Below are 101,155 nucleotides of genomic sequence, written 5' to 3' on the forward strand. Positions count from 1 at the left end.
GCCACTCGGGAACTCCTCCATTTATGGAGCTGGCAATAGGAATCGAACCTACAACCTGCTGATTACAAATCAGCTGCTCTACCGTTGAGCCATGCCAGCATATTATATAATTTGTGCAGTTTAATGAATTTAAATTCACTATGGTGGTCGCAACAGGGATCGAACCTGTGACCCCCTGCTTGTAAGGCAGGTGCTCTCCCAGCTGAGCTATGCGACCTTATATGGTGGAGGAGGACGNNGCCACTCGGGAACTCCTCCATAATTTTAATATAACTAGATTTTCACATTAGCTTACCTGAGCTAATTCCCAATCTTTTGCATAAATAAAAATGTCACTAAACTGACAAGACTTAGTATACAATTATATTGATTTTTTTTCAACCCCTTTTTTCAATATTTTTATAAAAATTTTATTGTTTTTTTCTCAATTAATCATAATTTTTTCATTTTAGGCATTTCGTCACTTAAATTTAAATCATTATACTAATTAAAAGCATTAATAATAAACTATTATTTCAATATATTTAATTTATTTCTTACAGGATAATACCTGAAACCCGCATGAACAGAACAACTATTTTTATAGTTCTCTAGGAAACTAGATATCTATTTTCCTAGAGAACTATAAGTATAAGTTTATATTTAAATAGTTATTTATATAATTAATTTCCTTCTACTTTGTCCATATCTATATATTTAGAAAATATTTTCTTTAATTCTTCTATTTGCTCTTCATCTACCTTACGCTCTATTACATTGAGAGTTCTTAATACAGCTAATCGTTCATTATTATAAGTAAGGAATTCGTTTATCTCTGAATAGTCTTCTTCATTCAACGCTTTGCATATACCTATTATCTTTGCCTTCTCTGAAATTGTTAACTCATCTATTAATTCTTCTGGTGGTACCTTCATTACTTTGTTTTTTTCCTTAACCTGCTTATTATATTTGTCAAACTCGATTTCATCAGTTTTAACTATTTCATTATCACTCTTATAAATTTGATTTAGCTGATTTTGCCTTTCTCTATTAGCTTCAATTCTTCTTTTTTTTAATTCTTCATCTGATACACTAGTTTCATTAACCCCATTATTCTTAATTAAATCCTGTGAAGTATTTGCATCCATATTCTCCTTTTCTATACCAGTAGTAATTTCTTTATTATAATTTTCAGCTTTCTCACTGCTTTTAGCTATAACCTTATTTTCCTCTTTGTAATATAAGTTTTCATTACTTATATTAAAGCTCACTAACGCTATTATATTTACTATTGTATATAGAATTATGATTACAGAATATCCCTTTCTATTCATAACATATCCTCCTTAAATAAAAACTATCTAAATTATTCCATATTTTTTAGAATTTATACCGAAGTTGCTTCATATAAATTCATATGGAGGTGTTTCTGTGAGCAAAGTTAAGATTCATTACAAAGATTCATTAGGTTATTATACCTTATCCAACTTTTTAAAAGATGAATTAAATGCAAACACAATTATTGTTTGTATAGGAACTGATAGATGCATTGGAGACTGCTTAGGTCCTCTTATTGGTAGCATGTTAGAAGAAAAATTTTTCCCATTGCCAGTCTATGGAACTATAGCTAATCCTATACACGCATTAAATTTAGATAGTAAACTATCGGATATAAAATTAAAACATCCAGATTCTAAAATTATTGGTATCGATGCTTGTCTTGGTCCTCCTAATAAAATTGGCGAGATACAAGTTCGAGATTACCCCATTAATCCTGGAAAAGGTGTTGGTAAATCTCTTTCTCCCGTAGGTGATATATCAATAATAGGTATTGTCGATTCTAGCGATATTGATGAACCCTTTACAAGTAGAAATATACGATTAAATCTAATTTTGGAAATCTCTAAAGTAATAACTCAAGGACTTGTTCATGGGTATTATCTCAGCTCATTATGTGATTAATGATGAACGATTATTACCTAGATATTATATACAGTACATGGACTTATTTATACTATTAAAATCTTTTTAACAACCATTAATTTCGAAGATATAATTATAGTTTTTATTAACTCTCCCTTTCATAGAAAATGAGTTACTTACACCAACTAGAAATGATACAAAATAAAATATACCTACTATACAAATATTTTTTTGCATAGTAGGTATATTAAATCACATTTTTATATTTATATAACCTTTATTTTTAACTTCTATTGTTGGACATCATATAAATTTATTTACATAATTTAAAATATAGGTTTAATATTCTAACTTGTACATCTTAACTATTTATTGAAACATTATATCCTGTAAACGAATCGTCTAACTTATCTACATAGTCAAGCATTTTTCCTGTTCCAACAGCTACACAAGATACTGAATCTTCTGCTACATATACTGGTACATTAGTAACTTTTTCAATGAGTTTGTCTAATCCATCTAATAAAGCTCCTCCACCAGTCATTATTATACCTTTATCAGCTATATCTGCAGCCAGTTCAGGTGGTGTTTTTTCTAGTACAGAATGTGCACATTCAGCTATGGAAGTAACAGCTTCTTTTAATGCCTCTTCCATCTCACTAGAACAAACTGTGATATTTTTAGGTAGTCCAGTTATAAGATCTCTTCCTCTTATCTCTGCCTTAATGTCCTCATCTTTAGGATATGCGCATCCAATGTTTATTTTAAGTTCTTCTGCTGTTCTTTCTCCAATCATTAATTTATGCTTTTTCCTTATGTAACGAATTATAGCATCATCAAAATCGTCTCCAGCAACTTTAATAGACTCTCTTACAACCATTCCTCCTAGAGAAATTACTGCTATATCGGTGGTACCTCCACCTATGTCAATAACCATATTCCCACTAGCTTTAGTTATGTCTAACCCCGCTCCTATAGCTGCTGCCAAAGGTTCTTCAATTAATAAAACCTTTTTAGCTCCTGCATTTCTTGCCGCATCCTCAACAGCTCTTCTTTCTACTTCAGTAGCCTCACATGGTACGCACATTACAACTCTTGGTGTTGACATCTTTCTCTTACCGCAAGCTTTTTTAATAAAGTGCTCTAACATTTTTTCTGTAACATCATAATCTGATATTACCCCATCTCTAAGTGGACGAATTGCAACAATATTTCCTGGCGTCCTACCTATCATTTTTCTAGCTTCTTCACCTACTGCTAAGACCTTATTGGCACTTTTATCTATTGCTACAACTGAAGGTTCTTTTAGTATTATACCCTTACCCTTTGTGTAAACCAGTACTGTAGCCGTACCTAGGTCTATTCCCATATCTGTTCCTACACCGAAAAAAAACATCTTAAAATTCACTCCTGCTCTCTAGTATTTTCTTCTTATTGAAATACTATACAATATTTACTAAAACAATATACACCTATTATATTACTATTCTACCTAACCTTCAATTGTTTTATATTTCATTTTAGTAGCTTTTCCACCTCTAATGTGTCTTTCAGCTTTATTTAGATCTAAGATGTTTTTTGCTTCCTCTGCTATTTGAGCATTTATTTTAGGTAATCTCTCAGTCATATCCTTATGGATTGTACTTTTACTTACACCAAATACCGATGCTGTTTTTCTTATTGTAGCCTCGGATTCTATTATATATTTTGCTACTTCTAGTACTCTATCTTCAATATAGTCTTTCAAAGCGTTACCTCCTTAACCCTTCTATAATTATAAATATGCTAACTTCCTTATTTAAATTACATTCTTGCTAGCCTTTTACTTTAAAGTTTTAAAGCTAGCAAGAATATTAATTCTATTTTAGTTATTTCTTATAACTAACATATTTAGCTGGGTCTACTTCTTTTCCATCTTGTAATACTTGGAAGTGAAGATAATCTCCATATTCCTCATATGCAAGGTTTGTAGTTTTACCTACAGCTCCTATTTCTTTACCAGCTGTAACTTTATCTCCAGCTTTAACTAGAACCTGTTCTTTAAGGTTTCCATATATTGTAGTTAGTCCATTTTGATGGTCTATTTCTACATAGGTACCTTCTGTATTTGCATCTACTTTTTTAACCACTCCAGCACTTACTGCTACAACTGCTGAACCTTCTGCAGCTTTAACATCCATAGCTAAGTGATTTTTATAACTCTTAGTTGTTGCCCAATATACTGGATCTTCAGAATATGCTCTACCTAAAGTACCCTCTACTGGATTTTTAAAACTAACTTTAGTTTGAGATGAAACTGCTGCAGTATCATTATTCTTAACTGTTGGTACTGGCTCAAGCTCCTCTTTAACTTGTAGTGCATTCTCAGGTTTTTCTGGTTGAGTTACAACTTCTTTTTCTGTTTGTTCTAATGCTACTTTATCTTCTTCAGAATTTTTATTGTTATTTCTTCCAGCTGTTATAGCTGCAACTGTAGCAACAGCACATAGACAAACAAATAAAATTACATAGAAGCCTTCTTTTTTGAAAAATTGCTTCACTTTGTTAAGTTTATTGTTCATAAAAACACCTCCATCAGTATTGTGGACGTTTATTGGGAAATTAATACACTATAAGAAAATTTTTTTCTTATTTATCTCATTTTTTTCATATTTTTTTGCTAAAAACTAAAAAAATAGGGCAAAAGCCCTATTTCTTTCTAATTTTCATTGATTTTTTTTATTTCAATACCTGTATAATAATGTTTTAAAATCTCTTCACAACTCTTGCCTTGACTAGCCATTACATTAGCTCCCCATTGACTCATACCTACTCCATGACCAAAGCCATTACAATTTATAACAACTTGATTATTTAAAAACTCTAAAGAGAAGTTAGCGGAATTCAATCCAAACAACTGTCTAAATTTAACCCCTGTTATAGTAACATTACCAAGGGTTATTTCTTTCACTGACCCACCATCTGTATAATTATTTACTTTAATATGATCTTCTAGATTAGGTGGTGATAAATTTGCATTACTATAACTGCTATTAACCACTTGCGCAAATCTGTTTATGTCTATAGTTTCCGTACTTTTATATCTTGGTGCAATATCTTCACCTAAACTTTCAACACTTCTAAGATAAGGTAGTGCTGTAGAAAATACATCTTCAACATTTTCAGTTTTCCCACTACTTGTAGAGAAATAATACGCCCCCAATACTAATTCATTATTATATGTTAACACTTGTCCTCTAGTCTCATTCACCACATCTTCAACTAGTTTCCATTTATTTTCTCCACCTATACCTAACTGAGCTATTTTTACTTCTTTGGGTGTATATACCTGACAATGAACAGTATCACACAAATCTGCTCCTCTTCCATTGGCACATCCACTTGATACAGCTTTTGTATGAGCTAAGGTATATGTCCTTGCTGCTATAGCTTGTGCCTTCAAAGCCTCTTTATTAAAGTTTAATGGCATCTCACTACATACTACTCCCTTAATATATTCTTCTAAAGGCACCTCTATAATCCTATTTTCCTTTGTCAAATAAACCTTTATTGTATCTACATCTAGCTTAAAGGAAATGCCCTTATTTGATTTCTCACCTTTATTTTTAGATTGCATCACTTCTATAGCCTGTGATGAGTCATTTCCTTTTTTACCTATATTACCTCCTTCACCTAATATCAATTTATAGGATAATATTAGAAATCCTAGTAATACTGCTGAATAAATAGCCACCATCAATATTGGTTTAATAACAACTATAGCTTTATCATAATTAATATTTATTTTAATCCTCCCATAGTACTTCACTTTTCTTCCTCCTAATAAATAAACTTCTCTCCTATACTAGATAGACTTAGTTATATTTATTATTATATTTATGGTAATATGCTTATAATTTTGTAAATATAAAAATGCCCAGCCTTAAATTAAAAGCTGAGCTATATAAAGTATAATTATATTCTAGTTATTTCTGCGCCTAGGGCATTGAGTTTATCCTCTATTGTTACATATCCTCTATCTATATGGTATATGTGATCTACTATAGTCTCACCCTTAGCACATAAACCTGCCAAAACCAGTCCTGCTCCTGCTCGAAGATCTGGTGCTACTACTTCAGCTCCTGTAAGCTCTTTAACACCTTCTATTGTCGCAATTCTTCCGTTAACATTAATATTAGCTCCCATCCTTCTTAACTCTGCCACCTGCATAAACCTATTTTCAAATATAGTTTCTGTCACACTACTTCTTCCATGGGTAATACTTAATAATGTCATCATTTGTGATTGCATATCTGTTGGAAATCCTGGATGAGGCATAGTCATAATATCTGTGGGTTTTAATTCTACATCTCCATCTACAACAATTTTATTTCCGAATACATCAATCTTAACACCCATTTCACGTAATTTAACTATCACTGACTTGAGATGTTCTTCATCCACACCTTCTATTGTAATTTTACTTTTTGTAATGGGTGCTGCTATTATAAATGTTCCTGCTTCAATCCTATCAAATATAGGCGTATACGAAACTCCTTCTAATCTTTTTACTCCTGTTATGCATATCTTACCACTTCCTGCACCTTGAATCTTAGCCCCCATTTTATTTAAAAAATTTGCTAAGTCTACTATCTCAGGTTCCTTAGCTGCATTCTCTATAAAAGTATCTCCTTTAGCAAGAGTTGCAGCCATCATCAAGTTCTCTGTGGCTCCCACAGATGGGAAGTCTAAATAAACTGTATTACCCTCTAATTGTTCTGCAACTACTTCAACATATCCGTGTTCCTCTTTAATTGTTGCTCCTAAAGCTTTTAGTCCCTTCAAATGCAAATCTATAGGTCTAGATCCTATTTTACATCCTCCAGGCAGAGAAATTTTTGCCTTTCCAAATCTAGCTACCATAGCTCCTATAACTAGGAAAGATGCTCTCATTTTTCTTACTAAGTCATTATCTATACCTTCATATTTTAAGTTTTTTGTATTAATATCAATTTTATTATTATCTCTATCTATATTAACCTCTGCTGAAAGAGATCTTAATACCTCACATAGTACAAATACATCTTCTAGCATAGGTGATCCATTGATGGTTGATACACTATCTGTTAGTATAGTGGACACTAGTATTGGTAATACAGCATTCTTGGCTGAACTTATGTTTACACTCCCTTTTAATCTACGGTTTCCATTTATATAAAATTTACTCATGTTAATCCTCCATTTAAAATGCTATTTCTTAGTATGTTATCCTGATTACAGGTGTCCCCATTATTAAATAGCATCCTGAGGAATATCTAACTATAGCACAGTTAAAATCTATCTCCTCACCTAGTATTATTTCTTTATCGTATAAATTTGTATTGCTTATAATACTATATCCATTACTTATTTCTACTTCATCAATATTTTGTGCTTTATTTAAATATAATTGCTTTAAAATCACATCTCTTGTTTCATCTATTGTGCCGTTTAAGATTTTACTTTTTACATATAGCGAGTATTCCACCTTACTACTAATTGGGGATAAAATTTCTTTAATTTTCTTTTCTACAGTTTTTTCTTCATCAATATCTAAATTAGGTTTACAAATAGAAATTCTTAGTACAACATCATATCCTTTACCATAATCAGCTATTGAAATCCTTCCATCATATTCTTCATGGTTATAATCTATTTTAAAACTTAAGTCCTTATTAACTTCTTGGTAAACTTGTCCCATAGCCTTTTCTATATTAGTTATTATAGTTTCATATATATTTTCTTTACTTTCTTGACTATAAAACCTGCCCTCCACTACATATTCCTCAGTAGAAGCATTTACACTATTTAATATTCCACTAAACATATCCTCTTCACTCTTCCCATAAAAGGTTTTATCCCGTATAATTAATATGCTTAATGTGAACATCACCACAATTAATAACTTAATATATAACTTCATACATATCCCACCTTAATATAAGAATAAATCCACTTATATTAAATCATTAACCTTTTTACTTTTTTTATTCATATTTACATATAATGTAATAAGTTATATTTTTATTTATACTAATAATATATAGCAACTTTTAAAATGTGTTCATAAATAAATTACTTTTCAACGTAATGTAGAAAATAAAAAGATAATTTATGAAATCACATAAATTATCTTTCTATTTTCTCCCTCTATGGTACATATTTAAGATAAGGTTGGATTAATCTATATAAAAATATTAACTATACCATATTAAAGTTAAAGTCACCATATAATATCTCTAACTTGTTATACTGGTTTATAAGCCAACTACCATGTTCTTCTGAAAGATATATATCTTTATCTACCTTATGCTCCTTAACTATCTCATCTTTATCATTTTTTATAATCCAATTGAACTTAACATTAAATCTTCTCATATCATCTGACTTTTCTTTTTCCACTATCTCTACATCTTTTATTTCTGATGTGCAATTTTTTTCATAAAGTAGTTTAAATCTATAAAAAAGAGTTCTATTAATTCTATATCCATCAAATCCTTCTTCAGTCATATACTCTGCCATCTCTTTATCTTTTTTGTTTAAATTGTCCCCTATACCAATTCCATTTTTAACATAATCACCACAGGCTTCTAAATCATCTTTATCTGCTACATAGTGCCTTTCTATAAATCCTCTTATGTTTTCTTCTGCATCATCTTTCTTCGGTGTGCAGGCTACTAAAAACATGCCTACCATCATGAATGACATTATTGCTGATATAATCTTTTTTATCATAATTCACACATCCTAATTTTATTTAAATTTAAAAACCTTTTTACTATATACAGTAAAATATAAAATCATATCTGAAAATAACGCTATATAAAAACTTTTTTCTACTCTAAAAACATTGACTATCCCTTTAGAAGCCATAACCCATAACATACTAATAAAAATATTTAAGATATTTATAACAATAGCTTGAATCTTAAACTTAAAGGTTCGACTTGTAAAAATAAAATTCATAAATGTCCATATAAAAAATATGATAGTTCCTATTATGAATACTATAAAACTAAATTTAGACATGATTCTAAGGTTATAATGTGATATATCTATAATGCCTATAATCTTTAGTCGCACAAGCAATTGAATAATTATATATATAATCATACATACATAACTAGATTTAAGGATAAATAAATATTTAGTATTATTAAATATACCTGATATTCCTTCCTCAAAGTCAGAATTATTCCCTATATTATTTTTAGCTATTTCAAAAGCCTTCTCCTCAGATTTACCTGATTCTACTAAATCACTAACTTCAGTTATAATGTAACTTTTTAATTCTTCCTTTAATTCTTTAACTTCTAATGTATCTTCAAAAGCTGAACTAAAGAGCTTTCTTAAGTATCTATTTATTTTCCTCTTTAACTTAATACTTAGATTATTCACCATTAACTGCCCCCTCTCTAAACTTTAAAATAAGCTCTGTTATCTTATTAAAATCTCCATTCAATTTATTAAGTTGAACTTCACCTTCTTTTGTAATTAAATAATGCCTTCTTTTAATTCCATTATCTCCTTCTATTACTTTAGATGTGATAAAATTTTGTTTTTCTAATCTTTTTAAAGCTATATATAAAGTTCCTGTTTGAAGTTCAAAATTATCTTCAGCAGCTATATTAACTAGTTTCATTATGTTATATCCATAAATATAATCATTACCTTTAATAATAGATAAAATTAAAATGTCTATAAACCCTTTTAATAACTCTTTATCTATTTCCAATAACACCCCTCCTTTTACTTAATATGTATAATATTATTATATGTAGTAATACTATATATAGCAATACTATTCTCAAAATATTTTTATTATTTTGAATTATTGTTGAATTTTATTCCAAGGTAATTTAAAGGAGCACATTAAATGATTTTCATATCATTTAATGTGCTCCTTTTAGTTTGTCCGATGACTACCAGCTCTAATACTCCCATCTTCTTCAAAGTGGCAGTAAAGAGCTGCTACGTCCCTGGATAACGAGTTCTAAGCTTCGAAGAAGCTAAGAACTCTGTTTATATAAATATTTGAAATATATGGTACCGAAATTTATTCTACCCATTGTGCTATAGTACAGAGAATACTAACATTATTTTTCCTTACCTTTAGGACTCCGTCAGAAGTATTAACTTTGTACTTCTTTCCATCTACATCTTCAAAGGTTGTTATTGTTGGTACAAGTCCTGCAATTATAGCAGAATGATCTGGAAGAATTCCTAGTCTGCCTTCTGTAGTTTCACAGTTTAAAGAGACTGCATCTCCTTTAAAAAACTCACTCTCTGGAGTAATTATTATAAGCTTAAAGACCTTTTTCATATTTTATCACATCCAAAATAATATTAACCCAAAGTCTTAGCTTTCTCTATAACATCATCTATTGTTCCTGCAAATAAGAATGCTGACTCTGGTAAATGATCATGTTTACCTTCTAATATTTCCTTGAATCCTCTTATTGTTTCTTTTATAGGAACATATCTACCTTTTAAACCAGTGAATTGCTCTCCTACTGTAAAAGGTTGAGATAAAAATCTTTGAACTCTTCTTGCTCTATTAACAAGAATTTTATCTTCATCTGATAATTCATCTACACCTAATATAGCTATAATATCTTGAAGTTCTTTATACCTTTCAAGAATGTACTTTACTTGAGTAGATATTTCATAATGTTCCTCACCAACAATTCTAGGATCTAGTACTCTTGAGCTTGATTCTAATGGATCAACCGCAGGATATATTCCAAGCTCTACTATAGCTCTAGATAGAACTGTAGTTGCATCAAGATGGCTAAATGTTGTTGCTGGTGCTGGGTCAGTAAGGTCATCAGCAGGAACATATACTGCTTGAACAGAAGTAATTGATCCACTGTTAGTAGATGTTATACGTTCTTGTAATGCCCCCATCTCTGTTGCTAGGGTTGGTTGGTATCCTACAGCACTTGGTATTCTACCTAATAATGCAGAAACCTCTGAACCTGCCTGAGTAAATCTAAATATATTATCTATAAATAATAATACATCTTGACCTTTATCTCTGAAGTATTCAGACATAGTAAGTCCTGTAAGTGCAACTCTCATTCTAGCTCCTGGTGACTCATTCATTTGTCCAAATACTAAAGCTGTCTTATTTATAACCCCTGAATCTAGCATCTCATTGTATAAGTCATTGCCTTCTCTTGTACGCTCTCCTACACCAGTGAATACTGATAATCCACCATGTTCTCTAGCTATATTGTTGATTAATTCTTGTATAAGTACAGTTTTACCAACTCCTGCACCACCAAAAAGTCCTATCTTTCCACCCTTTTGATATGGTGCTATTAAATCTATAACCTTTATGCCAGTTTCAAACATTTCTGGTTCCACAGATTGCTCAGCAAAGCTTGGAGCTGGTCTATGAATTGTATAATAATTATTAGTATCAAGAGGACCTTTTCCATCTTTAGTTTGACCTAATACATTGAACAATCTTCCAAGTACCTGTTCTCCTACAGGCACTTCAATAGGTCTTCCTGTATCTATAGCCTTAACTCCACGTTTAAGTCCTTCTGTTGATTCCATAGATATAGTTCTAACTATATCATCACCTATATGTTGTTCAACCTCAGCAACAATAACTCTACCATCCATCTTAATTTGGATTGCATTATAAATGTTAGGCAATGAGTCTGTGTCAAATTTTATATCTATTACTGGTCCAATAATTTGAACTACTTTACCAATACGTTGTGCCATATTAATTCGCTACATCTAACTATATTAATATATAAGTTAAATATAACTCCTCCTATCTATACTTTTTATATAGGTTACTATATAATGGCTTATTAACTTTGTGCTTGAGCTCCACCAATAATTTCTGAAATCTCTTGAGTGATAGCCCCTTGTCTAACCCTATTATATTTTAACCTTAAAGAAGCTATTAATTCATCTGCATTTTGAGTCGCACTATTCATTGTCTCCATTCTATTTCCCTGTTCTGAAGCCTTAGAATTTATCATTGCATTAAGTATCATTGCATTACAATAGGATGGTACTATTGACTCTATAAGCTCTTCTTTGTTTCCTTCTATATCAAATTCATCTTCACCAATATGGTCTTCTTCGCTTTCTTCAAAAGTAAGAGGCAATAATCTACACTCTTTTGGTTCTTTTACTATTGGATTTTTAAACCAAGTATAAAGTATACTTACTTCTCCTACTTTTTCTTCACTAAACATATTGAAGCTATACTCAAAGATACTCTTAGCTTCAGTAGCTGTAGGCACATCAGAGATAGTTTGATTATATTTATCTAATGTCTTAATCCTATGTCTCTTAGCTAAGCTTTTACCTTTTTCACCAATAACTGCTATTAAATAATCCTCTTCATGGCCTTTAGTTATCCCTTTAAGCTTATCTATAACATTATTATTATAGGCACCGCACATTCCCATATCTGAAGTTATAACAATGATTAATTTCTTTTTACTTCCATTGGATTGCATATATCTATTTTCTTTTGGCAGTGATGGAATTACTTCATTCATAACTTCTCTATAGCTTTTAAAATACGTGTCATTTGTATATAAGGATACCCTTACCTTTTTTAGTTTAGATGTTGCTACTAAGGCCATAGCCTTAGTAAGCTTTTTTGTATTCTCTATAGATTTTATTCTCTTTTTTAAAATAACTAATCCTGCAACGCCCATATTTTCACCTCCTAAAAATTTAGGTGATATCTCTAAATTTCAGTTAAAAATACTTTTTTAAATTCAGTTATGGCCATATTAAGTCTTTCTTTTATTTCTGAATCTAATTCTTGTTTTTCTTTTATAGAACTTGGGATGTCTCTATAATGAGTACCTATATATTCTAAAAATTCCTTTTCAAAGGCTTTAACCTTATGAACTGGAATATCGCTTAAGAAATCATTCACTCCGCAATATATTATTATTACTTGCTTTTCTACATCCATAGGAGCATATTGTCCTTGCTTTAATATTTCTATAAGTCTTTTACCCTTTTCAAGTCTCTTAACAGTTTCCTTATCTAAATCTGATCCAAATTGAGTAAAGTTCACAAGTTCTCTATATTGAGCAAGTTCTATTCTAAGGGTTGATGATACTTGTTTCATAGCTTTAATTTGCGCATTTCCTCCAACCCTAGATACTGATATACCTGCATTTACCGCTGGTCTTTGACCTGCATGGAACAAGTCAGATTCTAAGAAAATTTGACCATCTGTTATAGATATTACATTTGTAGGAATATATGCTGTAACATCTCCTGCTAAAGTTTCTATTATTGGAAGAGCAGTTAATGATCCTCCTCCTAAGTCATCAGAAAGTTTTGAAGCTCTTTCTAAAAGTCTTGAGTGAAGATAGAATACATCTCCTGGATAAGCTTCTCTTCCTGGTGGTCTACGAAGTAATAATGACATAGTTCTATAAGCAACAGCGTGCTTAGACAAATCATCATATACTATAAGTGCATCTCCACCTTTATACATAAAATATTCAGCCATTGAACATCCTGAGAAAGGTGCTAAATATTGAAGAGATGCAGATTGTGATGCCGTTGCAGCTACAACTATTGTATAGTCCATAGCCCCCTCAGCCTTTAGTGTATTAACTATATTAGCAACAGTTGACTGCTTTTGACCTATAGCTACATAAACACAAGTTACATTTTTACCCCTTTGATTTATGATAGCATCTATTGCTAATGCACTTTTTCCAGTCTGTCTGTCTCCTACAATTAACTCTCTTTGACCTTTTCCAATTGGAATCATAGAGTCTATAGCCTTTATACCTGTTTGCATAGGACTTTTTACTGATTGTCTCTCTATAACTCCCGGAGCTTCTACTTCTACAGCTCTATATTCTGAAGTTACTATCATTCCGTTACCATCGATAGGATTTCCTAGAGAATCTACAACTCTTCCTACAAGAGCTTCACCAACAGGTACTTCTACTACTCTACCCGTTCTTTTTACTATATCGCCTTCTCTGATACCTTCTTCAGAACCTAATAATACGCATCCAACATTGTCTTGCTCTAAGTTAAGGGCAATTCCGTATACGTTATTAGGAAATTCTAATAGCTCTCCTTCTAAACAATTATCTAATCCATATATTCTAGCTATACCATCTCCAATTTGGATTATGGTTCCAGAATCTATAGTGTTAATGTGACTTTCATATCTATCTAATTCTCTTTTTATAATAGATGTTATCTCACCTGGTTTAATATGCATGATTCCACCTCTATTCTCACCACGATTTAAAGCCTGTATTACATGTCATCTCTAACATATCTAAGCTTACTTTTTACTGTTCCATCAGTAATATCATTTCCTATTTTAACTAATACTCCACCAACTATACTCTCATCTATTTCTTCATGGATTACTATTTTTCTACTATAGAACTTCTCAAGTCCTTTAGTTAACTTAATTCTCTCTTCATCAGTTAGTGGAATTACAGTCCTAACTGTGGCATTAAGAATTTTACCTTTTTCATCTAAATCTATAATACACTCTTGAGATTTAGCCTTACCAATCTTACATTTTTCACTATTAACTATCTCATCAATTGTAGCTTTAGTAGTTATATCTTCACCTATAATAACTTTGATATCATCTTTGTAAGACTCATCTACTATATTATTTATGACAATTTCTCTACTATAGAAATCCATTAACCAACCTCTTAATTTTTTTGTTTCTTCTTCATTTAGAGGTTTATTTGTTATAATATCTGCTAATAATTCTTTATTAAGCTCACTAAAGTTATATCTACCTACGTTACCTTCTGATATATTCTTAAGATCCATAAGTTTAGTCTTAATAGTTCCATCTATGGTTTCATCTCCTACAGAGATTAACATTCCACCTAATAGAGATTTATCTATTTCTTCCTCTATTATTACTGTCTTTTCATAACGTTTTTCTAACTTACTTTTAATAGTTTCTCGTTCATTATGATTTAATGGAATTACAGACTTAATTTTAGCTACAACGGTATTATTATTTTTAAGGTATACTAATCTAAACTGATTATACTTTTCCCTCAGATAAAGTATCCTTCCTTTGTCAATAAGTAATAGTAAAAAACTTAAAAGTTCATCCTCTATCTTACCCTTAAATAATTCCTCAAATATTCTCTTTTTATTGTGCTTATTAATTTGAGGATTTCTGATAATCTTTATAAGTCCTTCATTATTATCCATTTCCTCAACTACTTCACCTAGTTCTTCCAAAACAGTTTCTATATTACCTGCTTCTTTACACATTTCATAAAGAGCTAGAGCATACCGCCTATCTAAAAATTCATACATTTTTAAATACCTACCTTAGCTATAAATTTATCAATTAACTCTCTGTGACTTTCTTCATTGATTTCTTTCTCTAAAGTTTTCTCAGCAAGTTTCATGGATAAATCAATAATTTCTTGCTTAATTTCTTTACTAGCTTTTTCTCTTTCTCTTTTTATTTCTTTAGTAGCTCGTTCTTTTATGTTAGCTACTTCTCTTTGTGAGTCTTCAACTATCTCAGCATATACTTTATCAGCTTTTTGCTTATAACTCTCTACTAATTTCAAGCCATCATTTCTATATCTTTTAACATCTTCATCATACTTTTGTTTTAATAACTTCGCTCTTTCTTCTTCATCCCTAGCCTTTTTGAAAGCACTTTCCACTTCTTCTTTTCTAGTATTGATAACTGCTAAAGTCTTATTAAACACAAATTTTCTTAGTATTAAATAAAATATAAAGAAATTGATGGTTGATGGTACTATAATACTCCAATCAATATTCATAAGCTACGTTCCACATCATCCTCTTAATTTAATCACAAATATATACTACACTCCCTACTATATCTTCTTCAAAATGTAACTAATTAAGATATGGAACTACACCCTCCTTCTCAATATTTTTACTAAGATATTAACCTTTTACTCCGAATAATATTAATAATAATCCAAGTAAAAATCCATATATAGCTGTTGCCTCTGATAAAGCTCCCCCTACTATTAAAGCACTCATAATTTTACTACTAGCCTCTGGTTGTTTTGCTATACTCTCTACTGCTTTACCAGTAGCATTTCCTGTTCCTAATCCTCCACCAATAACTGCAAGTGCTGCTATACCTGCTCCTAATGCTGACATTCCTGCTATAAAAGCTGCTGAATCCATTTATAATTCCTCCTCAAAAATAAATATTTTTTATATTTATAGTAATTTACTATTAATAATTTTTATTTAGTTAAATTTAGTTTTTAATGTTCTGCTGTAATCTTAATATTAATCATTGTTAACATTACAAAAATAATCATTTGTATGGTTCCATCAAATATATCAAAATAGAAATGGAACGGTATAGGTAATCCTATTGCTGCAATAAAATTTAATCCTGTAAGAGCTCCGTATAGAAGTTCCATAATCATTGTTGCTGCAAAGATATTTCCAAAAAGTCTTAGACTTAATGATATTGGAAGCATAATCCTCTCCATTATATTTATTGGTAACAATAATGGAACAGGAGATGCATATCCTTTAAAGTAACCCCAAAGACCTAACTTTTTAATAGTATGCCCTTGAATTACAAAAAAAGTAGTAAGTGCAATTCCTAAGCTTACACTAAAATCTGATGTAGGAGGCTTTATTCCAAATAACCCTACCATATTTAATAAAAATAAATAAATTCCTAAGGATCCTATGTAAGGAATAAAAGGACTTGAACCTGGTCCCATGTTATCTTTAACTACATTAGATAAAAATTCTATTCCAACTTCTACAATACTTTGTACCTTACCTGGAACTTTTTTAACCTTTCTACTATATAGAATGGATAAAACCAATGCTAATGCAATAAATACCCATTGTATAAAAACACTTGACATAACTTCATATTTATATCCAAAGATATTAATTGCAAACAAAGGTGCCATTTCTTCCATAACATCATACTCCTTTCTGGCTCTTCAAGCTAAAACCATAACATAATATAGCTAATAGCTGAGCCGTATATCCTGCAATAAAAATAAAAAAGCTCACCTCACTTTTCTTAATTATAGCGAGAGATATTCCACAAACAAGCCCTATTCTAACTATATAGGATAAAAGTATTAATAAACCTTTAAATCTCTTATCCTTCATAATAATCATTTCAGTTGTCAGTGAGTTAATAATAAAATTCACAAAACTACAAATTATCCCCAATAAAAAAAACCAGGATATCCAGTTAAAGAATAACATTAAAATTAATGAAACTATAATTCCTATAATAGAATCAAATAAGCCAACAAGCTTAATAACCTCTGAGCACTCTTTATTCATTGGATTGGACCACCTCGCTTTTGCATATATGATATTATACATCTAGGTTCAAATCTTCTAAAACCTAAATTTTCACCAAATTAGGTCAAATTAGTTCTAAAGAAGTAAATAATCAATAATAGTACAAGTTCTCTCTGCTTTGCTACATTTTTTGAGGTTTTACAATAAAAGGATTATTCCAAAAAACTTTTATTCATTTGTCTGTTAAAACTGAAAATTTACAATAAGTAGTCAAAAGAATTTAAAATATCAATTATTTTCTGAATTAAAAGATTTCTTACCAAAATGTTCCCTAATAAACTCTAATAAATCAATTTAAACCTCTACATTACACTTTATATATAAAAAAGTATATAATTGTATATTCATTGTATGCAATTTTTTATGCATTGCATTTATTAGAAAAACGGATGCTCCGTTTAATTTTACTTAATATTGATTAAATATTTACTAACTTATTCAAAATTCTAACTAATGAGGGCTACTCTCCTCTATAGAAACATTGTTTTTTGGCTTATTGCTTTATTTTTATCCCTTTAAGGTTATTTTTATTGTATCATATCGGTGCTATTTCTATACTAAACTAAATTATAAATATTTGAACTTTATATTAAAATACAGAATATTATATAATCTTAACCTTATTAAGTAATATAATAAAGTTATATTATTTTTTTATTACCTAAAAAAAATAATAAAAAATAATAATTTTCTCTTGATAATTATTATTTAATAGTATATAATAAGTTCATAAGATAAATACATCGAGAAAATCTAAAAACAAAAATTATTATAATATGAAGATTTAAGGAGGAAATATTTATGAAAAAATTTGTATGTACAGTATGTGGTTATATTCACGAGGGAGATTCAGCTCCAGAGTTTTGTCCAGTATGTAAGGCAGGTGCTGATAAATTTGTAGAAAAATCAGAAGGCAACCTAGCTTGGGCTGATGAGCACAGAATAGGAATTGCAGCAGAAGTTGATCAAGAAGTAATCGAAGGATTAAGAGCTAACTTTACTGGAGAATGTACAGAAGTTGGAATGTACTTAGCAATGAGTCGTCAAGCAGATAGAGAAGGATATCCTGAAGTAGCTGAAGCTTATAAGAGAATAGCATTTGAAGAAGCTGAACACGCAGCTAAATTTGCTGAATTATTAGGAGAAGTAGTTGTAGCAGATACAAAAACTAATTTACAAATGAGAGTTGATGCTGAGCATGGTGCTTGCCAAGGTAAAAAAGACCTTGCTACATTAGCTAAAAAATTAAACCTAGATGCAATTCACGATACAGTTCATGAAATGTGCAAAGATGAAGCTAGACACGGTGCTGCTTTCAACGGTTTATTACAAAGATATTTTGGTAAATAACTCCCATTCCCCCAATTTGATAAAATTTACCTAAATAATATATGGAGCTCTAGTATTAACTAGGGCTCCTTTTTGTATGCAATCTAATATGTTAATATTATTTTTATTAGAAAAATACCCTGATTAGAAATCTAAATCTAATCAGGGCAATATTACAATTGTAATAATATACTACTTAGTTCCGAATAAACGATCTCCAGCATCACCTAATCCTGGAACAATATATCCATGTTCATTTAATTTCTCATCTATTGAAGCTAAATATATATCTACATCTGGATGTGCTTCCATAACAGCTTTTATTCCTTCAGGAGCTCCAACAAGACACATAAGTCTTATATTTTTAGCCCCTCTTTTCTTAAGAGCATTTATTGCATCTATAGCTGAACCTCCAGTTGCAAGCATTGGGTCAGTTACTATAATATCTCTATCTTCTATATCTTGAGGTAACTTACAGAAGTATTCTACTGGCATTAAAGTTTCTTCATCTCTATACATACCTATATGTCCAACTTTAGCTGCAGGTATAAGCTTAAGCATTCCATCAACCATTCCAAGTCCAGCTCTTAATATAGGTACTATTGCCATTTTCTTTCCTGCAAGAACTTTACACTTTGTAATTCCTATAGGAGTTTCAATTTCTACTTCTTCTAGTTGCATATCTCTAGTAACCTCATAAGCCATAAGCATAGCAACCTCTTCTACTAATTCTCTAAAGTCCTTAGACCCCGTATTTATATCTCTCATGAATGCTAATTTATGTAGTATTAATGGATGGTCTATTTGTGTAACTTTACTCATATGTTCTTATCCTCCTAAAATTATTTATTATATTTTTTTTCTATCTCCATTATCTTGTTAACCCTATTCTCGTGTCTTCCACCTTCAAAGGTTGATCCAAGAAATGCATCAACTATATCTAAAGCAAGTCCGGTTCCTACAACTCTTTCTCCCATTGCTAATATATTGGCATTATTATGTTCTCTAGTAGCATGTGCACTAAAAGTATCACTGCATAGCGCCGCTCTTATTCCTGGTATTTTATTAGCTGATATACTTATTCCAATTCCTGTACCGCATATTAAAATTCCATAATCATATTCTTTAGTAACTACTGCTTCAGACACTTTTTCAGCAAAATCTGGATAGTCACAAGAATCTTCTGTATATGTACCATAATCCCTAACTTCTATATTCTTTTTTTCTAAATGTTTAATTACTTCTTTTTTTAATCTTAAACCACCATGATCACTACCTATTGCTATTTTCATATTTATCCCTCCAATTATACTTTTAATATGTTAAAGCCAGCACTTTTTTTTAGTCTATTCATTACTGCAGTACCTACTCCACTCTCTTCAAATGCTTCACAAAGAATTATATCAATGTCTATACTATCAAAACTTCTTAAAACTCTAAATAAATTTTTACCTATATCTTCTATATCACATCTTGCTCCAATAGAAATAACAGTTCCTTTATTATATAAAGATTTTGTTTCATCAGTTGCAATAATTCCAACTTTTTTACCTTGTTTAATATAATTTAATACTATTTCATTAATTTTTGCAACAACTTTATCTATATCACCGTCTACTATCTTCACAGGAGCCTTCGGTGCATAATGTCTATATTTCATTCCTGGTGCCTTAGGCTTAAAATCTTCTGTAGGCTTTGATAATACAGATGGATCTATATAAACCTTATTATCTATTTCCCTTAACATCTCTAAGGTTATAGCGCCTGGTCTTAAAATACATATAGGTGAAACTGTACAATCTACTATAGTTGATTCTACACCTACAATACTATTTTCTCCTCCTAATATATAGTCTACCTTTCCCTCTAAATCTTCAACACAACTTTCCATGTCTGTAGGACTAGGTCTACCAGATATATTAGCTGAAGGTGCTGCTATAGGTACTCCAGCGGCTTTTATTAAACCTATAGCGATATTATTTTGTGGCATTCTAATTCCCACAGTAGGCAACTTTGCACTAGTAACCTGTGGAACTAGTTCAGTCTTCTCAAGTATTATGGTTATTGGTCCTGGCCAAAACTTTTTTATTATTTCTCTTGCTACAATTGGTACATTTTTAACATAGGGCTCTATATTATAATCCCCTACATGAATAATCAGAGGATTATCTTGTGGCCTACCCTTTGCCATAAAAATTTTAGCTACTGCTTCACTATCTAACGCATTAGCACCTAATCCATATACGGTTTCCGTAGGGAAGGCTACAAGGCCACCATCTTTTATAACTTTTCCTGCTTCTTTTATCACACTTTCATCTGGAGTCTTCTCACTTAACATCACAACTTTTGTTTTCATACCTATTAACACCCACTTCAATAATCCATTAAAATAAATTTATCATTACAAACCCAAATATAATTCCAAATATAATCCACATTGCATTTGTATAACTACTATGCAATTCATTGCTTTCCGGAAGCATTTGCCCAAAAGCTACATAAAGCATAATTCCACTGGCAAAGGCAATACTATAGCCTAAAAATGCAGATGATATAGAATTAATTAACATACCTATCCAGGCTCCTATAACAGTTGGAAATGCTACTAAAAAACTATACCATAAAATTTTAAATGGTTTCTTTCCAGCAGCTATTAACGGTGTTGCCATGGCAATTCCTTCTGGGATATCATGAATTGATATTAATATACTCATCTTTATACCTAATCCCGAACCCTTAACAAATCCAAAACCCATTATAATGCCTTCTGGAAAGTTGTGCATCATTAACCCTAAAGCCATTAATATTGCAACTTTTGTATGATTTATCATATTTGGATTTCTATCATTACTGTGGCTACTTACTTTAATTAAACAATCTATAAAATATATAACTATTACTCCAATAATTATAACTATGAGAGTTCTAATAAAGCCAATCTTATCAATTGATTCTGGTATAAGTTCTAAGAAAATTATTGATATAATTATTCCTGTAGCAACTGCCAATAAAACTCCTAATAACTTGTCAGTAGGATTTTTTAAGGATACTCCAATTAATGCACCAACCATAGTTCCTATTAGAGATACTATAGCAGAAAAAACTCCTATTATAAATATAGTACTATTCATAATTTCTCCTTGAAAATTATTATTAGTAAAATATATTTATAAACTCTATATTTTATTCTGTTTTCTATATTCTTTTATATTAGCTATAGCATCCTCAGTAAATACAGCAGTTACACAATACTTAAAAAGTAAATCTAATAGCATATATTTCTTTACTCCACCTCGTTTTACTACAAAGTAATAATAGTCATCATCCTTAGGCATCTTTACTTTAACATAATATTTCCCTATACCACTGAATCTCTCTAGCACTTTATTCGTAACCAATCTCAATCTTTTATTTCTAAACTTAGACTTTGTTATTATCAATATATCAAAGTACTTTTCTTGAGGTATTGTATGAATAATTGCTACTTTACTATAGTGAATTTTATATTTTATTCTACCACCTAAAATAGATATCAGTATTTTATCTTCATATAATTGAAACTTTAAATATTCTTCATTGTATCTCATTAGTACAGAAAATAATATTAAACTTTCAATAACACAAAGATATATAATAAAAAATATATTTATTTGTTTAGCTATAAGCAACACTATAGGCAATATTATAAAAATAAAGCCCATAGATAGCATAAACCTTTTGTAAGATTTTCTTTGCTTCTTTAGGACTTTATCTATATCCATTAAGTAATCCTCCACCTTACAAACTTTAATACCTAAATACCATTTCCCATTGCCTTCATTTTTTCGGCTTGGTCAGCAGTTATTAACCCATCTAACATCTCATCTATATCTCCATCTAGGAAAGCTTCAAGTTTATAAAGAGTTAATCCTATTCTGTGATCTGAAACCCTTCCTTGAGGATAGTTATAGGTTCTAATTCTTTCACTTCTATCTCCAGTTCCAACTTGACTCTTTCTATCATCTGCAATTCCTTTAGCTCTTTCTGCTTCTGCTGCTTCATATAGTCTAGCTCTTAATATTTTCATAGCCTTTTCCTTGTTTTTAAGCTGGGATTTTTCATCTTGGCATGAAACTACAAGTCCTGTTGGTAAATGAGTCATTCTTACTGCTGAATCTGTTGTATTAACGCACTGTCCACCATTTCCTGAAGCTCTAAATACGTCTATTTTTATATCATTCATATTTATGTCGATATCTACGTCTTCAACTTCTGGAAGTACTGCAACAGTGGCTGTAGATGTATGGATTCTACCACTTGATTCCGTGTCAGGTACCCTTTGAACTCTATGCACTCCACTTTCATATTTCAGTTTACTATAAGCCTTATCACCTTTAACCATGAATACTACTTCTTTAAATCCACCGATATCAGTTTCATTAGCACTCATTATTTCTACTTTCCATCTGTTACGCTCTGCATATCTTGTATACATTCTAAATAAATTGGCTGCAAATAAAGCTGCTTCATCTCCGCCAGCTCCACCTCTAATTTCTATAAATACGTTTTTATCATCATTAGGGTCTTTAGGTAATAATAATATTCTTATTTCTTCCTTAGACTTCTCGCATTGTTCCGTTAATGCCTTTATATCTTCTTGAATCATCTCTCTCATTTCTCTATCTGATTCTTCATTTAGCATTTCTTTATTTTCAGCTAATGCATTTTCAGCATCTCTGTATTCTCTATACCTTCCTACTATTATCTCTAATTCTGCATGCTCTTTACAAAGTTTTTGCCACTCCTTTTGATTAGCCATAATACTAGGATCACTAATCATATTTGATAATTCATCATATTTGTTTTCTAAAAAACCTAATCTCTCTAACATATATTAACACTCTCCGTAATTTAATCATAAATCTTAATTTTTTACATCATTACATTATATCATAAAAATATTATTTATGGTAACTTTCCTATGACAACTCGATGATTTCCACCCAAATCCCTTAAACTATATATATCACTAAATCCTTCAGTTTTCATGATAGATTTTACTTCCATTTCCTGATCATGTCCTATTTCAAAACATAAATATCCATCAGAGGAAAGTACCTCTTTTCCTTCTTTGCATATCCTTCTATAGAAATCAAGTCCATCTTGTCCTCCCGAAAGAGCTAGGTGAGGTTCAAAGTCTTTAACATCTTCCATAAGGGTAGGAATTACTTTCTCCTTAATATATGGTGGATTTGACACTATCATATTAAATTTTAAACCTTCTTTTATAGGTAATTGAAATAAATCACTTTTATTTACATTGGTCTTTTCTCCTAAATATAAATTTGAAATATTTTTTTTAGTTACATTTAATGCTATATCACTTACGTCATATAACCATACTTTGCTATTTTTTACATAATGGCCTATGGAAATTCCAATAGCTCCACTTCCACAGCACATATCACATATTAAACTTATATTATTTTTCTTTATTATAGAAATACACTCTTCTACTAAAATCTCTGTATCTGGTCTTGGTATCAACACTCCCTCTTCTACGAAAAAGTTAATACCCATAAACTCAACTTGCCCTAGAATATATGCCATAGGCTTTTTGCAACTTCTTAAATTTATAAGTTTAAAAAACTCTTGCTCTTTATCTAAAGTTAATACTTCTGACCTGTTCATAATTATATACAACTTTTCTACATTTAAAACCCTACATAATAGAAGCTGTGCATCTATTATGTATGATTCAATATCACTACTCTTTAATATATCATATGCCTTTATTAACGCTTCATTTATATTCATATTGTTCCTCATTCACTATAATTCATTCTAACCCCTCTGCAGCTTTTAATGAAGTTATTGCAACTTCAAGCATAGATTCATCAGGTTCTTGTGTTGTTATCTTTTGCAAAAGTAACCCTGGCCATGCAATAATTTTTGATATTTTACTATCACTCTTTCCTAGCCATTTTATAACCTCATAAGTTACTCCAGATACCACTGGTAGTAATAATACTCTAGAAATCACTCTCTGACCTATAGATTGCCATCCCGTGAAGGAAAATATAATTATACTAATAACCATAACTAAGAATAAAAAATTAGTTCCACACCTTGGATGGAGTCTTCCAAACTTCTTAGCATTTTCTGGTGTTAAATTTATACCACTTTCATAGCAAAATATAGTTTTATGCTCAGCTCCATGATATTGATATACTCTTTTTATGTCTTCTAGTTTTCCAACAATAAATATATAGCTTATAAATATTATAACTCTTATTATTCCTTCTATAATATTTAAAACTACCACATTAGATGTTATTGTTTTTTTTACCAAACTAGTTAATGCCGTTGGTAAAATAAAAAAGAGTAGTATAGAAAAAGCTAGGGAAAGAACTAATGATATACCCATTAGTACACTATTTCCTTTCTCCTTAAAAACTTTATCAAACCATTTATCAAATTTGGATTCTGACTCTTCCTCATCATCCTCAAAGAAGGAAGCTGAATACTCTAAGCTTTTTATACCTATAATTAATGATTCTATAAGAGATATAAATCCTCTAATTATAGGAAATCCAAAAAATTTATTTTTCTTAGTCAAGCTTTCACTTGATTCTTTTTTAACTTCAATACTACCATTAGGAAGCCTTACAGCAGTTGCAAGCCCCTTAGATCCCCTCATCATTACACCCTCTATAACTGCCTGTCCCCCGACCGTTGTCTTCTTTTCCATTTTAACACCTGCCTTCTATTTCTTATTTCTTATTTCTAACTTCATAATATTATCTTAATATAAGCATCCTATTATTTTAGTTGTTATCTGCTATTTGCTGCTTCCTCTTCATACTTAATATAACATTCTGCACAAAGAGACTCGTACTCTACATTATCTTCATTATCAATGGCAACTTGATTACCTTCAAAAACAAATTTACCATTAATCTTTCTTCCATTTAATATAGCTTTCTTACCACATTTACAAATTGTTTTTAGCTCCTCTAAACTATGAGCTACTAGTAAAAGTCTTTCACTACCTTCAAAGCCCTCCATCTGAAAATCTGTTCTTAAACCATAGCATATTACTGGAATATTTAATTTAACAGCTATCATAAACATTTCATCAACTTGAGCTTTTGTAAAAAACTGAACTTCATCTGCTAGTATGCAGTGAATTTGTCCATTTTTCTTTATATAATCTTCTACAGTAGTAAAAATATTCTCTCCTTTAGAAAAACTTAAATCTACTTCTTTTGTAACTCCAAGCCTAGATACAATTTTATTTCCTCCCTTTGTATCAGTCTTGGGTTTAATTATTATTACTTTCATTCCTCTTTCTTCATAATTATAAGCTACTTGAAGAAGATTTGTAGACTTTCCACAATTCATTGCTCCATATCTAAAATATAGTTTACTCATAGTAATATTCCTCCAAAGTCCATCAATTAATCACATAATATTATTTTAGTAGAAAAAACTCCATTAATCAAATTAATATTATAAGTACATTTTCAAAAATAAATATTTTTATATACACTAATACTATATAATACAATTAATAATCATATTGACCTTATTTTATCTCTATGTTATAATCTAATAGTTGATAATACGGGTATGTATGTTATATCGAAAGAGGTGAAATGAAATGCAAGAAGGAATACATCCAAACTATAACGACGAAGCTGTTGTTAAGTGTGCTTGTGGTAATACTTTTGTAACAGGTTCTGTTAAATCAGAATTAAAAGTTGATATTTGTTCAAAATGTCATCCATTCTTTACTGGTAAGCAAAAGAATGTAGACGTTGGTGGAAGAGTTGACAAGTTTATGAAAAAATTCAACCTTAAAAGCGAATAATCATATATATTTTTATGTAGGAGAAGAATACTTCTCCTATTTTTTTATGTCCAAAAGCCATAGGTATAAACTCTACCTATGGCTTTTCATATAATCTATTTTAATATGTCTTGGTTTTTAGATACAATTTCAAAAAATTCTTCATTATTGTTAGTTTTTGATAAAATTCCTATAAGTTTTTCAGTAACAGCTTGAGGGTTCCCTGTCTTATACATAATCTTTCTTATGTTATAACTAACTTCAAGCTGTGATTTTGTAAGAAGCAAATCCTCTCTACGAGTTCCTGACTTATAAATATCTATAGCTGGGAAGATTCTACGTTCTTGTAGCTGTCTATCAAGGTGTACTTCCATGTTACCAGTACCCTTAAACTCTTCAAAAATCATATCATCCATCCTACTTCCAGTCTCAACCAAAGCTGTAGCAAGAATAGTTAAACTTCCGCCTTCCTCAACATTTCTAGCTGCACCAAAAAACTTTTTAGGCATAAGTAAAGCTCCTGTATCTAATCCACCTGATAGAGTTCTACCCGTTCTAGTTATTGTTAAGTTGTAAGCTCTAGCTAATCTTGTTAAACTATCTAAAAGAATTATTACATCTTGTCCTTGTTCTACCATCCTTTTTGCTCTTTCAAGTACCATATAAGCTACCTTCGCATGATGTTCTGGCTCTTCATCAAAGGTTGAGTAAATTACATCTCCCTTAATAGATCTTTGCATGTCTGTAACCTCTTCTGGTCTTTCGTCGATAAGAAGTACTATAACTTTAACTTCTGGATGATTAACTGCTATACTATGAGCAATTTTCTTTAAGATAGAAGTCTTTCCCGCTTTAGGTGGAGCAACTATTACACCTCTTTGACCTTTCCCTATAGGTGATAATATGTCCATTAATCTAGTTGATAAATCTTTAGAATCTTCAGTTTCTAATTTCAATCTCTCTGTAGGATATATAGGAGTTAGTCTCTCAAAAGATGTTCTCCCAACAGCTCTCTCTGGATTTTCACCATTTATTTTTGTTACTTGTAGAAGAGCTTGATACTTTTCTCCTTCTTTAGAGCTTCTTACTTTACCTTCTACTTCATCACCATTCTTAAGATTAAATCTTCTAACTTGGGATATTGAAACATATATATCGTTATTTCCACTTAAATAGTTATTCATTCTAAGTAATCCAAAATTAGCATTGTCACTTAATTCGAATATTCCTTTTGATGTTTCTGATTCACTTATTAAACTCTTTAATCTTTCACGCTTTTCTTCTATACTATCAACCTTTTCTTCCACTACAGTTTCCTTTGATTCTTCAATGTCCAAACCTTTACTAATAACTTCATCTTTACTATTATCTTCTTCTACATCTTTCTTAGTAAGTTTCTCCTTAAGAATTATACCTTCTTTTTTTATTTGAGCAGGTTGTATTTTTTCATCATCCTTATGGGAATCTTCTTCATTTTTAATCTCAACAGATTTTAAAGATACTCTTTCAATTTCTTCAATTAATTCATTCTTTTTAAACTTAGTAATATTTTTTATTCCTAATTCCTTTGCAATACTCTTTAATTCTATAACACTCATGCTATGTAAATTTTCACTATTCAAAGGATCACCTCCTAATTGTATATTTCATTTAAATGTAACTTTGGAAAATAATATTTATATGATTAATATAATTCGATATTATTTATAAATGATAGAAGTTTGAAGCTTTCTTTTAAAATGTATTAAAATTTTGTATTGTTTATTTTATTTGTTTAATCTATTCATATAATTATATATAACTAAACTTGCTGTAGTATAGATTTTACTATATAAGTATACACTATATTTTCAAAAAATCTATTACCAACTAAAATATTTATTGTTATATCAATAAATATTTTACTTTAAATTGAAAAATCTAAGAACTCTGTTTATTATTTTAACCAAATATTTCTATACATATACAGAACTAAGCTATTTAAATAATCTATAATAATTTAAAACTACTTATCCTTATCTATCAAATCCATTATATTATACTTAGTTATTTTATATTGAAGTGTTTGCCTTGGTATATTAAGAAATTTACTTGCTTTACTTACATTATTACTATGAATAATTAAAGCTTCCTTTATATATTTAATTTCCATATTCACAAGTTTATCTTTAAGGGACAAACTTTCAATAATATTTCCTAATTGCAAATCAGATATTTCAATAATTCCATGCCTTTTATAATTTAAAGCACCTTCGATTATATGTTCTAATTCTCTCACATTTCCATCATAGTCTTTTTTCATTAAAATTTCTAATGCATAACTATCTATTCCATTAACATTAGTACCTAATCTTTTATTATGCTTTTCTATAAACATTGATACAAGTATAGGTATGTCTTCTTTTCTAGAATTTAATTCAGGCATGTTAATTCTTATAACATTAAGTCTATAGTATAAATCTTTTCTTAATTTATTGCTCTTAACTAAAAAATCAGGATTCTCATTTACTGATGCTATTATTCTTATATCTGTTTTTCTAGTGTTAGTCTCACCGATTCTTCTAAATTCTCCTTCTTGAAGAACCCTTAAGAACTTTCCTTGAAACATTATATCCATAGAATTTAACTCATCTAAATACAAAGTACCACCATTGGCTATATCAAATAACCCTTCTGACTCTATAGCTCCAGTAAAACCACCTTTTCCTACTCCAAAAAAAATACTCTCTAATAAATTGTCTGGAATTGCAGCACAGTTCTGTGCTATAAAGGGCTTTTTTCTTCTTATTGAACTATTATGTATAGCTTGTACTATCAATTCTTTGCCTGTGCCAGTATCACCATAAACGAAAATTGGAGATTTTGAATTACATACCTTCATAGCTAATTCTTTAACATTTCTTATTTCTTTACTATTCCCAATTATATCTTCAAAGCTATACAAAATTCACAACTCCTTTAATAATAGAAGCTATGCATTATATAATTATGCATAGCTTCTAAGTAAAACATTTTTGTACTATTTAACATTTATGGTAGCTACAAGCTTAGTATTAATAATTTGGTCTTTGGCTATTATTACATCATAGTCAACTTTTACTTTTCCACCAGCTTCATTAATATCTATGTTTACATCATTAGTTTTAATTTTAATAGATAATCCACCATGAGGAGTATTATAAAGAATAGACGAACTACTCCCATTTTTAAACTCCATATTAGTATTTACATCCCCTTCTCTTATAAGATTAAAATAATTTTCACCTATTCTAAAAGTAGTTAACGTATCCCCTAACCCCGAAAGTTCTGTTTCTTCATACGTAGCAACATACTCATCATCTTCTTTGAAAAATGATCCTGGACTAACAATTTCAATGCATTCATCCTCATCATTATTCTGTATACTACTTACTCTAATTATAGCATCCTTATCCATAATATTTACCTCTATTCTTCCTAAGAATCTTATTTAAAATATATTTAAACTCTAAGGCTATTTTATTTACTCTTCTAAAAACTTTTCTATATAAGATAAGAATTTATTTCCTCATCAGTTGCACAAGTCTCTTCTACAATCCTGTGATCCTTACTTCCAAACTCTGAATATCTAACAGTGACCTTTGGTTCATCTTTACCTTTACTATATCTTATAGCAATCTTAGCTGCAATAGATATTACTTCTTCTGTAGCTTCACCTATAATTACTATCATAGAACCATTAAAGTCCTGAACTAATAGTATTGTATCACCTTCCTTAAGAAGACTTTTTATCATTTCTCCTTCTTCTTGAGTTCTTGTAGATATAACCTTAGCCTTAGGTGTAACTCTAAAATGACGACCTATTCTAAGTAATTCAAGCTCTCTTTCCTCTGGATTTTGGTTATGAGATAAAAGTTCTTTTAACCTAACAGAATAATTTGGCTCTGTTAATTTGCATCCTCCTGCTGGTGATGGATATTCCTTTATACCCCACTTATCAGCAAGCTCCATTTGAATCTTTCTTCCTCTACCTTGAATATTTAAAAGTCTTTCCCTATCTACAAGGCCATTCTCTTCCATCTCTGTAGGTTTAAGATTTTTAGCACAAAGAGGACGAAGAATTTTGCTTCCTATTCCACTTTCATTCTTAACTTTATCTAATGCACTTCTATTTTGAGACATAGGTCTTTGATTTAAAACCTCTCCAGTTATAATAAAATCTGCATCTAATTTTTCTAAGAGTTGTCCACAGTACTTCATCATCATAGCATGACAATCAATACAAGGATTCATATTTTTCCCATATCCGTTTTTAGGATTTTTAACCATCTTAAAATGTTCTTCCTTAAAATCTACTACTTCTAAAGGAATATCTATCTGTTTTACCATTCTTCTTGCATTTTCTTCGTTAAAAAAATAAGATTTAAAGCATATTCCAATAACCTCAATTCCTTGATCTTTAATTAACTTTGCTGCAAGAATACTATCTAAACCGCCTGAAACCATAGCTAATGCTCTTGTCATTTTTTTCTTCACCTAACTCTCTTAGTTTCTTTATCTTGTATCTTTTACTCTAATCTATAGTATATTAATCTCTTTATATCACATTAACTTATAGAAATATTAAAAATAACACATATAATAATATTACTATTTTCTTTTATTACTAGCAACTTGAAAGTAATGGTTAGTAAATTTTACTTACTAACCTCTTTCAACTGCCAATTCAATTAATCTATCTATAAGATTACTATAGGATAACCCTGTAGCTTCCCACATTTTAGGGTACATGCTTATACTTGTGAAGCCTGGTATAGTGTTTACTTCATTTAAATATATTTCTCCACTTTCCTTATCTACTAAAAAGTCCACTCTAGCCATGCCTGCACAATCTAATTTCTTATAAATTTTAAGGGATAAACTTCTTATAGTAGCCATCTCTTCATCATTTAAATTAGCTGGAATTAAAAGTTTAGATTCTGCATTAGAATACTTAGCTTCATAATCATAAAATTCCTTAGCTGGAATTATCTCTCCTGGAACTGAAGCTTTAGGGTCATCATTTCCAAGTACAGAAACTTCTATTTCCCTAGCATTTAATCCTTCCTCCACAAGAATCTTTCTATCATGTTTTAAAGCTTCTATTAATCCATTTTCAAGACTTTCTCTATCATGAGCTTTGGTTATTCCTACCGAAGAACCACTGTTAGCTGGTTTTACAAAACAAGGATATCCTAGCTTATGTTCAATTTTATTTATAAATTTCTCACTATCATTTCCATAATCAAAGGCATTTACCACTACATAGTCTGCTTGTTTTATACCTTCATGTTCTAAAAGATATTTCGTATAAACCTTATCCATACATACAGCTGAACTCATAACTGAAGGACCTACACATGGTAATTTCATAAGTTTACATAGCCCTTGAATAGTACCATCCTCACCATACATACCATGAAGTACAGGAAAAACTACGTCTACCTCTTTATTTAGTAATAATTTAATTCCATCTTCAACTTGATTTTTATAGTCTTCTTCCCATTTTCCATTTCCTATATTCTCTATATCACCTTTATAAAGAAACCATTTTCCCTCTTTGGTTATACCTACTGGAAATATACTATATTTTTCTTTATCTATATGATTTAGAACAGATGTTGCCGATACCCTAGACACCTCATGTTCTGTTGATTGTCCTCCAAATAGTATCGCTACCTTCTTCATATTTATCACTCCTAACAATAATTTTATCCTTGGTACAATCTATTCACTGTAAAATTAAATAGTGAACATAAATAAATTATACTCCTTATATTTTATATATGTTCACTACCATATTCAATATTATTTAAACAGATTTTTCAATATATCTTCTATTTTAAATTTTATTACTATATTATCATCTTCCGTATTATCCGCTAAAGCATCACTTACTTCTTTAATCTCTTCTATTTTTTCACTACTAACATTTTCTGAATTAGTGTTATCCACCATATTGAATTCTTCATCATCTAAAACTTTTTTCATTTCCTCTTCAGTCTCTTCATAGGCAACTTCACCTTTTGTTATATCTACAAAACATATAGGAGGAAACATAACACACCACCAATTTTGGCCTTCACCAGTTCCAATTATTATTCTATATGCTTCATATTCTCCTTGAGGCAAAGTAATATTACCATAGGTTTTAACAGGAAAGTTCTCTTTATCTAGGGTAGATTCTACAGAATAGTCATAACCATTTTCTTTTATAACTTCTCTAGCTATCTCAAGAACTTTTTCGTTTTCCCTATTTAAAATCTCTCTTGATTCTTCTATATTCTTACTGTCTTTTAAAAGTGGTTGTACATATTCTAAAACTTTATCTCTAACTTTAAGCTTTAGATTTTGATCTTTCTCACTATCACTATTAGCAATAACGTGAAACCTAATTAACTTTCCTGATATATCATCTATTGAAACATTATTAGACATCTTATTTTCAGAAATAAAATTAGCTGCTTCAACTCCCTGTACCTTAACTAAAAGTATAACTATAAAAAATATGGTAACAACTATAGATATAATTTTTTTCATTGTTTCTTCCTCCTAAAACTTAAAATCATATCTTAATTGTTACCACATGGACAAGTTATATTCACTTTTAATAATATTTTTATTAATATTTTAGAACATCATACTTTTAATATTTAATTTGATAACCCTATATTTCTTATATCATTGTTTACTTCAATAGATATTTCTGCATTTTCAAGAGCCTGTGGCCAGTTATCTTTTACTTCATTCCAAATTCCTTTATGAAACCTTCTTATATCACTTCCAATATCTAATACATCTACCTTTAAATTATTTCTAGTAAAATCTATAAGCTCTTGGAAATCCTTTTTCATAGACTCATTAAATTGTTGTTCAATCTCCTTTATAACCTCACTATCTAAAGATTCAGCTTTAGAATAATACCCCTTTAAAGTACCTTCTGTATCAATGGTGTACTTAAGCTTTAATTTATTATCTTTATAATCTATATGTAAATCTCTATCTACATTTTTTATATAGTAGTCTATATTATGCCCTTCTTTATTTATAGCCTTTCTACAAGAACCAATATCTCCTCTAAGTATTTGAATATCTGTCATCTGATTATTATCTAAATAATCCTTTATGGTAAAATCTTTTATAACAGCCATACCTGTAAGCTGTATATCTTTTTCATTTTCAAGGGAAAAGACTGGTAACGCACTGGAATTGTAAGATTTAACCATGTCTATATATTTTGTTAAATTTACAGGTGCTACTGTCCCATTTTTACTACTGTTACCCATAAGACTAGTAATATAATTATCAATATTTTCTTCAGTTACAGGCTTAACTTCTACATAATCCTTGGCCTTTCCTTTAACTATAGTCATCATAATTGTTCTATTTAAACTTGGTTCTCTTTCAATATAATCCATTACTTCTTGTAAAACTTCAGGATACTTAAATAAGTCTTCACTTAAAAGTAATAGTTTACTATGTCCAAAGTGAAGAGTTCTACTACTCTTTGCAAGAGCTTTAAAGTATGTATCCGTCATTGAATACCCTTCTACCGTTATAGAAAGTTCTGAAGCAGTACCCTTTTTAGAATCCATATTTCTAATGTCTGGAAATCCATAAGTAACTCTTAATGTATTATTTTTTTCAATACTCTCTTCTGATGTATTCTCCTTAGAATTTATTATTTCACTCCTAGCTTTAATATCTTCACCTACATCTATTGCTATGGTAGATACAAAGGCTTTTCTATCAATCTCTACACTATCCCAACATCCAGTAAGAAGTAAAGATATCATCATTATAGGAATAAGTTTTATTATCTTATTCTTCACTTTGCATCCTCCTTTTCTTTATATAGCTTAATAATAGAGTTATTCCTATCACAACTATAATTGTTGTAATAAAACCAATTCTTAAATAGCCAAACTTAAAATTTCTTACTTCTATAATACTTTTAGGTATCATAGCTGCTAAATATACTATAGGAACATATATCATAGATGACGTTCTAATATCATCTAAATTAAGACTCTCTTTTAATATGGAAGAAGCAAAGTAATATATATTAGCAAAGGATGTAAAATAGAATATTACCCACAAGGACATAACTAAACCATCCCATTTTTCCAAAAATCCACTTCTTGAACTTATAGATTGTAGCATTGTTATGGTTGGGAATATACTTTCAGCAGTTTGTACTGATGATAAAGTAGCAGACACTAAGATAAATATTATCACATAGAACAGACCTACAAAAAGACTACTTCTTCTCAAAATAGGACCAATCTTTCCTTTTTCTCTTACATAGGGTATCAAAATAAAAGCAATAGAAAAGCCATTAAATAGAAATAGCATTTCAAAACTAGATATAAAGTAGTTTTGAATAGGCGAAGCACCTATTGGTAAAAGATTTTTAAAATTTGCTTCAGGTAAAGTTAACAATAAAATTATTGCTAAAGGTAAAAACATAACCCAGAAGGCTATTTCATTAAAATGTACCACATTAACAAGGCCTCCACGACTTAAATACATTCCTATAAATATAAATGTTATTATTATTACTTCAGTAGGTGTGTTAACTAAAAGATACATGGTTATAACCTCAGAAAATACCCTAAGAGAAAATGCTAAAACAATTATTATCACCAATGAATATATTAAAGATATTATTGTTCCTAAAACCCCTCCATAGGTATCTTTTAATATAGGTGTAATATCCTTATATTTATTTATTTTAACTATTTCATATATACAAAAAAGAATTAAACAAATTGCAATTCCTGCTATTATTGCAGATATCCAACTATCCGCTCCTACATATTTAGCTACAATAGCGGGAGCATAAAAAACACCTACCCCTATCATGGATACTGATAGGCTAGCAAAGAGTGCAAATTCTTCAATAAATCCTTTATTTTTCATATTTCAACCTCCCAGCTATGGTAACACCTTATTTAGTACCACCTTGTCTTTTAGTTTTCTGTCTCACTTCATCTCGTGGCTTTAAGAAATGTGGCCTATCCTTAAAGACTTTAAGCGGCATTCTTACATATAGATCCTTTAAATCACTCCAAATTAAATCTACTGCTGGAGCAAGGTAAGGTATTCCAAAACTTTTTATTCTCGTTAAATGAATTATTAAGAATATAATACCTAGCATTATTCCATACAAACCAAAAACTGCTGCTAGAATAATAATCATTATTCTAAAATAAGTAAAGGCCGAAGTTACTGTATAGTTAGGTATTAAAAATGTTGTTATTGCTGTAAGTCCTAAAACTATAACCATTATAGGACTAACGAGTCCTGCCTCTACAGCTGATTGACCTATTATAAGTCCTCCAACTATACCAATAGTAGAACCAACTGGTTTCGGTAATTTTATAATAGCTTCAACTAAAAAGGCTAAACTAGCTTCCATGAGTAATACCTCTACATAGGCAGCAAAGGGTACTCCCTCTCTAGATGAAGCTATAGTATATGCTAGTTTTGTAGGAATTAAGTCTGTGTGAAATGTGGTTACAGCTACATACAAAGCGGGTAAAACTAAAGATACCAGTATTCCTACAATTCTGATGAACCTTACCATACTTCCACTTATCCAACTTGTATAGTAATCATCTGGTGATTGAAAGAAATCCACTAACACCGCTGGAACAATTAATGCAAAAGGTGAGCCATCTACAATTATTCCTATTCTTCCTTCATATAAAGCAGCAGCTACCACATCTGGTCTTTCAGTACTTTGCACTTGAGGAAATGGAGTTCTATCATTATCTTCAATAAATTGCTCAACATAACCACTATCTAAAATTGCATCAATATCAATTCTATCTAATCTTCTCTTCAATTCTTCTAATACATCAGTATTTACTATGTCATCTATGTATACTATAGCCATATCGGTTTTAGATCTAACACCACATTGTCTTCCCTCAATTTTAAGGCCTACATCCCTAATTCTTCTTCTAAGAAGTGCTGTATTAAACCTAATAGTTTCTGTAAAACCTTCTCTAGATCCACGTATTACAGTTTCTCCTGAGGGTTCACCAACTCCACGATTAGGCCAAGCTCTATTAGCTACCACTAATGCTCCTTGTAGGTTATCTATTAAAACTAAACTTTCACCTGATAATATTGCAGTAATTCCATCACTTAACTTATTAACTTCTCTCATATCAGATATAGCTATAATTCGATCTTTTATCTCCTTAGAATCAGTTACATTTCCACTCATCTTCATCATAGGTTCAAGTAAAAAATCATTTAATAATTCCTTATCTGCCATACCATCTATATATATGACTCCACAAAGAATGTCTCCAAACTTAAATTCCCTAAATACCATGTCGGATGTATCTTTAAATAATTTCTTAAGATAATCCATATTCTCTCTTGTGCTATTAGAAATATGTTCACGAATTTGATCCTTCATATAGATATCTCCTTCCCTTCAGTGCCACAAAATTAAAAATCTAATTTCTTCTGTATCTATTATTTTAGATAACGATTCCTCTCAGAATAAACATTCCAACCACAACTAACATCATAGCTATCCCAATTACTAAACTTTGTTTTTTAGCTTTTTGCTTATCCTCTCTTGAAAAATACCTTACATCGCTACCTACCATCATATACCCAGATACTAATATTAGTATTACTAGGTATATATCAAATCTTTCAATTAAAAGTCTCATCATAAATTATCATCCTTCAAATTTATATTTTAATTTATCAGCTATCTGGAACCTTAACAATTTCCTGCAAACCTAGTTTTACCTTAATATAAAGTTTATATTCATAAACAGAATTCTTTGCATAAACCTTTAACCTTCTTAAAATCTAATTTAACGAAAAAAATAAGAGTGCAATTCTCCTTGAATCACGCTCTTATCTCTAATTATATTATGGCTATTATTTTCTAAAGAAATTCTAGATGGTTCTTGTAACAAAAACCTCTTTATACTGTTCCAGTAACCTATCCGCACACTGATTTGCTTTATTAATGTCATTAAAAAAGCCAAAAACAGTAGGTCCACTTCCACTCATCATTGCTCCTAGTGCGCCTTCTTTGCACATAAAGTCCTTTATATCCTCAATTTCCTTATGATCCTTTATTGTTACAAGCTCTAGTAAATTCATCATATTATCAGCTACATATTTAACATCATCCCTAGCCATAGCTTTTATAACACCTTCCACATTAGGATGAACCTTTACCTCATTAAGCTTAAAACCCTTATAAGTATCCACTGTAGATACCCCAAAGTTGGGCTTAACAACTACCATTAGTTTATCTTTAAAATCCTTAAGGGGAGTTATAACTTCTCCAATCCCTTCACAAAGAGCCGTTCCCCCTTCTATACAATATGGTACATCTGCTCCTAGTTTAACTCCAAGTAATCTAAGCTCTTCATTACTAACATTAGGTTTATATATATCCCTCATAGCTCTTAAAGCTGCTGCTGCATCAGTACTTCCTCCTGCCATGCCAGCTTCTACAGGAATATTCTTTTCAATATGAACTTCCATCTCTCTTTTTATGCCATAGGTATCACAAAATAACTCTATTGCTTTATACACAAGGTTTTTATTATCTGTAGGGACAAACTCCTTATTACTTGTAATATGTATTCCTTCTGCTCCTTTATTAAAAGTTAATTCATCATATATATTAACAGTTTGCATAATCATCCTTAAAAGATGATATCCATCTTCTCTTTTCCCAATAATATCAAGGACTATATTTACTTTACCATAAGCTTTTACCTTCATCTATTCATACACCTCACTACAAATGAGAATAATCCTTTTTACTCTTTACGTCAAGAACTCTGTTTATAAGTGCGATACTCAGCTTATCAAAATAAAATGCCATGAAGTATAGAGCTAATACTACCCTTCATGGCATTTCTACTTAATAAATATTAAATATATCTAATTTAAAATCTTTAAACTGTAGCTCTTCCTGGTATAATTAATTTCTGAGATGGCTTAACTTCTTCCCCCTCAGCTAATTCATTAATATTCATAATTTCATCAACTGTAGTCAAGTATTTCTTAGCTATGCTCCAAAGCGTATCCTCTGGCTGAACTACATATATTATTATACTTGCTTTTTTCTCTGGAACTTCACCATCATTAATTGCCATGTTAACAACAAATTTATTTTTAATATTGTAATATGCCTTACAATGAACTTTAACAATGGCTCTAATAGATACATTCCCAGCTTCTAAACTTCCCTCTATCATCTCTAGAGATATATTAGCATTTGCTTGCATATTTGGATTTGTTCCAGCTATATCAACCTTGCAACTAAAAGGAATCTCATCCTCTACAGTAACTAAATACTGCTCTTCATCCTCAGTTGAATATAAAACATCAACCTTTAATAATCCTTCAATTTCTATCTTATCATTTTTAATATTTTTGTCAGTAATAGATACATTTCCTGTAGTCATTATAACTTTAATTGGTTTTAAATCATCATTCTTTACGTCAATATCTCCTTTAACCAAACTTTCAGTATATCCATGACCTTGTATCACATTAATATTATTTTCTTTAATATCCATGTTTAATAGTTTTGTAGGGCAATATACATCTTGTATAACTTCTACTTCTTCTTTATACATTACATGAGTAATAGCTTTAACTACAAATTCTACATCAATTACTCTGTTTTCACCCATATCATCTTGTATAACATCATATTCAAAGGATTGAACTTCAAATTCAGTGAAGTATTCCATATTTGGTTTTAACTCATCAACGGTAACTTCTTTATATAAAGGTACACTTTCTGAAACACAGAACAAATCTCTTCCATTCTTGCCTTTATATAATATAGCTACATTAGCCATAGCCTCTATCTTGAGTCCACCATCATATATTCTTACATCCTTCTTACCAATAGTAACGTCATATTTTATAACCTTTAGACACTCATTTTTATCCATGTCGATTTTAACTTCTGCTTTTCCAACTAATTCAGTTTCTATAGGTTCCATAACCTTATCTACAGTCATAGGATTCTTTAAAAACTGAATATCCTTTCCTTCATGTACATCTTTAACTATCTCAAAGGAATTTATATTATATCCATTGCACTTGCATATAATAAATCCTTGAATAGCTATCTTTCTTTCATTAATAATAACACAATCCATATGTTCAATGTTTAGCTCTATATCGCAATACATATTTGATTGGGCACCAATCATGTCAATAGACTCAAAAATGTTACCATTATATACTACTGAATGAGCTTCAGTAGCTCCTCCATCTTTAGCCATATAAAGGATAGTATACTGAAGTTGCCCCTCTAAATTTACCTTATCAGTTCCAACCTCTTTATTTGTTATCATAGGCTTTACATCTAACATTAGTATATTATCCACATCTGGTAGCGTATCAGGTATAACATATTCTTCCTTTATGAACATCTTTGTGTCATTTTCAGCTATTGATTGCTCATATTCTATATAGTCTTTTATCAAATCCAAATCCATAACTTTCCCTCCTAAAATACCTACTAATAATGTATATATGAGAATGTTATGAAATATAACTACTTATATTAAATTTTCTTAAAAGAATAATTATTTATCCGATGACTACCAGCTCTAATACTCCCATCTTTTTCAAAGCTGGAGTAAAGAGCTGCTATGTCCCTGGATAACGATTTCCCCTAAAGGACAACGAATTCTAAGTATCAAAAATACTGATACTAAGAATTCTGTTAGTAAAGCTTCGAAGAAGCTAAGAACTCTGTTTATACGCAAAATAAAAGAGGCATTCTTAAAAGAACACCTCTTCATTTTACCCTGCAAACACTAGCTGAACAGTTTTTGTTAGTACATCACTATAGCTATAACTAACAGTACGTTGCACATTATTATCAAGTCTAATTGTAAATATACTGTCATATGTTTTTTCCAAAACACCATCATTTACTACTACTTTACGTCTTCCTCCATTTGCCTTCAATGTCACTTTTTCGCCAACATGACTTTCGATATCTTTTTTTATCGTAGTCAATACATTTCCCATCTTCACAGTAGACACCCTCTTTCTAATATTTCCATAAAGGCTTCCAACTTTATTATAGCAGTTACCTCTCCTTATGTCAAGCAAACTAAATATTTTACAACATTTTAATAATACTTGTCAATGTTAAATATTCGTTAAATTTTTATGTATTATTTTGTTTTTTTAATCCTATGTCATTTATTTAGCTATAATGGCCAGAAACCAACTTGACATTATTATGTGTAGAATTTTTTAGAATATTCACATATAACTATATAAATCTATATTTTTAGATAAAAATGTATGGGAGTTTTAAAAAAATCTGTGGTATAAATTAAAACTATGCACTTTGCACTATTAAACCATACTGGATGTACCACAAAGAGCACCTAGAAACTTGATGTGACCCTTATAATTAAGTGTTTTATATTTTATAAATTTCTCCTGTTTTTATCAGCATTTTCTTAAATGTATCTTCATATATAAATATTTATATATGAAAATAGGTATATATAAACCTATATACCTATTTAACTTCATAACTATTTGCATATATAACTATATAACTAGTTAACTATTTGTTCTGTTCATGCGGGTTTCAGAGTTTTCACCCTATAAACATTATAGTTAAAATTATATAAATGACAACTAATTTTCTCATTTACTTTACATACTGAGATTTAGGATATCCTTCTCTGTATTTACCTCTAGTCTGTAATCCTCCTACCCCTTTAATACCTGTAATTGTATTTTTAATTACATCTTCAATATTTACTATATCTTCGATATTTGTGTAAGCTACCTTCTCACAAATTAATACTGGATCTAAACAATGGATGAGGACCCTACTGGGGGAAGATGCAAAGTTAGCGCCTGCATCAAGCAATGCTTCGTAGTTTGATTGACAGGCACCTGCAAAAATAACCAAATCATCATAATTTGAATTATAGCTTCTTAATAAAGAAACACATTCTACAAAGTATTTTGAGTTTCTATAGTTTCCAAGATCCATATAATCTGATATATTCTTACTCATTCCATCATGACCCGTAATTACAACTATATCTGGGTTTATTTCCTTTACTAAATCTAGTATCTGGGAGGGCTGATCCTTTTCTGCTATGACTTTACCTACAGCCTCAATGGATAATTGCTTATATGTTTTTAAACAAATATCTAGGTATTGAGGATCACCATCAATATGAAGAATTTTACCTGGTCTTCCAAAGAATAATTCACTATTTTTAAAAGATGTACCTTTCTTTTCTTTTCTGTTTATCTCAGTGTCTATAACTCTTAATGCAGCGGAACTCCCTCTTGTATATGACCTTGATAGTAAAACTTTCTTTAGAGCAGTATTTACTTTTTTATTAAATACTTTATCCTTCTCCCCAACTCCCTCACTGTCAATAACCTCTAAATCATCTTCTATGCTATCTGCCTCAATTCTTATATTTAACCCCTTTAATAAATATTTTTTAACACCCTCATCATCAATTTCTATATCTATTATTTTAAATACTATATCTTTATTATAAGATTTTCTTACTACTCTATCACCTATATTCACCTATATCTCTCCTCATGATTTCCTCTTTATATCATATGAACTTTACTTAATAATTGTGAGATATTAAACCTATGGAACTCGGTAAACAAATATAAAAATATAGTAAAAGATTGATAAAAATTTAACTAAATATGTTGAAATATTATTTTCATGGGTTATAATATAATTAGTTAAATAAATAACAAAGTTTAGGGGGTATATACTAAATGTCTACTGAAAAAATTGATACAAAATCTGTTAAGGAGTCTAAGAATGATTTCATTTCAAACTCTAGCAATTCAGCTGATAAAGCTATATCATCTGTGGATTCTGAAATTAATAACCTTGTTAAAAATGCTCGTGATGCCTACGAGGAATTTTTAACCTTTGATCAAAATTCCATAGATAATATAGTTAAAAAAATGACAATCTCTGCCCTAAGTAAACACCGTGAACTAGCTAAAATGGCTATAGATGAGACAGAAATGGGTGTATATGAAGATAAAATAACTAAAAATATATTTGCCTCTGAGTATGTATACAACAGTATAAAAGATTTAAAAACTGTGGGTATTGTGAATGAAGAAGAAGATTATATGGAAGTTGCAGAACCTATAGGCGTAGTAGCAGGAGTTACTCCAACTACTAATCCTACTTCCACTACAATCTTTAAATCCTTAATAGCTATAAAAACTAAAAATCCTATAATATTTAGCTTTCATCCTAGGGCTCAAAAATGCAGTATAGCTACTGCTAAGTTGCTTTTGGATGCAGCTATTAAAGCAGGTGCTCCTAAGAATTGTATTCAATGGATTAGTAGTCCTTCCATTGAAGGTTCACAAAAACTTATGCTTCATCCTGGAGTAGATATTATTCTTGCAACCGGTGGTCCTGGTATGGTTAAATCAGCTTACTCTACTGGAAAGCCAGCTCTTGGTGTTGGTGCAGGAAATGTTCCTTGCTATATAGAAAAAACAGCCAATATTAAAAGATCTGTTAATGACTTAGTACTATCAAAATCCTTTGATAATGGTACCATTTGTGCCTCAGAACAGGCAGTTATTATAGATAGAGAAATTAGTGATGAAGTAATTTCTCTCTTAAAAGAACGTAACTGTTACTTTCTTAATAAAGAAGAAATGTTAAAACTTCAAAAGGTTGCTATAGATGGAAAAAGGCAATCTATGAATCCAAACATAGTAGGTCAAGGAGCTACAAAAATCGCAGAAATGGCTAATATTAAAGTTCCAAAGGACACAAAGGTTCTAGTATGTGAACCTGGCGGAATCGGTGCAGATTATCCTCTTTCAAGAGAAAAGCTTAGTCCTATCCTTTCAATGTTTATAGTTGATAGTACTGAAGATGGAATAAAAGCCTCTGAAGATATGATTGCTTTTGGTGGTCTAGGTCACTCTGCTGTTCTTCATTCTACCAATGACCAGGTTATTGAGGAATTCTCTAGAAGAGTTAAGGTTGGTAGAATAATAATAAACTCTCCTTCCTCTCAAGGTGCTATAGGAGATATTTATAATGTAAATATTCCTTCATTAACTTTGGGTTGCGGAACCATGGGTAGAAATTCAACAACTCAAAATGTTAGTGCAAACAACTTAATAAATATTAAACGCGTAGCTAAAAGGAGAGTTAATATGCAATGGTTTAGAGTTCCGGAAAGAATTTTCTTTGAACCTGGGTCTCTTTCATACCTTGAAAAACTTAAGGGTAAAAGAGCCTTCATCGTAGCAGATAAATTCATGGATAGACTTGGATATGTATCTAAAGTAATGGGACATCTTAAGAAAGCTAACTTTGATGTAAATGTGTTTTTAGACGTAGAGCCAGACCCATCTACAGAAACTGTCATGAGGGGAACCGCTCAAATGAATAGCTTTGAACCGGATGTTATAATAGCCCTTGGTGGAGGGTCAGCAATGGATGCTGCTAAAGGTATGTGGCTCTTCTACGAAAATCCTGATATAGACTTTAATGGTCTTAAACTTAGATTTATGGATATAAGAAAAAGAGCTTTTAAGTTTCCTTCTCTAGGTAAAAAGTCTAGATTAGTTGCTATTCCTACAACCTCTGGAACTGGGTCTGAGGTTACAGCCTTTGCTGTTATAACTGATAAAGAGAATAATATAAAATATCCATTAGCAGATTATGAGCTAACCCCTGATATTGCTATAATAGATCCGGAGTTAGTTATGACTGTACCACCATCAGTTACAGCAGATACTGGGTTAGATGTTTTAACTCACGCTATAGAAGCTTATGTATCTGTCATGGCTTCCGATTATACGGATGCCTTAGCTCTTAAAGCTATAGAGATTGTTTTTAAATATCTACCTATTGCATATAAAGATGGAAGTAATGCTCTTGCTAGAGAAAAGATGCACAATGCTTCTTGTATTGCAGGTATGGCATTTACCAATGCATTTTTAGGAGTTAATCATAGTATAGCTCATAAATTAGGTTCAGAATTCCATATACCTCACGGAAGAGCAAATGCTATCATGCTTCCACACGTTATAAACTATAATGGAAGTAATCCAAGTAAGTTAGTAGCCTTCCCTAAATATGAATATTATAAAGCTCCTGAAAAGTTCATGGAAATAGCAAAGTTTTTAGGTTTAGCTCACTCTACCTGTGAAGAAGCTGTAAATAATTTGGTGGAAGCTATCAGAAACCTAATGCTAGAGTTAAATGTTCCAACTACCCTTAGTCAATGTGGTATTACTAAGGAGCATCTAGATTCTGTACTATATTCATTAGCCGATGAAGCTTTTGAAGATCAATGTACTATCTCAAACCCTAGACTACCTCTAGTTTCTGAAATTGCAGAACTAATTAAGGATGCCTTTTAATAAGGATTTAAATTAAAAATGAAAAGTTGTGGTATATCACATATTCCACAACTTTTTTATCTTCTCAAGGATAATCTCCTTAAATATTATAGAATTCTTTAAATTGTCTCATAAAACTTTCAAATTTTTCTCTTTCTTGTATAAGCTCCTCCATTTTCTTATTAAAAGTGTTTTGTACCCAATTTACTTCATTATAATAATACCTATTACATATTCTCCAATATCTTTGAGGGAACATCAAGAATGCATATAGCACCATATATTCATCATCTTCTATTGGAGATATTTCATTATAATTATCAATTATAAGCTTTGCTAACTCAAAATCCCATTCTCGTCTCTTTAAAACTTTAATCATAAAATTAGATAAATCAAAAGCTCTGACCTCTCTTTTACAGTAATCGAAATCTATTATACTTACTTCATTTTTTTCGTCTACTATTATATTGTGATAAGTAAAGTCATGATGACAAAAACTTTTTTCTTCCTCAGATATCCTACAAATATTATAATAATTAGATTGATTTAGAACCTCTAGGGCCTTTTGCCCTAAAACTTTATAATAATCCATTGATTTTATATAATTTAAATCAAACTCCGTCTTATGATTCCTTTTCTTTCTAACCATTTCTTTCATCTTATCAAAGGATTTTATTCTTTTTTCCATTAAATGAGGCCATCTTCCTAAGTCAGATTTTAATTTACTATTCTCAGATGGTTCATATCCCTTTGACGCTAAATGAAAATTAGCTAGAGCTCTAGATGCCAATATTAAATCATCATCACTATGGAAATCACATTCTCTCCCTTCTATCCATTGAGATAAAGTATAAATATCTTCGTTTACTAGAGCATATGGTTTTTCCTCTGTATTAAGATAATATCTATCTATGTTCTTAAACCCATTATTGTATAGATGTTCTTTAGCTCCATATACAAAGAATAATTTTTGAGTACCATAGCTTATTTTCTTTAAGCACCTGACACCTTTATTAGTTTTTAATTGATATACACCCTTATTAGGTTTAATATTTTCAATTTTAATATCAAATTGACGTTCAATTTCAAACTCTCTCATCATAATTTCGCACCCCCTCTATAATTTATATGTATCAACAGCATAATTTAGAATAGCCATAACATATTTGAGTTTAAGTGAATAGTATGGATTATAATACCTATTGTAAAGGAGCATTTATATGAATATTGGTATAGACATTAGAGCTGCCAAGTGGTACAGGGGTACAGGTATAGGAACTTATTCCTATCAGCTCATAAACGCTATTAATAAAATTGATACCTTAAATGAATACACCCTCTTTAGTGATTGTAATTCTACACCCATAAACTTTAACTCTAATTTTAAAATTTGCTCTACTCCTATTATAAATACTAATAATTTTTGGGAAAGTGTAAGTCTTCCTATAAATTTAAACAATGAAGATTTAAACATATATCATGTACCTCAAAATGGTATTGGCTTACCTTTGGATCATAATCTTCCTTTTGTTATCACTCTCCATGATACAATTCCAGCACATATGCCAGAAACAGTTGGTGATAAATATCTTAGTCTTTTTAACAGTTCCATGGAGAATATAGTAAATAGATGTGATGGTATAATTACTGTTTCTAATTTTTCTAAGGAAGATATATCAAAGGATTTTAATTTCCCAAAAGAAAAAATATATGTTACCTATTTAGCTAGTGAAGATATCTATAAACCCCTTGATAAAATTCTATGCAGTACTATAATAAAAAAATACTATTCTTTACCTAAAAATTATATTTTGTATACAGGTGGTTTCAGTCCTCGAAAGAATATTTCTGGCCTTATAGAAGCTTTTAGTAAAATTCATGGTAAACTACCTAATGAAATGAAATTAGTCATAGCAGGAACTAAGGGTAAATCCTATAGTATTTATAAGAATCTTTGTGAAAAGTTAAAAATTACTGACAAAGTCATATTTCCTGGTTTTATAGCAATGGAACATATGCCTTATCTATACAATAATGCAGCCCTTCTAGTTTATCCTTCCTTTTATGAAGGCTTTGGACTTCCTCCTCTAGAGGCTATGGCATGCGGTATTCCTGTAGTTGCATCCAATGTAACTTCTATGCCTGAAATTTTAGGTGACAGTGCACTACTATGCTCTCCCTATTCTATAGAGGAACTGGGAGAAAGTATTTTAAAGGCACTACTAGATAATGTATTGAGAAATGATTTAATTAATAAGGGTTTTATGAAAGTAAACTCTCTATCCTGGGAGAGAACCGCAATACAAACTCTAGATAGCTATAAAAAAATAACTTCATCAGATAAAAAGGAAGATACATAGAGTATCTTCCTTTTATGCTACATCCTAGGGGGGGCTAGGGTGTAGCCAATTTGTAAATATTTTTGAATGTTTCTACCATATCTTGTCTTTCCTCTATATCTTGCACTTTTTTTTGTATTTTATACAGGTAACTATTAAATTTCCAAAGTTTTTTTCTATAAAAATAATCTCTAGATATAGAGTAAAATCCTTCTGGGAATAATAACATTCCATAAAGCACTTCGTACTCTTCCTTTGATATAGGTGATATGGAATTATATTCTTTTATAATTTGTTTCAACATATTGAAGTCATAGCAACTATTCTTTGTGGTCTTATTTATAAAATTACATATATCATGAACTCTTAAATCTATTATGGAATAATCAAAATCTATAAAATATCCTTTATTATCCTTTATTAAAATATTGTGATAAGCTAAATCATGATGACAAAGAATAAAATTATTTTTCACCTTACATAGCTCCATGTAAGGTGACTTTTCTAATACTTCTATACTCTTTTTCATTCTTTCAAGGAAATAATCTACGTGAGTAAGAAATATTTCATGAAACTCATTTTTATTCTTATAACTTAAAGCCATAGTCTTCATATTTTCTAAATCCTGAAGCTTTTCCTTATAACTATTTATAAGTTTAAAACCTTTAAATCTGCTACAATCCTTAGAAAATCCTATGTCTCTTGATGCTTCATGCATCTCTGCTAGACTCCTAACTGCTATATTAATATCTAAAGGATTATTGTATTCACACTCTCTGCCTTCTATCAAATCCATAACTACATAGGTACTGTCCTTCCACACTGTGGTGATATGTCCCATATTATTTCGATAAAAATTTATGATTCTATCAAATCCATTGTTTGTTAGATAATCTATACCGTATACTATAAAATATAAATCTTCCTTGGTATAATCTATTTTCTTTAATATTTTATTTCCCTTATCTGTTAACAGAATAAATACCTTTCTTAATGGAATTACATCCGTTACTAAAAAATCATAACTATTAAAAAGTTTTATATCTAAGTTGTATTTACTAAGCCATTCCTTATAAGAAAATCTATTTTCCATAATCTTTCAGTCACCTCCTTATATTAAAGACATTTCATCCTCTTTAATACCATTTAATAACCTTCTTATATACTCCTCTTCATTCCAACTTTTTTTATTCTTCTTATATTTCTCATATATCTTAATAAATTCATAGGGATAAGATAACAGTGCTCTAATGAATACTTTACTACTTTCACCCAATCCTTCTAACTTACAAAATTCATCTATACACTTATTAAAATCCACCTTAAATCCCTTTCTCTTAAGCTTTACTAAAAAATAATAGCAATCCATCTCTACCATGTTATATGCTATGTCATCGAAATTTACAATTTCTATGGTTTCACTTTTTCCTAGATTATCAAAATCTACATTAGTTAAACATATCTCCACATTATCCATACTTCTTGCAACTAACTCCATATAGTCATTATTCATTATGGTATCAATAACCTTTTCACCCCTAGCTAAAACTCTGTCTCCTCTTTCTAAAACTATCTCTTCTACTCTATCTATTGGTCCATTTTCTTTAATTTTTTCTAGGCTACGCCTAAATTTTTTAAGCTGAATTTTATCATCTTCAATGAGTTTACAAGTGTGATTATTTATTCTTTTTCTTAAATATCCATTAAAGCCACAAGATAACTTATGGACTTCATTTATAATGTTAATTTGGTTTATTACTTTTTCCTCTAATATGCGTCTACTTAAGGTCTCATTGCTTTTCAGCATAAAATTTACTTTTTTAACACCCTTAGTACATAAATATTGCTGAAAGCTATCATAAAAAAATCTATTCATTTTAACACCTCTACTTACGTTTATTTTTTTCTACTTTATTTATCTTCTTCAGTATTTCTTCTTTCTCCATTTCAAGCTCCATCATCTTCTTTTTTCTTTTTTTTATTTTCTTTAATTCTTTAACGTAAGCTTCCATATCCTCTAATCTTTTATCATAATCCTCTATGGTTTTTAGTTCTTCCAGCTCTTCAATAAATTCATCATAATTTTTGTTTTCATTCTTACTCACATAACCCCCTCCTTAAAGATTATCTAACTTAAATTCTCTAAAGCTATTTATAAATTCCTGTCTTTCTTCTCTGTCATCGTCATAGGCTTTTAATTTTCTTAAAAAGAAATCCTCTCCCCACATTTTTTTCTCCCAATAATATTGAATACCTCGTTGCCAATAATCTTGAGGAAATTCCATAAATGCAGCCATGATTTTAATATCATCTTGTTCTAACCTATGGGTTGATTTATAAGCTTTTAATATAATTTTTACTCTTTCTTCATTCCATCTTCCATACTTCATAGCCCTAATTAAAAGGCTAGATAAGTCATGTAAATGTGTATCTAAAATACAATAGTCAAAATCAATGATATTAACCTTATTATCCTTGCCTATTAATACATTGTGGTTGGCATAATCGTGATGACAAAACCCCCATAGCCTTATCTCATCAAGGATCTTAATTTCATAATTTGTATCACAAAGATTATTAATTGCTCTGTCACATCTCTGAAGCTCCTCTTTCATCATACTTAAATAGTACAAGTCAACATCTGTCTTTTTGTCTCTTCTATCTATAATATCTTTGAAGCTCAATATTTCTCCCTTTCTTGTCCTATACACTTCTATCCACTTAAACCAACCAACTCTAGGTTTCATATCTCTACTTACTATAAATCCTTCACTACATTTATGAAGCTGTCCTAATTTTTTAGCAGCTATAGAAAGTTCAATGGGATTTTCATAAGAACTCTCCCGCCCATTAAGCCATGGCGTTACATAGGCAAAGTTCTCATGGAATTTTATATAATCCATCCCTCTTGTTGTTCTTATTATGTTTGGTACATACTGAAATCCATTGCTATCTAGATGTTTCATAGCTCCTAATATGAATAAAAAATGTGGAAGTTCATATTTTACTACCTTTAGACAATATATCTGTTTACCTGCCTCTACTCTATAAACGCTTTTTATTTTTTCTATAGAAGTTAGTCCAATGTTATATTCTTTTTTCAATATTTCTGATATCTCTAAATCTTTCAAAAAAACCTCCTCCATAAACCTTCTATAGGTAATATATGATAACTCCAATAAATGTGTGTTTAGTTTTCAAGTATTTGTAACACTTATTTATTCCCTGATTAATATGTAATATATGGTTTTAAAAGGAGTGAAATTTATGAAGTTAGCCATAGATGGTAGAGGCATAAACTGGTATAACGGAAGTGGTATAGGAACATATACAGAAAACCTTTTGAAAAACTTACTTAACATAGATAGAAATAATTTTTATCAAATTTATTGGTCTGGTGAAAACTATGAAAGTTATCAAAAGGAAAATACTAATTTAGTTATGTGCTCAAAAAAATATCAAAGATTCTTTCAGGATAATTTTTTCCCTGAAGACTTAAAAAGAGAAAATATAGATTTATATCATATTCCACAAAATGGTATAGGGTTGACTCCTGAAGTTCATTGCAAAACAGTAGTTACAATTCACGATTTAATTCCCTATATAATGCCTGAAACTGTAGGCAGAGGCTACTTATTAAAATTTTTGAAAGAGATGCCTTATATCGCAGAAGCTAGTAACGGAATTATTACAGTATCAGAATACTCAAAACAAGATATATTAAGATTTTTCCCAATAGATGAGAGTAAAGTATTTGTTACTCCCTTAGCTGCCGATAAAAAATATATGCCCTTAGACAAAGAGCTGTGCAAAAATATAATAAAAGAAAAATATGATATAGATAAACCTTTCATTCTTTATGTTGGGGGTTTTAGTAAAAGAAAAAATGTATATTCCCTTATAAGTACCTTTAGTAAATTAGTAAACCATATGGATAAAGAATATAATTTAGTAATTGTAGGCTCCTATAGAGATGAATCTCAGGAGCTAGTAAAATTAGTTGATAAACTTAATATGAAACGATATATAAAATTTACAGGTTTTGCACCTGATGAAGATTTGCCTATTTATTACAATGCCTGTGAATGCTTTGCATATCCTTCATTATATGAAGGTTTTGGATTACCACCACTTGAAGCAATGAGTTGCGGTACCCCAGTAATTTCTTCAAATACAACCTCTATCCCAGAAGTAGTTGGACATAGTGGTATTCTAATTGATCCACATAGTGATAAAGCTCTTTTAGATGCCATGGAACTTATGCTTGGTAGTGAAACCCTTCGAAATGAATTTAGCAAAATATCACTTTTAAGAGCAAAGGAATTTTCTTGGGGAAATACAGCTATGAAAACTTTAGATATCTATAATGAAATCTATAAGAGAGCCCTGGAAGAAAGGTGATGCTCTTCTAGATGACTTTATTTTAAATATATATTTTCCGTTCTCATTGAAACATATAAAACCCTACAGTCAATATACACTGTAGGGTTTTATATGTTTGAAAAGATTTAATTATTAAGCTTAGTTTTAGTAAGATATTATTCTCCTCTAAAACTAAGCTTAAATTCATATTACAAGAACTCTTCTAATTCCTTTTCTTCCTTCATTTCATTAATCAGATGCTTTAACTCTTGATCCTTATTTTTATCCATTACTAAAATAACATCCCCTGCATCTACAATAACTAAGTCTTTAATTCCAAAACCTATAATTAGATTTTTCTGTCCAAATACTGCACAGTTCTCACTGGAATTTAAGTATGCAGAACCAACTATCCTATTACCATTGTGTTCATCTAAAAATCTAGTTAAGGATGCAAAACTTCCAATATCATCCCACTGAAATTCACTTTTTATTACATATCCTTTTCTAGTTTTCTGCATTATTCCAAAATCAACTGAGATACCATCGATTATCTTATATTCTCTCTCTATAACTTCTTCTTCATCCTCTTCTCCAACATGTTTATAAATTTCACTTACAGAGCTATACATCTTTGGTAAGTACTTTTGCATTTCTCTTAGAAATACATCCGCTCTCCATACAAACATTCCAGAGTTCCATAGATAGGTACCTTTTAAAATAAAATCCTTAGCCACATCTATATTGGGCTTTTCTGTAAATCTAGCTACCTTATAAGTTTTCATAGAGCTTACCACTGGGTCTCCCATTTCAATATATCCATAACCTGTTTCTGGCCTACTAGGCTCAATGCCTATAGTTATAAGCCCTCTTCTTTTTTCTGCAAGCTCTACTGCATTCCTCAAGGTATCTATAAATTCCTTTTCTCCCTCTATATAATGGTCAGATGGTAACACTACCATAACAGCATCCTTATCTCTCTTTAACAGCTTGGCTGCTGCAAGACCTATGCAAGTAGCAGTTTCTTTATTGCTAGGCTCTATAAATATATTTTCTTTATTTAGTTGAGATAATTCTCCATGAATTTTTTCAATATATTCTTTATTAGTAACTACAAATATATTTTCTTTATTTATTAAAGGTTCTATCCTTTTTACTGTATTAGTCAAAAAACTATCTTCATTGAAAACTTTTAAAAACTGCTTGGGATTATTAGAGCGAGACAGTGGATACAACCTTGTACCTTTGCCTCCTGCCAAAATTAACGCGTATAACACAAGTATCACCTTTTATATTGCTTATTTTCATAATATGAACTTTAAAAGAAATTTGTGAAGAATAAAAACTTCTTTTGATATACCATTATAAGAAATTTTATCGTATAATTATAGAATAGTTTATGGAATAAATTTAATTTTGTAATACTTTTGTAATCTCTATATATACCATAGTTGTTAATATATAATTGACATCTAGTATAAAAAATACTTAGAAAGGGTGGTTTTACATTGGGTGATGATAAGACTTCTATTAATAGAAGAACCACTGTCAATAAAACAGCATCTATAGATGCTAAAAAAAATAGCTTAAAGAAAAAAAGAGCAAAGCAACGTAAACGACGAAGAATTATATCCATTACAATAATCTCATTAATTATATTACTTATTATATTCTTAGTAAGTATAAATTCTACTCTAGGTAGAATGAAGCGTACTACAATCAATGATGACAATTTAGAAATTAGTGATAAATTTAAAGAGGGCAATAATAATTATATTCCATTTGAAGGAATTATAAATATAGCACTATTTGGAATAGATAAAGAAGAAGATAATATTCAGCGTTCTGATGCCATAATGGTAGGTACACTAGATACCACAACTAATAAAATTAAAGTTACTTCATTTATGAGAGATACCTATGTTAATATTCCAGAGTATGGTTATGATAAACTTAATCATGCTTATGCCTATGGTGGACCTGAACTTGCTATATCTACTCTAAATAAAAACTTCGATCTTAATATAACAGATTATGTTACTGTAAACTTTGAAGAATTGCAACAAATTATTGATGCTATCGGTGGTATTGATATGAGTCTTGATGCAAGCGAAATTAAAGTTCTAAATGAATATCTAGATTACTTAAATGACTTCTACAAAAAACCTATCAAAAATGTTTATGTTAGTAAAAATGGGAAAGTTCATTTAACTGGATTTGAAGCACTTGCTTACACTCGCAACAGAAGTACAAATGGTGGTGACTTTGATAGAACTGCTAGACAGAGGCACGTTATGGAGGAAATGTTTAATAAAATCTCTAGTTCCGGTGTAGCAAAATTAACTTCTATGATAAATAAACTTCTACCACTTGTTGAAACTAGCTTATCTAACTCTGAAATTGTAAATCTCAGCACGCAAGTACTAACCCTCGGAAACTATAATATTGAACAAGAAAGATTCCCCAGAAATGGATATTGTGAAGATTCTTATATTAATGGTATTTTTTATCTATGTTATAATGAAAATATAACAAAAGAACAAGTTTACGAATATATTTTCCATGACAATAAAATGTGGGATTCACTTAATAATAATAAAGACGCTAATGATAATAACTAATATTATTCTGTAAACTGTTTGACATTAAATCCCACCTACCAATATATACGTTTCATGTAATTTTATTTGAATTATTTCGAACTATCTACTTAATTGTTATTTTTTACAACAATTGAGTGGATGCCAACTTATTTTATTATATATTTAATTTTAATGTTTATATAATTAAATATAAATTCAACTTAGGATGTGATAATTTTGGAAGATTTAAAAAATAAAGAAAAAATGAGAAAAAAAAGAAGAAAAAAGCATTTACCAATAAAGATATTTATCGCTTTGGTAATAGCACTTGTTTTATTATTAGTTACTGGGTGGTTATATGGAAATAATCTACTGTCTAAAATAAAAAGAACTGAAATTAATGAAAATGATCTTGGAATAAAAGATGAAGTTAATGAAAAAATTCAAACTAATAATATTAAAGATATAGTTAATATAGCAATTCTAGGAGTAGATGAATCTGAGAATGATGCAGGTCGTTCTGATGCAACTATGATAGCAACCTTTGACCCTATTCATAAGAAATTAAAGATTACATCCATAATGAGAGACACCTATGCAGATATACCTGGTTATGGAAAAGATAAACTCAATCATGCCTATGCTTACGGTGGTCCTCAACTTTCAATAAAAACTCTAAATCAAGATTTTGGACTTAATATTAAAGATTATGTGAAAATTAATTTTGAAGAGCTCGAAGGACTTATAGATGCTATCGGCGGTATTGATATGAAAATGGAATATATGGAGAAGTACGAAGTTAATAACTATATAGAACGTTACTCTGAAGCCAGAAATATTACAGAGGAAAAACTAGTTATGGATGAGAAAACCGGAAAATATCATCTAACTGGATTCCAAACTCTGGGTTATTGCAGAATTAGAAGTATTGGTAATGGTGACTTTGATAGAACAGAAAGACATCGTAAGATTATGACTGAAATGTTTAATAAAATCTCTAAAGCCGGCACTGCAGAGCTTGCTTCCATGGCAACCAAACTATTGCCTTATGTAGAAACCAGTCTATCTAACAAAGAAATAATTAATCTAGCTACAAATGTACTTAACCTAGGAACTAAAAATATAGAACAAGAAAGATTCCCAAGAGATGAATATACTCATAACTCAAAAATTAATGATATATTCTACTTATGCTATGATGAAGATTATACCGAGGAGCAAATTCATGAATATATTTTTAATGATAGAAAAATGTGGCTAGAACCTAACCCAAAGGTATATAATCACGATGCTGAACACTCACATGGTAATGAAATATCAGATTATCAGAATACAAATACCGAAACTATAGCTCCTAATACCAATGTGGAAACAGAGGCTCCTACTCCGAGTAACAATGGCAATACTATTGAAAATAACACTAATGATACAGGTAACTCCTCAAATGGTGATGGTTCCAATAATGTTGATAACACTGAAGGTGAAAGAACATCTACAGATACCCCAGTGGAACCACCTACAGAAGGTACTGACCAAACAACTAATCCTTAATGGGAGGAAAATTTATGAATAAAGATAAAAAAATAAAGTCTAAAAAAAAATCTAAAGGATTAACCACTGGCAAAAAGGTACTTATTATAATAGCAACGATCTTAATATTTTCCTTATCAGCTTTAGGTAGCTATTTACTATCTATGGTTGGTAAATTAAACAATGTTGGTTTAGATGATTCAGACTTAGGAATAGAAAAATCTAAGAATACATCCTCTAAAATTAAAAATATAGTTTTATTTGGTATTGACCAAACTGAGGGAGATATTGGACGTTCAGATGCAATAATAATTGCTACTGTTGATTCTCTTCATAAAAAATTAAAGTTAACCTCTATATCAAGAGATAGTTATGTTAATATAGAAGGTCATGGATATGATAAATTAAACCACGCTTATGCTTATGGTCAAGAGGAACTTGCTATAAAAACTATTAATCAAACCTTTGGTTTAGATATTACAGACTATGCAAAAGTTAATTTTAACAACCTTAAAGATATTATAGATACTTTAGGTGGCATAGATATTACTGTAGAAGATTCTGAACTAGGGGATTTAAACGGAGTAATTTCAACTTCTGGTAGACAACATGTAAATGGAACTCAAGCCTTAGCATACTCTAGAATAAGAAAAAATAGTGGTGGCGATGATAGTAGAACTGAAAGACAAAGAATGTTACTTACAGAAATATTTAACAAAGTATCTACTGTAGGCATTCTTAAATTACCTTCGATGGTTAATGATATATTACCTCATGTTCAAACTAGTCTTTCAACTTCTGAAGTTTTAAGTCTGGGAACTAAGGTATTAACCTCTGGAATCACTGATATAGAACAACTAAGATTCCCACTTGCAGAACATAGTAAAGGTGATAAAATAAACAATATATATTATACTACCTTTGATGAAGAAATTACAAAAGAACAAATACAAAAATATATATATGAAGATATAAAGCCAGAAACATCTTCTAATTAATAAGAGCTACATGGATTAAATTCCATGTAGCTCTTGCTTTTATTGTGGTAAAAACTCTTTTATACTATTTAAAACAGCATCTTCTAATTTTAATAAATTCCTATCTGAAACTTCATTGTTCTCCCCAGTTACACCTAAGTATATTTTCATCTTAGGTTCTGTTCCTGATGGTCTTACTACAAAATAGCATCCATTGTAGAAGATGAATTTAATAACATTTGACTTTGGTAAATTTATAACTTCTTTACTAGAATCTTCAACATTAATCCTATAACTTAGTTTATAGTCTTCCTTAACAGATATTTCATAATCTCCAAAACTTCTTATATTCTCACTTCTGAAATACTCAATTATCTCTTTAATTTTTTCTTGACCATCCTTACCTTTTAGCTCTATGGATATTAACTTTTCTTTATAATATCCATAACTTTCATATAGTTCTATTAATCCTTCATATAAAGTCTTACCTATGGATTTATAATAAAGAGTCATTTCACATATTAAAGCTGCTGCTATAACTGCATCCTTATCTCTAACGAAATCCCCTGCTAAATATCCATAACTTTCTTCAAATCCTAATAAGAATTTATTATTACATGGAGCTTTTTCAAAGTTTCCAATAAGCTCTCCTATATACTTAAACCCTGTTAGAACTTCCTTAATCTGAACGTGAAATTTCTTGCATATAGGTTTTATCATATCTGTGGAAACTATAGTTTTAATTATAGTGCCTTTAGAATCTAAATTTCTTGTTTCTCTTAAGGATGATACTATATAATTAGTTAATAATACTCCTACTTGATTACCCGTAAGAACTCTATACTCTCCTTTATTATCCTTCACCACAGCCCCTATTCTATCGCAATCAGGGTCTGTACCAAGAATTATATCAGGATCAAAATCCCTTGCCATTTCTAAAGCTAGCTTAAATACTTTACTATCCTCTGGATTTGGATATGGTGCTGTTGGGAAAGCTCCATCTGGTAGTTCTTGTTCCTTAACTACTGCTACATTCTTATAATACAGTTCATCTAGTACTCTTCTTACAGGAATATTGCCAGTACCATGAATAGGAGTATATATTATTTTGAGATCCTTACCATGATTTTTTACTAGCTCTTTTCTTATGGTAAGCTCCTTAACTCTTTCTATATATGAAGTATATATTTCTTCCCCTATATAGTTAACTATTTTTTTTTCAACTGCTTCCTTAGTATCCATTACTGTAACCTGAGCAAAGGAATCAATATTATTTACAAAGGTTATAATTTCATTAGCTGATTCATCTGTAACTTGACATCCATCATCACCATAGACTTTATATCCATTATACTCTTTAGGATTATGTGAAGCTGTTAATACTATACCACCTTGACAGTTTAACTCTCTTACAGCATAAGAAAGCATAGGGGTAGGAGTAAGCCTATCATATAAATATACTTTTATTCCATTACCAGCTAAAACCCTGGCAGCATACTCTGAAAACTCCTTAGACATATGACGAGAATCATACGCTATTGCAACCTTTGGAGAAGTATATTTATCGTTTAAATAATTAGCAAATCCTTGTGTTGCCTTTCCTACAGTATATATATTTAACCTATTACTCCCTGCTCCAATTATTCCTCTTAATCCTCCTGTTCCAAACTCTAGATCTTTATAAAATCTATCTTCTAGTTCAGTTTCATCAATAATGTTTTTTAATTCTGCTCTAGTTTCATCATCAATTTCAGGTGAATTAACCCATAAATTATATTTATCTCTATAATTCAATTATACCCCTCCCTATTATATATTTTACGTTCCTATACTTTTATTTTTTTGTCTTTAAATATCATATCTTTCATACTTTTAATAGTATTTCTATATAAGAATAAAACTATTAATATAACTATAACTCCAATAATTACTGTAATAATAGAAAATTCCATAAAACTTGAATGTAAAGCAAGAATTGATATAGCTAATATAGATTTTGAGGTTCTCCCTATACTATAATCTACCTTATAAAGTCTTCTAGATATTAAAGTTCTTGCATAATAAAATACTATATATGCAATTCCTGTAGAAATACCAGCCCCCTTAACTCCTAACATTGGTACCAAAATACTATTTCCTATAACGTTAAATAGACAAGCTATTGAAGCTATTATTATGTGATATTTAGGTTTCTTTTTAAAATTTATACCTCCTACTGATACCTCTGACATTGTGTATAATACAGGCATAAATACTAAAAATGGCATTATGTAAGATGCAGATCTATACTTATATCCTAAAAGCAATACAATTACATCTTTAAACAATATTAGACCGATTCCCACTCCAAACATAAAAAAACTAACTATATCATTGATATTTGAAAAAAACTTTGTATCCTCTGGAGCTTTTTCGTACTTTTCAAAAGCCACTGGTATCCAAAAGGTTGCAAATGATGTCTGTAATATGTTTAATATGGCTATTATACTATTAGCTGAGCTATATATTCCAACTTCATAATCACCGTAAAAAGCTTTTATTGCCATCTTATCAGCAGATTGGAATAACCATGTAACCAATACTGTAAAAATTAATGGTATTCCGTATTTTAAGATATCTAATTGGGAATTTTTAAGTTTTTTATCTTTAATGTTCTTAAAGTTCCAACTATCTCTCTCAGTAAATATAGATATACCTGCTACTACAACATTAGAAATCAAGGTTGCATAAGCAAGAGTTAAGAAACTATTATTATATATCATAAAGAACAATGCTATAGACATAAGATAACTAAGTTTTTGCATTACCTGTAGCATAGAATATAGTCTTCCCTTTTGCTTCATTCTTACTGTCAAAAGTGAAAATCTGCTTATAGAAGCTAAAGTTATATTTAATATAAGTAATATTATAAAATTTGGATTATATTCAGATATTATATACTTTGATATAGGAATTTTAAATATAATTATTATAATTGATATTAATATATTTAATAAAAAAGGAATCTTTATACTTTCAAATAATAATTTATTTCTATTTACTTCATCCTCTTCATAAAAAAATCTTACATAAGATTGGTCTAATCCACAGGTTATAATTAACATAAGTATACTAGCATATAAATTGAACATTCCAAACTTACCATATTCCACAGGGTCTATTATCCTAGTTATAATTGGAGATGATATAAGTCCTATGATTAATACTAGCCAATTCCCTACAGAGAAAGATATAAACTTTCCAAGTAAAGAATTCTTTTTTATACCACTTAATTTTAAATTTAAATTACTCATAATTTTTAAACCTACTGATTCTCTAGAAGTTGATCCCCTGGTACATCTCTTAAAACTTTTGCTGGACTTCCAACTACTACTTTTCTAGCTGGTACATCCTTTGTAACTAAAGACCCCGCTGCTGCAAATCCTTCCTCTTCTACAATCTTACCTGGAAGTACTACTGCTCCAGCTCCAAGTCTACCACCATTTTTAATTGTAATACCTTTGAACTTTCCAAATCTCTCCTTTGAACGGGCTGCATAATTATCATTTGAAGTTACAACACAAGGTGCTATAAATACATAATCCTCCACAGTAGAATATGCAGTTAAATATACATTAGTTTGAATCTTACAATTTGATCCCACAACGCAGAAGTTTTCTACAGTTGAGCCTCTTCCTATAACTGTTTTTTCTCCTATAGTTACATTTTCTCTTATAGTTGCCATGTCTGCAATTAATGTTTTATCTCCTATGATTGCTCCTCTATAAATTATAGTAGTAGCACCGATTAAACACCCTTCTCCTATGGTGCAGTTTGGTAACTTCTCTTCATCTTTAAATATACTGTTTATTCCCCTCATCGGAGTTTTACCTATAACAGTATTATCATCTATCCTAACATTATCTTTTATTATAGTATCCTCATGAATAACTACATTATGACCAATAATGCAGTTATCTCCTATAGTAACGTTATCTTCAATAACTGTAAATTTTCCTACCTTAACATTGGTACCAATGGTGGCTTTTTCCGATATATAATTCATAAATTACACTTCCTTTTTTTCTTTTAATTGATTTATATTGTCTTATGAATCATAAGCTTTGATACAAATCCATATATAACCTATTATGCACTCTATTTCTTATTCCTATCTAACAGATATATTATATCCTATTTCACAATTATGTTCTATAAAAATAAAACTCATCTCTATTTATATAAATAGAGAATGCTAAGATATTTTAATATACATTAACATTCTCTACTTATAAAACCTTTATATTTATGTTGATATTTTATATTAAACTCTACTACTTAGAAATGCACTCAAATTATTAGTAGTAGCCATATCTTTTCTTTCTAAATCTGTTGGTTGAAGCTTAATACCAAATACCTCTTCTATTTTTAGTAACACTTCTATAATTCCTAATGAATCTAATAATCCAGCCTCAAATAAATCTAAGTCTAAATCCTCTCTTATTTCATCAGTTCCAGTTACTTCTTCAAATATATCTAATACCTTTTCTTTCATTTAATTTTCCTCCTAAAACTTAATTTATCTAATTTTATTATACATTCTATATATTATATATTTATCAATATTATTAAATTTTTATCTTTATTTATGAGTAAATAAGTACCCTGAGAATAACAATAATCCAAAAGAAGCTACATGGAAATTAATTAAAACCTGAACTCTTTGAAACCATTTCTCTTTTTTATGTTTTTTATAAAACTTAGATTTTCTTTGTAATATATCTGTAAGTACCAAAACACTACCTTGATATATTCCATATATTATATAGAATACTTCTAATCCATGCCAAACTCCCATTATAAGCATAGTTATCATTTGAGCAAAATGAGATGCCCTAAATCTATCTTTAAATCTTTTCTTTCTCATAGAGTTTAAAAGAATTCTAGAGTATAGATAATCTCCAAACCACCTTGAAAGAGATATATGCCATCTTGTCCAAAACTCCTTCATATCCTTACTAAGAAATGGTTTGTCAAAATTCTCTGGTGTTTTAATACCAATAATATAGCTTGTACCCACTGCGAAAGAGCTATATCCCGCAAAATCAAAGAATAAATATAAACTATAAGCATACATATAGTTCAAACTATTTAAGAATGTTATATCCGTTGGAATTTTACTCATCCATAGAGTATTTATAATATACGCTATTACAAACTTATATCCTACTCCCCTAATTATTCTTTTCAATCCTTCAAATAAGTAATTATTTATATAATCCTCTTTCTCTATTTTAGTATTTATATTTTCTTCAAACCTTCTATACCTATCAATGGGACCTGAACTTAATGTTGGGAAAAATATAATAAAATATACTAAAGTAGAAAACTTAATTCCTTTTATAGTCCCATCATATATCTCTATAATTATCTGTATAGCCTTAAAGTTCAAATAAGATAATCCAATAAATCCTATAGGCCCATAGATTGATTTAACTGATACCTTTGTTATTATTATTGGTAACATTGATAAAAATAGTACTAAGTAATATATAAATTTATTATCTGTTCTATCCCGTATCTCTAAGTATGAATTGATTAATATGATTTCTCCTAGTAAAAACATTATAAATAATACAATTCCTACTGACTTTACTCCTATAATCACTCCTACCATAAATATGGATAATAATATACCATAGGGTTTTATATTCTTGCCCTTTATACCCAAGACTATAGCTGGAATAAGTGATAATAATAGTATATACAGATAGAAATAATCTCCATACTGTGTTAACTTTATCATTTTATTTCCTCCATAAGTCTTTTTCTATCTATTTTCCCATTAGTATTTATAGGGAATTGTTTTATTATCTTAATATTTCTCGGAATCATATAAGATGGTATATACTGCTTTAATTCATCTTTTATTAATATAGAGTTTCTAAGATTACTTAATCCGTTATCTTCATTTAATGTAACTGCACCCATTATATGAGATATCTTGTCATCCTTATATATAGGAAATACTGCACAGTTATTAACAATATTTACTCTTCTTAAATTATTTTCTATGTCTTCAAGCTCTATTCTAAATCCATTTAGTTTTATTTGGAAATCCTTTCTTCCGCAATAATAAATCATATTACCATCATAGTAAGCTAAATCTCCAGTTCTATAACCTCTAAGTAGTTTACCTTCTATATCTTCGTTGAAAAATACCTTTTTAGTAATTTCCTCATTCTTAAAATATCCCTTACTTATGCTATTTCCAATAGCTAGTAATTCTCCTTTTTCTCCTTCTGTCACAGTATTACCATTTTCATCTACAATTTTAAGAATAGCACCCTCCATTGGATATCCTATTGGTATTTCTCTACTATCTTCAATCATTTCTTCATTTACATCAACTGCTGATAATAATACTGTTCCCTCAGTTGGACCATATCCATTTATTATCCTAGCTCCAGGAAATCTTAACATAAGTTCTCTTACTAGCTTCTTAGATAATACCTCTCCAGCAAATACGAATGTGTTTAGTTTAGGCATTAATTCCTTATTAAAATTACTGTCTTTAATACATATTTCAGCCAATGCAGGTGTAGAAACCCATATCTTTATGTTTGAAGTCTTTAAAGCATTAAATAATCGTTTAAAGTCCTCTAGTGTATCTTTTGATAAGCTAAATAATGTTTTACCACAAATCAACCCTAAATAAATTGGTATTACTGATACATCAAATGAATAAGATACTTGATTCATAATCACATCATTCTCTTTATTTATTTTAAGAAATTTTTCAAACCAATTTGTAAAAGAGTCTATATTATTTTTAGTTATCTGCACTCCTTTTGGTAAGCCTGTACTACCTGATGTAAATAATATATAGGCATTCTCATTTTCTTTTAGCCAATTATCCGGAGATACTATAGATCCCTTATATCTTTTTATTTCTGTTAACATTTCTTCTTTACTAAAAACATTATCATTATCTATAAGACTATTTGTAAAATTTACTATAACTTTAGGATTCACCTCGTTTATTACCTGATTAACTCTTTCTATAGGAAACGTTACATCCAAAGGAACATATGCTCTACCAGATTTCAATGCTCCTACAATTAATACTAGTATAAGATTATCCTTATTACCGTAAATAACAATAGGTGACTTATCATCTCTATACTTTTCTATCATGTATGCTGCAAATTCATCAGAAAGCTTGTCTAGCTCTTCATATGTAAGTTTTTCTTCATCGCAAATAACTGCCATTTTTTTATCTATTGAATACTCTCTTATTTTAAGTAATAAATTCACTTTTGTTACCACCTTTATATTAATCTTTAAAATGATTACTCATTTCTTCTGATACATTTAGCCAGCCTTTCCATCCTAAATGCATTACATCAGTTAAATAATACTTTTCATATTCATGCTTTTGTAAGTTTAATACATCAAAATTATTATCTTTAGCTATACTTTCTAATTTATTATAAAACTGTGTTCTTTCCTCCTCTAAAATTCCTGTATAATCATAATACCAACCATTTACATTCATTAAAATTATATATGGTTTAATGCCTAAATCCTTACATACACTTAGTAGAAACTTAAAATCTTCAAATTCTGCTGAATCTAAAATATCTATATCTTTATATGCATTTTTAAGACTAGACTCTTTATCTTTTAAATATTTATTGTAATATTCATCAGATGCATTAAACATATTATTAGAAACCTTCTCCATACCCTGGCTCTCAGCAATTTTATACTGCTCCTTAAAGTCTATTGATTTTACAGTATTAACATTAGATTTGTCTGGTAGTGATTTCATCTCTTTTAAAAGAGCAATCTTATCTCTAGTTTCAAGTAACTTCTGTTTTGTTTTAAAATAAGGTAGAAGACAATTATATTTTACTTTATCAATGAAAGTTTCTCCTATAAATAATTCTGCATAGACTCTCTCCTCTTGATATATATCAGAGTCTTTTAACAAAGTAGCAACTCTCTTTGCTAAATATGTTTTATTTTCCTTTGATATTTTAGGATTATTTAGAAACTGATAGAATTGCAAATCAGAAAATAATGGAATAAATTTTTCACTACCTATGCCATCCTTATTCCAAAACCATTGTAGCGAAGCTACCAATGCTACCTTAGAATTATTATAATTGTCACCTCCACCTAGCATAATTGCATGTTGAAGATCTTGAACATGTGCACTTCCAAATATACTTATGTCATATTTACTATCATTAAACGGAAATAAGTTAACAGGATTTTGTGGAACAGGATTGTTTAATTCTGATGATCCCAATAGCATTAAATCATTGTTTTCTAAAGATATATCTCTAAATTCAACTCCATTTTTCTTAATATCTCCACCATAAGCATGCTTAATGGTTGCTAAATCTTTACTACTTTTTAATTGTTCAATTTCTCTGTTTACTATTAAATTAAATATAGAAATAAATATTATTGCTACTATTATTGGTATAACTATAATAAATGATTTTTTCATAACTTCCTCCTACTAGAACTGATTATAAATAAATGGTATTTCCTTAGCTTCTTGAAGTACATAAAGTAAATACGCGCTAATTAAGAATAAAGTTAACATAATCATTGCTAAGATCTCACCTTTATTTAATTTATACTTCTTAAAAAATTTCTTCATATTATCTACCACCTAATTTCCTATTTTATATGAATATATAAAATTATATTTTAATCAAGAATTATAAGTAATGTGTTTATCTAATTCCTTAAAACAATTTTACATACTTAGTATTTTACTACAATATATATAATATAATCAATATAATGTATTATTTTATAACTTTTAATAAATAAGATTTATTAACTTTATTAACAATATAAAAATTGACCTAAGACTAACTATCTTAAGCCAATTCTTAACTATATCCCAGATTCATGAATATATGACGGTACTTTTGGATTAGATGTTAATCTTATAAATAATTTACTTACCGATTTATAACCTATCCCTTCTCTTATCATATCTTTATTATCTAATTTATACTCACTACATGCATTAAGAACTTTTTTCTTTTCTTCATTATTATCTGCAACACTTTCTATTAATTGATGTCTTGAAATTCCTGAGATTTTATCCTCTCTAGCTAAAAATCTACAATCTTTTATAAGTCCATTTACATACAAACTGTTAACTGTATTTCCTGTAGCTATGTGTTGCAGATGGGTTTCATATTTATAACTATGGGTAATGTGTGTTACATTTTTAAAGGTATTTTCAAAATACAATACAGTATCTTTTAAAAGTTCGTTATTTATTTTATCTTCTGGTTGATTTAGAAATACTACATTTTCTAATTTTACCCCTAATCTACCTATTGCTGCTTTAAATTCATTGTATCTTAAATTTACCTTCTGCTCATGTGTAAGACCCTTGTATCTTTCGTAATTAAATACGTTAGATCCACTTCCATCTGTAACTAGAACCATATAAACATTGTTACTTCCTACAGACTTTATAGCATCTATTACAGTGCTTCCCCCAAAAATAGTTTCATCATCTTGATGTTGCACATAGAATACCACTTTATCTCCGTATAAATAACTCTTAGCACGACTTATAGCAATATCACTTATATTTCCTAAAACAGTAGCACTGTTAGCACCTGCAATTATACTCTTATCCGAATCATCCGAAACTAAAACTACAGGTTCCTTTAATACTGAAGCTGTTAATGCATCAACTAATACATGGGACTTGCTTAAATTAACATGACTTTTATCGTGGAAAAATTGATTAATAACATTCCTATTAGTATCAAATCTATCTATTCCATCAACTCTAGTAGAAAAACTATTAAAATTAGCGCTCATAACTCCAGTACCACCTATAGAGTAAGCTTGTACATTTTTTCTATACTTAGTTGAATTACCATCTGTTAAGATTACAGGATTTCCTTTCCTTGCTGCTACTGGTGCTATACTCATAGCATCAGCTTCTCCATTAATTCCATTTACATAATATATTGCTTCTATATCATTTATTTCTTCAATTTTATTTGCTATTAAAATAGATGTATCATATCTATCTTTTCCACCAATCCTTATAGCCTTTTTACCCATCTCGGTTATCTTTGACTCTATATTGGAGGAAATTACGCCCTTTCCACCTACAATGTATACAGTACTTGCTTTTTTCAGCCTGTTAAGCGTTACTTCTGGTAGGCTATTGGATTGAGTCAGTAAGATTGGAGAGTTTACTGCACCACTTAACCCACTAGCAGAAAGTCCATCTGCTAATGAATTTCCATTAACTAAAATAACAGAAGAATATTGCATTTTAGATGCAATAATAGATGCTGTTTCATACCTATCTATACCACAAATATAGTCCATATCTATTCCATATGCACTCATTATATTGAATGTTAACAATATAAATAAACAACCTAATATCTTTGTCCAACATCTTATCATATCAACTTCCTCCAAATATCGATAAATTATCAGTATAATACTATTATTATATCATATATTTACAAGTTACATCATAATTTTCCTATATTGACTTGTTTCATTTAAACAAAGAGCAAAACATAATAAATATATTTTGCTCTTTCCTTTATGCTATTTCTTCATTACTATCTTTATTATTCTCTTCAAATCTGAATTGCCCATAAGCAAATCCTTTAAACATATCAAAAGTTAAATCATTAACTTTCTGATCTTCTTCAATCCAATTAGTAAATAATTTAAATGGTTCTTCACTAAAATATTTTGAATTTACTCTTGGGAATCCTTCTAATAGATTAAATCCTTCTTCCATAGCCCTTTTCACTTCTTCTAGATTATATCTAAAGTAGTATCTATGGTCACTATTTAAAATCTCCCCTATTACAAAACTATTGTTCTCTTCACTTTTCCATATAAGATTAATTTTATTACTCATTATAATCTCCTCCTTCTCTCAGTCTTCTTATAGTTAAAATATTTTCTTCATCATAAAATTTTATTATAATCCTTTTAATACCACGTTAAAATATCTTCTTTATTAATTCTATGTTTTTATTATTATATTTATTTCTATTTTAAATAAAATAAATTTCATGGGTATAAATACTTAATTCTTTAACCAATAATTAAACCTTTATTAGTATATAACTATGTGACCCTAATTTCAAATATATTTATCATCACTATTATATTTTTACCAAATTTTATTTTTCAATGCTTAACCTATTGCATAAAAATTAAATGATGCTATAATTAGTTTTGGTTAAAAAATTAACAATGTTATGAAATTAGGAGGGATTTTATTGTTTACTTTTGATACATCGTTAAAAAAGATTAAGCATGAGGTTCTAAAACAAATTGTCCTTTTATCTATTAATGATAATCTAAATACCAAAGAAATATTCAATATTCATAAATTTATAGTTGATAAAGATACTCCTGCATATAGATGCTGTATTTTCAAAGAGCGTGCCATAGTAAATCAAAGAGCTAAACTGGCTGCTGGATATATGCCTATAGGGGATGAATATAGTGATCTTATTGATATTAAAAATAACGAACAAATTATGTACGTCATAGAGGCTGCTTGTGATAGATGCCCCATAGACAAATATACAGTTACAGAGGCTTGTAGAGGTTGTATTACTCATAAATGTAAGGAAGTATGTCCTGCTAATGCCATGATGACTGTAGGTGGTAAATCATATATAAATCAAGAGTTATGTAAAGAATGTGGACTTTGTAAGAAAATTTGCCCTTACAATGCTATATCCGAAGTTCGTCGTCCTTGTAAAACTTCATGTCCAACTGGAGCTCTCAAGGTAGATGAAATCACTAGACGTGCTATTATTAATGAAGATGACTGTATTCAATGTGGAGCTTGTATGACAGCTTGTCCTTTTGGTGCTATATCTGATAAAAGTCTTGTAGCTCCTGTATCTAAAAAATTATATCAGAAAAAGCACAACATGATTGCAATCGTTGCCCCATCAATTTCAGGTCAAATGGGCAATAATGTTTCAATAGGTCAAATTAAATCTTCATTGAAAGCTATTGGATTTTCTGATGTGTTTGAAGCATCTTGTGGTGCAGATATGGTAACAATGCACGAAGCTAATGAATTTGTAGAGAGAATGGAAAATGGACAAAATTATATGACTAATTCTTGTTGTCCAGGCTTCTTTAGCTACATTGAGAAAAAGTTTCCTACTGAGGTTTCTCACATCTCCAATACGGTATCTCCAATGATTGCAATGGGACGTGCTATAAAAAATGAAACTCCTGATGCTAAAATAGTATTTATCGGTCCATGTACAGCTAAGAAAGCTGAAGCTAAAAGACCGGATGTAGCTGGAGTTATTGACTACGTGCTAACCTTTGAAGAGCTTTGTGCTATATTAGATGCTTTCAATACCAATCCTGAAAACTGCAGTGAAGAGACCCTTGAAGATGGCTCAACTTTAGGTAGGGGCTTTGGTATGGCTGGTGGACTTACTGCTGCTATAGAAAATTATGTTAGCACAGAAAATATTAATATAGAATTTAAACCAGTAAAAGTTTCAGGTTCTACAGAAATAAAAAAAGCTTTAAACATGGCAAAAATAAATAAACTACAAGGTAATTTTATTGAAGGAATGATGTGTAATGGTGGATGTATAAATGGTGCTGGAGTCTTTTCAGATCCTATGACCACTAAGGGAACCTTTATTAAAGAAGGTAAAAGTTCATCTATAAAAAATGTATCTGATAATAAGGCTAATAAACTTATGGGGAAAGTATCCTTAGATAGATAAACAATAAAAAAGTGGATTTTAAAATCCACTTTTTTATTGTTTAAATTATTTTATATTTAATTCTATTTATTTCTTACAAGAATCTCTTTCAACTATGTTATATGGTAATCTATAATAAGTCTCTTCAACTGGAATTTTATTTACAAGCTTTATAAGAAGTCTCATTCCCACAGAGCCCATATCGTATAGGGGACGAGAAACTGTAGTAAGCTTAGGATAAAATACTCCTGATAATGCTATATTATCAAAGCCTATAACATTTATATCTTCTGGTACCCTAATTCCTTTTTCTCTTAAAGCATTTATAACTCCAAGAGCTGATTGATCACTTCCACATAAAACTGCATCAACCTTATTATCTTTTATAATATGAGTGATTCCTTCAAAGCCGTCCTCATATTTTAAACTTCCAAGATAAACTAGTTTTTCATTGAAACAATTCTCTTCATCCATGGCGTCTTTATAGCCATGATACATCTTTTTATATTCAGTAGCATTTTCTTTAATGTATCCTATATATGCTATGTTTTTATTATTTTTTGAGAATAAATAATTTACAGCATCATAGGCAGCAGTATAACTATCTATACCTACACTAGGAACATCCCCTTCATCATCCATAGCACCTATTGATACTACAGGAGTGCCAACAGATTTTATAGCTGCCTTTATCTCTTTATCTAGACGGTCTCCCATATATATTATACCGTCTACCATCTTCTCTCTTAATATATTAAAACTTTCTTTTTCTCTACTCTTGTCTAGATCAGTATTACATAACATTATATTATAATTATAAATACTTGCTAAGTCCTCTGCCCCTCTTACAATCTCAGGGTAAAGGGAATTTGATATATCTGGTATTATTATACCAATTGTGCTTGACCTTTGAGTCTTTAAGCTTCTTGCTAAAATATTTGGTCTATAATCTAACTTGTCTATTGCATCTAGAACTCTTTGCTTTGTCTCTTGATTAACTACATCTATATCATTTAGTACTCTTGAAACTGTTGCAATAGAAACATTTGCTTCTTTTGCTACATCTTTAATTGACGCTGCCACTATATATCACCTCTCTTATTATTCTGCATATTTTTTAATACATATATACCTTATTTATACTATAAAGTAAAGTATAATTATAAAGTTTAGATGGAGCAATCTATTATCATATTAACTCCATCTAAACTACTTAATATTTTAATTTAACATATTATTACTAAACTCTTTCTACATGTAACAATAACTTTTCACCATTAATTTTAACTTCATTTATAGCCTTATCACTATTATAGGCTACGGTTAATGCTAATGTATCTTTCTTTATTTGATTTTCAAACTTTCTTATTACATTCTCTAAGACTTCATTTCCAGCAAAGTATAAGTTTATCTTGTCTGAAACTTCAAATCCTGTTTCTTTTCTCATGTTTTGTATTTTGCTTAGAACTTCTCTTATGTGACCTTCTTCTCTAAGTTCTTCTGAAATATTTGTATCTAATACTACACCTATTTCACCTTCTCCAGCAAAAGCAAATCCTTCTAAGCCCTGCATTGTTACAAGTAGATTTTCTTTATTTAACTCTATTTCAGTTCCATCTACATTTATTGTAACCACATTACCATTATTTACTCTTTGTGCAAGATCCATTTGATTCATTGAGGCTATACCTTTTCTGATTCCTGGAATCATTTTTCCGTAAGCCTTTCCTAGTACTGGAAGATTAGGTTTTATTTCAAAGTTAACATATTTAGAAAGGTCTGATCCTAGTTCTACTTGTTTAATATTAAGCTCATCCTTAACTATGTCTCCATAATATTCTGGAAGTGAGTCTACAGATACAAGCATTTTTCCAAGTGGCTGTCTATTCTTAATATTAGCCCCATTTCTTGCACTTCTTCCAAGCTTAACTATCTTATACGCCTTATCCATTTCATCTTCTAATACCGCATCTACATCAGCTTTAACGTATTCTGGCCATTTACATAGGTGAACACTCTCTTCTGCATCCTTATCAAAAGCAACAACAAGATTTTGATATAACTCTTCAGTTATAAATGGTATAAACGGTGCAGCTATTTTAGAGAATGATACAAGTACTCTATATAAAGTCATGTAAGCACCTATCTTATCCTCTGTAAGCTCTTCACCCCAGAATCTTGCTCTGTTTCTTCTAACATACCAGTTAGATAATTCATCTACAAAATCTTCTAGTTCTTTAGCTCCTTGAGTTATTCTGTAGTTTTCTAAATGCTCATCTATATTTTTAACTAATGTATTCAGTTTAGACATCATCCATTTATCCATTACATTTTCTGATTTAAAATCTTTATAATCTATTGGATTAAAATTGTCTAATTCTGCATATAGAACATAGAATGAATACACATTCCATAGAGTTCCTATAAATTTTCTTTGAGCTTCTATAACAGCCTCTTCATAGAATCTTGATGGAAGCCATGGTGCACTACCAGTATAGAAATACCATCTTAAAGCATCTGCGCCTTCATTTTCAAGTACTGTAAATGGACTAAGTACATTTCCTTTATGTTTAGACATCTTAAGTCCATCTTTGTCTAAAACGTGTCCTAGTACTATACAATTTTCAAAAGGATTATTCTCAAACACAGTTGTAGAAATAGCAAGAAGTGTATAGAACCATCCTCTTGTTTGGTCTACAGCTTCAGAAATAAACTGTGCTGGGAAGTTTGCTTCAAATAGTTCTTTATTTTCAAAAGGATAGTGATATTGAGCAAATGGCATTGAACCTGAGTCAAACCAACAGTCTATAACTTCTTCAACCCTTGTCATTTCTTTTTGACAGTGTGGACAAGTAACCTTAACCCTATCAATATATGGCTTATGGAGCTCTATACCATCTGGTACACTTACACCTTTTTCCTTAAGTTCTTCAACACTTCCTATTAACTCTCTGTGTCCACATTCACATTCCCAAATTGGAAGTGGAGTACCCCAATATCTATTTCTAGAAATTCCCCAGTCAATTACATTCTCAAGGAATTTACCCATTCTACCTGTTTTTACATTGTCAGGCATCCAATTTATTTTATTATTATTTTGAATAAGTTGATCCCTTACTGAAGACATTCTTACAAACCAACTTTCTCTTGGATAATAAAGAAGTGGCGTATCGCATCTCCAGCAATGTGGATATGAGTGTGTAAACTTCTCACTTTTATAAAGAATATTATTTTCTTTTAAATAAGCTAAAATCTTCTCATCTGCTTTTTTTACAAATATTCCAGCCCAAGGAGTTACTGCTGGAACAAAGTTACCTTCCCCATCTACTAGATTAATCATAGGAAGACCATATTTCTTTCCTAATTGATTATCGTCATCTCCATAAGCAGGTGCTATATGAACTATTCCAGTACCATCTGTTAATGTTACAAAGTCTCCATGAACTATATAAAATGCTTTTTCTTCAGGCACTTCGAACTTAAACATTTGCTCATATTCTTTTCCAAGCAATGTTTCTCCTTTAAATTCAGATACTACTTCATATTCGCCTCGAAGTTTGTTTAAAAGAGTTCTTGAAAGAATTAGATATTCACCTTCATGTAAAACTTCTACATAATCATAAGATTTATTAACAGCAAGAGCAACGTTACTTGGTAATGTCCAAGGAGTTGTTGTCCATACTAATACATATTTGTCCTCATCTTTTAGTTTAAATTTTACATAAGCTGAGCTATCCTTTACATCTTTATAACCCTGTGCTACTTCGTGAGATGATAAGGTAGTTCCACATCTTGGGCAATAAGGCATTACTTTGTGTCCTTTATATAATAAATCCTTATTCCACATTTGCTTTAAAGCCCACCATACTGATTCTATATAATCATTGTGATAAGTTACATATGGATTTTCCATGTCAACCCAGTAACCAAGCCTTTCAGACATTTCTCTCCACATTTCAACGTAAGAGAATACACTATCTTTACATTGAGTAACAAATTCTTCTACTCCATACTTTTCAATCTCAGGTTTTCCTGAAATTCCAAGTTTCTTTTCAATTTCAAGTTCTACTGGAAGACCATGAGTATCCCATCCAGCTTTTCTTAAAACCTTATAACCTTTCATAACTTTATATCTTGGGATTATATCTTTCATAACTCTAGTTATAACGTGACCTATGTGTGGTTTACCATTAGCTGTTGGTGGACCATCATAGAACGTAAAATATTCACCTTCATCATTTAAGTCGAAGTTCTTTTGTATTACGCCTTTTTCTTCCCAAAGCTTTAACATATCTTTCTCAATGTCCATAAAAGACTTTGAGTTATCAATTTTCTTATACATATATTTTTCCTCCTTACATAGTTTATCTGTACCATTTCTGGTTAATCTCATGGAATCATTTAAATATTGTTAAGTAATTATAAGGTAAAATTAATTTAATAGTATCTAGCCTTAATTTTATCCATAGCATTAATTAATTAATCTCATATATCATGGATAAAAATTAAAACTCCGCCCTACTAAGGACGAAGTTACTTCGCTATACCACCTACAGTGTTAATAATTTCGGATACTAACATATCCTATTCCTTAACGCAGAAATACGGAAAAACTTACTAAATTTCAGTTCTCAGCTCCTAGGTGATCTTCCTCTAATTATTCACTATGGGTTTTCACCTACCCCCACTCTCTTTAAGCTACCTTTTAGAGTACTGTCCTATTCTCAGCTTTTATATGTACTATGTTGTAAATTAATTTTACATCTATTATATTATATAAAAATTTTAATGTAAAGGGCTTTATTTCTAATAACATACTAAAATATTATTTAATCTATTACAATTGCATCTACTCTTATTATTGTAGTCATCTTATTATTGTAGTCTTCTTATTAAATTAAAATGTTCTTTTTACATACTAAAGCATAAATTAAGCAAAGCTGTTAATAATTAAAATAGACTAAATAGTTAACTTTACTTAATTAGGAGGTACTAACTATGGTAATTACTTGGTTTGGACATTCTTGCTTTCTACTTGAAAATTCTCATGGAGAAAAGATACTTATGGATCCTTTTAATAAATGTTTAGGTGGAACGCCCTATAAAGGTTCTGTAGATATAGTTACCATCAGTCATGACCATTTTGATCATAACTATACGGATTTAATAAACCCTGGTGCAATTATTATAAACACACCTTGCTCATATGAAAGCTCTTCTATTAAAATTCAAGGCTTTCCATCTTATCATGACAATATAAAGGGAGCTAAACGCGGTGATAATATAATTTATTTAATAGAAACGGATAACTTAAAACTATGTCATTTAGGCGATCTTGGACATATGCTAACAGCTGAAGAATTAGATTTATTAGGTACTGTAGATATACTCTTCATCCCAGTAGGGAGTAATTTTACAATTGCTCCTGAAATTGCTGCCACTCTTTGCAATAAAATCCAAAGTAAATTAGTAATTCCAATGCATTATAAAGTTCCACATATAGATTTTCCTGTTCATGGAATAGAAAATTTCATATCTTTTATGAAAAATGCTGTGAATATAAAATCTCATACATTAACTATAAACCCACCTTTAGAAGGTGTAAATTTAGTTAAAATTTTTGAACTCTAATCTTAAAACTAGATTAGAGTTCTATTCAATTAAAAAAATATAAATGTATTTGATGTTATTTGTTGTTATATATCATTTTTTACCTTATAATTTAAGTAATAATATGAAATATATTCTATGGGGAAATATTATTGAGAAAGGACTGTTAATTAATGAATGATAAAGCATTGAAAGTTTTATGTACACTTGCAACGGGTACAGCCATTGCTACTTCTATGCAAGTTATAGCTATAGCTGATCCAGCTCAAACTTCGAATTCTTCATACAACTCTACAGTTACAGGAACTATAACTGCAGATGTATTAAATATAAGATCAAATCATAATACTAGTAGTAACATTATTGGTAAAATAAATTATAATACTAAAGTATCAATTCTAGAGATAGCAAATGGATGGTATAAAATTAAATATAATAACACTACTGGTTGGATTTCTGGAGAATATGTAAAGCTAGATAGTAATTCTAATACAGTACAAGCATCTAAAACTGGAATTGTTACTGCTACTGCCTTAAATGTTCGTTCTGCAGGTAATACTAGCAGTAGAATTATTGGATCTCTTTCTAAAAATGCCAAAGTGCAAATAATATCTACTAGCAATGGTTGGCATAAAATTAAATATAATAATACTACTGGTTTCGTTAGTGCTGAGTACATTAATACTTCTTCAAGTAATTCAAACTCAGGTAATGGTAATACTAATAATAACAATAGTAACTCTTCTGATAGTACCGTTAAATCTAATGGTATCGTTAATGCAGATGCTCTAAATGTTCGTTCTGGAGCAAGCACTAGTAATAAAATTATTGGTTCCCTTCGTAAAAATGCTACAGTACAAATAATATCTACTAGTAATGGTTGGCACAAAATTAAGTATAATAATGCTATTGGCTTTGTCAGCGCTGAATATATTACCATTTCTTCAAATAATTCTGGTAATAATAACTCAAGTAGCGGAAACAATAATTCCTCTAACAACAATACCGTTATATCTACAGGCATTGTTAAAGCAGATGCTTTAAATGTTCGTTCTGGTGCAAATACTAGCTCTAAGATAGTTGGTACTCTATATAAAAATTCTAAAGTTGAAATATTATCTACTAGTAACGGTTGGCACAAAATTAAATTTAAAAGTGGTACGGCCTTTGTAAGTTCAGAATTTATATCAAACAATAATAATACTGAAACTACTCCTGGTACCGTTACCCCACCTGAGACGACTCCACCTTCTCACACTGTGGAAGGTAAAGTTGCAATTGTTAATGCTGATGCTTTAAATGTTCGTTCTGGTGCTAGTACTAGTTATAGTATAGTTACTACAGTAAGATATGGTAGTAAGCTACCTATAATTTCTTATACTAATGGTTGGTATAATGTTAAGGTAGGTAATACTAATGGATATATTAGCGGTGACTATGTAACCATAGCTGATGAAAATCAATCATCAAATCCCATAGTAAAGGAAACTCCTCTTATACAAAGTAGTTATACTGGAGAAAATATAGTTGCTAAAGCTGAAGAATATCTTGGAGTTCCATACCTTTGGGGTGGATTTACCCCTGTAGGCTTTGATTGTTCTGGTCTTGTTCAATATGTGTACAAGCAACTAGGAATATGCCTAGAAAGATCTACATACTATCAAGTACATCAAGGTATCGTCGTTGATCGTAAGGATTTAAAACCTGGAGATTTAATTTTCTTTACTACTAACGATGATGATCCTAATGATATATCTCACGTAGGAATCTATAAAGGTAATGATTTATTTATCCAAGCTCCTCAACCTGGTGATTGCGTAAGAGTTTCTAATTTAAATTCTGCTTATTATAGTAATAGATATTATGTTGCTAAACGTATAATAAAATAGTATAAAAAGTTTCAAATTGAGAACACTATAGTTAATATCTAAGAAGTTAGATATGGTCAAATATTTTGAAAGGAGATTCCGTGCTTATCTTAATAATATTAAGATTTGATGCCCTCGAGTACACGACCAACAGGAGTAGCACCGCAAAACTGAGTATGTTGAAAAGGGTGCAACTATTTAAGTTGCTTAACGGAGATTATATGGAAGTAGGAACAGTAAAATGGTTTAATAGTGAAAAAGGGTTTGGATTTATATCTATGGAAGGTCATGAAGATGTATTTGTACATTTCTCTGCTGTAACGGGAGATGGCTATAAGGTCCTTGATGAAGGACAAAAAGTTCAATTTGAAATAGTTAGTGGGGATAGAGGCCCTCAAGCAGCAAATGTTACAAAATTATAGATATATATTTTAAAGAAATATGTATTATTCATCATTTTAGAGACACGATTTAAATTCGTGGTCTCTATTTTTATTCGGTTTATATAGGGCTCTATTGAACTATAAAACTATGTATGCTATTATGAAAATATAAAATAATATATTGTGCTAGGGGTGCTCCGGCTGAGAAATGATTTTTCATTACCCTTTACCTGACCTAGATAATGCTAGCGTAGGGAAGCGATTAATAAGCTTAAGTTAATGCTTAGTTATTTAGCCGTGTTCTTACGAACATGGCTTTTTTTCAGAGTATAACTTCTGCTTTAACATTAGTCCTTAGCACTACTTAATTTAAGGAGGACTCTTTATGAATATCTTAGAAAATATGAAAAATATTCTAGCTAGTTGGACAACTCTTGCCACCTTACTTGGTGTCCTAATTCTATTATGTGTGTTTATAAAAGTTAAACACATCAAGTTTACTTCTAGGTTAACAACTCATATAGCTTTAGCAGTTGCCATGTCGGTAATTCTTCAATTTTTCAAATTTTTTGAATTTCCTTTAGGTGGAAGTGCAACTCTTGCTAGTATGCTACCTATAATTATAATATCTTTAATTTATGGACCTACTATAGGAATGTTCACTGGCTTTGTGTATGGTATATTAAACTTCGTTATAGGACCTACATATATTCTTCACCCCATTCAAGTTCTTTTTGACTATACTCTGCCTTTTATGGCAATTGGACTTTCAGGATTTTTTAAGAAAAATAAATATTTAGCTATAATAGTTGCTTTCTTTGCACGATTTACATTCCATTACATAGCTGGAATAATTTTTTGGGGAAGTTATGCTGCTAAATATAACTTAACTCCAGCAGTATATTCACTAGTATATAATGGTACTTATATTCTTATAGATTGTATAATTTGCATAGCTGTATGCTCAGTTATAAATTTAAATAGTCTTACAAAAAGATTAGCTCCTTATACTAATAATTCTATATAAAATAATTTAAAAAGGATATAGCATGACGATCATTCAATCATCATGCTATATCCTTTTAATTACTATATTTATTTTACTTTTAGAAATCTTCCGGTTTTTCATCACTTATGCTAAACTTCCATTCTCCACGATCATAAACGTTACTTATATAATAGCTAGTAGAGGAAGCATTTTTAGTCTTTTCAAATGTAACAATACCTTTATATTTCTTAGATGTATATCCTTCTGTTTTTATATTCATAACTACATTAAAATCATCTCTGGTAACAGAGGTATCCATGAATGTTACTGATTTAAGTTTATTTACTTTCTTCTTAAATTCCTCAATCTCTGTGGATATTTGAAAACGTGCAGCCATATTATCACTAGATACATTAACTCCAACATTACCTGCATCTTTATTAGCGGATACGTACTTATCTATACAACTTAAAATAGAAGTATAATATACATACTCAAAGTCGATAGGTTTTCTTATATTTGCAAAGTTTTTTATGATATCATTATCAAGCCTCTTAGAAACAATATACTTATTATCATCATTATACAGATTTGCCCCATCCTTTTTGTCAAGTCCAGCTACATAATTAAAGGTCTTAAATTCTGTTGGGCTCTCATATATCTCCAGAGTATAGTCTGGGTCTAAAGTTGACTTTTCTTCAACAACACTTGCACTAGAAAGTATACTATATATATCATTTATTACATCTTTGTCAGTAACAGTAAACTTATAACTTTTATCTCTAGTACTCTGAATTGTAACCTTCATAATGTTCCTTTCTTGCATATAGTTAAAATCACTATTTCCCCTTATACCACAAGCGGAAATTAGTAATGATGATATTATTAATAATATAACTATGAAATTACTTTTTACTCTTCTCACCTTTGCCCTCCACTTGAAAAATTCTTAGAATTTTTCATTCTTTATCATATGTTTTATTATAATAGTTGTTATACATTAAATCAAATAACTCTTTTACTTTTCAAAGGAAAAAGTTTTAACTATATTTTCAAATACCACTTGTGTATTCTCTCTAGCTTTTTTATCACTAATTATAAATGTTATTCTAGCCACATAATCATCGTATGGAACATAATATTCATAGGTTCTTTTTACATTTTCTTTACTACTTTTTAAATCATACTTAATATAATCTAATTCTATATTATCTATCTTCACTTTTTCTTTTTTATAGTCTTTTATTCCCATACCCTCTACATCTGCTATGCACTTATCTATTGTTGCTTTAACACCTTCGCTGTTACTTATAAGCTCTATAGAACCATAAGTATTAGCATCATCTGAAACAAATTCATTTAAGTATACAATTTTATCATCTTTATTCTCTTTTATTGTAGTTAACCAGCTACTAGGCAACTTATATTTTATTTTACCATCTAGAATATCATATTGCTTAAATTCAACCATACTATTCTGAGTTAATGTAGCTGTTCTTAGACTTTCTTCAAAATATTTTCCAACTCCTAATATAACTATCATAAGCCCTGCTAGTATTATTGCTAATCCTAATTTTCTCATATTATCATCTACTAATTTCATATGTTACCCTCCCTTTATTAATATACTATGTCCCTTTTTCAAAAAATAGAATAAACTCCGAATAAAATTCGGAGTTTTAAATTCACATATTATCTTACCTCTTAACTGGTACAACCACAGTATTGCCTTTTATATCATAATACATTAACCAATGACCTGTTTTATCATTATCTTCATCTGGCATGAAAGTTACGAAACCAGTCTTTCCTTCATATGGTTGGTCTGCCAAATCTCTTGTGCCTGGTATTGCATATATAATATATTTTAAATTACCTTCATCATCACATTTATATCCAACCATGAAATTTCCATGTCGTGATATATAAGGATAATAGCAAATCATAGGGTAGAACACCACAGAATATTTATTGTAATCATAAACACAATACATATCCTCTAATTTTTTTACATGAGCTTTGTACCAAAAACAATTTTTAATATTCTCATTACTACCAATCTTTTCTAAGCCATAGATAACTTCTTTAAAAAATTTACCCATAGTTCCCATTGGATAATCCTTATCATTCCATTCACTTTTTTTATGTTTCTCAGGTTTGCAATCTTCACATTTTTTATCTATATCGTCATAATCATATGATTTTTTCACCTTACAATCATCATATTTATTCTTCTTTTTAGAGTGTTTTTTTCTATAATCTTTTAACCTTTCTATTTCTTTTTCATATTCTTCAAATATTCTATTCTCATCATCAATATAGTCTTCATCATTACTTTCTAATTGTTCATTTATTAGATCATTCTTTACTAAAGGTTCAATTTCTTCAACATCAATAATATCTACTTCATCACTTATATAATTTTCATCGCTCCTTGTATTAGACATTGGAGTAGGGGTGATTCCAGGTATATTGATATTAGGAATAGGAGTAGAAGTACTTCCAGGTATATTAGGAATAATTCCACCATATGGAGTATTAGTAATGTTTGTATTATCAGTTCCTATATTTTGTGGCATTCCTGTTTGTTGCTGTATATTATTGGTGTTGTTTTGTATAATTCCAGCATTACTTTCTTGCTGCCCTAAATTTGTATTTTGAATTTGAGGCACTACTTTATTCATATTTCCATTATCTGATTTTGGAGTTTCTTTTACTGGTGTAGTTGTACTATTATTTTCTTTTACAGTATTACTATCACTCTTAGCTAGAGGATAGTTCTGCCAGTTTTTAAGCTCTTCCCCTCCAATAAACCCTACCATTACAGGCATAACTTTATCTGCACTTATCTTACCAATAGCTGCTCCTTGCACCTTGTTCATACCTATGTTTGTATTTACTAAATTATTGGCATCAAACTCATTGCTAACATCAGCTTTTCCGCCATCATCTATATTGATTCGACCAAGATTTATTAGTTCATTACCATTGTTTCCTTGAACTATTAAAATCATAAAGTATGGGCCCTTTTGCTTTTTAAGATTTTGAGCATAAAATGAGGCTTTTGCTTTATCATTTCTTACCTCTAACTTAGCGTAGCCTGAAGGTGTTTTATTGGAATCTAGTCCATATCCTTTTTGATCTTCTTGTAATATTATAAAAAATCTATTATAGCTTTTTCTAGACGGCATACTCTCTACCTCCATTTTTATTTATACATTATAATATATGACTATTATGTATAAAAAATGAAGGATATTCTTTATTTATTTTTATAAGAAAAAAGATTCGTCTATTTAAGGCGAATCTCGTATATCTTATTTGCTAAAGTAGCAAACTCTTCTATTGTTAGAGTTTCACCTCTTCTAGTTGGATTAATACCCGCATCTTCAAAAGCCTTTTCTTGCAGTTCCTTAGATAATCCTATAGCCTTCATACTATTCCATAGAGTTTTTCTTCTCATATTAAAAGACTGCCTTATTATATTAAAGAAAAGTTTTTCATCCTTCACTTCAACTCTAGGTTTATCTAATTTATCTAATCTAATAACTATAGAATCTACTTTAGGAGATGGTATAAAACAACTTGGAGGTACATTCCTTATAATTTTTGTATCACAATAATACTTTGCAAGTAGAGTAAATGCTCCATATTCTTTAGTACTTGGTTCTCCATTAATTCGTTCTGCAACTTCCTTTTGAATCATAATAGTTATAGATTTTATATCTAATTTATCATTTAAAAGATTTGCTATTATAGGCGTAGTTACATAATATGGTAAATTAGCTACTACCTTTACACTTTTTTCTTCACCTATTAGTTCTCTATAATTTACCTTTAAAGCATCTTTATTTATTAAACTAAAATTCTCATAACTAGATAACTCTGATTCCAAAATAGGTATTAATCTAGAATCTAACTCTATACTAGTAACTCTTTTAGCCCTTTTAAGTAACTCCCTAGTTAAAGTTCCAACACCTGGACCTATCTCTATTACGTAGTCATTCTCAGTTATATTTGCACCTTCTACAATATCCTCAAGCACTGTGTAATCAGTTAAAAAATTTTGTCCTAAACTTTTAGTAAACTTAAAATTATATTTTTCAACTAGTTCTTTTGTATTTAATTTATCCATACTAAATCTCCTTATCTACCTTCTTCATAGCTTCTACAAACTCATCCTTAGATATACCATAATTATTTAATCTAGTTAATAGCTGATTTGTATTACTATACCCTATTCCTAATTCTCTTCCAATAGCATCTCTTCTTTTTTTAGCATCTTTATCTGCTGTTAATCTAAAATAGTGCATATCTTGTATAGTAAACTCATGTCTAGGCTCTTTTAATTCACACTTTGCTCCATTTAAAGCCTTGATAATAGTTTCTGGTGAAGCATTTTCAACTCCTATATTATCACCTTTTCTTCCTTCACTTTGAGTTATATAAGCATGCTTAATATTAGGGACTCTTTTAGCTATAATTCTTCTTATTTTTTCTCCAGCAAAATCAGGGTCTGTTAAAACTATTACCCCTTGTCTCTTATTAGCCTCTTTTATTCTTTCAATAACTTTACTATTTATACCAAATCCACTAACTGATATTACTTCAGCATCAACAGCTCTTTTTACAGCTGTCACATCATCTCGTCCCTCTACCACTATTACTTCCTTAATCATAAAAGCCTCCGTCCTGCATTATGCTATATAAAATATTATGTAACCTTTATATAAAAATTATCCTATGACTACCTGCTCTAACCCCCCCCATCTTCTTCAAAGTGGGAGTAAAGAGCAGCTACGTCCCTGGATAACGATTTCTAAAGCTTCGAAGAAGCTAAGAACTCTGTTTATATATTTCTTTGTATTTTAAAATTTCTCAATGTAATTATATCATAGCATATTTAATTTTAGGCATCTGAAATAAAAAAATAGGAGCCTATGCTCCTATTTTAAAATATAAACGTTAACCTGTCTTCTTCCCCAGTTAACAGCTTCATCATAGCTATTAACATACACATCAACCTTATTACCTACTATGGCTCCCCCTGTATCTTCTGCAATGGCAAGTCCATATCCTTCGATATAAAGTTTTGTTCCTAATGGAATTACTCTTGGATCTACAGCTACAGTGCTGTATCCATTTGGATTACGTCTAACAGTTGTACCTGTTGCTGTTATAGTACCTGAATCTCCCCTATCGGAAGTATATGCAGTTGATACACAAGATATCATACTTGAATATGCAAAGTCTTTTGCATTGCCACCACGTGATGGTCTTACAACAGCTAAGGTTCCTATATCTATTATCTTATTTATAGGATTTTTACTAACAACCTCTTTTACAACTCTTCTATTAACCTCTTTACCATTTTCATACACAACCTCTGTTGTGATAGTTCTCTCACCCATAGAGCCTTTTTGAACTTCTTTTTCTACTCCTTGGTTAAGTTCAGAGTTTTTTCTTGTTTCAGTTTCAAAAGCTATTGGTTGAACTTCTTTTAAAAGCTCCTTCTTTACTCTTGTAACCTCAACAGTCATACCTGCTTGTAGATTTTCATCCATAGACGGAACTATCTTGTCCTCTTGACTTATTTTAATATTCTCAGCTTCTAACATATCTTCTACTGTTTTCTCTGCTGATGCTATTGATAAGTTTTTTCCGTCTACCATTACTTCTACATCTACTGCCTTATTAATATAAATTATGTCACCATCATTAACTTCGCTGTCTAGTTCCACAGAAATTTTATCCTTCTGAGCAACTGTTATGCCGTTGTTCTCTAGTATAGTATTTAAATTTTTTGATAATGTAGTTATTTCTACTTTTTGACCATCAACTACTACTTCAACGGTATTCCTTAACCCCCAAATAGTAACTGCGGCACTTAATAGAATTAATACAACAACGAACACCGTCTTTGGCCAAATTGAAAAATTGCTTTTCAATTTATCTTTGAATTTAATCATCATAAAGATTACCTCCCTCAGACAAGAGTACTTTGCTATTATATATTAGATACCATAGTTATGTCAAATTTAGCACTCTAATCATTGAATTGACTGAACTTAATGCATACTATGCATAATAAAATAATAATTAAAATAATAGCTTTTCTGTGTTTTAGTTTCAGTCTTTCCGGGGTGATAAGTACAGGTTTATACTATACATATGCAAAAATAAGTTCATTTATTCTTTATATACATTTGACTTAAAAACTAATGAAATTTATATCTATAATTTAATATATCTAAAACTACACTTTCAAATTTATATTTCAAATTATACCTCACTAATTTAAATTAAACAAGCTTTTTGTGTTAAATATTGTAATTTCTTCAATTTGTTTTCTGCTTGTACCTTTAATGTTAGCTATTTCTTCTATGATAAACTTTATATAATTTGATTGATTTCTCTTTCCTCTATTTGGTGTTGGTGCCATATATGGACAATCAGTTTCTACCAATAACCTATCTAGGGGTAATTCCTTTACCACTTCTTTTATAACCTTAGAATTTTTAAAAGTAACTACTCCAGTAACCCCTATATAATATCCTAATTTTAAACATTCTTTAGAGAATTCTACACTTCCTGAAAAGCAGTGAACTACACCTATTACATCAGGAAATTCCTTTAATATTTCTAGGGTATCTCCATGGGCATCTCTATCATGAATTATAACAGGCAAATTAAATTCTTTAGCTATAGCCATTTGCTCTCTAAAAACTTTCTTTTGTACTTCTCTTGAAGGGTTTTCTTCCCAATAGTAGTCTAATCCTATTTCTCCTATTGCAACTATCTTCTTGTCCTTAGCCAAGCTACGTATTCTCTCTTTAACTTCATCCCTAAATTCATCAGCATTCTCTGGGTGAATTCCTGCAGCGGCATAAATGAAATCATAATCTTCAGCTAGCTTTACAGACATTTCAAGACCTTTCAAGCTAGAACCACAATTTATTACGCCTATAACCTCTTTATCTTTTATCTCTTTTAAAATAACATCTCTGTCATCATCAAATTGTTCATCATCATAATGAGCATGTGAATCAAATATCATATTATCCCCGCTTTCATAAGTTAAATTTTTATCGATTCCATCTTTATCATTTAATTTATCATATATGGTAAATTAATCTTTGTCCATAGCTAAAATTCACTAATAAACAGAGTTCTTTACTTCAGAGGGAGTTTTTTACTCCCTTTGAAGGTTACTAATAGAATTCTAAGTATCAATTTATTTGATACTTAGAATTCGTTGTCCTTTAGGGGAAATCGTTATCCAGGGACGTAGCAGCTCTTTATTCTCTCTTCAAAAAAGATGAGAGTATTAGAACTGGTAGTCATCGGATAAATATAAAAGCTAGTAAGGTATTTAGATTTTATCCAACATATGTAAATTTATTCATGATACCAAAGGAGTAAATTTCATACTGTGTTATAATTATATAGTAATATTTAAGGGGGTAATCTTATGATTTTTGATAGCCACATACATACTTGTTTTTCTACTGATTCTAACATGAAGCTAACTGATGCTATTAATACAGCAGGTAAACACAACATAGGTTTAGTTATTACAGACCATATGGATTTAAATTATCCTAAGGAAGCTGGATTTCGTTTTAATGTAGATGATTATTTTGAAAAATACGGAGAATACAGAAGTAATAATCTATTATTAGGTATAGAAGTTGGAATGTCTCTAGATTATAAAGAAGATAATGAAAAGCTTATAAATTCCTATGGCTTTGATCAGGTTATAGGTTCTCAGCATACAATAAGCAATATTGATATTGGATACTGGGATATTTATGAAGGCTTATCCTATAGAGAAGTTCTAATTAAGTACTTTCAAGAAATTTGTGACTGTATAAAAACTCATCCTTACATAGATACTTTAGGTCATATAGATTATATATCCAGATACGCACCTGTAAGTGATAGTGAGATTTACTATGATAAATATAATGATTTAATAGATAGTGTTATAAAAACTTGTATTGATACTAATACTGCTATGGAAATAAATACTCGTAGAATAAAAAGCAATGTAACCTTTGATAATCTAAAAAAAATCTATAGTAGATATAAAGAATTAGGAGGAAAGTATATAACTATTGGTTCTGATTCCCACACCCCTTCTGCTATTAATAACAATTTTAAAGAAGCTCTTTTATTATGCCATCTATGTAATGTTAAACCAATATATTTCAAAAATAGAAAGCCTGAATTTTTCTAAATACTCAGGCCTCTATTTTTTTATTCTATAACTTCTCCCTTAACTTTCACCCTTCCTCCATCTGGACATGAAAGCTGAAACATCTTTCTACGTTCATCTCCAAAATCTAAATCTCCTCCATTAAGTAAAGTATATACACTTGGATAAATATTTTGCCACAATTCATGACAAATAGGAGGACAAATATCTTCCACTTCATATATGTCTCCTTTTTTATGATATCCACACCTACACTTACTTTCTAAAACAGTTATTCTTACCTTTCCCATATAATTCCCCCAATGATTTATTTACCTTTAATTATATAATAAAAAAAGCTACATCCAAAGGATGTAACTTTTTTTATTATCGTACTATTGAACCTGATTCAATGTCACCTGGATCTACTACACATAATTTTGAATCATCATCTGTAGCTGCAGAAAGAATCATACCTTGAGATATTTCACCTCTTAAAGTTACAGGTTTAAGGTTAGCAACTAAGACTACGTTCTTTCCAATTAACTCTTCTGGCTTGCAGTGCATTGCAATACCTGATATAACTTGACGAATCTCTCCACCCATATCTACCTTAAATTTCAAAAGTTTTTTAGCTTTCTTAACTGGCTCACATTCTAAAACTTTAACTACTCTAAGGTCAATTTTTTCAAAATCATCTATAGTTATTTCTTCCTTTATTGGAGTTATTTCTCTTTTTTGTGCAGCTTTTTTAGCTGCTTCAGCGATTTCTTCAAGTTCTTTTATTTTAGCTTCCACATCTATTCTTGGGAATATTACAGCGCCCTTATTAACATTAGTTCCTGCAACAGTACCATCAAAAGAAGTCAAACTTTCCCATGTAAAATTAGAAATATTTAATTGCTCATTTATTTTGGCACTTGTTGTTGGTAAAAATGCTGAAGTTAAAGAAGATATTATTCTTAAACTTTCACATAAGTTATAAAGAACTGTAGCAAGTCTTCCTTTTAAGTTTTCATCCTTACCTAATATCCAAGGAGTTGTCTCATCGATGTACTTATTGGTTCTTCTAATTAATGTCCATATAAGATCTAGTGCATCAGAAACTCTTAAATGCTCTATTTCAGCTTCAACCTTCTTAGGTACTTCTAATGCAACGGAAATTAACGCTTCATCGATAGCCTCCTTAACATCTGGAGCTGGAATTACTCCTCCAAAGTATTTCTCTACCATAGTTACAGTTCTTGAAACTAAATTTCCAAGGTCATTAGCTAAATCTGAATTAGTTTTCTTTATGAATATTTCATTATTGAACAGTCCGTCAGAACCAAAAGGTATTTCATGTAGTAGGTAATATCTTACAGCATCTACTCCAAAGTGATCTACAAGTATCACTGGATCTACTACATTTCCTTTAGATTTAGACATTTTACCACCATCAACTAAAAGCCATCCATGACCAAATATTTGTTTTGGCAACTCTAATCCTAATGCCATTAACATAATTGGCCAATATATAGTATGGAATCTTAATATATCTTTTCCTATTAAGTGTACATCTGCTGGCCAGAACTTCTTATAAAGCTCCGTGTTTTCTTGGTTATAACCTAATGCAGTTATATAGTTTGAAAGAGCATCTATCCAAACATAAATTACATGACCATTATCAAACTCAACCGGTATTCCCCAATCAAAAGATGTTCTTGATACACATAAATCTTGTAATCCTGGTTTTAAGAAGTTATTTACCATTTCATTTTTTCTTGATTCTGGTTGTATAAAGTCTGGATGAGATTCTATATACTCTAAAAGTCTATCTGCATATTTAGACATTTTGAAGAAATATGCTTCTTCTTTTGCCTTTTCTACTGGTCTACCACAATCTGGGCATTTTCCATCTACTGCTTGAGTCTCTGTCCAGAAAGCTTCACAAGGTGTACAATACCAACCTTCATAAGAGCCTTTATATATATCTCCTTGTTCATATAGCTGATTGAATATTTTTTGTACAGAGCTTTTATGATAATCATCAGTAGTTCTAATAAATTTATCATAACTAATGTCCATAAGCTTCCAAAGATCTTTAATTCCAGATACTATTTCATCTATGTATTCTATTGGTTTAACGCCCTTGTCTTCAGCTATTCTTTGAAGCTTTTGACCATGTTCATCTGTTCCTGTTAAAAACATTACTTCATGACCTGTAAATCTTTTAAATCTCGCTATAGCATCAGCTGCCACAGTTGTATAAGTATTTCCTATATGAAGATTAGCTGATGGATAGTATATTGGTGTAGTAATATAAAATGGTTTCTTTGTCATATTTCTTCCTCCTAAAATTATTGTATTTTTATTATATCTTTTGGCTTTAAGTCTAAAAAAAATCTCTATGCAGAAATATTTCTACATAGAGACGTTATATACGTGTTACCACTCTAATTCATATCTACTTCACAGTAGACACCTCAATAAGTAACTTAGCCTTAGCCTTTATTACTTTGTCCTATAAGGGGGACTTCCCTATTTTCCTTGGTGACTACACTTCAGAAAATCTGCTCCAAGACCATGTTCCTAAACTTCTTTTTCGCTAGTTTTCACCTATTCTAGCTCTCTTTAGAAAATTTCATTTAGTACTCTTCTTTTCTTCGCATTAAATATCAATATTAATTAATATGATAATACTATAATTATTTTATGTCAACGGTATAATTAATATATTATGTTTATTAATATATTATTAAATAGTAGCAATATAATTATTCATAACTTCCCTTTAGATATATGTTTAATCACACCTTCAAAGGGTAGAATAGCCCTGAAACCCGCATGAGCACAACAAATAGTTAACTATTTAACTAGCCTTATAGTTTTATATACAGTTATTTATATAGGTATATATTTATATAGTAATTTATTCACTTTTATGAATTTTTATACTTTATTTATTTTTATTTGTATTACATCTATTTTTTTTTGGAAATATGAATTATCATTATATATGTGCCATAATTTTCTTACATTATTATTAGGCAATTAAAAGGGTATTTTTTAAAAGGAGGTAGTTATATGGAATTATTAAAAAAGAACCTTTATTTAAATAAATCTACAGTAAAGGATGTACTTAAACTATCCTTACCAGCTGTAATAGAAATGTTATTATATACAATGATATGGACTGTTGATACTATGCTTATAGGTCAATATGGAGGGGATATTGCTGTTAGTACTGTAGGAATGTCTAGTGAAGTTATTTATACCTTTACTAATATTCTAGTTGCTCAAAGCTTATCTGTTGGAATCACTTCAATTGTAGCAAGAAGATACGGTGCTAAAGAATTAGATAAGGCTAATGAATATGCAACCTTAGGATTTTCTTTAGGATTCCTAGTAAGTATGGCTACTACACTATTTATATTCTTATTTAGTAAAAAATTGTTAGTTCTAGCTGGTGCTGAGCCAAGCATAATAGGATTAGGTACAACTTATATAAACATTGTATGTATTGGCTTGCCCTTTAATATGTTATCTAGTATGTTAAATGCTGTTAATAGATCCTATGGAAATACTAAAACTCCAATGATTGTTTCTATTGTTATGCTTGTAGTTAACCTTTCATTAGATACTATATTAATATTTGGTTTACTTGGTTTTCCAGAACTTGGAGTTAAGGGTGCCGCTATTGCTACAACTATAGCTAATATATCAGGATTTATTTATTCAGCTATATATACCTATAAAAAATCCCTAATAAAAATTGAATTTAAGTACTTAAAGAAATTCAGCGGTGCTAGAATAAAAAATATTACTTCTTTATCTGTACCTGCTGGAATGCAAGAAGCTGCCTATAGTTTAGCTAGACTTTTTACAAGTATGATGATTATGCATCTTGGTACCATCGCCTTTGCTGCTAACCAAATCACTTTAACCTTAGAATCTATTTCTTTTATGCCTGGGTGGGGATTTGCCGTTGCTGCTACAACTCTAGTTGGAAATAAAGTTGGTGAAGGCGACTATAAAAAAGCTAGAGAGTATGGTCGTACTGCTATGATTTTAGGAATAGGTGTAATGTGCATATTTACATTACTATTCTTAATATTCCCAGCACAACTTATTAAAATGTTTATAGATAGTAGTAATACAGAAGTTATTTCTCTTGGAGCAGCTTGTTTAATGATAGCTGCTGCAGAACAGCCTGCCATGGCACTATCGATGATTGTAGGTGGAATTTTCAAAGGTTATGGTGATACTAAAACTCCATTTATTATAGCCTTCGTAACCTCTTGGTTTATAAGACTTCCACTAGTATTTATATTCATTTATTTACTAGGCACATCAATAACTGTGTTCTGGATTATATGTTTTGTTCAATGGTCTGTAGATGGACTTCTTCTTTATATATTCTATGTGAAGAAACTGAAGCCTATCAATAGTCATATAACAAAGCTAGACTAAAATATTGATAGCTATATATTAAAAACTGCCTAATAAAGTATGCTAATGCTCTTTATTAGGCAGTTTCATTTACTATTACTTTCTTAAGTAATCTCTTATATAATTTAATTCCTCTCTAGTGTAAAATTCTTTTTATTGTTGCAACTACAGCTCCTATTATAAAAAACAAGATAAGAAGATAAAAAAAATTCTCCATAAAAACATCCATAACTTTTTCTCCCATCTAGAATCTACTTATATATCATACTTTACAAAATATGTTATATATAGGCAAATTCTATACTTTTAATTAAACTCCTCCCCTGTATTAACAAATTTCTTTATCTCATTAACATTACTGCTAAATTAACTGCTAAGAGTACAGCACATAAATCAACTATTAGAGCTACCCATAAACTGTGTCTTACCTTCTTTATACCAACAGCTCCAAAATACACAGTAATAGTATAAAATATAGTTTCTGTACCACCCATTATTATAGATGATAGAAATCCTAAGAAAGAATCTGGTCCATAGCTTTTTACTATATCTGTGAAAACCCCAATTGCTCCACTACCTGATAGTGGTTTTATAAATATTAACGGAACGATTTCTGGAGGTATACCTACCACGTTAACAGCTGGCTTTATTAAGTTTATAACATAATCCATAGCCCCTGAAGCCCTAAAGCAATTTACTGCTATAAGCATAGCTAAAAGATAAGGGAAAATCCTTACACATACATTTATACCTTCCTTAGATCCTTCTACAAAACATTCATATACTTTTACCTTAGCAATAATGCCATATAGTACTACAGCACCTATAATTATTGGAATTATTCCCTTTAAAAAATAATCAAATATATTTCCCACGGCATTTTCCTCCTTTAAAAGTATCTTTGTAAAAACTTACATAAAATAATTCCAAGTATAGATGCAAAGGTTGTAGTACATAGTGCTGGTAGAATTATTGAACCTGGATTTCCAGAATTAAATGCAGCTCTAATAGAAACAACTGTAGTTGGCACAAATTGAATACAGGCTGCATTTAAAACTAGAAATAGTACCATATCGTTGCTTGCCACATCTTTATGCCCATTTATTCTATCCATTTCCTCCATAGCTCTTATACCAAAAGGAGTTGCTGCATTAGATAATCCAAACATATTAGCTGTAAGATTCATAACTATAGCTCCTAAAGCCTTATCATCTTTTCCTGCTTCTTTAAAGATTATTCTAAGTATAGGTTTTAATAATCTGGCTAATTTGTCTGTAAGGCCACTTCTCTCCGCAATTTTCATCACCCCACACCAAAGACACATCATTCCTAATAGCTCTATAATAAGCTTAACTGTATCTGATGTAGTTGATACTATGGTTTTAGATAAGAGCTCTCCATCTCCTGTAAGTACGCCAAAAGCTATACCTATAAATAAAATTCCGAACCATATTACATTTATCATACAAACTCTCCTATATCTTTAATAAATTAATATATATTTATATGTAATGTATATGTTCTTCCTTTAAACAATATTTAGCTTTTTTATTATATAGAAAATTCTATCCTCTATTTTATCATGCATAAAAACTGTCAATTTAGGAAAAACTATTAAAAATCATACTAGGAGGTATATTATGTTATGGATTTAAACGAAATAATAGAAATGAAAAATCAAAACCCTGGAGCTACTGGTTATTATAACAATAGAGAGTTATTCATTAGAAAAGTTTATGATAATTCTGGTCTTGTAGAAGTTGTTGATTTAGTTAATGGAGAAGTATACTCCCTTCATAGTAGCAAAATTGATAAGTCTTATACTAACTCCTATAATTCATTTCAATAAATTTATAGTTGAATTTAAATCTTCTCAATGATAACATTTAATGTATAGATTAAATAAAACAACTAAAGGAGATTTTTTATGAATGAAACTAATTTAAAGCAAGCGCAAAAAGAGATTGATGAAGCACTTTCTACTATTGAAAAACTAGAAGAAAATATTAAATTTAATTCTGTATCTGAGGATATGATAAAAGAAAACTTTATTTCTCTTGCTAAGAAAGTTCAAGAAATTGAATCTGTTCTTAAAAATGAAGGTATCTTATAATTAAATATTTACATAATGAAAGAGTATAACTTTATAAATTCAAAGTTATACTCTTTTATCATTAAAAAACCTGTGTTTCCACAGGTTTTTTATGTTTATTAATATTTTTTAGCAATTTCATATAATAATCTTGACCCTACTCCTGTTGCACCCTTTGAGAAATATTCTCTATTTGGTGTCTGTGATGTGAAAGCTGTAGCTGCAATATCAAGGTGTAACCATGGCTTATCTTCTACAAATTCACCAATAAATAATCCTGCTGTAATTGCTCCTGCACCTACAGGGCCAGTTGAGTTAACTAAGTCTGCATTACCAGTTTTTATTTTTTCTTTATATTCATCAAAGGTTGGGAATCTCCAAACTCTTTCATCACAATGTAAAGAAGCTTCCTCTAAAAGTGAGTAGAATTCATCATCATTAGTTACAACTCCTGTAGCGGCACTTCCTATAGCACCACCTACAGCACCAGTAAGAGTAGCAATATCAACTACCTTAGTTACATTTTCTTTTCTTATTATATAAGTAACTGCATCTACTAAAGTTAATCTGCCTTCAGCATCTGTATTTATAATTTCTATGGTTTTACCATTCATAGTATTAATTATATCTCCAGGTCTATATGCATCTCCTGAAATTAAATTCTCACAAGCAGCCACTACAGCTACAATATTTTTCTTTAATCCCTTTCTTGCTATGGTAGACATGGCACCGATAACAGCACCTGCTCCCCCCATATCACTCTTCATAGTCCACATACTTCCTGCAGTTTTTAGGCAATATCCACCTGCATCAAAGGTTAATCCTTTACCTACAAGACCTAATATATTTTCTTTATTATCAGCATCACCCATGTATCTCATTACAATTAGCTTGGGTTCATTTGAAGAACCTTTACCAACGGATAAAAATGATTCCATACCAAAGTTTTTAATTTCTTCTTTATTATATACTTCAACTTGGAATCCATGATCAAGGCCTAACTGCTGAACTTTTTTAGATAATGCCTCTGGAGTTAAAATATTTGCAGGCTCATTTACAAGTTCTCTTGAAATTAAATTTCCTTCTGCAAGTAGTCTTCCTTCTTCTACAGCTTCATTTAATTTAGCTAAATCTTGGTCCTCATGAAATATAATTCTTACTTCTTCTAATAGTACTTCTTTTTTATCACTTTTATATTTATCAAAATTATAAGTAGTCATTATAAGGGATTCAGTAATAGCTTTAACTTTTTCATAATTACAACAACAATCCATAGATTTCACATGTAAATCTAGAGTTTTTATTTTTTGTTTAATTACTTCCTTAATTAACTTAGAAGTATTATTTCTAACATTATCTACTTTACACTTAGATTTTTCACCAAGACCTACAAGTATAGTTTTTTGTATAGACCCATCTTCTATATTAGTTAATGTATATAAATCTCCTTTTTTGCCAGCGAACTCTTTACTTTCACTTAAGCAACTAAGGATATTATCTAATTTGTCACATGAAAATCCTTGTTGTAGTTCCATATAACTTTCAAATAAAAATATACCTTTGGAATTGTTATGTGATTGAACATTTTTTAAGTTCTCCACTTTTATATTCATATTAATCACCTATCCTTTCAAAATTGAATATACATCTTATACTTAAATAGTTTCTATACTTATTTTCTAAATCCTTCTATAATGTTCTATTTTTCTTCTTTGTATCCATCATACTGTGGTTGAGTAAATCCTCTTCCTACTACTTCTCTTACATCATTTATTATTATAAAAGCTTCAGTGTCTACTTCTTTTACAATTCTTTGAAGCTCAATTAATTCTTCTGTAGAGCATACAATATACAATATATCTTTACTTTTTCCAGTATATACACCCTTGCCATTTATACTTGTTATTCCTCTATTTAAGTGCTTCATTAATTCTTGTGCTATTTCACCAGACTTTTCTGAGATTATATGTACTTCTTTAGAGTAATTTACACCCTCTACTAAGGTATTTACTACTTTAGAAACTATAAATATAGATATCAATGCATACATGGCTTTTTCTACGCCAAAAACAAATAAACCTACTACTATTATCATTCCATCTATGCACATCATTATTTGATTTATAGGTATTTTCTTCAAATAATGCTTTATAATTATTGCAAGTAAATCTGTACCTCCTGTTGATGCAGATGATCTTAATACTAATCCAACTCCAGCTCCTACAAAAAGGCCTCCAAATACACTTGATATTAATAAGTCAGATTGAACCGGCGGGATAAAACTAGTATACCAAAGGGCAACAGATACAAAAGCTGCTCCAAATATAGATTTTTTTGCAAAATCCATCCCTTTTATTTTTATTCCTACTATAAATAATGGTATATTTACAATTACATTAGTTAACCATAGTGGAATGCTAAATACATAATCTAATATAATAGCTAAACCTGATACTCCTCCGGTAACTAAATGTTGTGGTGAATAGTATACGTTTATTCCTATAGCCAGTATTGTTATACCAACCATTATCATTAGATAATTTTTAAGTTCACTTTTGTTAAAAAACTCCTTCATTTTGCCCTCCCGTTTATTTTATGTTATACTATATTATTTATGTTACACTAGTTTTATAGCATAGAATTATACATGTTGCAAACACTAATTTCAATTATACTTTTATTATTATAATAATTATATAGTTTTTATAGTTTTTTATATGTATTTTTTATATGTTATGCTAAAATTTAATTATTATATTATAATAAGGAGTTTTTATGGATAATTATACTGTTTTTTTAAATATTATAAACCTTATATTTGTTGTAAATATTGCTTTTGCTATAATTGTAATTATATTTGAAAAGAGAAATACTAGTAATACTTGGACATGGCTTATGATAATGTTGTTTATACCATTTATTGGTTTTATAATGTATTTATTCTTTGGTCAAAATCTTCGTCGCAAAAAATTCTTTGTTCTAAAAAAGGAAGAAGAATCTGTTCTTATGCAATTCTCTGAAGAGCAAAAGCGCCTTCTCAGCGACAAAGCTATAGTTAATAATAACTCTCTATTAAAAGAATATCATGATGTAATAAATTTAAATCTATATAGTGATAATTTTATTGTTACTAATAACAATAAAGTAGATATTCTTAATAATGGAAATGAAAAATTTCCTATCATGATAGATTGTATAAAGAATGCCAAAAATTTTATTCATATTCAGTACTATATCTTTAATGATGATAATCTAGGCACTGAAATACTTAATCTTTTAGTGAAGAAAGCAAAGGAAGGTATTGAAGTTAAACTTCTTTACGATGGTATGGGTTGCATTCATAATAAAAAGCATTTTTTTGATCCACTGGTAAAAGCCGGTGGAGAAGTGTATTGCTTTTTTCCACCTTTTATACCTTATATAAATGTGAGAATAAACTATAGAAATCATAGGAAAATCTGTGTTGTAGATGGAGAACATGGTTTTGTTGGAGGTTTAAACGTAGGAGATGAATATTTAGGCCTATCTAAGAAATTTGGCTTTTGGAGAGATACTCATCTTCATCTTCAAGGTGACTCTGTAAATTATCTAGAAGTCAGATTTTTGATGGATTGGCGTTTTGCGAGCAAAAAAGACTTTTTCATGGAAGAAAGGTATTTTCCTAGAAAACCATACATAGATAATACAGCTGTTCAAATAATTTCTAGCGGACCTGATTCTGAGTGGTGTAGTATAAGAAATACTTACCTTAAATTAATAAGCAAAGCTGAAAATTCCATTTATATTGAGACTCCATATTTTATTCCAGATGAAAGTATCTTAACAGCTCTTAAAATAGCATGCCTATCTGGTGTAGATGTTAAAATTATAATACCTTGTAAGCCAGATCATCCATTTATTTATTGGGCATCTAAGTCCTATATTTGGGAACTTGTAGAATGTGGTGCTAAATGCTACACCTATGACAATGGATTTATTCATAGCAAAATGGTATCAATAGATGGTAAAATGTGTACTATAGGAACTGCTAATATGGATATACGTAGTTTTAATCTAAATTTTGAAGTTAATGCCATAATATATGGTACAATAACTACTTCTGAGGTTGATAAAGCCTTTGAATCAGATATATTGCAAAGTACTTTACTCACTCCTGAACATTATTCTAATAGATCTCTAATAATTAAATTCAAGGAAGCTATATCTAGACTACTATCTCCTATTCTATAAACAGGATTTTAGCTATTCTATAGATCATTTTATTGAGTATAACAAAAGTACTGTGATTATTAAATAAACCGTCATATCTATAACTATTAGAAGTTTAAAATAGATATGACGGTTTAAATTTTTATATTATTAATGGAGCATATATCATCAAAGTTAATAATGCATCAATTAATAAACTTAAAACAAATTTTGATATAAATATTCCCTCAAATTCACTTGTATAAGTACAGTATCCATAACTATATGTTATAACTGCTATTAATATACATAAGACAATACCAACATAAATAGGGGCTATAGCCGGTGGTAACATATATACATATTTAACATAGAACATTTTTATTATAAAAAAGATCTTTGCACAAGTTGTTAATATAGCTACTATTATATATGCAATCTTCTTTTGCTTATTAGATAGCTTATAGTCTAGGAATGTAACTGCTCCACTTAAAACTAAACCTATTGCTATCCATGGGAATCCAACAATTATTATAGATACAAAGCTATTCATAAGTCCCTCAATAGTATAAGTAAGTGCACTTTTCTTCTCTGACTCTCTTGGTAAATTATTTATAGCCTTAAATCCTTCATCTGTTGATGCTATGACAACATCATATAAATCTTCATCTCTAAAACTTAAGTAACTAATATAATCCTCATTTACATAAGGATTAATGCATACTCCTCTTGTTCTTGTAACTGGCTCAACTTTATTTATCTTACCATCTTTTACAACAAAGGATGCTATTCCTCTTCTTTCCTCTTTCTTCCCATAAGAGTTATCTATTGTAGAAAAAAACTTCCCACCTTCTTCGTCAGAGTAAGTTCCTATAGCATTTATTAGTTCATTTGATTCATTAATTCTTGGTTTACTTTCCTTAACCTCACCTCCAGCTATAGGAAACTCGAATAACCTACAAGAGTGAAGTTCACCTTTAACATATTGCTCGAACATTGTATATCCATTTTCTCTATCTGAAGAACAGGACATATTCTTATAAGTAACTCTATTATTCTTAGCTATTTCTTCCACTAATATAGGTTCTGAAACCCTATCTTCATTAAATGTAATTGCTTTAATATATGAGTTGTCTTCCATGTAACATATTAGAAAACCGTCTTTATTCTTACTGGCTGAAATCATGTCTGTATTTTTTGCTGGAATAGATATCATTTTATCTTCTACTGTATTTATTATCTCAAGTTTATCTTTGTAAGCAACTACTATATTGTTATTATCTAATTGATAAGTACTATTTATTCCTTTAATATTCTCTCTACTAACCTCATTTAAATCTTTATCTATATATACCTTTAATAAGTATCCCTCACAATCTTCTATGGAGTTAAGCATTAGTATATACCCATCTACACTTTTAGCGAGTAATACATTGTTTATTAATTCTTCATTAACTTCATATTGTTTATTATTCAAAACTTCTCCTACAGTATTGGTTTCAACAATATTAAGATTTTTATTATTATCATATGCTACAAGTATTCTATTATCTTCTTTCAAAATTACTGGAGCATTTTTCGTTGTTGCAGTTGCTATCCTTACTTCCTTACTCCATGTTTTAGATGGTGGTTGTATTTCTAAATTATAGTTATTCTTATAGTTTCCAGTAAGTATTAATATACACGTCACAATAATAAGAAAAATTAAAAGCATTTTTTTCTTTTTCATTTATATATCTCCTTAAACTATTTATTATTATGCATATGTTTTATATAACTTTAAGAGATTATTTCAATTAATTATAAGAAATAATCTCTTTTTAAATTCTAATTAAACTTTATTATTATATTATAAGAGGTACAAATATCATTAATGTAAACAATGCATCAATTAACATGAATATACTAAACTTACCTAGAAATATGCTCTCAAAATCATCTGTATAGACCATATATCCATATCCATATACAACTAGTCCAATTAAGGAGTTTATCAATATGCCTACAAATGATGGAGCTAAAATAGTAGGTAACATATGTGAATATTGCACATAAAAAGCTTTATTTATAGTATATATTTTCATTACTACAACAATAGTAGCTAGTATGATATACATATACCTTTTCTTTTTATCATCAAATTTGTAATCCATAAAAGATACTGCTCCTGCTATAACTAAACCAGGAACTATCCATCTAAATCCTATTATTATAATATAAGATATACTATACATAAAACCTTCTACTAAATACCCAAGAGATCTCAATCTTTCATCTCTACGAGGTCCATTATTTGCATCCTTAAAATTCTCATTACTAGATGCTATATTAACACTATATAATCCATCCTTCTCAAAACTAAGAAATGCTATATATTCTTCATCATTATATGGATGAATACATAATTCTCTTAGTCTAGTTATCTTCTCTGAACTTGAAACTTCACCATTTTTTATTTCAAAAGAAACTATAGCTTTTTGAAATTCCTTTTTACCAAAAGGCACTCCCATGGTGGCATAAAATCTTGCACCATTTTCTGAATAGGCTCCTTTAGTATTTATAACGTAACTGGATTTATCAACCACAAGCTTACTAACCTGGCCCTCTCCTCCACTTATAGGAAACTCCATTACTTCTGTAGCAAAGTATTCATTTCTATCATATTTCTCAACAAGCAAATATCCATTTTTTGCATCTGAAGACAATGACATTGCTCCATAAGTAATTTTGTCAGTTTTAATCATCTCTTTGATAAGAAATGGCTTTGATACCTTTCCACCTTTAACTGTGAATCCTTTAAATAATTTCTCTTTTTCTAAGTAACATATCAAAAGTTCATCTTTACTTTTATTAGCAGTAAGCATACTTAAGTTTTCTACTGGCACTTCTATATTTTCATTTGATACTGTGTTTACTAACTTAATTTTATCTTTATAGGCTAAAACTATATTTTTACTATCAATTTGTTCAGTAAATGTGATTCCTTCTTCTATTTCTCTTTTTACCAAATTTAACTCTTCATCTAAAACTAACTTTTCTAAATAATCTATACTTAATTTATTAGAATTATAAATCAAAGTATATCCTTTATCAGTTTTGGTAAATATTAAATTCTTAAGTAGTTCTTCTTCTACAGCATATTCTTTAGTTTTAATTTCTTTCCCATTTAAATCTGTTTCACATACTTTAATCTTTTTAGTATCCCCATATGCTACTAATAAACGATTTTCTTCTTTTATGATTACTGGTGTATTCTTTCCTAACCCACTTCCAATTTTTACTTCTTTGCTCCATTTTTCTGACGGTGGCTGTTTCAATAAATTGTAGTTATTTAAATAATTACCAATTACAATTATTAAAAATCCCATTATTATACTTAATAATAATATCCTTTTTTTATTCATATTAACTCTCCCCCAAGGTCTTAATAATTCTCCTTTTTTATCTATTAGTATAAATTATACTCCCGGTATACTGAATATTCAAACACTTTTTGCAAATATTAGCTAATATAATATTTTTTTGTAATAAAATATTTTCTTATGATGATGATTACTTTTGCTTTTATATTTTAAAATTGTATTGTAAAATATACTTATGTTGTAAATAAATTTAATTAGTGAAAGGTATTTATATGCGAAAATCTGGTAAAGTAATTAATTTTGATGATGATAAAGTTTATATAGTAACAAATAATAAAGAATTTGTTACATTAGAGAGAAATGATAAAGCTCCTATTAAAGGTAATATTTATGATGGTACTGTATATGTAGATAGGTCAAATCTTATAAAAGTATTTATAATACTAATATCTATTTGTGCATTAGTATTAAGTTGTATTTATTTTATCTTCTTTTCACCTAGAGCTAATATAATCCTCTCTTTAGATTCCAATATCAAAATAGGTATAAATAGAAACAAGATAGTTAAAATTACAGATTCTAGTGGGTCTACTTTAGGATTGGAAAGTTTAAG

The 101,155-nt window shown here is 29.8% G+C and carries 95 protein-coding genes, 2 tRNA genes, 1 riboswitch and 2 other annotated features; of the genes, 20 read left to right on the plus strand and 77 right to left on the minus strand.

Annotated features, from left to right (window positions below; translation table 11 throughout):
• Positions 1-24: 24 nt before the first annotated feature.
• The 3 genes from B2P65_RS05890 to B2P65_RS05900 form a co-directional block, all read right to left on the minus strand.
• Positions 25-99: transfer RNA gene (locus B2P65_RS05890), tRNA-Thr, on the minus strand.
• Between the two features lie 42 nt (positions 100-141).
• Positions 142-217: transfer RNA gene (locus B2P65_RS05895), tRNA-Val, on the minus strand.
• 445 nt (positions 218-662) lie between these two features.
• The gene (locus B2P65_RS05900) at positions 663-1,313 is read right to left on the minus strand and encodes a hypothetical protein (RefSeq protein WP_346847011.1); all 651 of its coding nucleotides are present in this window, start codon (positions 1,311-1,313) and stop codon (positions 663-665) included.
• A 97-nt stretch (positions 1,314-1,410) separates the two neighbouring features.
• Between B2P65_RS05900 and yyaC the strand changes: the two genes are divergently transcribed.
• On the plus strand, positions 1,411-1,941 hold the full coding sequence (gene yyaC, locus B2P65_RS05905) for a spore protease YyaC (RefSeq protein ID WP_035135412.1): 531 nt from the start codon (positions 1,411-1,413) through the stop codon (positions 1,939-1,941).
• A gap of 322 nt (positions 1,942-2,263) precedes the next feature.
• On the opposite strand, the gene B2P65_RS05910 is transcribed toward yyaC, so the two are convergent.
• The 18 genes from B2P65_RS05910 to B2P65_RS05995 form a co-directional block, all read right to left on the minus strand.
• Positions 2,264-3,298, minus strand: a complete 1,035-nt coding sequence (locus B2P65_RS05910) for a rod shape-determining protein (RefSeq protein WP_346847010.1) — start codon at positions 3,296-3,298, stop codon at positions 2,264-2,266.
• 96 nt (positions 3,299-3,394) lie between these two features.
• Positions 3,395-3,649, minus strand: coding sequence for a sporulation transcriptional regulator SpoIIID (spoIIID, locus tag B2P65_RS05915; RefSeq protein WP_035135408.1), 255 nt, complete (start codon positions 3,647-3,649; stop codon positions 3,395-3,397).
• 121 nt (positions 3,650-3,770) lie between these two features.
• Positions 3,771-4,463 carry a M23 family metallopeptidase gene (locus B2P65_RS05920; protein WP_346847009.1) on the minus strand — a complete coding sequence of 231 codons (693 nt, stop codon included), beginning with the start codon at positions 4,461-4,463 and terminating at the stop codon, positions 3,771-3,773.
• A 137-nt stretch (positions 4,464-4,600) separates the two neighbouring features.
• On the minus strand, positions 4,601-5,710 hold the full coding sequence (gene spoIID, locus B2P65_RS05925) for a stage II sporulation protein D (RefSeq protein WP_346879768.1): 1,110 nt from the start codon (positions 5,708-5,710) through the stop codon (positions 4,601-4,603).
• A gap of 146 nt (positions 5,711-5,856) precedes the next feature.
• On the minus strand, positions 5,857-7,110 hold the full coding sequence (gene murA, locus B2P65_RS05930; protein WP_346847007.1) for a UDP-N-acetylglucosamine 1-carboxyvinyltransferase: 1,254 nt from the start codon (positions 7,108-7,110) through the stop codon (positions 5,857-5,859).
• 28 nt (positions 7,111-7,138) lie between these two features.
• Entirely contained in the window at positions 7,139-7,843 is a 705-nt protein-coding gene (locus tag B2P65_RS05935) for a hypothetical protein (protein ID WP_346847006.1), read from the minus strand.
• Positions 7,844-8,121: 278 nt separating this feature from the next.
• Positions 8,122-8,655, minus strand: coding sequence for a hypothetical protein (locus B2P65_RS05940; RefSeq protein ID WP_346847005.1), 534 nt, complete (start codon positions 8,653-8,655; stop codon positions 8,122-8,124).
• A gap of 18 nt (positions 8,656-8,673) precedes the next feature.
• A complete protein-coding gene (locus B2P65_RS05945; protein WP_346879769.1) occupies positions 8,674-9,321 on the minus strand; it encodes a permease prefix domain 1-containing protein in 648 nt (215 codons plus the stop codon).
• Positions 9,311-9,655, minus strand: coding sequence for a PadR family transcriptional regulator (locus B2P65_RS05950; RefSeq protein WP_346847003.1), 345 nt, complete (start codon positions 9,653-9,655; stop codon positions 9,311-9,313). The genes B2P65_RS05945 and B2P65_RS05950 overlap by 11 nt, the downstream gene beginning before the upstream one ends.
• Positions 9,656-9,976: 321 nt before the next feature.
• On the minus strand, positions 9,977-10,243 hold the full coding sequence (locus B2P65_RS05955; protein ID WP_346847002.1) for a hypothetical protein: 267 nt from the start codon (positions 10,241-10,243) through the stop codon (positions 9,977-9,979).
• Positions 10,244-10,266: 23 nt separating this feature from the next.
• Positions 10,267-11,658 (minus strand): F0F1 ATP synthase subunit beta, encoded by a 1,392-nt coding sequence (gene atpD, locus B2P65_RS05960; RefSeq protein ID WP_346847001.1) that lies wholly within the window; start codon positions 11,656-11,658, stop codon positions 10,267-10,269.
• Positions 11,659-11,750: 92 nt separating this feature from the next.
• Entirely contained in the window at positions 11,751-12,614 is an 864-nt protein-coding gene (atpG, locus tag B2P65_RS05965) for an ATP synthase F1 subunit gamma (protein WP_346847000.1), read from the minus strand.
• 32 nt (positions 12,615-12,646) lie between these two features.
• Positions 12,647-14,161, minus strand: coding sequence for a F0F1 ATP synthase subunit alpha (gene atpA, locus B2P65_RS05970; protein ID WP_346846999.1), 1,515 nt, complete (start codon positions 14,159-14,161; stop codon positions 12,647-12,649).
• Between the two features lie 38 nt (positions 14,162-14,199).
• Positions 14,200-15,243, minus strand: coding sequence for a F0F1 ATP synthase subunit delta (locus tag B2P65_RS05975; RefSeq protein WP_346846998.1), 1,044 nt, complete (start codon positions 15,241-15,243; stop codon positions 14,200-14,202).
• 2 nt (positions 15,244-15,245) lie between these two features.
• Complete coding sequence (locus tag B2P65_RS05980) at positions 15,246-15,725, minus strand: F0F1 ATP synthase subunit B (protein ID WP_035135392.1); 480 nt, start codon at positions 15,723-15,725, stop codon at positions 15,246-15,248.
• A 130-nt stretch (positions 15,726-15,855) separates the two neighbouring features.
• Positions 15,856-16,104, minus strand: a complete 249-nt coding sequence (gene atpE, locus B2P65_RS05985) for an ATP synthase F0 subunit C (protein ID WP_035135390.1) — start codon at positions 16,102-16,104, stop codon at positions 15,856-15,858.
• An 83-nt stretch (positions 16,105-16,187) separates the two neighbouring features.
• Entirely contained in the window at positions 16,188-16,868 is a 681-nt protein-coding gene (locus tag B2P65_RS05990; protein ID WP_035135388.1) for a F0F1 ATP synthase subunit A, read from the minus strand.
• 4 nt (positions 16,869-16,872) lie between these two features.
• A complete protein-coding gene (locus B2P65_RS05995; RefSeq protein WP_035135386.1) occupies positions 16,873-17,247 on the minus strand; it encodes an ATP synthase subunit I in 375 nt (124 codons plus the stop codon).
• Positions 17,248-18,069: 822 nt separating this feature from the next.
• Here B2P65_RS05995 and B2P65_RS06000 point away from each other — a divergent pair.
• Complete coding sequence (locus tag B2P65_RS06000; RefSeq protein ID WP_035135384.1) at positions 18,070-18,618, plus strand: NADH peroxidase; 549 nt, start codon at positions 18,070-18,072, stop codon at positions 18,616-18,618.
• A gap of 171 nt (positions 18,619-18,789) precedes the next feature.
• On the opposite strand, the gene upp is transcribed toward B2P65_RS06000, so the two are convergent.
• The 9 genes from upp to B2P65_RS06045 form a co-directional block, all read right to left on the minus strand.
• Positions 18,790-19,419 carry a uracil phosphoribosyltransferase gene (upp, locus tag B2P65_RS06005; protein WP_035135383.1) on the minus strand — a complete coding sequence of 210 codons (630 nt, stop codon included), beginning with the start codon at positions 19,417-19,419 and terminating at the stop codon, positions 18,790-18,792.
• 20 nt (positions 19,420-19,439) lie between these two features.
• Complete coding sequence (rpiB, locus tag B2P65_RS06010) at positions 19,440-19,889, minus strand: ribose 5-phosphate isomerase B (RefSeq protein WP_346879770.1); 450 nt, start codon at positions 19,887-19,889, stop codon at positions 19,440-19,442.
• A gap of 14 nt (positions 19,890-19,903) precedes the next feature.
• Positions 19,904-20,953 (minus strand): L-threonylcarbamoyladenylate synthase, encoded by a 1,050-nt coding sequence (locus tag B2P65_RS06015; RefSeq protein WP_346846997.1) that lies wholly within the window; start codon positions 20,951-20,953, stop codon positions 19,904-19,906.
• Between the two features lie 28 nt (positions 20,954-20,981).
• Complete coding sequence (locus B2P65_RS06020) at positions 20,982-21,728, minus strand: ZIP family metal transporter (protein WP_346846996.1); 747 nt, start codon at positions 21,726-21,728, stop codon at positions 20,982-20,984.
• A 45-nt stretch (positions 21,729-21,773) separates the two neighbouring features.
• Positions 21,774-22,358 carry a hypothetical protein gene (locus B2P65_RS06025; RefSeq protein WP_150846296.1) on the minus strand — a complete coding sequence of 195 codons (585 nt, stop codon included), beginning with the start codon at positions 22,356-22,358 and terminating at the stop codon, positions 21,774-21,776.
• Between the two features lie 32 nt (positions 22,359-22,390).
• Complete coding sequence (prfA, locus tag B2P65_RS06030) at positions 22,391-23,467, minus strand: peptide chain release factor 1 (protein ID WP_035135375.1); 1,077 nt, start codon at positions 23,465-23,467, stop codon at positions 22,391-22,393.
• 74 nt (positions 23,468-23,541) lie between these two features.
• Positions 23,542-24,393, minus strand: coding sequence for a peptide chain release factor N(5)-glutamine methyltransferase (prmC, locus tag B2P65_RS06035; RefSeq protein ID WP_346877568.1), 852 nt, complete (start codon positions 24,391-24,393; stop codon positions 23,542-23,544).
• 22 nt (positions 24,394-24,415) lie between these two features.
• On the minus strand, positions 24,416-25,327 hold the full coding sequence (locus tag B2P65_RS06040; protein ID WP_346877567.1) for a DUF1385 domain-containing protein: 912 nt from the start codon (positions 25,325-25,327) through the stop codon (positions 24,416-24,418).
• A gap of 83 nt (positions 25,328-25,410) precedes the next feature.
• Complete coding sequence (locus B2P65_RS06045; RefSeq protein WP_035135373.1) at positions 25,411-26,010, minus strand: thymidine kinase; 600 nt, start codon at positions 26,008-26,010, stop codon at positions 25,411-25,413.
• A 229-nt stretch (positions 26,011-26,239) separates the two neighbouring features.
• Between B2P65_RS06045 and rpmE the strand changes: the two genes are divergently transcribed.
• On the plus strand, positions 26,240-26,449 hold the full coding sequence (rpmE, locus tag B2P65_RS06050; protein ID WP_035135372.1) for a 50S ribosomal protein L31: 210 nt from the start codon (positions 26,240-26,242) through the stop codon (positions 26,447-26,449).
• Between the two features lie 95 nt (positions 26,450-26,544).
• Here rpmE and rho read toward each other — a convergent pair whose 3' ends face one another.
• The 14 genes from rho to yabG form a co-directional block, all read right to left on the minus strand.
• On the minus strand, positions 26,545-28,050 hold the full coding sequence (gene rho / locus B2P65_RS06055; RefSeq protein WP_346846993.1) for a transcription termination factor Rho: 1,506 nt from the start codon (positions 28,048-28,050) through the stop codon (positions 26,545-26,547).
• Between the two features lie 383 nt (positions 28,051-28,433).
• Entirely contained in the window at positions 28,434-29,372 is a 939-nt protein-coding gene (locus tag B2P65_RS06060; RefSeq protein ID WP_346846992.1) for a sigma-54 interaction domain-containing protein, read from the minus strand.
• A 75-nt stretch (positions 29,373-29,447) separates the two neighbouring features.
• Positions 29,448-29,864, minus strand: coding sequence for a DUF1934 domain-containing protein (locus B2P65_RS06065; RefSeq protein WP_346846991.1), 417 nt, complete (start codon positions 29,862-29,864; stop codon positions 29,448-29,450).
• An 86-nt stretch (positions 29,865-29,950) separates the two neighbouring features.
• Entirely contained in the window at positions 29,951-30,931 is a 981-nt protein-coding gene (locus B2P65_RS06070) for a tRNA 4-thiouridine(8) synthase ThiI (RefSeq protein WP_346846990.1), read from the minus strand.
• Between the two features lie 180 nt (positions 30,932-31,111).
• Positions 31,112-32,134, minus strand: coding sequence for a D-alanine--D-alanine ligase family protein (locus tag B2P65_RS06075; RefSeq protein ID WP_346846989.1), 1,023 nt, complete (start codon positions 32,132-32,134; stop codon positions 31,112-31,114).
• Between the two features lie 120 nt (positions 32,135-32,254).
• Complete coding sequence (spoIIR, locus tag B2P65_RS06080; protein WP_346846988.1) at positions 32,255-32,986, minus strand: stage II sporulation protein R; 732 nt, start codon at positions 32,984-32,986, stop codon at positions 32,255-32,257.
• A gap of 113 nt (positions 32,987-33,099) precedes the next feature.
• Positions 33,100-34,278, minus strand: coding sequence for a Ger(x)C family spore germination protein (locus tag B2P65_RS06085; protein WP_346846987.1), 1,179 nt, complete (start codon positions 34,276-34,278; stop codon positions 33,100-33,102).
• Positions 34,268-35,368 carry a GerAB/ArcD/ProY family transporter gene (locus B2P65_RS06090; RefSeq protein WP_346877566.1) on the minus strand — a complete coding sequence of 367 codons (1,101 nt, stop codon included), beginning with the start codon at positions 35,366-35,368 and terminating at the stop codon, positions 34,268-34,270. Before B2P65_RS06090 ends, B2P65_RS06085 begins: the two co-directional genes overlap by 11 nt.
• A 28-nt stretch (positions 35,369-35,396) precedes the next feature.
• A complete protein-coding gene (locus B2P65_RS06095) occupies positions 35,397-36,881 on the minus strand; it encodes a spore germination protein (protein WP_346879771.1) in 1,485 nt (494 codons plus the stop codon).
• A 64-nt stretch (positions 36,882-36,945) separates the two neighbouring features.
• Positions 36,946-37,146 carry a CLC_0170 family protein gene (locus B2P65_RS06100; protein ID WP_346846984.1) on the minus strand — a complete coding sequence of 67 codons (201 nt, stop codon included), beginning with the start codon at positions 37,144-37,146 and terminating at the stop codon, positions 36,946-36,948.
• Between the two features lie 232 nt (positions 37,147-37,378).
• Complete coding sequence (ispE, locus tag B2P65_RS06105; protein ID WP_346846983.1) at positions 37,379-38,221, minus strand: 4-(cytidine 5'-diphospho)-2-C-methyl-D-erythritol kinase; 843 nt, start codon at positions 38,219-38,221, stop codon at positions 37,379-37,381.
• A gap of 176 nt (positions 38,222-38,397) precedes the next feature.
• Positions 38,398-39,960 (minus strand): DUF3794 and LysM peptidoglycan-binding domain-containing protein, encoded by a 1,563-nt coding sequence (locus B2P65_RS06110; RefSeq protein ID WP_346879772.1) that lies wholly within the window; start codon positions 39,958-39,960, stop codon positions 38,398-38,400.
• A 310-nt stretch (positions 39,961-40,270) separates the two neighbouring features.
• Positions 40,271-40,507: a Veg family protein gene (locus B2P65_RS06115; RefSeq protein ID WP_035134339.1), complete on the minus strand. Its 237-nt coding sequence runs from the start codon at positions 40,505-40,507 to the stop codon at positions 40,271-40,273.
• Positions 40,508-41,141: 634 nt separating this feature from the next.
• Complete coding sequence (gene yabG, locus B2P65_RS06120) at positions 41,142-42,050, minus strand: sporulation peptidase YabG (RefSeq protein ID WP_346846979.1); 909 nt, start codon at positions 42,048-42,050, stop codon at positions 41,142-41,144.
• Positions 42,051-42,256: 206 nt separating this feature from the next.
• On the opposite strand from yabG, the gene adhE reads away from it, so the two are divergent.
• The gene (gene adhE / locus B2P65_RS06125; protein WP_346879773.1) at positions 42,257-44,893 is read left to right on the plus strand and encodes a bifunctional acetaldehyde-CoA/alcohol dehydrogenase; all 2,637 of its coding nucleotides are present in this window, start codon (positions 42,257-42,259) and stop codon (positions 44,891-44,893) included.
• Positions 44,894-44,972: 79 nt separating this feature from the next.
• Here adhE and B2P65_RS06130 read toward each other — a convergent pair whose 3' ends face one another.
• Positions 44,973-45,974, minus strand: coding sequence for a CotS family spore coat protein (locus tag B2P65_RS06130; RefSeq protein WP_346846977.1), 1,002 nt, complete (start codon positions 45,972-45,974; stop codon positions 44,973-44,975).
• 118 nt (positions 45,975-46,092) lie between these two features.
• On the opposite strand from B2P65_RS06130, the gene B2P65_RS06135 reads away from it, so the two are divergent.
• Positions 46,093-47,232 carry a glycosyltransferase family 1 protein gene (locus tag B2P65_RS06135; RefSeq protein ID WP_346879774.1) on the plus strand — a complete coding sequence of 380 codons (1,140 nt, stop codon included), beginning with the start codon at positions 46,093-46,095 and terminating at the stop codon, positions 47,230-47,232.
• A gap of 34 nt (positions 47,233-47,266) precedes the next feature.
• On the opposite strand, the gene B2P65_RS06140 is transcribed toward B2P65_RS06135, so the two are convergent.
• The 4 genes from B2P65_RS06140 to B2P65_RS06155 are packed head-to-tail and all read right to left on the minus strand — an operon-like array spanning position 47,267 to position 50,342.
• Positions 47,267-48,304, minus strand: a complete 1,038-nt coding sequence (locus B2P65_RS06140; RefSeq protein ID WP_346879775.1) for a CotS family spore coat protein — start codon at positions 48,302-48,304, stop codon at positions 47,267-47,269.
• 18 nt (positions 48,305-48,322) lie between these two features.
• A complete protein-coding gene (locus B2P65_RS06145; RefSeq protein WP_346846974.1) occupies positions 48,323-49,087 on the minus strand; it encodes a hypothetical protein in 765 nt (254 codons plus the stop codon).
• 10 nt (positions 49,088-49,097) lie between these two features.
• Positions 49,098-49,316: a hypothetical protein gene (locus B2P65_RS06150; protein ID WP_346846973.1), complete on the minus strand. Its 219-nt coding sequence runs from the start codon at positions 49,314-49,316 to the stop codon at positions 49,098-49,100.
• Positions 49,317-49,328: 12 nt separating this feature from the next.
• Positions 49,329-50,342: a CotS family spore coat protein gene (locus B2P65_RS06155; protein WP_346879776.1), complete on the minus strand. Its 1,014-nt coding sequence runs from the start codon at positions 50,340-50,342 to the stop codon at positions 49,329-49,331.
• A gap of 136 nt (positions 50,343-50,478) precedes the next feature.
• On the opposite strand from B2P65_RS06155, the gene B2P65_RS06160 reads away from it, so the two are divergent.
• Positions 50,479-51,612: a glycosyltransferase family 4 protein gene (locus B2P65_RS06160; protein WP_346877511.1), complete on the plus strand. Its 1,134-nt coding sequence runs from the start codon at positions 50,479-50,481 to the stop codon at positions 51,610-51,612.
• A gap of 170 nt (positions 51,613-51,782) precedes the next feature.
• Here B2P65_RS06160 and B2P65_RS06165 read toward each other — a convergent pair whose 3' ends face one another.
• Positions 51,783-52,850 (minus strand): mannose-1-phosphate guanylyltransferase, encoded by a 1,068-nt coding sequence (locus B2P65_RS06165; protein WP_346846970.1) that lies wholly within the window; start codon positions 52,848-52,850, stop codon positions 51,783-51,785.
• A 231-nt stretch (positions 52,851-53,081) separates the two neighbouring features.
• On the opposite strand from B2P65_RS06165, the gene B2P65_RS06170 reads away from it, so the two are divergent.
• The 3 genes from B2P65_RS06170 (at position 53,082) to B2P65_RS06180 (ending at position 56,683) form a co-directional block, all read left to right on the plus strand.
• Positions 53,082-54,194 (plus strand): LCP family protein, encoded by a 1,113-nt coding sequence (locus B2P65_RS06170; protein WP_346846969.1) that lies wholly within the window; start codon positions 53,082-53,084, stop codon positions 54,192-54,194.
• Between the two features lie 198 nt (positions 54,195-54,392).
• The gene (locus tag B2P65_RS06175) at positions 54,393-55,706 is read left to right on the plus strand and encodes an LCP family protein (RefSeq protein WP_346877510.1); all 1,314 of its coding nucleotides are present in this window, start codon (positions 54,393-54,395) and stop codon (positions 55,704-55,706) included.
• A 14-nt stretch (positions 55,707-55,720) separates the two neighbouring features.
• Positions 55,721-56,683: an LCP family protein gene (locus tag B2P65_RS06180; RefSeq protein ID WP_346879777.1), complete on the plus strand. Its 963-nt coding sequence runs from the start codon at positions 55,721-55,723 to the stop codon at positions 56,681-56,683.
• Between the two features lie 39 nt (positions 56,684-56,722).
• Here B2P65_RS06180 and B2P65_RS06185 read toward each other — a convergent pair whose 3' ends face one another.
• The 10 genes from B2P65_RS06185 to B2P65_RS06230 form a co-directional block, all read right to left on the minus strand.
• Positions 56,723-58,456: a phospho-sugar mutase gene (locus tag B2P65_RS06185; RefSeq protein ID WP_346877508.1), complete on the minus strand. Its 1,734-nt coding sequence runs from the start codon at positions 58,454-58,456 to the stop codon at positions 56,723-56,725.
• Between the two features lie 32 nt (positions 58,457-58,488).
• A complete protein-coding gene (locus tag B2P65_RS06190) occupies positions 58,489-59,955 on the minus strand; it encodes a lipopolysaccharide biosynthesis protein (protein WP_346877507.1) in 1,467 nt (488 codons plus the stop codon).
• Positions 59,956-59,966: 11 nt separating this feature from the next.
• The gene (locus B2P65_RS06195) at positions 59,967-60,707 is read right to left on the minus strand and encodes an N-acetyltransferase (protein WP_346846964.1); all 741 of its coding nucleotides are present in this window, start codon (positions 60,705-60,707) and stop codon (positions 59,967-59,969) included.
• A gap of 258 nt (positions 60,708-60,965) precedes the next feature.
• Complete coding sequence (gene dltC, locus B2P65_RS06200; protein ID WP_346846963.1) at positions 60,966-61,196, minus strand: D-alanine--poly(phosphoribitol) ligase subunit DltC; 231 nt, start codon at positions 61,194-61,196, stop codon at positions 60,966-60,968.
• 87 nt (positions 61,197-61,283) lie between these two features.
• Positions 61,284-62,444 (minus strand): D-alanyl-lipoteichoic acid biosynthesis protein DltB, encoded by a 1,161-nt coding sequence (gene dltB, locus B2P65_RS06205; protein WP_346878117.1) that lies wholly within the window; start codon positions 62,442-62,444, stop codon positions 61,284-61,286.
• Complete coding sequence (dltA, locus tag B2P65_RS06210; RefSeq protein WP_346879778.1) at positions 62,444-63,958, minus strand: D-alanine--poly(phosphoribitol) ligase subunit DltA; 1,515 nt, start codon at positions 63,956-63,958, stop codon at positions 62,444-62,446. Before dltA ends, dltB begins: the two co-directional genes overlap by 1 nt.
• A gap of 19 nt (positions 63,959-63,977) precedes the next feature.
• Complete coding sequence (dltD, locus tag B2P65_RS06215; RefSeq protein WP_346846961.1) at positions 63,978-65,162, minus strand: D-alanyl-lipoteichoic acid biosynthesis protein DltD; 1,185 nt, start codon at positions 65,160-65,162, stop codon at positions 63,978-63,980.
• A gap of 12 nt (positions 65,163-65,174) precedes the next feature.
• Positions 65,175-65,318 carry a hypothetical protein gene (locus B2P65_RS06220; RefSeq protein WP_346846960.1) on the minus strand — a complete coding sequence of 48 codons (144 nt, stop codon included), beginning with the start codon at positions 65,316-65,318 and terminating at the stop codon, positions 65,175-65,177.
• A gap of 242 nt (positions 65,319-65,560) precedes the next feature.
• Positions 65,561-67,114 carry a cell wall-binding repeat-containing protein gene (locus B2P65_RS06225; protein WP_346879779.1) on the minus strand — a complete coding sequence of 518 codons (1,554 nt, stop codon included), beginning with the start codon at positions 67,112-67,114 and terminating at the stop codon, positions 65,561-65,563.
• Positions 67,115-67,259: 145 nt separating this feature from the next.
• Positions 67,260-67,586, minus strand: a complete 327-nt coding sequence (locus B2P65_RS06230; RefSeq protein ID WP_346878028.1) for a hypothetical protein — start codon at positions 67,584-67,586, stop codon at positions 67,260-67,262.
• Positions 67,587-67,953: 367 nt separating this feature from the next.
• On the opposite strand from B2P65_RS06230, the gene B2P65_RS06235 reads away from it, so the two are divergent.
• Positions 67,954-69,444 carry a 4Fe-4S dicluster domain-containing protein gene (locus tag B2P65_RS06235; protein WP_346878027.1) on the plus strand — a complete coding sequence of 497 codons (1,491 nt, stop codon included), beginning with the start codon at positions 67,954-67,956 and terminating at the stop codon, positions 69,442-69,444.
• A gap of 66 nt (positions 69,445-69,510) precedes the next feature.
• Here B2P65_RS06235 and B2P65_RS06240 read toward each other — a convergent pair whose 3' ends face one another.
• Positions 69,511-70,506: a LacI family DNA-binding transcriptional regulator gene (locus B2P65_RS06240; RefSeq protein ID WP_035130868.1), complete on the minus strand. Its 996-nt coding sequence runs from the start codon at positions 70,504-70,506 to the stop codon at positions 69,511-69,513.
• A 157-nt stretch (positions 70,507-70,663) separates the two neighbouring features.
• The gene (gene ileS / locus B2P65_RS06245; RefSeq protein ID WP_346879780.1) at positions 70,664-73,765 is read right to left on the minus strand and encodes an isoleucine--tRNA ligase; all 3,102 of its coding nucleotides are present in this window, start codon (positions 73,763-73,765) and stop codon (positions 70,664-70,666) included.
• 178 nt (positions 73,766-73,943) lie between these two features.
• Positions 73,944-74,158: a binding site (T-box leader), on the minus strand.
• A 263-nt stretch (positions 74,159-74,421) separates the two neighbouring features.
• On the opposite strand from ileS, the gene B2P65_RS06250 reads away from it, so the two are divergent.
• The 4 genes from B2P65_RS06250 to thiT all read left to right on the plus strand — a co-directional run bounded on the left by B2P65_RS06250 (position 74,422) and on the right by thiT (position 78,311).
• Complete coding sequence (locus B2P65_RS06250; RefSeq protein WP_346877502.1) at positions 74,422-75,054, plus strand: MBL fold metallo-hydrolase; 633 nt, start codon at positions 74,422-74,424, stop codon at positions 75,052-75,054.
• Positions 75,055-75,206: 152 nt separating this feature from the next.
• Entirely contained in the window at positions 75,207-76,922 is a 1,716-nt protein-coding gene (locus B2P65_RS06255) for an SH3 domain-containing protein (protein ID WP_346879781.1), read from the plus strand.
• 200 nt (positions 76,923-77,122) lie between these two features.
• The gene (locus B2P65_RS06260; protein WP_346847425.1) at positions 77,123-77,323 is read left to right on the plus strand and encodes a cold-shock protein; all 201 of its coding nucleotides are present in this window, start codon (positions 77,123-77,125) and stop codon (positions 77,321-77,323) included.
• 139 nt (positions 77,324-77,462) lie between these two features.
• Positions 77,463-77,558: riboswitch (TPP riboswitch) on the plus strand.
• 111 nt (positions 77,559-77,669) lie between these two features.
• Positions 77,670-78,311, plus strand: a complete 642-nt coding sequence (gene thiT / locus B2P65_RS06265) for an energy-coupled thiamine transporter ThiT (RefSeq protein WP_346846953.1) — start codon at positions 77,670-77,672, stop codon at positions 78,309-78,311.
• 79 nt (positions 78,312-78,390) lie between these two features.
• Here the strand turns inward: thiT and B2P65_RS06270 are convergent, their stop codons facing one another.
• From B2P65_RS06270 to B2P65_RS06300, 7 genes are all read right to left on the minus strand, one after another.
• Positions 78,391-79,197, minus strand: coding sequence for a hypothetical protein (locus B2P65_RS06270; protein ID WP_346846952.1), 807 nt, complete (start codon positions 79,195-79,197; stop codon positions 78,391-78,393).
• Positions 79,198-79,290: 93 nt separating this feature from the next.
• Entirely contained in the window at positions 79,291-79,875 is a 585-nt protein-coding gene (locus B2P65_RS06275) for a hypothetical protein (RefSeq protein ID WP_346846951.1), read from the minus strand.
• 94 nt (positions 79,876-79,969) lie between these two features.
• Complete coding sequence (locus B2P65_RS06280) at positions 79,970-81,463, minus strand: hypothetical protein (RefSeq protein WP_346879782.1); 1,494 nt, start codon at positions 81,461-81,463, stop codon at positions 79,970-79,972.
• Positions 81,464-81,564: 101 nt separating this feature from the next.
• The gene (gene rsmA, locus B2P65_RS06285) at positions 81,565-82,407 is read right to left on the minus strand and encodes a 16S rRNA (adenine(1518)-N(6)/adenine(1519)-N(6))-dimethyltransferase RsmA (RefSeq protein ID WP_346846949.1); all 843 of its coding nucleotides are present in this window, start codon (positions 82,405-82,407) and stop codon (positions 81,565-81,567) included.
• Between the two features lies 1 nt (position 82,408).
• Entirely contained in the window at positions 82,409-82,951 is a 543-nt protein-coding gene (gene rnmV, locus B2P65_RS06290; RefSeq protein ID WP_035130849.1) for a ribonuclease M5, read from the minus strand.
• A gap of 267 nt (positions 82,952-83,218) precedes the next feature.
• The gene (locus B2P65_RS06295; protein WP_346879783.1) at positions 83,219-84,244 is read right to left on the minus strand and encodes a 3D domain-containing protein; all 1,026 of its coding nucleotides are present in this window, start codon (positions 84,242-84,244) and stop codon (positions 83,219-83,221) included.
• Between the two features lie 320 nt (positions 84,245-84,564).
• Positions 84,565-85,329, minus strand: a complete 765-nt coding sequence (locus B2P65_RS06300) for a TatD family hydrolase (RefSeq protein WP_346877498.1) — start codon at positions 85,327-85,329, stop codon at positions 84,565-84,567.
• A gap of 414 nt (positions 85,330-85,743) precedes the next feature.
• Here B2P65_RS06300 and B2P65_RS06305 point away from each other — a divergent pair, with 414 nt between their 5' ends.
• Positions 85,744-86,511: a histidinol phosphate phosphatase gene (locus tag B2P65_RS06305; protein ID WP_346879784.1), complete on the plus strand. Its 768-nt coding sequence runs from the start codon at positions 85,744-85,746 to the stop codon at positions 86,509-86,511.
• Positions 86,512-86,531: 20 nt separating this feature from the next.
• Here B2P65_RS06305 and B2P65_RS06310 read toward each other — a convergent pair whose 3' ends face one another.
• The gene (locus B2P65_RS06310) at positions 86,532-86,780 is read right to left on the minus strand and encodes a TIGR04076 family protein (protein ID WP_346846945.1); all 249 of its coding nucleotides are present in this window, start codon (positions 86,778-86,780) and stop codon (positions 86,532-86,534) included.
• Positions 86,781-86,856: 76 nt separating this feature from the next.
• Positions 86,857-88,791, minus strand: coding sequence for a methionine--tRNA ligase (gene metG / locus B2P65_RS06315; RefSeq protein ID WP_346879785.1), 1,935 nt, complete (start codon positions 88,789-88,791; stop codon positions 86,857-86,859).
• Between the two features lie 84 nt (positions 88,792-88,875).
• Positions 88,876-89,124: a binding site (T-box leader), on the minus strand.
• 411 nt (positions 89,125-89,535) lie between these two features.
• On the opposite strand from metG, the gene B2P65_RS06320 reads away from it, so the two are divergent.
• On the plus strand, positions 89,536-90,921 hold the full coding sequence (locus B2P65_RS06320; protein ID WP_346846943.1) for an MATE family efflux transporter: 1,386 nt from the start codon (positions 89,536-89,538) through the stop codon (positions 90,919-90,921).
• A gap of 320 nt (positions 90,922-91,241) precedes the next feature.
• Here the strand turns inward: B2P65_RS06320 and B2P65_RS06325 are convergent, their stop codons facing one another.
• Together B2P65_RS06325 and B2P65_RS06330 are read right to left on the minus strand one after the other, a co-directional pair.
• Entirely contained in the window at positions 91,242-91,775 is a 534-nt protein-coding gene (locus B2P65_RS06325; RefSeq protein ID WP_346846942.1) for a spore maturation protein, read from the minus strand.
• Positions 91,776-91,789: 14 nt separating this feature from the next.
• Entirely contained in the window at positions 91,790-92,365 is a 576-nt protein-coding gene (locus B2P65_RS06330) for a nucleoside recognition domain-containing protein (RefSeq protein ID WP_346846941.1), read from the minus strand.
• Positions 92,366-92,545: 180 nt separating this feature from the next.
• Here B2P65_RS06330 and B2P65_RS06335 point away from each other — a divergent pair, with 180 nt between their 5' ends.
• Together B2P65_RS06335 and B2P65_RS06340 are read left to right on the plus strand one after the other, a co-directional pair.
• On the plus strand, positions 92,546-92,749 hold the full coding sequence (locus B2P65_RS06335; RefSeq protein ID WP_035130841.1) for a hypothetical protein: 204 nt from the start codon (positions 92,546-92,548) through the stop codon (positions 92,747-92,749).
• 78 nt (positions 92,750-92,827) lie between these two features.
• Positions 92,828-93,013, plus strand: coding sequence for a hypothetical protein (locus B2P65_RS06340; protein ID WP_035130839.1), 186 nt, complete (start codon positions 92,828-92,830; stop codon positions 93,011-93,013).
• A 98-nt stretch (positions 93,014-93,111) separates the two neighbouring features.
• Here B2P65_RS06340 and B2P65_RS06345 read toward each other — a convergent pair whose 3' ends face one another.
• Positions 93,112-94,605 (minus strand): leucyl aminopeptidase, encoded by a 1,494-nt coding sequence (locus B2P65_RS06345; RefSeq protein WP_346879786.1) that lies wholly within the window; start codon positions 94,603-94,605, stop codon positions 93,112-93,114.
• Between the two features lie 86 nt (positions 94,606-94,691).
• Positions 94,692-95,567 (minus strand): YitT family protein, encoded by an 876-nt coding sequence (locus tag B2P65_RS06350; RefSeq protein WP_346846939.1) that lies wholly within the window; start codon positions 95,565-95,567, stop codon positions 94,692-94,694.
• 200 nt (positions 95,568-95,767) lie between these two features.
• Here B2P65_RS06350 and cls point away from each other — a divergent pair, with 200 nt between their 5' ends.
• Complete coding sequence (gene cls / locus B2P65_RS06355) at positions 95,768-97,222, plus strand: cardiolipin synthase (RefSeq protein ID WP_346846938.1); 1,455 nt, start codon at positions 95,768-95,770, stop codon at positions 97,220-97,222.
• Positions 97,223-97,343: 121 nt separating this feature from the next.
• Here cls and B2P65_RS06360 read toward each other — a convergent pair whose 3' ends face one another.
• Positions 97,344-98,909 (minus strand): hypothetical protein, encoded by a 1,566-nt coding sequence (locus B2P65_RS06360; protein ID WP_346846937.1) that lies wholly within the window; start codon positions 98,907-98,909, stop codon positions 97,344-97,346.
• A 115-nt stretch (positions 98,910-99,024) separates the two neighbouring features.
• Positions 99,025-100,584: a hypothetical protein gene (locus B2P65_RS06365; RefSeq protein WP_346879787.1), complete on the minus strand. Its 1,560-nt coding sequence runs from the start codon at positions 100,582-100,584 to the stop codon at positions 99,025-99,027.
• 230 nt (positions 100,585-100,814) lie between these two features.
• Here B2P65_RS06365 and B2P65_RS06370 point away from each other — a divergent pair.
• The coding region (locus B2P65_RS06370) for a hypothetical protein (RefSeq protein ID WP_346879788.1) at positions 100,815-101,155 on the plus strand (341 nt) is incomplete at its 3' end.

Source organism: Clostridium sp. UBA3061 (genome assembly GCF_002367465.1).
GTDB lineage: Bacteria > Bacillota > Clostridia > Clostridiales > Clostridiaceae > Clostridium_J > Clostridium_J sulfidigenes.

What these genes read in the sequence shown, in the direction of transcription:
- B2P65_RS05900 (WP_346847011.1), bottom strand. Translation starts at nt 1,313, where the DNA reads ATGAATAGAAAGGGATATTCTGTAATCATAATTCTATATACAATAGTA.
- B2P65_RS05910 (WP_346847010.1), bottom strand. Translation starts at nt 3,298, where the DNA reads ATGTTTTTTTTCGGTGTAGGAACAGATATGGGAATAGACCTAGGTACG.
- B2P65_RS05920 (WP_346847009.1), bottom strand. Translation starts at nt 4,463, where the DNA reads ATGAACAATAAACTTAACAAAGTGAAGCAATTTTTCAAAAAAGAAGGC.
- murA (WP_346847007.1), bottom strand. Translation starts at nt 7,110, where the DNA reads ATGAGTAAATTTTATATAAATGGAAACCGTAGATTAAAAGGGAGTGTA.
- B2P65_RS05935 (WP_346847006.1), bottom strand. Translation starts at nt 7,843, where the DNA reads ATGAAGTTATATATTAAGTTATTAATTGTGGTGATGTTCACATTAAGC.
- B2P65_RS05940 (WP_346847005.1), bottom strand. Translation starts at nt 8,655, where the DNA reads ATGATAAAAAAGATTATATCAGCAATAATGTCATTCATGATGGTAGGC.
- B2P65_RS05945 (WP_346879769.1), bottom strand. Translation starts at nt 9,321, where the DNA reads ATGGTGAATAATCTAAGTATTAAGTTAAAGAGGAAAATAAATAGATAC.
- B2P65_RS05955 (WP_346847002.1), bottom strand. Translation starts at nt 10,243, where the DNA reads ATGAAAAAGGTCTTTAAGCTTATAATAATTACTCCAGAGAGTGAGTTT.
- atpD (WP_346847001.1), bottom strand. Translation starts at nt 11,658, where the DNA reads ATGGCACAACGTATTGGTAAAGTAGTTCAAATTATTGGACCAGTAATA.
- atpG (WP_346847000.1), bottom strand. Translation starts at nt 12,614, where the DNA reads ATGGGCGTTGCAGGATTAGTTATTTTAAAAAAGAGAATAAAATCTATA.
- atpA (WP_346846999.1), bottom strand. Translation starts at nt 14,161, where the DNA reads ATGCATATTAAACCAGGTGAGATAACATCTATTATAAAAAGAGAATTA.
- B2P65_RS05975 (WP_346846998.1), bottom strand. Translation starts at nt 15,243, where the DNA reads ATGTATGAATTTTTAGATAGGCGGTATGCTCTAGCTCTTTATGAAATG.
- B2P65_RS05980 (WP_035135392.1), bottom strand. Translation starts at nt 15,725, where the DNA reads ATGAATATTGATTGGAGTATTATAGTACCATCAACCATCAATTTCTTT.
- atpE (WP_035135390.1), bottom strand. Translation starts at nt 16,104, where the DNA reads ATGGATTCAGCAGCTTTTATAGCAGGAATGTCAGCATTAGGAGCAGGT.
- B2P65_RS05990 (WP_035135388.1), bottom strand. Translation starts at nt 16,868, where the DNA reads ATGGAAGAAATGGCACCTTTGTTTGCAATTAATATCTTTGGATATAAA.
- B2P65_RS05995 (WP_035135386.1), bottom strand. Translation starts at nt 17,247, where the DNA reads ATGAATAAAGAGTGCTCAGAGGTTATTAAGCTTGTTGGCTTATTTGAT.
- B2P65_RS06000 (WP_035135384.1), top strand. Translation starts at nt 18,070, where the DNA reads ATGAAAAAATTTGTATGTACAGTATGTGGTTATATTCACGAGGGAGAT.
- upp (WP_035135383.1), bottom strand. Translation starts at nt 19,419, where the DNA reads ATGAGTAAAGTTACACAAATAGACCATCCATTAATACTACATAAATTA.
- rpiB (WP_346879770.1), bottom strand. Translation starts at nt 19,889, where the DNA reads ATGAAAATAGCAATAGGTAGTGATCATGGTGGTTTAAGATTAAAAAAA.
- B2P65_RS06015 (WP_346846997.1), bottom strand. Translation starts at nt 20,953, where the DNA reads ATGAAAACAAAAGTTGTGATGTTAAGTGAGAAGACTCCAGATGAAAGT.
- B2P65_RS06020 (WP_346846996.1), bottom strand. Translation starts at nt 21,728, where the DNA reads ATGAATAGTACTATATTTATAATAGGAGTTTTTTCTGCTATAGTATCT.
- B2P65_RS06025 (WP_150846296.1), bottom strand. Translation starts at nt 22,358, where the DNA reads ATGGATATAGATAAAGTCCTAAAGAAGCAAAGAAAATCTTACAAAAGG.
- prfA (WP_035135375.1), bottom strand. Translation starts at nt 23,467, where the DNA reads ATGTTAGAGAGATTAGGTTTTTTAGAAAACAAATATGATGAATTATCA.
- prmC (WP_346877568.1), bottom strand. Translation starts at nt 24,393, where the DNA reads ATGAATATAAATGAAGCGTTAATAAAGGCATATGATATATTAAAGAGT.
- B2P65_RS06040 (WP_346877567.1), bottom strand. Translation starts at nt 25,327, where the DNA reads ATGGAAAAGAAGACAACGGTCGGGGGACAGGCAGTTATAGAGGGTGTA.
- B2P65_RS06045 (WP_035135373.1), bottom strand. Translation starts at nt 26,010, where the DNA reads ATGAGTAAACTATATTTTAGATATGGAGCAATGAATTGTGGAAAGTCT.
- rpmE (WP_035135372.1), top strand. Translation starts at nt 26,240, where the DNA reads ATGCAAGAAGGAATACATCCAAACTATAACGACGAAGCTGTTGTTAAG.
- B2P65_RS06065 (WP_346846991.1), bottom strand. Translation starts at nt 29,864, where the DNA reads ATGGATAAGGATGCTATAATTAGAGTAAGTAGTATACAGAATAATGAT.
- B2P65_RS06070 (WP_346846990.1), bottom strand. Translation starts at nt 30,931, where the DNA reads ATGACAAGAGCATTAGCTATGGTTTCAGGCGGTTTAGATAGTATTCTT.
- B2P65_RS06075 (WP_346846989.1), bottom strand. Translation starts at nt 32,134, where the DNA reads ATGAAGAAGGTAGCGATACTATTTGGAGGACAATCAACAGAACATGAG.
- spoIIR (WP_346846988.1), bottom strand. Translation starts at nt 32,986, where the DNA reads ATGAAAAAAATTATATCTATAGTTGTTACCATATTTTTTATAGTTATA.
- B2P65_RS06090 (WP_346877566.1), bottom strand. Translation starts at nt 35,368, where the DNA reads ATGAAAAATAAAGGATTTATTGAAGAATTTGCACTCTTTGCTAGCCTA.
- B2P65_RS06095 (WP_346879771.1), bottom strand. Translation starts at nt 36,881, where the DNA reads ATGAAGGATCAAATTCGTGAACATATTTCTAATAGCACAAGAGAGAAT.
- B2P65_RS06100 (WP_346846984.1), bottom strand. Translation starts at nt 37,146, where the DNA reads ATGATGAGACTTTTAATTGAAAGATTTGATATATACCTAGTAATACTA.
- ispE (WP_346846983.1), bottom strand. Translation starts at nt 38,221, where the DNA reads ATGAAGGTAAAAGCTTATGGTAAAGTAAATATAGTCCTTGATATTATT.
- B2P65_RS06110 (WP_346879772.1), bottom strand. Translation starts at nt 39,960, where the DNA reads ATGGATTTGGATTTGATAAAAGACTATATAGAATATGAGCAATCAATA.
- adhE (WP_346879773.1), top strand. Translation starts at nt 42,257, where the DNA reads ATGTCTACTGAAAAAATTGATACAAAATCTGTTAAGGAGTCTAAGAAT.
- B2P65_RS06130 (WP_346846977.1), bottom strand. Translation starts at nt 45,974, where the DNA reads ATGATGAGAGAGTTTGAAATTGAACGTCAATTTGATATTAAAATTGAA.
- B2P65_RS06135 (WP_346879774.1), top strand. Translation starts at nt 46,093, where the DNA reads ATGAATATTGGTATAGACATTAGAGCTGCCAAGTGGTACAGGGGTACA.
- B2P65_RS06140 (WP_346879775.1), bottom strand. Translation starts at nt 48,304, where the DNA reads ATGGAAAATAGATTTTCTTATAAGGAATGGCTTAGTAAATACAACTTA.
- B2P65_RS06145 (WP_346846974.1), bottom strand. Translation starts at nt 49,087, where the DNA reads ATGAATAGATTTTTTTATGATAGCTTTCAGCAATATTTATGTACTAAG.
- B2P65_RS06160 (WP_346877511.1), top strand. Translation starts at nt 50,479, where the DNA reads ATGAAGTTAGCCATAGATGGTAGAGGCATAAACTGGTATAACGGAAGT.
- B2P65_RS06180 (WP_346879777.1), top strand. Translation starts at nt 55,721, where the DNA reads ATGAATAAAGATAAAAAAATAAAGTCTAAAAAAAAATCTAAAGGATTA.
- B2P65_RS06190 (WP_346877507.1), bottom strand. Translation starts at nt 59,955, where the DNA reads ATGAGTAATTTAAATTTAAAATTAAGTGGTATAAAAAAGAATTCTTTA.
- B2P65_RS06195 (WP_346846964.1), bottom strand. Translation starts at nt 60,707, where the DNA reads ATGAATTATATATCGGAAAAAGCCACCATTGGTACCAATGTTAAGGTA.
- dltC (WP_346846963.1), bottom strand. Translation starts at nt 61,196, where the DNA reads ATGAAAGAAAAGGTATTAGATATATTTGAAGAAGTAACTGGAACTGAT.
- dltD (WP_346846961.1), bottom strand. Translation starts at nt 65,162, where the DNA reads ATGAAAAAATCATTTATTATAGTTATACCAATAATAGTAGCAATAATA.
- B2P65_RS06220 (WP_346846960.1), bottom strand. Translation starts at nt 65,318, where the DNA reads ATGAAGAAATTTTTTAAGAAGTATAAATTAAATAAAGGTGAGATCTTA.
- B2P65_RS06225 (WP_346879779.1), bottom strand. Translation starts at nt 67,114, where the DNA reads ATGATAAGATGTTGGACAAAGATATTAGGTTGTTTATTTATATTGTTA.
- B2P65_RS06230 (WP_346878028.1), bottom strand. Translation starts at nt 67,586, where the DNA reads ATGAGTAATAAAATTAATCTTATATGGAAAAGTGAAGAGAACAATAGT.
- ileS (WP_346879780.1), bottom strand. Translation starts at nt 73,765, where the DNA reads ATGTATAAGAAAATTGATAACTCAAAGTCTTTTATGGACATTGAGAAA.
- B2P65_RS06250 (WP_346877502.1), top strand. Translation starts at nt 74,422, where the DNA reads ATGGTAATTACTTGGTTTGGACATTCTTGCTTTCTACTTGAAAATTCT.
- B2P65_RS06255 (WP_346879781.1), top strand. Translation starts at nt 75,207, where the DNA reads ATGAATGATAAAGCATTGAAAGTTTTATGTACACTTGCAACGGGTACA.
- B2P65_RS06260 (WP_346847425.1), top strand. Translation starts at nt 77,123, where the DNA reads ATGGAAGTAGGAACAGTAAAATGGTTTAATAGTGAAAAAGGGTTTGGA.
- thiT (WP_346846953.1), top strand. Translation starts at nt 77,670, where the DNA reads ATGAATATCTTAGAAAATATGAAAAATATTCTAGCTAGTTGGACAACT.
- B2P65_RS06275 (WP_346846951.1), bottom strand. Translation starts at nt 79,875, where the DNA reads ATGAAATTAGTAGATGATAATATGAGAAAATTAGGATTAGCAATAATA.
- B2P65_RS06280 (WP_346879782.1), bottom strand. Translation starts at nt 81,463, where the DNA reads ATGCCGTCTAGAAAAAGCTATAATAGATTTTTTATAATATTACAAGAA.
- rsmA (WP_346846949.1), bottom strand. Translation starts at nt 82,407, where the DNA reads ATGGATAAATTAAATACAAAAGAACTAGTTGAAAAATATAATTTTAAG.
- rnmV (WP_035130849.1), bottom strand. Translation starts at nt 82,951, where the DNA reads ATGATTAAGGAAGTAATAGTGGTAGAGGGACGAGATGATGTGACAGCT.
- B2P65_RS06295 (WP_346879783.1), bottom strand. Translation starts at nt 84,244, where the DNA reads ATGATGATTAAATTCAAAGATAAATTGAAAAGCAATTTTTCAATTTGG.
- B2P65_RS06300 (WP_346877498.1), bottom strand. Translation starts at nt 85,329, where the DNA reads ATGATATTTGATTCACATGCTCATTATGATGATGAACAATTTGATGAT.
- B2P65_RS06305 (WP_346879784.1), top strand. Translation starts at nt 85,744, where the DNA reads ATGATTTTTGATAGCCACATACATACTTGTTTTTCTACTGATTCTAAC.
- B2P65_RS06310 (WP_346846945.1), bottom strand. Translation starts at nt 86,780, where the DNA reads ATGGGAAAGGTAAGAATAACTGTTTTAGAAAGTAAGTGTAGGTGTGGA.
- metG (WP_346879785.1), bottom strand. Translation starts at nt 88,791, where the DNA reads ATGACAAAGAAACCATTTTATATTACTACACCAATATACTATCCATCA.
- B2P65_RS06320 (WP_346846943.1), top strand. Translation starts at nt 89,536, where the DNA reads ATGGAATTATTAAAAAAGAACCTTTATTTAAATAAATCTACAGTAAAG.
- B2P65_RS06330 (WP_346846941.1), bottom strand. Translation starts at nt 92,365, where the DNA reads ATGATAAATGTAATATGGTTCGGAATTTTATTTATAGGTATAGCTTTT.
- B2P65_RS06335 (WP_035130841.1), top strand. Translation starts at nt 92,546, where the DNA reads ATGGATTTAAACGAAATAATAGAAATGAAAAATCAAAACCCTGGAGCT.
- B2P65_RS06340 (WP_035130839.1), top strand. Translation starts at nt 92,828, where the DNA reads ATGAATGAAACTAATTTAAAGCAAGCGCAAAAAGAGATTGATGAAGCA.
- B2P65_RS06345 (WP_346879786.1), bottom strand. Translation starts at nt 94,605, where the DNA reads ATGAATATAAAAGTGGAGAACTTAAAAAATGTTCAATCACATAACAAT.
- B2P65_RS06350 (WP_346846939.1), bottom strand. Translation starts at nt 95,567, where the DNA reads ATGAAGGAGTTTTTTAACAAAAGTGAACTTAAAAATTATCTAATGATA.
- cls (WP_346846938.1), top strand. Translation starts at nt 95,768, where the DNA reads ATGGATAATTATACTGTTTTTTTAAATATTATAAACCTTATATTTGTT.
- B2P65_RS06360 (WP_346846937.1), bottom strand. Translation starts at nt 98,909, where the DNA reads ATGAAAAAGAAAAAAATGCTTTTAATTTTTCTTATTATTGTGACGTGT.
- B2P65_RS06365 (WP_346879787.1), bottom strand. Translation starts at nt 100,584, where the DNA reads ATGAATAAAAAAAGGATATTATTATTAAGTATAATAATGGGATTTTTA.